Genomic DNA, 113,485 nt, shown 5'->3' with positions numbered 1-113,485 from the left:
TCGCCGTCATCACCCGGCGACGGTCCTCTCCAAGCCAACCTCAAGTGCGGCCCCGATCCGGTGCGGATGGCGATTTGCGCCGCCGTCGTCTGGTCACGCCACCCCCTCCCACCTCCCCACGACGCTTCCCTACCGCAGCGGCGACCGCTCCCGCGGTGACGGCCAGACAGACGAGCGGGACGACGTCGCCGACGCGGTCGTAGGGTGTCCGGCTCGTCACCGGCGGGAGCTTCAGCGTCACGGTGACGGCGCCGTACCGGTCGGTCTCGAACCAGGCGATCCGCCGCCCGCGCGCGTCGAACGCGGCCGTCACTCCCGTCAGCGCCGCCTGGACGGTGGGCCTCCCGGTCTCCGCGGCCCGGACGGCGGCGAGCGACGCGTGCTGCGCGGGCGCCCACGTGTCCTGGAAGCTGGACGTCGCCGACTGGTAGACGATCAGCTCCGCGCCGCGGCGGGTGAGCGTGCGGGCGAGGTCCGGGAAGGCGGACTCGAAGCAGATCAGCGGCCCGAAGGTCGTGCCGCCCGCCGTCATGAGGATCGGCCCTGTGCCCTTGAGACGGTCCTGCCCGGCGGCCTTGCTGACGGTGCTGAGCCAGCCGAGCACGGGCCGGAAGGGGATGTACTCACCGAACGGCACGAGCCGTGTCTTGACGTACCGGCCTCGGATCCCGTCACGTTCCACGAGGATCGCGGATTTGCTGACACGCCCGCGCGCGTCCGTCGCGTCCTCGTTGACGAGGAGGGGACCGCGTGCGGCGGCGAGCTCTCGCAGCCGCCGGACGAGCCGTGGGTCACGGGCCAGGTCCACGCCGACGCTGCTCTCGCCCCACACGGTGAGGTCGGCCGGCGGAGCGGCCCTGGTCATCTGGAACGCCGCGCCAAGCCGCAGCTCGGCGCCCTCCTCGACTCCGGGCTGGACGAGGTTCACCCGTATCGTCCGCGCCACGCCGGGTTCCCGGCGCATCGCGAAGACCAGCGGCCCGATCCCGGTGATCGCCAAGGCCAACGTGACCATCCCGGCCACGAACCCTCGCCGACCGCCGCCTGATCTCCACCATGGGCCGGCTCTGCGGCCCGCGACGTCACCGTTCCCACCGTCTGCGGGTGCGGTGGCCTCTTTCGCTGCGGCGTTGGCGACGGGGTCCGGTTCTTCCGCGTGCGTGGCTTGAGGCGGCGCGTTGGGGTGCTTCGACGCGGTGGCGGAGGGCGGTGGGACGTGGATGTGTGAGGGGGTGACCGAGTTCGGTTCGACCGGGGTGCCGTTGACGGGAGCGGGTCGGGGCGTGGGGCGGGGGGCGGGGCTCAGGAGGGTGGTCAGGGCGAGGGTCAGGGTCGTGTTGGCCGCCACCAGGGCGAACGAGATGAGCCAGATGCCTCCGAGTGCGGCCAGGGCGAGTTCGGTCGGGTGGTGCCATTGGGTGGCGCCGTAGACGGCCCAGGGGCCGCCGAGGGACGGGCGGGAGCGGACGAGCTCGATGGTCAGCCATCCGCTGGGCAGGACGAGGAGGGCGTACACGGGGTGTCGCGGAACGAGGGCCCGGACCGCCATCCCCCACGGGGCCCACAGGGCGCCGAAGACCAAAGCGATCAGGGGCAGGGCCGGGCCGATGTAGGGCAGCGTCCAGTAGAGGGCGGCCAGGAGGTAGCCCCCGCCGAAGGCCCAGCCTCGGATGGCGGCCTCACGGGCCGTACCGGTTCTCGCCAGGAGCAGCATGCCCGGGACGAGGGCCGTCCAGGCCAGCCACCCCAGGTCGGCCCTGGGGAAGGCGAGGATGGGGAAGGCGCCGGTGACGAGGGCGAGCGCCCGGGTGGGCCAGACGGACGACCCCATCAGGGCTCTCCTTGAGGGGATGCAACGCCTGAGCCCTGAGCGGGGCGAGGGGTGATCGGCGGGGACGGGGACCGTTCGCGGCATCGGAGCGGTCTGAGGCAGAGGGCAGCCGAGGACCTCGACCATGCGGCCGAATCGCCTGAAATGCGCTGGTGGAGCGGCTGGGGCATCTCGTTCATGTCTCCAGTAAGGCATTCGCGACCCCGGCTTCGCCATCTCGGGGCGCGCTTGTGGATAACTTGAACAATGACTACCCAGAGCTATCGATCGGGCACGATGAGCGCGGGGATTGATCGTGTCGACGGAAGTGAGGGTGGATGTTCGATCAGCAGGCCCGGCTGGAGCGGCTGCTCGCCCGCCATCGGGACGCCGTGGTGGTCGAGCCGGTCGCGGGGCGTCCCGCGCTGGTGCGGCGGGACCAGGTGCTCGTGGCCGGGGAGGACGCGGCGGCGGCCGAGGATCTGGTTCGGCGCTGGTACGACTCCCGCCAGGACGAGCATGGCGTCACGCGCCTGCGGCTACGCGCGCCCGCGAAGGTGGACGTCTGCGAACTGGCCGCCCAGCTCTCCGGCGACGGGCGGCATCGCAAGCTGAGCGTCTCCCCCAACCATCTCGTTCACGGGCAGCCCCTGTGGTGGAGCGGGCCGGCCGATCTGCCCCGTGCGACGGCGACCGTGCCGATGCCCGAGGCGTCCGCGGTTCGGCGTGAGGTGACGGTCGCGATCCTGGACACGGGCCTGGATCCGCATCCCTGGTACGAGGGTACGGAGTGGTTCGCCGAGCAGCGGGCCGAGGTCGCGGAGGTCCTGGACGCCGATCTGGACTTCGAGCTGGACGCGCAGGCCGGCCATGGCACGTTCGTCGCGGGGGTCGTCCTGCGGCACGCGCCGTCCGCCCGGGTCCGGGCCCGGCGGGTCATCGGCGGCGACGGCGTCGGAGACGAGCTGGACGTGATCCGCGCCCTGTACTGGCTGTCGGAGTGGGGCCGCGCGGACGTGGTCAACCTGTCGCTCGGCTGCCACACCTTCGACGACCGGCCGTCTCCGGTGCTGTCGCGGGCGCTGGCCATGCTGGGCAGGCAGACGGTCGTCGTCGCGTGCGCGGGGAACGCGGCGGGCGACAGGCCGTTCTGGCCCGCCGCGCTCAAGTCGGTGATCGGTGTGGCGGCGCTCGACGCGCGCGCGGAGGACCGGGCCTGGTTCTCCAACTACGGCTGGTGGGTGGACGCCAGTACGCCGGGCGTGGACGTGGCGAGCTGCTTCGTCCGGTTCGACGGGCCGCGTGGGCGGGTCAACGGAATCGACCCCGATCGGTTCGACGGCTATGCGACATGGAGCGGGACGTCGTTCGCGGCGCCCGCCGTGGCGGGACGTATCGCGGCGATGGCGGCGGCCGAGGACCTGCCCGCCGTGGCGGCCGCCGACCGCGTCCTCGATCCGGCGGCGTCCCCTACCCGGCCGGACCTCGGGGTAATCATCAGGGCTTGAGCACGGCGCGATGGCGATGCGGTAACCGTGACACCTTGTGCACTCTGCGTGCCGCCCCCCGGCCCTAATGTCGGCGCTCAGCGAGGGCTCTTGGAGGAGTGCGGGTGGCCCTGAATGAACGTCCTGCGCCGTCCGGAAGGACGGGCAGAGGACGGGTTCTTCCTGGAGTGATGGCAGGCGAGCCGGAGAAGGGAGTGGTGCCGCGCCCACGCGCGGAGGAGGCGGGGCACGTGCCGCAGCCGCGTACGGAGGAGCCGGGGACGGTGGCGCGGCCGCGTGTGGAGGGAGCGGGGGACGTGCCGCGCGGCGGTGCCCGTGTTTCGCCTGGCTCTGATGTGGCGGACGTCGAATCGGGTGAGCTGGTCGTGCGCGCGCGACTCGGTGACAGTGCGGCCTGGGGGCTGCTGGTGGATCGGCATGCGCCGCTGCTCTGGGCGATCGCGCGTTCGTGCGGGCTCGACGATGCCGACTGCGGGGACGTCGTCCAGACGACGTGGTTGAGGCTGGTCGAGCGGATCGACGTCGTCCGCGATCCGCAGGCCGTTCCCCAATGGCTGGCCGTCACCGCGCGCCGCGAGGCGGTGCTGTTGGCAGGGCGGCGTGGACGTGAGGCTCCGGCGGATCCGTTGTGCTTCACCGACGTCCCCCGTCCCATCACGAGAAATGGCGTGTCAGGCGCTTACCGGTTCGTTTCCGGGACGGAGGACACCGCGCTCGCGCGCGAGCAGATCGGACGGGTCGGCGAAGCGCTGCGGACGTTGCCGCGCCGTTGTCAGAACCTCCTGCGGATGCTCGCGCTCGCCCACAGCTACAGCGAGTTGGCCGCGGCCCTGGACATCCCGGTCGGGAGCATCGGATCTGCTCGCACTCGCTGTCTCGCTCAACTGCGCCGGAGGCTCGCGACATGAACGAAGAGCCGTTCCTCGACGAACTGCGCGCCGCCTTCGAACAGATCGATCCCGTTCCGAAGGACGTGATGGCCGCCGGACGGTCCGCGCTCGGCTGGCGTGAGCCGAACGCGGACCTGGCGGAACTCACGGACGAGCAGAATCGCGAGCTGGCCGGGGCGCGCAGTACGAGCGGCATGCGGCTGCTCAGGTTCAGCGCGCCGGGCCATACGGTCGAGGTCGAGATCTCCGGCGCCGGACAGGACCTGGCCCTGACCGGACGGCTCGCTCCCGCGACCGTGGCGGACGTCCGGCTTCGCCACCCCAATTCGGCCGAGCAGTCCGCGCGCGCGGACGAGACCGGGCGCTTCGCGTTGACCGCAGTCCCGGAAGGGCTGGTCAGCCTGGTCTTCCACCTGCCGGACGCCTCCTGTGTGGTCACGAGCTGGATCCGTCTCTGACCCCACAACAAGTCCATATCGACGCCCCGAAACGGAGCCGCATGCCTCAGGACCTCTTCGATGACGTCCTCGGACAGGATTTGCTGCGACTGGCGACGACCGAACCGGCCACGGCCTATCGGGAAGCGGCTGAGCGAGCCGCCCAGGCGAAGGCGTCAGGAAACACAACTGAGCTCGTGGTGGCCCTCAGGGCAGCCGGCCTTGCCGCCAAGGAGCTCGGCCACCTGGAGGAGGGCATCGCCTGCCTTGAGCAGGCCTTGGCGCTTGCGGAGCCGTCCGCGTACGCCGTGGCGCAGGTCCGGATGAATCTTGTCGGGTTGCTCGCGGCACGCGGCGACACCAGGCGCGCACTGGTCGAGGCGGCAGAAGCCGATGGAGTCCTCCACGGGGCGGACGCCCACAGGCTGGCCGCCAACACGGTCTGTGCTCTCGCGCGCGCAGGGAGGATCACCGATGCGGACGCGCTCGCCGCGTCCACGCTCCCCGCGCTGCGCGGCGGCACCGATCCCGTTCCCTTGGTCGGGATGCTCACCAACCTCGGCCTGGCCATGGCACTGCGCGGCCAAATGAACGAGGCCGAGCGGCTCCTTGAGGAGGCCAAGGCGACCAGCGAGAAGCACCGGCTCGGGCAGCAGACGGCGATGGCGCACGCGAATCTGGCGTTCGTGGCGTCCCGGCGTGGAGACATCCCGAAAGCCCTGCGCCTGTATGAGAAGGCTGAGCCGGGCCTGACCGGTGAGCGGGCCGCCCAATGCAGGTTCGACCGTGCTGAGACGCTGATCCAGGCCGGGCTCCCCTGTGAAGCCCGCAAGCTGCTCCAGGCAGTGGTGAACGAGACCAAGGCACGCGGCTACAGGTGTGACCTTGCCGACGGGCTGCTGCTCTTGGCGCACGCGGAGCTGGCATGCCACAACTTCCAGGCCGCCGTCATCAGGGCTGGGGAGGCCGCCGATGTCTTCACACATCAGGACCGCATGGGCTGGCTACCCCTCACCGAGCACCTGCTCCTGCGCGCGCGTTGGGAGACGGGCGAGCGGTCGACCGTGCTGCTCAGCACGGCCATCGCCACCGCTGACAGGCTGGCGCGTTCCGGATGGTCCGAGGCGTCCGCTGAGGCGCGGATCATTGGCGCTCGCCTCGCGCTTCAGTTAGGACGCCCCGCCGCCCACCTGTTGGCGCCCTTGGCTCGTACGCGCGCGCATGGCCCGGCCGCGCTCCGCGTTGTCGCCTGGCATGCGACGGCCCTGGAACGGCAGTCGCGCGGCGATCTCAGGGGCGCGCTGGCCGCCGTATGGTCGGGCCTCTCCGTCCTGGCCGATCATGCCGATGTGTTCGCCGCGCATGATCTGCGGGCTCGGGCCGTGCGCGTCGGGGACGATCTCACCGCTTTGGCTCTGCGGCTGTCACGCTCGGCCCGGGAACTACTGCAGGCCGACGAACGCCGCCGCGCGTTGGCCCGCCGTCCTGTCGCGGTGCGTCCTCCTAGGGATCAGCGGCGGGCCGCTGCCCTTGCTGAGCTTCGGATGCTCAGCGGCGCTCGTGCGCACGCGACCTCCCGTGGGGAGCCGGCACAGACCCTGACCGAGCGGATGGCCGAGTTGGAGTCGTCCATACGCGCGGGCACACACAGCCTCTCGCCGTCCATACGAAGCACGGCCACCGGCCCCGTCGGCATCCACGAGTTGGGGAGCGCCCTTGGCCAGCGTGGGCTGCTTCAGTTCGTCTGCATTGACGATGCGTTGTGGGCGGTGACCCTTCTCAACGGCCGTCCGCAGAGGCATGAGCTTGGCTCTTACACGCAGGTGGCTCGCGAGGTCGAGTTCGTCCACGCGGCCCTACGAGACCTGATCGACGACGAGCGGAACCCGGACGCTCTCCATCTGCTCACCAAGGCCGCGCGGAAGCTCGACGAGCAGCTCATCGCACCGCTCGAGGTCGACGCACCCGAACTGGTCGTCGCGCCAACGGGAAACCTTCACGCCCTGCCCTGGCACATCCTTCCGTCCCTGCGCGGACGCTCCTGCACGGTGGTTCCGTCCGCGACGGCCTGGCTACGCGCGCGCACGATCCCCGAGAACGACGACTCCCGCGTGGTTCTCGTCGCGGGGCCCGGCCTCGATCACGCAGGACGTGAGACGCGCATGCTGCGCCGCATCCACCCGAAGGCCCTCGCGTTGGAAGGACCCGGCGCGCGGGCCGAATCCGTGCAGCGGGCCATGGACGGGGCAGGACTCGTGCACATGGCCGTCCACGGTGAGTTCCGGGCCGACAACCCCATGTTCTCGCGGCTCCTCCTGGCGGACGGCCCGCTCACCGTGCACGACCTGGAAGACCTGTCCGCGCCGCCCGGCACGGTCGTCCTCTCCGCGTGCGACGTCGGACGCGCCGGAGCGGGCGACGCGGTGATCGGCATGGTCGGCGTCCTGCTGGCGCTCGGCACCCGCACGGTCGTGGCCAGCGCCGCGCCGGTGCGCGACGCCGCGTCCCCGCCGTTCATGGCCGCTCTGCACGCCCGCCTGGCGTCCGGAGTGAGCCCTGCCAGGGCCCTGGCGGGGCTGCCGCGCTCGCCCGGGCTCCTCGGCCTGACCTGCTTCGGCGCCGGGTGACCGGCAGCGGGATCAGGCCTCGCCGGTGGCGACCGGATGGGTCGGGTCCGCGACCCACGCGGACCACGACCCGACGTACAAGGCGGCCGGAATACCCGCGATGTGCAGGGCAAGGATCTCGTGAGCGGCGGTGACCCCGGAGCCGCAGTACACGCCCACGTCCACCGCGTCCGTCGCGCCGAGTTCGGCGAACCGCTCGCGCAACAGCCCGGACGGCAGGAACCGGCTGTCCACGCCCACGTTCCCCAGGGTCGGCGCGTTCACGGCGCCCGGGATGTGCCCGGCGACCGGATCGATCGGCTCGACCTCGCCCCGGTAGCGCTCCGACGCGCGCGCGTCGAGGAGCACACCCGCCTTGGCCAGGGACGCGGCCCCCTCCGCATCCAGAACCGGCAGGTTCCCGGGGCGTGCCCTGAAGTCACCAGGCTCGGCGGCCGTGTTCTCTTGGCCGGGCGTCGAATCGGTCTCCACCGGGTGGCCCGCCGTAGTCCAGGCGTGGTAGCCGCCGTCCAGGACATGGACGTCCTCGTGGCCGAAGTACCGGAGGGTCCACCAGAGACGCGCCGCGGCCGTCGAATCGGCGCCGTCATAGACGATCACCCGGCTGTCCCCGGAGACTCCGGCGCGCCGCATCGCGGCCTGGAACTCGGCCGGGTCCGGCAGGGGGTGACGGCCTTCCGAACCGGGCGTTCCGGCGACGTCCCGGTCCAGGTCCACGAAGACCGCGCCGGGCAGATGCCCCTTCCTATAGGACTCGACGCCGGGAGGGCCTCCCAGGTGCCAGCGCACATCGAGCAGCACGGGCGCGGGTGCCCCGGAATTCAGCAACCGTCCCAGCATGGACGCGTCGATGAGAAGGTTCACATCGCCAGTCTGACCGGCATTGCCCGAATTAGGGAGAGCCGAAGGCAGGTTCGTCACACCACCGAGTGTATTGAGCACCGTGCGGCACGCGCGGACGGCCCCACACGCGTGCGCACGAGCCGTCCACCTGCGCGTACGTACTATTCGCGGACGGCGGCGACCAGGGGGACGAGTTGTTCCGCCGGGACCAGTGAGCCATGCATGCCGACCATGCGGCCGAGCCAAGGTTCGCGGGTGCTCGCGACGATCGCGAGGTCGGTGAAAGGCACGGCCACGACATCACCGATGCGAGGAAGCAGTTCTGGGGAGACCGGCCCGAACCAGCCCGCCGCCACGGCCTCCTCCCGGGACGCGACCCAGGCCCGGTCCCCGACCGTCGCGCGCCATGCGGCGAGCACGTCGGCCTCCGCACCGGGCTCGGCATAGACGTAACGGCACCGGGCGTCCCCGCCCAGCAGGGCGATCCCAGCGGCCAACTCGGGAACGGTATCGACGTCCACCCGGTCGACCGGGTTGGTCATGCCGTGGTCGCCCGTCACATAAAGCGCCGCGCCGGACGGCAGAATCTCCGCGATCTGCTCGGCGAGAAGGTCCATAAAGCGGAGTTGGTGCCGCCAATGGGGTGAGCCACAGCCGAACTGGTGACCGGTCGAATCCAGGTCGGCGTGGTAGGCGGTCACATAAGCGCGATCGCCTTGCCGCAGCGCGTGTTCGGCCTGCGCGACGATCTGCCCCAGGCTGTTCGCGGGGATGTAGGCCGCGCCACGCGTGGTGGCCTTGCTGAGACCGGTTTCCTTGTACAGACCGAGCGAGATGTAGGACGTGGCCACACCGTCAGTGGCCGCCCGCTCGTAGACCGTGGGTGTCGGCTGAAACTCGGAGGGGTCGGCCAGATCGTCCTGCCATCTGAGACAGTTCAGCAGGCGGCCTGTGCCGGGCACGGCGAACTGGAACCCGAGGAGACCGTGCGCGCCAGGGGGCAGCCCGGTGGAGAGCGACCCGAGGCTGGTGGCTGTCGTCGCGGGCAGCCCGGCCGTGAGCGGCCGGTCTGCCATGGAGTTCAGGAACGGGGCCTCGTCCGGGTGCGCGCGCAGGAGGTCCCAGCCGAGACCGTCGATGACCAGCACGCACGCGCGCGGGACCCGGGCCAGGCCAAGCGTGTTGGTCGCCCCCGGAACCCCCAGCGTCCCCAGGACGGACGCGGTGAGGTCCGCCAGCGCCCCCGACCCGTACCGCGGCGCGGGCGGCGACGGGGTGCCCCCGGGCCCGGGGGCGGGCGCGCCGGTCACCGGGCCGTGGCGGTGGACAGGGCCTCGGCGAAGGCCAGGACCTGGGTGACGGCGTCCCCGCCGTCCGCGGCCTCGCTCACGCGCAGCGAGAGGTCGTCCGCGGTGACGCTGCCGGTGTAGCCGTGATCGGCCTCGCAGTTCTCGTCACCGCAGGTCGCGGGCTCGAGATCTATGTGGGCGATCGCGCCCCAGCCGATGGTCAGCACGACCTCGCTGGGCGGCATGCCCGGCACGTACGTCTCCGGGTCGGGGACGACCCGGGTGAGCGCGACCGACTGGACCCGGTCCAGCTTCACGGCCTCGGTGGTGGTGGACGCGTGCGGACGGGTCATCCCCTCGCCGGGCGGGTGCTCGTCGGTGTGGCACAGCAGCAGGCGGCTCGCGGTCAGCGCCAGCACGGTGACGTGGCGGCGGACCTCCATCGCGGGGTCGAACGCCGCCTCGTGATGCACCACGTACGCGACGACGCGCTCGTCGCCGATGGCGGACTCGACCGCGTCCGCGACCAGGCCCGGGTAGTAACCGCTGCGCTCGATGGCGGTGCGCAACCCGTGAGCCGTCGCTCGGGTTTCCCTCATGTATCCATCCTGCCCTGTCCGGGCCCGTGCCCGCACACGGGCGGGACCGTTCCGGGCCCCGGAAGGCCCGCCGCCGGGGCACTCCGCGCCCGCACGAGGCGTCCGGCGGACCCGTCGCCCGGGCCGTCCGGGGGCCGAACGCTCTGGTCCCGGGCCTGGTGGACGTCCCGGAAGGGTCCTCCGGCGCCCGTCCTGGGTACGGATGGGGACATGACAGACAGAGATCCACTTCCTTCGCCGCAGCCGATCCCCCGGCCCGGCCCGGAGCCGGCTCCCCTGCCGCCCCCGCCCGTCCCGCGTCCCGAGCCGCCCCCGGCACCGCCGCAACCGCAGCCGGGCCCCGTCCCGCCCGGGCCCGCGCCGGACCCGATCCCGCCCGGCCCGGCACCTGATCCGATTCCGCCGGAACCCGGCCCGGCACCCGGACCGCCGTCCTGACGCCCGGCTCCCGGAGGGCCTAGCCCAGGCGGCGCGGGCCGAGCTCGGGGCGCGGTCCCATCGGCTGTTGCAGCAGCAGGCGGACGCCTCGCACCGACACCCCGGAGGCGTCCGCGATCACGGGGTTCAGCTCGAGCCGGGCGACCTCCGGCAGGTCGTCACCGAGCCTGGCGACCCGCTGCAGCAGATCCTCCAGGGCGGAGACGTCCACGGGCTCCGCGCCCCGGTGGCCGAGCAGCAGGGGCGCGGTCCGGATGGCGCGGATCATCTCGGCGGACTCGGCGTCGGTGAGCGGCGCGAGCCGGTAGGCGCGGTCGTCCAGCAGCGCGGCGGTCTCGTCCGCGAGCCCGAACGACACCACGGCGCCGAAGGACGGGTCCTCCGAGGTCAGGATCCGGACGGGCACTCCCGAGCCGTCACAGTCCACCTCAGGCCCCTGCGAGCCGGGGGCAGCGGCCGTGTCCCCGCCCGTGTCCGGGTCAGGGTCTGCCAGCCGGATGCCGTAGCAGGTCAGCAGGTCGGCCACCTGCGCGCGCGTGGCCGTGAGCGGGGCTGCGTCGCCGGGCAGGTCGTCCAGCCACCCGCTGACGAGCGCGCGGGCCCGGCGACGGTCCTCCGCGCTGATCAGGTCCGAGACGCGGCCGTGCGGACGCTGCCGCCACTGCGCGTACCTGACCACATAGGCGAGCGCCCGGACGGCGTCCTCCGGGGCCGGATAGGACGGCACGGACCCGGCGGCCGCGCTGCCGTCCGGCGCGTTGATCCGCAGGTCGGACGGCATGCCCTTGAATCCCAGGTAGGTCGCCACGATCGGCTTGGACGACCCGGCCGCCAGCCTCAGGATCTTCTCCGGGACGCGCACGTCGTAGCCGCCGATCGTGGGCGGGGTGAACAGCGCGACGACGGCGTCCACGTTCTCGTCGCGCAGCGCCGCCGCGAGGGCCGCCTCGTACGCGTCCGCGTCTGCGAGGGGCCCGAGGTCCACTGGAGGACGGACCCGGAGGCCATGCGCGACCGCCGCGTCCTGGGCGAGCAGCCCCAGGGAGTCGCTGTTGTCGATGATGGCGATGCGGTCCCCTGCGGGGAGCGGCTGGTAGGCGAGCAGCTGCGCGACGTCGAACAGCTCGGAAAGGTCCTCGACCCGGATCACGCCCGCCTGCGCGAACAGCGCGCTTACGGCGTGGTCGGGCAGGCTCAGCGCGCGCGCCGCGTGCCCCAGCGGAACACCCTGCGTGCTGCGTCCGCTCTTGACGACCACGATCGGCTTACGCCGGGACAGCCGTCGGGCAAGGCGCGCGAACTTACGCGGGTTTCCCAGTGATTCCAGGTAGAGCAGGACGGCCTTGGTGGCCGGATCCTCTTCCCAGTACTGCATGAGGTCGTTGCCGGAGACGTCCGCCCGGTTTCCCGCCGAAACGAACGTGGAGAGGCCGAGGCCGCGTTCGGCCGTCCGCTGAAGGATCGCTGTGCCCAGCGCACCGGACTGCGAGAAGAAGCCCACTGGACCGCGTCCGGGCAGGGTCGGCGCGAGGGTCGCGTTCAGGCGGTAGTCCGGGTCGGTATTGGCGATGCCAAGGCAGTTGGGACCGACCACGCGCATCCCCCAGGCCCGAGCCAGGCGGACGAGTTCCTCTTGCCGGGCACGTCCTTCAGGGCCGGCCTCGCCGAATCCCGACGAAACCACGACCAGCCCATGGACGCCCTTGTTGGCGCACTGCTCGACCACCTCGTGCACGGCATTGGCCCGGACGGCGACGACAGCCAGGTCGATCTCGTCCGGGATGTCCAGGACGGACTCGTACGCGCGCACGCCTGCGACGGCCTTCGCCGTGGGGTGCACCGGGTAGATGGGTCCGTTGAAGTCCCCGCCCAGCAGGTTCCTCAGGACGGTCTGCCCCACGCTGTGCTCGGCCCTGCTGGCGCCCACGACCGCCACGGAACGCGGCGTCATGAGCCGCTGGATGGACCGCGCCTCGGCCCGGTGCTCGCGCGCGGACGTGACCTCCACCGAGGTCTCCGTGGGCTCCAGGTCGAGGACGAGCTCGATCACCCCGTCCTCGAAGCTCTGCTCGGCCTTGTAACCGGCCTCGCGGAAGACCCGCGTCATCCGCCGGTTGTCGGGCAGGACGCTGGCCACGAACCGGTGGACGCCGCGCTCGCGGGCGGCGGCGGCGATGTGCTCCAGCAGGACGGCCCCCAGGCCGCGGCCCTGGTGCGCGTCCTCGACGAGGAAGGCGACCTCGGCCGTCCCGGGCCGGTTGGTGAGCCGGTCGTAGCGGACGACCGCCACCATGTCGCCGCCGATCGTGGCGATCAGCCCGACCCGGCGATCATGGTCGACGTTCGTGAAGTGCTGGATCTCACGATCGGACAGGTGGGGACGAGGCGAGAAGAACCGGTAGTAGATCGTCTCGGCGGACAGACGGGCATAGAACGACCTCAGCAGGTCGGCGTCCTCCGGCCTGATCGGCCTCAGGTGCGCCGTCCCGCCGTCGGTGAGGACGACGTCCGCCTCCCACTGGTCGGGATAGTCCCGGCCGCCGGGAAGTTCTCGCTGGTCCGGATGCTCCCGCTTGCTCTCCCCGCTCACGCACCCGAGACTAGGCCACGGGTCCGCGTGGCCCGCGTCCGCCTCGACCGTGAATGCACCGGTCCGGCCGGCGTGAAGCGCCGTGTCCCTGGGCATCGCCGCGCGTTCGAGACCTCATCTGAGGTCAAGAGCTGTTACGGTCGTGCCTACGCCCTGCCCGCGAACTCCGCCCTACGCCCACTCCGCCATTCTGCGGGCCGTGTTGATCGAGGTGATGACCCCATGACCCGGGTAGTCGTGGTTGGCGACCTGATGACCGACACCGTGGCACGTGCCGCCTTCCCCCTCGCCAAGGGCAGCGACACTCCCGCGGCCGTCACCAGCCATGGTGGCGGGTCCGGTGCCAACGTCGCCGCCTGGCTCGCGATGGAAGGCGCCGAGGTCGCGTTCGTCGGCCGCCGCGGCTCCGACATCGCGGGGCGCAACCGCGACATGGAGCTGATGGGCTCCGGTGTCGACGCCCGCCTCGTGATGGACTCCGAACGCCCGACCGGCACCTGCGTGGTCCTGGTCACCCACAAGGGCGACCGCACCATGCTGTCCGACCCCGGGGCCAACAGCGCACTGCTCCCCGAGGACGTCGAGCGCTGCAAGGACCTGTTCGTCCAGGGCGTCCACCTCCATCTGTCGGGCTACTCGCTGATCAACGAGGGCTCCCGGAAGGCCGCCATCCACGCGCTCGACCTCGCGCGCCAGGCGCAGATGTCGGTGTCGGTGGACGGTGCGTCCTCCTCGCCGCTCAAGCGCATGGGCGCCGAGCCGTTCCTGGAGTGGACGCAGGGCGCGCGCCTGCTGGTCCTCAACGCCGCCGAGGCCGAGGTCCTCACCGGCCGCGACAACCCCGAGGCCGCCGCCAAGGTGCTGACCGCCTGGTACCCCCAGGTCGTGATCAAGAACGGCGCGGACGGCTCGCTCTGGTACACCAACGGCCACCCGGAGGCGATCACCGTCGCCGCCGACCCGGTCGAGAAGATCGTGGACGGCACCGGCGCGGGCGACGCCTTCGTCGCCGGCTTCCTGCCCGCCTGGCTGGACGGCAAGCCCCCGGCCGAGGCACTGTCGGCGGGCAACCGCCTCGCCGCGCAGGCCCTCCAGCACCTCGGCGCCCGTCCCTCGCTGGACGTCCAGGACAACCCGATTCGCTGACCCCGGCGGCCGTCCGCGCGTAGGGTGCCCAGATGATCGAGGTACCCAAGGCGTTCGCGGACGGCACCGTCGCACGGGAGGGCGAGCCGGGATCCCGCTGGCTCGCCGAACTGCCCCTGATCGTGGACGACCTGCTCGCCCGCTGGGACTGTGTCCCGGACGGTGAGGTCACGCACGGGGCCGTGGGCGTCGTCGTCCCGGTCCGGGCGCCTGCCGGGCCGTCCGTCCTGAAGGTGTCGTTCCCGCACCCGGGAAACGTGCACGAACCGGACGCCTTCGCGGCGTGGGCCGGCCGGGGCGCCGTCCTGCTGCACGAGCACGACGGCGAACGATTCGGGCTCCTCCTGGAACGTGCCTCCCCGTCCACACTGGCCGCTCTTGAGGACGACGACCGGATCATCCGGATCGCCGGGGGGATCGCCCGCCGCCTCGCCGTCCCCGCTCCGCCGCACGTCCCGCGTCTGCGGGACCAGACCCCCGCCTGGGCCGACCAGCTGCGCAAGGACACCGAACAGCTGCCGCACGCCCTGCCGGACCGCGTCGTGGACACCGCGATCGCGACCGCGGAAGGGCTGGGCGTCTCACAACCGGACACCCTGGTCCACGGCGATCTCCATCCGGGGAACATCCTGCGGGCCGAGCGCGAACCCTGGCTGGTCATCGACCCGAAGGGCCTCGCGGGAGACCCCGCCTACGACGTGGGCGCGCTGCTCAAATCCCGGGCCCTGTCACTCCTCCAGGCGGACGACCACGCCAAGGCCTTCGGCCGCGCGCTGGACGTGTTCGCCGAGTCCGCCGAGCTGGACCGCCACCGCGTCCACCGCTGGGCCCAGCTCCACGCCGTCCAGGCCGCCTTCTGGGCTCGCCGCCACGGCTTCACGATCGCCCGCACCGGCCCCGCCCTCGATGCCATCATCGCCACCGTCGACCACTTGGCCGAAGTCCTGACCGCTCCTGCCCTCTGACCCGCCGTCGCGGGCGTGAGCGCCTGCGAGGGCGTGGTTCTGGGCCGATCGTCCGGGCGGAACGGGGACGCGGCCCGGCGATCGGCCCAGATGTGAGTCAGTCCGTGAGGCCCAGCTGGCGCACGAGTTCCGGCAGCTTGCGCATGTCCTCGAAGACGACCGTTCCGGGTCCTTCCAGCCATGTGGCGGGGGTGAGACCGCCCGCGTAGCCGAACGACCGCATCCCGGCGGCGCGCGCGGCCTGGATCCCGAACCGGCTGTCCTCGACCACCACGCACGCCTCCGGCCTCACGCCCATGCTCTCGGCGGCGAAGAGGAACAGGTCGGGTTCCGGTTTGCCCCGCTCGACCTGCGTCGCGCTGAAGATCCGTCCCTCGAACCGCGCGTGCAGGCCGGTGCGGCCCAGGGTGTGCCGCATCTTGTCGTGGCTGCCGCTGGACGCCACGCAGAACGGGAGCCCGATCCCGTCCAGCGCCTCCTCGATGCCCTCGACGGTGACGAGCTCGGCGTCCACCGCCTCGGCGTGCAGCCGCTTGAAACGCCGCTCCGCCTCGGCGGTCAGCTCGGGGCCGAGCTCCGCCTCGATCATCTCGTTGATGGACGCGGTGGAGCGCCCGACGAACCGCTCCATCACGTGCTGCTCGCTCACCGGCCAGCCCAGCTCGGTCAGGACCGCCGAATGCACCCGCACCGCGATGGGCTCGCTGTCCACCAGCACGCCGTCGCAGTCGAAGATCACCAGTTCAACATCATTTGCCACAGCGGCAAGCTACAGCCGCCGCCCCTCCCCGGCCGACGTCCCCCTCCCGCTCCTCGGAGGCCGGTCGAAGTGACCGTCCTCGTGCAGCCGGGCCGACGGCGCCGCCGACCAAGCGGGCAGGGGCGGCGCAGGCGGGCGGTGGGTCAGGAGGGGACGGCAAGAGCCAGGGGAAGGACGGCCGGGGCTCCGGCCTGGCGGAGGAGACGGGTGGCGACGGTCATGGTCCAGCCGGTGTCGATGCGGTCGTCGACCAGCAGGATCGGGCCCCCGGCCTGGGCGATGGCGGCGGCCAGCTCGTCGGAGAGGGCGAGGGAGCCCCAGACCGTGCGGAGGCGCTGGGCGCTGTTATGGCGTCTCGGAGTGGGCTCGCCGACGGGGGTGAGCTCACCGAGGTAGGGCAGGCGGCCGATCTCGGCGAGGCGGGTGGCGAGGCTGCCGACGAGCCGGGGGCGCCTGCGCGAGCCCACGGAGACGACGGCGGCGGGGCGGGTGTTCCAGTCCCACGCGGCGAGGACCTTCACCATGGCGTCGAACATGTCGGGCGAAACGTCGGTGTCGGGGGCCTGGTCGGCGAACAGGGCGCGCAGGCGGTTGCCCCAGCCGATGTCGGTGAGGCGACCGAGGACACGGCCCTCCTCGGCTTGGTCGGTGGCGGGGATGCGGCCGGAGACGCCCAGGTCGTCCTTGACGCCGGTGGGCCACATGCGGCGGGGCTGGACGTCCACGCCGGGGCGGTGCAGGCGGTCGCGGGCGCCGGCGGCGCCCTCGGCGGAGACCTCGGCGGGGCGGTGGACGCCGGTGCAGTTGTCGCAGCGGCCGCAGGGGGCGGCGGACGGGTCGTCGAGCTGGCGGCGGAGGAACTCCTCACGGCAGCCGGTGGTGGCGATGTAGTCGAGCATCGCGCGCTGTTCCCGCTCGCGCTCGGCGGCGACGCGCTGGTACCGGGCGCGGTCGTAGGCCCAGGGGCGGCCGGTGGCCTCCCAGCCGCCCTTGACGCGGTGGACGGCGCCGTCGACGTCCAGGACCTTGAGCATCATCTCCAGGCGGGAGCGGCCGAGGTCGACCATCGGCTCGAGCGCGGACGTCGACAGCGGCCTGCCCGCGGCGGACAGCACGTCGAGGGTGGTGCGGACGACCGGCTCGGGCGGGAAGGCGAGCCCGGCGAAGTAGGCCCAGATCTCCCGGTCCTCCCGGCCCGGGAGAAGGATCACCTCGGCGCGGTCGACGCCACGGCCCGCGCGGCCGATCTGCTGGTAGTAGGCCACGGGCGACTGCGGCGCGCCGACGTGGACGATGAAGCCGAGGTCGGGCTTGTCGAAGCCCATGCCGAGGGCGCTGGTGGCGATCAGGGCCTTGAGCTTGTTGTCGAGCAGGTCGCGTTCGGCCTGGAGGCGCTCGTCGGGGTCGGTCTGGCCGGAGTAGGCGGCGACGGCGTAGCCGCGGTCGCGCAGGTAGCCGGCGATCTCGTGGGCGGCGGCGACGGTGAGGGTGTAGACGATGCCGGAGCCGGGCAGCGCGTCGAGCTGCTCGCCGAGCCAGGCCACCCGCTGGTCGGCCGAGGGCAGCTCGACCACCGACAGGTGCAGCGAGTCGCGCTGCAGCGGCCCGCGCAGGACGAGGGTCCCCTCCGAGGCCAGGGCCGACGCCGACTCCGCCACGGACGCCCCGGCCGGAGGCCCCGTCGGGGCCTCCGCTGCCGGGCGGTCCGTGGTCGGGGCTTCCGCTGCCGGGGGGTTCGTGGTCGCGAGTGGGGGCGTGTCGGGGGTGGTGGGGCGGGCGCCGGACAGTTGTTCGGCGACGTCCTGGGTGACGCGGGCGTTGGCGGTGGCGGTGGTGGCGAGGACGGGGATGCCGGGCGGGAGGTCGGCCAGGAGGGTGCGGAGGCGGCGGTAGTCGGGGCGGAAGTCGTGGCCCCAGTCGGAGATGCAGTGCGCCTCGTCGACCACGACGAGGCCCGCGCCGGCGGCGAGCTTGGGGAGGACCTGGTCGCGGAAGTCGGGGTTGTTGAGGCGTTCGGGGCTGACCAGCAGGACGTCGACCTCGCCGGCCTCGACCTCGGCGAAGACCGCGTCCCAGGTGTCGGTGTTCGCCGAGTTGACGGTGCGGGCGCGGATGCCGGCGCGCTCGGCGGCGTCGATCTGGTTGCGCATCAGGGCGAGCAGCGGGGAGACGATCACGGTGGGGCCGGCGCCGCGGTCGCGGAGCAGCCGGGTGGCGACGAAGTAGACGGCCGACTTGCCCCAGCCGGTGCGCTGGACGACCAGGGCGCGGCGGCGTTCGACGACCAGGGCGCGGATGGCGGTCCACTGGTCGTCGCGGAGCCGGGCGGCGGGCCCGGCCAGGCCGCGCAGGCAGCGCTCCGCGTCGTCGCGGAGGGCGTCGGTGGTCGTCGCGTCAGTCATGCCTCCTTGGTATCAGCCGTCGCCGACGTCACCACAATAGAACGGCGTTCTGTGGACAACGCGTGCGCCGCCGGGGGAGGGATCAGAGGATGGCGACCTCCAACGTGCGCGGGCCGTGGACGCCTTCGACGCGGTCGAGTTCGATGTCGCTGGTAGCGGACGGGCCGCTGATCCAAGTAAGCGGACGCGTCGGATCCAGGAGTTCCAGCGCCTCCGGGACGGTCCGGACGATCTGTTCCCGGCGGACCACGCACAGGTGGTAGTCCGGGACGAGGGTCAGGGCCCGGCGGCCTTGGGCCTCGCCGCCGTCCAGGACGATCGTGCCGGTTTCGGCGATGGCCACGGCGCAGCCCGTCAGGACGCCGTCCAGGCGGTCGAGCTCGGTGGCCGTGAGGGGCGGGTCGTCGCGGGCGACGTCCACCCCCGAGAGCCACTCCCCCGGGACGCCGGGCGGGACCATGAGCCTTCCTCGTCCGCGCGCGAGTTCGGCGACCGGGGTGTCGAGGTGGACGACGGCGCGGTAGTCCATGAGGCGGTCCAGCAGCAGTTCGATGAGGTCGGGACCCGATCTGGTCCGCTGGTAGTCGCGCGGGACCTGGACGCCGTCCGGCCCCTCGGCCATGGGGACGTCGGCGAGCGCCGAACGCACTCGCACGAGGATCGTCTCTCGCGAACCCATTACCGCTCCTCCCTCGAGGCCCACCAGTCGCGGAACGACTGGGGTGGGGGCGCTGGAATGTCCCTGGTGTCGGTCCAGGCCGCCAAGGGGCCGGGGAGGCGGCGCGGGGTGAGCCGCCGGAGGCGGCCCGCCGTTCGCTGGCCGGCGGCCAGGAGCGCCGGGGACGAGAGCACGCGCCGGGCCGCGCCCATGGCCAGCTTCTCGACCCGGTGGACGCCGGACGCGCCGACCTTCGCGCGCAGGTGCAGCAGCACCTCCGGGATGTTGATCTCGACCGGGCACACGTCGTAGCAGGCCCCGCAGAGCGTGGACGCGTAGGGGAGCGACTCGTCCAGCTCGGAACCGAATCCGCGTAGCTGGGGCGTCAGGATCGCGCCGATCGGGCCGGGATACACCGATCCGTAGGCGTGGCCCCCCGCGCGCTCGTAGACGGGGCAGACGTTCAGGCAGGCCGAGCAGCGGATGCAGCGCAGCGCCTGGCGTCCGACTCCGTCGGCCAGGACCTTGGTGCGGCCGTTGTCCAGGAGCACCAGATGAAAGTCCTGGCCTTCGGTGGCTCCGGTCCACATGGACGTGTAGGGGTTCATGCGCTCGCCCGTGGAGGATCGCGGGAGCAGTTGCATGAACACTTCGAGGTCCTGCCACGTGGGCACCAGCTTCTCGATGCCGACGACCGAGATCAGGGTCTCCGGGAGGGTCAGGCACATGCGGCCGTTGCCCTCGGACTCCAGGACCACGAGCGTGCCGGTCTCGGCGACCGCGAAGTTCGCCCCGGAGATGCCGACCTTCGCCGTCAGGAACCGTTCGCGCAGGTGCAGGCGCGCGGCCTCGGCCAGGGCGCGCGGGTCGTCCGTCAGGCCGGCGGGGGCGGGGCGGCCCCACGCGCCCATCGCGCGCTCGAAGATCTCCCGGATCTCCGCCCGGTTGCGGTGGATGGCCGGGACGAGGATGTGCGAGGGCCTGTCGTCCCCCAGCTGGACGATCAGCTCCGCCAGGTCGGTCTCGTAGGCGGTGATCCCCTCCTCCGCCAGGGCCTCGTTCAGGCCGATCTCCTGTGTGGCCATGGACTTGACCTTGACGACCTCGGTCTCCCCCGTCGCGCGCACGAGGTCGAGGACGATGCGGTTGGCCTCGGTGGCGTCGGCGGCCCAGTGGACGCGTCCGCCCGCCCGTTCGACGGCCTCCTCCAACTGCTCGAGGTAGAGGTCGAGGTGGCGCAGGACGCGGGTCTTCAGCGCGGCGCCCGCGGCGCGCAGCGCGGCCCAGTCGGGCTGCTCGGCCACCACGGCCGCGCGTTTGTCGCGGATCGTGTGCGTGGCCTTGTGCAGGTTGTGCCGCAGCTGGGCGTTGCCCACGGCTCTGGATGCCGCCTTCGGGAACGGCGGCATCCCGACGAAGGTCGAGCTCATGCCGGGTCCTCCTCTGTGGAGGCGAGGATCTGGGCCAGGTGCAGCACTCGTACGCCCGCGCGGTCGCGCCGCATCGTTCCGCCGATGTGCATCAGGCAGGAGTTGTCGGCGGCGCACAGCACCTCGGCGCCGGTGTCCATCACGTGGCGGATCTTGTCGGTGCACATGGCCGCGGACACCGCGGGGTTCTTCAGCGAGAACGTCCCGCCGAATCCGCAGCATTCTTCGGCCCCGCCCAAGGGGAGCAGGGTCAGTCCGCGCACCGAGGAGAGCAGTGTGTGGGGCCGGTCCCCCACGCGCAGGGAGCGCAGGGAATGGCAGGTCGGGTGGTAGGTGACCGAGTGCGGGAAGTAGGCGCCGACGTCGTTCACCTTCAGGACGTCCACGAGGAACTCGGACAGCTCGTATACGCCCGGGGGTGGATCCACCCCCAGCGTCGGGTACCACTCGCGGACCATCGCCGCGCACGAGCCGGACGGCATGACCACCGCGTCGTAACCGGAGAACACCTCCCCGACCCGCAGCGCCAGCGGCATCGCGTCCTCGCGGTAGCCGGTGTTGAAGTGCATCTGGCCACAGCACGTCTGGGCCTCCGGGAACTCGACCCGGCAGCCGAGCCGCTCCAGCAGCCGCACGGTCGCCCGCCCCGTCCCGGGGAAGAGCGTGTCGTTGACGCAGGTCACGAACAGTGCGACGCGCACGTTCGGATCACCTCCGGTCCGTGGGCGCGCGGGGCGTCCGCGGACGTCCCACGCGATCTTCGTCACCCAGCGTAGCGAGCGCGTGATCGGGCGCCCGCGCACAGGGGTCCCGGCGGGGGGTGGGCCGGTATAGCACCCGTGAGGCATGGGTAGCCTGCGAGCAGGATTGTGGACGCCTGGCGGGAGGGTTTGTTCGGGCATGGGTCGGACCAAGGAGCGCTTGCGCCGGAGCTGGCTGGTCCTGATGGAGGGCACCCCTCCCGAACCACCCGAGGACGAGCCCGGGGAGAGTTTCGACCCCAGGGCGATCGAGCTGGCGCTGCGGGTCGGCGAACTGCTGCTGGCGAGCGGCGAGTCCACCGAGCGCGTGAACGAGGCGGTGCTGAGCCTCGCGGTCGCCTACGAGGTCCCGCGCGCGGAGGTCCAGGTCACCTTCACCGCCATCATGGTGTCGGCGCATCCCGGCGGTGCCACGCCCCCGATGACCGGCTCGCGCGCGATCCGGCGCCGCACGCCCGCCTACTGGCGGCTGACCGCCCTCCACAAGCTCGTCCAGGAGGCGTCCATCGGGATGCTGGACCTGGACGACGCGCGCACGCGCCTCAACGAGATCAAGCGCGGCCGCGCGCCCTATCCGCCGTGGCTGATGGTGGTGTGCCTCGGGCTGATCGCGGCGGCCGCGTCGATGCTGGTCGGCGGCGGGCCGCTGGTCGCCGCGACCGCGTTCGTGGCGACGCTGCTGGGCGACCGCACCGCCGCGGCGCTCGCCCGGCGCGGCATCGCCGAGTTCTTCCAGCTCACCGTGGCCGCCGCGATCGCCGCGACGGCCGCCGCGCTCGTCATCGCCGCGGGCCACCAGACGCACGCGTCCACGATCGTGACCGGGGCGATCCTGGCGCTGCTGCCGGGACGCCCGCTCGTCGCGTCCGTCCAGGACGGCATCACCGGGGACCTGGTCAGCGCGGGCGCGCGCGTGCTGGAGGTGTTCTTCATCATCGCCGCGATCGTCGCCGGGCTCGGCGTCGTGGTGTACGTGGCCGTCAAGATGAACGTGGACATCAACGTCGGGCACATGACGTCCGCGCCGGCCCTGATGAAGCCCGTCCCGATCATCGCGGCGGGGGTCGTCGCGCTCACGTTCGCGGTCTTCCTCGCGACCCCGCGCGACGTGCTGGTCCCGGCGGCGATCGGCGGCGCGCTGATCTGGACCCTGTACGCGCTGATGCTGAACTGGAAGGTCACGCCCGTGCTGGCGTCGGCGGTCTCCGCCGTCGTCATCGGCATGCTGGGGAGCCTGCTCGCGCGCAGGAGGAACGCGCCGTCGCTGCCGTACATCGTGCCCGCGATCTCGCCGCTGCTGCCCGGGACGCTCCTGTACCGGGGCATGGTCGAGCTGAACACCGGGTCGCCGCAGCAGGGCGCGATGAGCCTGGTCGCCGCGCTGTCGGTCGCGCTCGCGCTCGGCGCGGGCGTCAACCTCGGCGGCGAGCTCGTCCGGGCGTTCCAGAGCGTCGGGCTGAGCGCGTCGGGACGCTGGGCCCGCCCGGCGGCCCGCCGGACCCGCGGTTTCTGACCTGCCGCCACCCCTCCCGCCGAGCATCGTTTTGCCTGGTCAGAGCGGGTGTGCGGAAAATGTCGGAGGGCCGGTCTAGCGTCCTTGGCATGTACCGACAGGGAGACATCCTCATCGTCCCGGTGGCCGAGGACGCGGTGCCCCGGCCCCTCCGGAACCTGCCGCCCGCGGCGCGCGACGGACGCGGCCGCATGGTCCTCGCGCTCGGCGAGGCCACCGGCCACGCGCACGCTCTGACCTGCGAGGGGACGCTGCTGCGCGATCCGGACCCGCTCGCGCCCGACTACCTGCACCTGCCCGCGGGCGGACGCCTCGGGCACGAGGAGCATGCGGCGATCTCGCTGCCCAAGGGCTGGTACCGGGTGATCCGGCAGCGCGAGTACGTGCCGGGCGCCGTCCGCGTCGTCGCCGACTGAGCGTCTCCCCTTCCCCCTGTTTGGAGAACCGTGAACGAGTTGGACCACGCGAACCTGATGCTGTCCTGGGAGACGGCGGCGTTCGCCACCGGGCCGGGCGACCGGGCTCGGGCCGAGGCGGGTGTCACCGCCGCCTACACCGCCGCCGGGCTCGACGCGCCGGAACGGTTCCTGTGGGTGGAGTCGCCGGCGCAGGGCGCGCTCGCCGCCGCCGTCCTCGCCGGGCGCGCCGACGTGCTGCGCGCGGCCGGGCTGGACGTTCCGGACGTGCCGTCCGACGCGGGCGCGAGCGTGCGCGACGCCGTCCGGACGCGCCCGTGGGAGGCGGCGCGCGCCGCCGCGTACGAGCGGCTCGGGCCCCAGGAGTGGGCGCCGTCCTGGGCGCGCACGGCCGCGCCCCTGTGGGACCGGGTGCAGCAGATCGTGATCCGCGTCCGGCAGGCGATCGGCGATCTGGCCGGTGAGGAGGGCTCGCGCGCCGAGGCGGTGCTGCGGGCGGCGACGCTCGACGCCGTTCTCGGTCAGCACGACGCCGCGTGGCTGGCCCAGTTCGACGCGCTCGGCACGCTGCCGGCCGGGCTCGCGGAGGTGGCGCGGAACGCGGGCTGGTGGTGGCCGTACGAGCGGCTCGTGATCATCGCCCCGCGGCCGTCCGAACTGCACCGGGACGAGCCGGGCCGCCTGCACCGGGGCGACGGCCCCGCGCTGGCCTTCCCCGACGGCCTCGCGCTGCACGCGTGGCGCGGCATGCCGATCCCGGCCGACTTCGTCGCGTCGCTCACCGGCCTGACCCGCGAGCAGATCGACCGCGAGTCGAACGCCGAGCTGCGCCGGGTCATGCTGGAGATCTTCGGCTACGACCGGTACCTCGCCGAGACCGGCGCCAAGCCCGTCCACCAGGACGAGACGGGCATCCTGTGGCGCATCGCCCTCTGGGGCGACGAGGACGTGGTGATGGTCGAGGTGGTCAACTCGACGCCGGAGCCGGACGGCACCTACCGGCAGTACTTCCTGCGCGTCCCGCCGTCCACCCGGACCGCGCGCGAGGGCGTGGCCTGGACGTTCGGTGTGGAGGCCGCCGACTACAACCCGCTCAAGCAGACCTGACCGGCGGGCACGACGCTCCGGGCCGGATCGATGCCCGCGAGATCAGCCCCAGGAATCAGCGCAGATCAGCCCCGATCAGCGCAGATCGGCCCCGATCAGCCCCAGGTCTTGCGGCAGATGTCGTCGCTGGCGCGGATCTCGTCGCCCTGCGGAGCCTGCTGGGCCTGCGGGGGCCGCCGGGTTCCGGTGGACCGCCGCTTCGGCGGGCGGGGCTTGAGCGTCGCCATGGGGTCGCGGTCCTCGCGGACGGCGGCCAGGAAGGGCGCGGCGGCCGGCGTCATCGCGACCCGGTTCCGGTTCCGGATCCAGGGGCTCGAGGGCAGGGTCGTGAACTTCAGGGAGCCCTCCGTCATGCCGCGCATGCCCTGGGCGAGCCGCAGCATCTCCGACAGGCTGAGCGCGCGGTCGGTCGTCATCGACCGGGCTCCCGAGGTCAGCAGTTTGTTCAGGCGTGACGGGCTCGCGAGCATGCCCGAGGTCATCGCCTGGTGCGCGAACGAGGCCATGAACTGCTGCTGCCGCTTCATGCGCTGGGTGTCGGTGCCGTCCCCGAGGGAGTAGCGGGCGCGGATGAACTCCAGCGCGGTCTCGCCCTTCACGACGCTCCTCCCCTTGGGCAGGTTCAGGCCCGAACGCCGGTCGTGGACGGCTTTGGGCAGGCAGACCGGGACGCCGCCGACCGCCTCGGTGAGGCCCTTGAAGCCGGTGAAGTCCACCTCGACGAAATGGTCGACATGGACGCCGGTGAACTTCTCGACCGTCCTGATCGTGCAGGTCGCGCCGCCGCGCCCGAACGCCGAGTTGAACATGGCGAGGGCGAGCGGCGGCGTCGGCGGGCCGTTCTTCACCGGGCAGGACGGGATCGGCACCATCAGGTCGCGCGGGAGGCTGACGCCGTAGCCGCGTCCGCCGCCCGCCGCGAGGTGCACGAGGATCACGGTGTCGGCCTTCGGCGCCTCGTTCGCGTGGCCGCGGCCGTACCTGGCGTTGCCCTTGGCGCGTGAGTCGGAGCCGATGAGCAGGAGGTTGACCGACTTGTTGAGCTTCTTCGGCCGGTCCTTGCCGAGCATCGCGTCGGGATCCTCGTGGTGGATGCTCGACTGGAGGTCGTAGTAGTACCCGTACGCGCCCAGGCTCCCGGACACCGCGAGGGTCGCGCAGACGACGGAGACCACGGCGAGCACACGCTGGACGGTCATGGGGCCTCCCAGAAGACGATCTTTCCGGGAGTGTCTTGCCACGGCCGTCCGAACGGGTTCACGCCGGACGGCCGTGGCGACGGGTTCTAGGCCAGGTTCGGGATGCGCTCCAGGATTCCTCCGGCGAAGACGTCGTAGAGGCCGAGCGGTTCGAGGTGGACGTAGCCGATGTGGCAGTCGCAGACGTCCAGGGGGCAGGGACGGGGGCGGAGGCCGGCGCGGAACGTCCCGTCGTAGAGGTTGCCCAGGACGGCCGGGACGAAGTGGCAGCGGCGGACGGTTCCGTCGCCGTCCACGGAGATGACATCGTCACCGGTTCGGCAGGCGCGGCCGAGGCTGGGATGCGGGTCGCGGCTGTGACCGAACAGCGGGTCGAGCGCCGTCCAGTCGGCGGCCTCGGCGTCGGTGTAGGAGCGTCCCTCGGCGGCGTTCACCCACAGGTAGACGTGGGCGGGCAGGTCGGCGCGCAGGCGGCGGGCGTCCTCGAGGTGCTCGGGCTGCCCGACGATGCCGACCGAGTAGCGGATGCCGCGTTCGACCAGGTCACGGGCCTTGCCGAGGAACCGCTCGTAGGGGACCTGGCCGGGGTGGAAGGTGGCCCAGAGCGCGAGCCGGGCCGGGTCGGCGTCGGACGTCCAGCTCGTCCGGTGGCTGAGGTTCGTCTGGATCGCGACGCGCCGGACGTGCGGGAGGTGGCTCAGCTCGACGAGCGCCCGCCGGTACCAGGACCGGACGACCCCCTCGCCCCACGGCGTGAACAGCACGGACACCGGGTGGTCCTGGGCCGCGACCCACGCGGTGAAGCGATCCAGGGCGGCCCGGTCGGCGCGGAGCCGCCCGGGGTCGTCGCGGCGCTTGGCGAACGGGCAGTATGGGCAGTCGTAGTCGCAGCTCGCCAGCGGTCCCCGGTACAGGATCGTCAGGTGGCCGTCCGGTGCGATGGGGGCGGGCCTCGGGAGGACGGCGGGGTCGGGGAGGGGGACGGGGGGCATCAGTGGGCCTCGTAGGCGTCCATGAGGGCGCGGACGCGGCCGGAGAAGAGGGCCGGGCCGACGGCGTCCGAGTGGGCGAGGCCCTCGGGCGTGAGTCTCAGCAGGTCGGGGCGGACGTCCAGCCAGTCCTGGTCGGCGAAACCCTTGAGGTCGTCCGGGAAGTCGTCCATGGGGTCGGTTCCGAAGCGGGCGCGGTAGGCGGCGCGGTCGAGTCCGGACGCCTGGAGCAGGGACTGGACGAGGTGGCGGCGCCGGCGTTCGGCGTCGTCCAGGCGGAAGCCGACGCGGGCGGTCGCGAAGGAGTCCGCGCGGACGTAGTCGTCGATGATCGCGCGGACCTCGGTCGCGCCGACCGCGTACTCGAACGAGTAGTGCAGGTCGGAGGTGTAGGAGCGGGCTCCGCAGCCGAGGCCGACCATGCCGTCGGTCTGGCAGCAGTACTCGGTGCCTCCGGCGGAGGTGTCCGGGAGGCGGAACATGCGCATGGAGACCTGCTCGTATCCGGCGGCGAGCAGGTGGTCGCGGCCCTGCCGGTAGAGGGCGAGCCGGTGGTCGTCCCAGTCGCGGCCGAGCCGGAACAGACCGGTCAGCGGACGTGTGTAGAGCGGGTAGAGGTAGATCTCCTCGGGCTTCCAGCGCAGCGCCGTGTCGAGCGAGTAGCGCCAGCTCTCGGCCGTCTGACCTGCGATTCCGTAGATCAGGTCGAGGTTGAGGACGGGGATGCGGGCGTCCCTGATCGCGTCGAGAGCCGCGTCCACCTCGGCGCGCTTCTGCGGGCGGACGGCGGCGCGCGCCTCGGCGTCGACGAAGCTCTGGACGCCGATCGAGATCCGGGTCGTGCCGCGGTCGCGCAGGACGCGCAGCCGGTCGGGGGTCGCGGTCGCCGGGGACGTCTCGACGCCCAGCGGCACCTCGCCGAGCGGGGCGAGGGTGGACGCGATGTCGCACAGCCGGTCGAGTTCGGCGGCGGTCAGGTAGGTCGGGGTGCCGCCGCCGAACGCGGCCGTCGCGAAGGACGCGCCGCCCAGCGCGTCCGACACGGCGGACGCCTGGCGTTCGAGGGCCGACAGGTAGGCGTCCGTGAGGTCCTCGGACGCGCCGGTGCGGGTGAACAGGTTGCAGAAGCCGCAGCGCATCTCGCAGAACGGGATGTGCAGGTAGAGGAAGAGCGCGCTCTTGTCCTCGTCCGCCCACACCGACCGCAGCGACGGCGCGGGGTCGAGCGGCCGGTAGGCGGTCTTGTGGGGGTAGGCGTACACGTATCCCTGGTACGGGCTGGTCATGAATGAACGAACTCTCCGTAGGGGACGGTCCAGACGACCTCGTGGCCGATGCGGTGCCCGACGTGGCCGTCCTCGCCGTAGGCGGTGCCGTGGTCGGAGCAGAGGATCACGAGGGTGGGACGGCGGAGCGCGGCGAGGAGCCGGGGCAGGCGGGCGTCCACGTACCGCAGCGCGGCGGCGTGGCTGGCCCGGGTGTCGCCGGACTCGCGGGTCGCACCGTCCAGGTGGAACCAGTTGGGCTGGTGCAGCGCGGACACGTTGAGCAGCAGGAACAGCCGCTTCTCCGGGTCAAGGGCGCTGATCGACGTCTCGACGCGGGCGATCTGGTGGTCGAGGGACGCCGGGGCGGTGACGCCGAAGGACGGCTGCCAGTGGCTCTCCGCGAACAGCGACGGCAGCGCCGAGCCGAGGGCCGTCTGCTTGTTGAAGAAGCCGACGCCGCCGACGCACACCGTGTGGTAACCGGCCTGGGCGAGGCCGGTCGGGAGGTCGGCGGCGGCGAACGTCCAGGTGCCGGGGGCCGTGGTCTCGCTGCCGGGGAACGCGGCGGCGAACAGGCGCGGATGCGGGCCGGGCTCGGCGGGCGTCGGCAGGAACCCGGCGAGCATTGCGACGTGCGCGGCGTAGGTGAAGCTGCCGGGGGTGTGGCGGCGTTCCCAGCGTCCGCCGGGCAGGACGGCGCCGAGGTTCGGCGTCTCCCCCGCGTCGAGGAGCTCCTCGGCGACGTCGAGGCGGAGGGTGTCGAGGGTCACCAGCACCACGTCGTGGGTGCCGACGACCTCGTTCATGTCGCGCATGTGGATCCCGACAAGGCAGACATTGCGGCTCTGACCTGGGCAGTGTAGGCGTCCACGCCCGCGGCCGGTCCGTCCGGGAGGCCGGGAAGACCCGGCAGCAGGTCGCCGAACGCGTTCACCTCGCCGACCGCGAACCGCCGCCAGCCGATGCCGACGAGCAGGTCGACGCCGACCATGAGGCTGCGGGGGAAGCACGCGGCGGCCCGCGCGCAGACGTCCATCGCCTCGCGCCAGCCGTCCTCCCCGAGCGCGGCCCGGACGGCGCCGAGATCACCGCGCCGCCCGCCCAGGTGCAGGTTCGTCATCGGCGCGGTGCTGGTGCGGACGACCGCGTGCGTCGGGACGCCCCCGACCACGACGACCCGCAGGTCCAGGACGCGCCCGGAGAGGCCCGCCTTCGGCATCCAGCGCTCGACGTGCAGACCGTCCGGGGCGAGGGCGTCGACGAGCGCGGCGACCTCCTCCGCAGTCCGGTACGTCTGGACGCGCAGCGAGTTGTGGAACCCGTCCTCGCGCCGCACCGCCGACGTCACCGCCTTGATCCGCTCTCCGGCCCCCGCCCCCGCCCCCGCGCCGGCCCTCGCGTCCGGGGCGACCTCGAGGGCGATGACGCCGGACGCGGACGAGCCGTGCGCGGGCTTCACGAAGACGCGGCGCATGCCCGCCTCCGCCATGCGGGCGCGGAGCGCGGCGTAGCCGTCGACGCCGGTCAGCGCGGGCGGCACCGGCACGCCTGCGGCGGACAGCCGGGCGTGGCAGAGCCGCTTGTCGAACATGACGGCGATCTCGTCCGGGTCGTTCAGGAGCGGGGCGCCCGCGGCGCGCGCGGCGTCCGCGATCCGGCCCAGCCCTTCGACGAACCCGGCGTACCAGCGGGCGCCGCCGCCGGTCCGGGTCGCGGCGACGGGGCCGCGCAGCAGGGCGTCGGCCTCCGGATCCTCGCCGGGCGAGTCGATCCGGACCGGGACCCCGGCGGGCAGCGCGAACGTGCCGCGCAGGACGTCCGGCCAGCCGACGACCCGCGGCTCGGCGAGCCCGGCGGCCCGGCAGGCGTCCGCGAACAGCGTGACCCGCCGGTCCCCCGGGAACCCGACGACGGTGAAGGACACGCTCATTCCGAGACCGCGACGTAGAGGTCCTCACGGTCCCGGCGTTCGCTCAGGTCGACCTGGACGCCGGGGAGGGTGTCGAGGACACGCCGCGCCATCTCGTCCGACAGGGAGTTGCGGTGCAGGTCGAGCGACCTCAGGTGGGTGAGCGGCTGACCGGACAGCAGGGCCTCGGCGCCCGCGTCGGTGAGGACGCCCATGGACAGGTCCAGCGATTCGAGCCGGGCGAGGACGGGCGCTCCGGCGACCGCCGCGGCGATCTCGTCCTGGAACTCCGAGTTCGCGAGGCCGAGGTGGCGGAGCGCGGGGAAGCGCTCGCCGGACAGGAACGGGGCGAGGTCGCCGAGAACGACGTCACAGCCGTATCCCTCCACGCCGAGCCAGAAGTCCAGGTGCTCGAGATTCGGCAGGTCACTGGCCGCGACGGCCCGGACGATCTCGGCGGGCAACCCGCCCGTCTCGAAGCGCAGAGTCCGGAGCGACTCGCTCGCGATGGGCCCGAGCTCGAGCTCCTGGTGGCCCCGGACGTCCAGCCGCTCGAGCCTCGGGAACGCCCTCAGCAGCGGGTCGAGGCTCTCGTGGATGATCCAGGAGATCTCCATCTCCTCCAGCGGCATCTCGGCGAGAAACAGCGAGCGGAGCGCGGGAAGGCGGTCGGCGACCCCGGCCAGGACGTTCCCCGGGTAGTCCTCGCCGAGGTCGTCACCGCTGTAGTAGCCGACGACGAGCGCCTCGACGCGGTCGGCGTCGACGGAGTCGAGCAGCGCGTGGAGCGAGTCGCGCCACGAGAGCGGGCCGTCGACGGCGACCCGCCATGCGACGGCGGCGGCGTCGGGCAGCGGGCCGGAGCCGGGGTCCGGGGAGGTGGCGAAGGCGTGGACGGGCAGCCCCGCGTACTCGTCCAGGCGCGCGCGGATGGTCACCGCGTCACTCCGAGATCTCGACGAAGAACCACTCGCCGTTGGACGGCGTGTTCTGGTCGTCCAGGTCGACCTCGACGCCGTCCAGGGAGGTGCGGACGCGCTCCATCATGGCGTCGGAGAGGAAGTGGTGACTCAGGTCGAGCCTCTTCAGGTGGGTGAGCGGCTGACCGGACAGCAGCGACTCGGCGCCCACGTCGGTGAGGACGCCCATGCCGAGGGCGAGCGTCTCCAGTTGGGCGACGACGGCCGCGCCCGCGACGGCGGCGGCGACCTGGTCCTCGATCTCGGAGTCCTGGAGGCCGAGGTGGCGGAGGGCGGGGAGGCGCTCGCCGGACAGCAGGGCCGCGAGGTCGTCCGGGGACGTGTCGCCGCCGTAGTCCCCGGTGCCGAGCCAGAGGTCCAGGTGCTCGAGATTCGGCAGGTCACTGGCCCCGACGGACCGGGCGACCCCGGCCGGGAGCCCGCCCGACTCGAACCGGAGCGTCCGCAGGCCGTGGTGCTCGACCGGTTCGAGGACGACCTCCTCCGACCCGCGGACCTCGAAGCGCTCCAGGCCGGGGAACGCCTTCAGCACGGGCGTGACGTCGCCGGGCTGGATCCAGGAGATCTCGGACTCCTCCATGATGATGTCGCCGATGAACAGCGACCGCAGCGCCGGGAAGGACGGGGCGGCCTCGGCGAGCAGCGCGCCCACGTCGGTGTCGCTGTCGCCGTAGGGCGCGCCCCAGAAACCGATGATCAGCGCGGTGATCGCGCTGGTGTCGACCTGCTCGCGGAACCGCGCCCAGACCTCCTCGAAGGGCTCCTCGTCGAACTCGGTGCGGACGGCCCACGCGTACGACGACGGCGAGGTGAACGCGTCGGCGGGCGGCTTGTCCTCCGGGCCGAAGGTCGCCACGCGGAGACCGGCGTACTCGCTGAGGTGTTCGTGGATCGTCATCGGGGTCCCTTCCAGATCATTGTCGGGACATGTCCTACCAGGACCGCCCGACAAACGCCGTCCGCTCGGGCGAACACCCGGCGACGAGGAGAAGGGGCAGGGAGGCGTGCGTCACTCCGAGACCTCGACGTAGAGCCCGCCGTCCTCGTCCAGCTCCTGCTGCCCGTCCAGGTCGATCTCGACGCCGGGGAGGGCCGTGCGGACGCGTTCGGCCATCATGTCCGAGAGGTAGTGGTGGCGCAGGTCGAGCTTCTTCAGGTGGCCGAGAGGCTGGCCTGAGAGCAGCGCTTCGGCGCCCGTGTCGGTCAGCGTGCCCATGGCCAGGCTCAGCGACTCCAGGCGGGCCACGACGGGGGCTCCCGCGAGCGCGGCGGCGACCGCGTCCTGGATGTCGGAGTCCTCGAGCCCGAGGTGACGCAGCTTGGGCAGGGCTTCTCCGGAGAGGAACGGCGCGAGGTCGTCCACGGTCGCGTCGCCGCCGTAGTCCCCGTCGCCGAGCCACAGGTCGAGGTGCTCCAGGTTGGGGAGCGCGCTCTGGCCGACGGTCCGGACGACCGAGGACGGCAGCCCGCCGGACTCGAACCGCAGCAGGCGCAGCGCCTCGCTCCTGACCGGCTCGAACGACAGGCCGGACGCGCCCCGGACCTCGACCCGCTCCAGCGCCGGGAACGCCGTGAAGACCGGGGTCGTGTCGCTGTGCTGGATCCAGGAGATCTCCGCCTCCTCAGCCTGGATGTCGCCGAGGAACAGCGCGCGGAGTGCCGGGAGGGCGGCCGCCGCGTCGGACAGCAACCGGGGCACGTCGGTCTTGTCCTCGTAGATGCCCCAGTAGCCGATGACCAGCGCGGTGATCCCGCTGGTGTCCACGGTCTTCAGGAACCGCGCCCAGACGTCGCCGAAGGCGTCCTCGTCGTATCCGGTGCGGACGGCCCACGCGTACGACGCCGGCGACGCCAGGGCCTCCTTCGACGGGTCGGCGGACGGGCTGAACTCCGCCACGGGCAGCCCGGCGAACTCGGTCCTGTACTCGTAGATCCTCATGGGGTCCTTTCCTGGGGGGAGGTCAAGGACCTGTCCTACCAACCCCGCGCGGCGAATACCGGCCGCTTGGGAAATCGTCCCGGTGTGATCGTCGCTCGCCGTCGTCCGCGCGGCCGTCGCGCGGAATGCGTGCGGCCCCCGGACGGAGACGTCCGGGGGCCGCACGCGGCCGGGAGACCGGGATCAGGCGGGGAGCACCGAGCCGTGGTACTTGTCCTGGATGAACTTCTTGACCTCCGGGCCGCGGAGCAGGTCGACGAGCTTCTTGATCTTCTCGTCGTCCTTCTTCTCGGGGGTGGTCACCAGGCCGTTCACGTACGGGTTGCCCTCAGCCGACTCGGTCGCGAGCGCGTCCTTGGACGGGTCGAGCTTGGCCTCCAGCGCGTAGTTCCCGTTGATCACCGAGGCGTCGACGTCACCGAGCTGGCGCGGCAGCGCGGCGGCGTCGGTCTCCTTGAACTTCAGGCCCTTGGGGTTGGACGCGACGTCCTTCGGCGTGGCCTTCTCCTCGGAGCCCGGCTTCAGCGTGATGAGCTGGTTGGCGGCCAGCAGCTTCAGCGCCCGCGCCTCGTTGGACGGGTCGGACGGCACGGCGACGGTCGCGCCCTGCTTCAGCTCGGACAGCTGGTGCACCTTCTTGGAGTAGAGGGCCAGCGGCTCGAGGTGGACGCCCGCGACGAACACCAGCTTGGAGCCGAGCTTCTGGTTCGACTCGTCCAGGTACGGCTTGTGCTGGAAGTAGTTGGCGTCGAGCTGGCCGTCCTTCAGCGCGGGGTTCAGCTGCTCGTAGTTGCTGAACTCCTTGACCTCGAGCTTGAGGCCCGCCTTCTCGGCCAGGTTCGTCTTGACGTAGTCGAGGATCTCGGCGTGCGGCACGGAGGTGGCGCCGACGACGAGGGTGTCCTTGTCCTTGCCGGAGCCGCAGGCGGCGAGGCCGAACAGCAGTCCTGCGGCGGCCACGGTGGCGGTGATCTTGCGAAGCACGAAGAGTGCCCCCTTCTGGTGTGAACTACGGGTGTGAACTGCGGGTTGGCCTGTGGGGTTGCTCTGTGGGGCCGGTCTTTGGCTATCGGTGGGACAGGCGCCGGACGAGCCGGTCGCCGAGCAGCTGCACGATCTGGACCAGCACGACGATCACCGCGACGACCGCGACCATCACCGAGTTCTCGAAGCGCTGGTAGCCGTACCGGATGGCGATGTCGCCGAGGCCGCCGCCGCCGATCGCCCCGGCCATCGCCGAGTAGCCGATCAGCGCGACGAAGGTGACGGTGAGGCCCGCGAGCAGGCCCGGACGGGCCTCCCGGAGCAGCACCTTCCCGGCGATCTGGACGCGGGAGGCGCCCATCGCGTGGGCGGCGTCGACCACGCCCGGGTCGACCTCGCGCAGCGAGGTCTCCACGAGCCGGGCGTAGAACGGGATGGCCGAGATCGCGAGCGGGACGATCGCGGCGGTGGTGCCGATGGTGGTGCCGACCAGCGCCCGGGTGAGGGGCAGCAGCGCCACCAGCAGGATGATGAACGGGATGGACCGGCCGACGTTCACGACCAGCCCGAGCAGGTGGTGGACGGCCGGGAGCGGGGCCAGCCCGCGCCGGTCGGTGACGACCAGCGCGAGGCCGAGCAGCACCCCGGCCACGGCGGTGATCATGGTGGCCCAGACCGTCATCTGGAGGGTCTCGACGGTGCCCTGCCGCAGCAGTGGCCAGATCTCGTCCCAGGTCATGCCGCCACCTCCGTGCCGGGCGACGGGTGGACCTCGACGGTCAGGCCCGCCTCGCGCAGGTGCGCGAGCTGGGCGGCGTTGAGGTCGGGGTCGCCGGGGAGCTCGATGCGCAGGCGCCCGATCCGGGTGCCTCCGACCTCCTCGACCGCCCCGCCGAGGATGTTCACGTCGATCGCGTAGGTGCGGGCGAGGGACGACACGAACGGACGGTCGGCGGCGTCGCCCTCGAACGTCACGTCCACGACGGTGGTGCCGGGGCGGACGTCGGCGGCGGGCAGCGGGAACAGGTCCCGGGCCAGTTCCGAGCCGGGCCGCAGCAGCAGCTCGCGGACCGTCCCGGACTCGACCACCCGGCCGTCGCGCATGATCGCGGCCGAGTCGCAGATCCGCTTCACCACGTCCATCTCGTGCGTGATGAGCAGGACGGTCAGTCCGAGCCGGTCGCGCAGGTCGCGCAGCAGGGCGAGGATCGACGCGGTCGTCTCGGGGTCGAGCGCGGAGGTCGCCTCGTCCGACAGCAGCACCTTGGGGCGGCCGGCGAGCGCGCGGGCGATCCCGACGCGCTGCTTCTGCCCGCCGGAGATCTGCGCGGGGTAGGCCCCGGCGTGCTCGGTAAGGCCGACGAGGTCGAGCAGCTCGTCCACCCGGGCGGCGCGCTCGGCGCGCGGCACGCCCATGACCTCCAGCGGGAACGCGACGTTCCCGGCGACGGTCCGGCTGGACAGCAGGCCGAAGTGCTGGTGGATCATGCCGATGCCCTGCCGGGCCGCGCGCAGCTCGCCTCCGGAGAGGGCGAGCAGGTCGCGGCCGGCCACCTCGATCCGTCCCTCGTCGGGACGTTCCAGCAGGTTGACGCAGCGGAGCAGGGTGCTCTTGCCCGCGCCGGAGCGGCCGAGGACGCCGAAGATCTCGCCCTCGCGGACGCTGAGGTCGACGCCGTCGACGGCGGTGAGCTCGCGGCCTCGGCCCCGGTAGGTTTTTCGAAGTTTCTCGATCTGGATCACAGGAAATATCCGTGCAGGCGACCGCGCCCGGACCGGGCGTCGGCAGAACGGGACAGGGATGTCGGGGATGCGGAGCGCGGGCGCGGCTGCGCCCGCCCTGCGCGATGACGGGGTGCGATGTGCGGTGAGCGGTGCGCGGTCCGTCAGGACGGCCCGTCGGGAAACGGGGTGTCAGAGCGACGGGGCGCGGGAGAAGCTCACTGCCGGGAACGCGCGGATACGGCTCAGGCGAGGCCGGGCGGGTACGGCGCGTTGCTCAGCAGATGGCGTTGGAAGATCATGTGCAGGTGCGGCTTCCGGTCACGGAGATCATCGGAGGTCGCTCGCTTCGGGGCGCGAGACAGGGTCGGCGGGGGCCCTCAGCGCTCACACATTCGACGCACGCACATACACGCCATGGCCCGCATGGCCCGCATGGTCTGCGGACGGTGCGGCTGGCACGGGTGTACGGCGGTCATAGCCCGTAGTAAACCCGCCGGACGCCCGCTGCGCAAATCGGCCTAGCCCGACTACCTGGGCAAACGTGCGCCAGGTCACATGACCCGTCACATATCGACCGCCCGGCGGACTCGGTTTCGGCCGCCCGGCGGACTCGGTATCGACCGTCCGCCGGACGTGGCACCGGCCGCCCGGCGGACGTGGTGGGACGTGTTCCGGCCGTCCCGCCGAAGTGGCCGCCGGGCTCGGCTCCGGAGGGGTCAGTAGTGGACGCTGACCGCGCCGGAACCGGACGACAGATCGAGCCTGTTCGCGGAGGTCCCGTCGGAGATTCCCTGCGCGATGTCACGGGATCCCGAGTTGGTGCTCCCGCTGACCGCGTAGTGCGACCCGCGGGGGACGCCGATCTCGACGGAGCCGGATCCGGTGCGCGCGACGACGCGGGTGGGGGCCACGGCGAAGGCGAGTTCGATCGAGCCCGAGCCGGACGCGGTGTCCACCGTGTCGGCGGACAGCCGCTCGCCGCGGACCGAACCACTGGAGACCCAGGCGCGCAGGGGCCCGGACACGTCGGCGAGCTCCAGCGTCCCGGAGTTGTTCTGGAGGTCCGCGCCGCCGTTCGTCCCGCGGACGGAGAGGGTCCCGGACGTCATCCGGCCGCGCACGGCGACGCCGCGCGGGACGCTGAGCGTCACGTCCGCGTCGCAGAGGTTGAACGTGCCGAGGCCGCCGTCCCCGCAGCTCACCTTGAGCTTCAAGGTATCGCCGTTCCACTCGGTCCGGACCCTCGGCTTCGCCATGACCCAGTGCAGCGACTGGCTCAGCCGGGTCACCTCGGACGTCCCCGCCTGGACGGTCACGGACGCCGACGTCGCGTCCACCTCGACCTTCCGGATCGGGTGTTGCGGCAGCTCCTCGGACGTCTCGGCGGTGTGCTGGAGCTGCACGCCCGCGACCTCCAGGGCGGTCGGGACGGCGACGCACAGCGCGGTGAGCGCCGCCAGCCCGAGCCAGGGTCCGCGCCTGCGCGGACGGCCCGGGGCGTCCGGGGCGTCCGGGGTCGCGGTCGGCGGTTCGCCGGTGACGGTCATGTGGAGTCTCCGTCCAGGAAGCGCAGTACGGCGAGCACCCGGCGGTGGTCGCCCTCGGCGTGCGGGAGGTCGAGCTTGGCGAAGATGTTGTTGATGTGCTTGGCGACCGCGCTCTCGCTCACGACCAGGGCGGCCGCGATGCCGCCGTTCGAGCGGCCCTCCGCCATCAGCGAGAGCACCTCGCGTTCGCGCGGGGTGAGCCGTTCGAGCGGGTCGGTGTTGCGGCGCAGCAGCAGCTGGGAGACGACCTCGGGGTCCAGGGCGGTGCCGCCGGCGGCGACCCGGCGCAGGGCGTCCAGGAAGCCCGACACGTCCGCGACCCGGTCCTTGAGCAGGTAGCCGACGCCGCTGGTGTTGGTGGCGAGCAGGTCGGCCGCGTACCGCTCCTCGACGTACTGGGACAGCAGCAGGACCGACACGTCCGGGAACTCCCGGCGGAGCACCAGCGCGGCGCGGACGCCCTCGTCGGTGAAGCCGGGCGGCATCCGGACGTCGACGATCGCGGCGTCCGGGCGGTGCTCGGCGACGGCGGCGAGCAGGCCGTCCGCCTCGCCGACCGCGGCCGGGACCTCGAAGCCCGAGGTCTCCAGCAGCTTGATGAGACCGGCCCGCAGCAGGACCGAGTCCTCGGCGATCACAATGCGCACGGCAACTCCACGGTGATGGTGGTGGGGCCCCCTTCGGGGCTGGTGATGCGGAAGGTACCGTCCACGGAGTTCACGCGGCGGGCCAGCCCGCGCAGCCCGGTCCCGGCCTCGAAGGACGCGCCGCCCTTCCCGTCGTCGGTGATCGTCACGTGCAGCACGTCGCCGCGGCGCAGCACCGCCACGTCCACCGACGTCGCGCCCGCGTGCTTGACCACGTTCGTGAGCGCCTCGGACACCACGAAGTACGCGACGGCCTCGACCGTGGAGGACGCGCGGCGCGCGACGTCCACCTCGAGCCGGACGGGCAGCGGGACCCGCGCCGCGATGCCGGACAGCGCCGCGTCCAGGCCCCGGTCCTCCAGGACGGCGGGGTGCAGGCCGCGGATGAAGTTGCGCAGGTCGGTGAGGATCTCCTTGGACTCCTCGTGCGCCTCGACGATCACCTGGAGCGCCTCGGGCGGCAGGTCCCTGAGCGTCTCGCGGGCCAGGCCGAGGTTCATCGCGAGCGACACGAGCCGCTGCTGGACGCCGTCGTGCAGGTCGCGCTCGATGCGGCGGCGCTCGAGGTCGGCGGCGTCGACGACGTCGGCGCGCTTCTCGGCGAGGTCCTCGACGCGCTTGCGCAGTTCCTTGGTCACGTCCGGACCGAGCAGCGACCGGACCGTCGCGACGTCCCAGCGCGCCACGCCCGCCGCGAGGTACGGCGTCACGAACAGCACGACCACCCCGCACGCGGTGAGCGCCCCGACGCGGATGGCGTGCCCGGTCAGCGACAGCGGGCTGTCGGCGGGCAGCGCCCAGGCGTAGGCGCCCACGGTCGTCAGGACGAGGCCCCCGAGCCAGGCCGCGACCGTCGTGAGCCCCGCCAGGGCGATCAGCGGCCCGACCACCAGGTGGTAGCGGATCAGCCGCCACAGCTCGGGCGAGCGCAGGTCGCGGAGCACGTCCCAGGGGGACGCGTTCTCGTCGCGGGGCAGCGGCGGGACGTCCACGCCGAGCACCGCCCAGCAGCGCTCGCGGTGCGCGGACGCCAGCGGCGACGCCAGGACCGCGATGGCGACGACGGGGAGGGCCAGCCAGAGCAGGATGAGCATCACGTCCGACGGGGACCACACCACCCAGGGCAGCGCGACCACCGCCCATCCGGCCAGCTGGAGGGGCACCCCGGAGGCGACGAAGACGGTATTCCGCCAGGTCACCTGTGACCACGGCGCGTGGGTGACGGCGCGCCGGGCCGTGGAACTGGACACCATGCCCCAGACCGTACGGCCCGCGGCGTTCTCCCCGCCATGCAGCGGTTTGCCGGGCTCGGGGTGGTGTTAACACCACCCCGGTTCGGATGACGTCGTTACTGATCTCCGGACGCCGTTCGGCCAGGCTTGGAGCAGGTCGAGAAGACCGGAGTTCGTCAGAAGGGAAACCCCAGTCATGGTCGTCGGCGTCAGCCCGGTCGCCCGCCCTCGTGGCCGTCGGACCGCGTTCTCCACGCGGCCGGGCTCCCTTCCGATCGTCCCGGTGCCGCCCGTCTCCGGTCCGCGCCCGTCCGAGGCGCAGTACGTGGGGTCCCCGGTCGTGGTGGTCCGGCCCGCCGAGGTCCCGGCGGCCGGGCGGCGGGCGCTGGCGGCGCTGCGGCGGGTGCGCCTGGGGCACGTCCTGGCGATGGCCGGGCTGGCGCTGCTGCCGTGGATGGCGTTCCTGGCGCTCCGGATGCCGTCCGGCGCGGCCGTGACGAACTGGTCGGCGGCCTGGATCGGGCTGGACGCGATGCTCGCGCTGGGCCTGATCGGCACGGGCCTGCTGGCCGTCCGCCGCGACCCGCGGATGACGCTGCCCGCCGCCGGGACGGCCGCGCTGCTGTTCATGGACGCCTGGTTCGACGTCCTGACGTCCGCCCCGGGGGCGGACCGGGCCGTCGCCGCGGTGCTCGCGGCGGGCGCCGAGCTCCCCCTCGCGGTGGTGTGCGCCGTGGTCGCCTACCGCGCCTTCCCCAAGCCCGCCGCCGACCGCGTCTGAGAGGTCCGCCGGGCCCGGCCCCGAAGGGTCCGGGCGGCAGAGCGCGAGAGGTCCGCCCGGCCGGGCGCGAGGGGCGTGCGAGGGCCGGGCGCGGGAGTGGGTTTCAGGGCTCCCACCTGGGGGTTAACGACTCGTTCGCCACATTAGTCAGAGATCGGTGATGACATCCCGTCCGGGCCTCTAGCATGGCTGGAACGCAGGGCCGGTCCCCCGCTCCCGAGGGCTCGGCCCTTCGCCCTGAAGGCACGATCTGAGGTCCGCATCATGAACGACCGCGAAGTGCGCGAGCAGTGCCTGCGCCTCCTGCGTGACGGTGTGTCCGAGTCCCCCGCCCCCGGCGCCGCGGCGGACCCGGTGGACGCCGCCGCCCCGGCGGCCGCCGCGTTCACCGGCGGCGACGCCCTGCTGTCCCACGACATCGACGGCGACATCGCGGTGGTGAGCCTGCTGCGGCACGGCAGCGACAGGTTCCGGCCGGACGACGTCATGATCGAGGGCCTGACGTTCCAGTTCCGCGGCGGCGAGTGGATGGAGCTCGGCGGCGGGGCGGGCTCGGCCCCGGAGCGCCCGCTCGACCGGCGCAGCGAGGACGAGCTGGGCGGCCCCCTGCGCGTCTACGCCTCCGGCCGGACGGTCCGCAACGCCGACCGGCTGCTGCCGTGGGGCGCCAAGTGGGTGAACCAGGCGCGGCTGCGGGCCGCCGCCGGGGTCGCGTCGATCCGGGTCGGGTCCCGGGTGCTGGGCGTGCCCGAGCACGGCCACGTCGCGATCGTCTGGGGCAGCCGCCGCGCGCCGAGGCTGGAGGCGCTGGACGCCGACGGCGGCGTCCGGGGCGTCCTGGACCTTGAGCACCCGACCGTCGCCGCTCCCGCCTGAGCCGGTCCCACATTTGACCGATCGTTCTCGAAAGGCGTAGCGTTCGGTCATGGCCCGAACCAAGGAGTTCGATCCCGACGCCGCGTTGCGCCGCGCCCTGGACCTGTTCTGGGAGCGCGGTTACGAGGGCACGTCCTTGGCCGACCTGGTGGAGCGCACCGGCGTCGCCAGGGCCAGCCTCTACGCGACCTTCGGCGGCAAGCACGAGCTGTACGTGAAGGCCCTCGACCTGTACTACCGGAGCCGTCCGCCGATCGTGGACGAGCTGTCCCGCCCCGGCCCGGTCCTGCCCGCGCTGCGCGCGCTCGTCCAGCGGTACGCGACCGAGTCGTCCGGCGAATCCCTGATGGGGTGCATGGTGGTGAACGCGGCGGTCGAGATGGCCGGCCACGACGCCACCGCCGCGCGGCTGGTCGAGGCGAGCTGGACCGAGCTCGAGACCGCCCTGGCCTCGGGACTCGTCCGCGCCCGCGCGCAGGGCGAGATCTCCCCCGACCGCGATCCCCGCGCCCTGGCCCGGTTCCTGCTGGTGCTGTTCCAGGGCATGCGGGTCCTCGGCCGGGCCCCCGGCGGCGAGGCGCGCCTGCGCGACGCCGCCGACCAGGCCATGGCCCTGCTCGCCTGATCGTCCCGATGCCGCTCGCGGCTCTTTTCCTTGCCCAAATTCAAGACCGATCGTTCTCATAAAGGAGCACCCCCATGCGTTTCCAGGACCGCGTCGTCCTCGTCACCGGCGGCGGAACCGGCCTCGGCCGCGCCACCGCGCTCGCCTTCGCCCGCGAGGGCGGGTCGGTCATGGTGGCCGGGCGCACCGAGGAGGCGCTGAAGGAGACCGTCCGGCTGATCGAGGCCGAGGGCGGGACCGCCGCCTTCGTCGTCGCCGACGTCTCCGACTCCGCCGACGCCGCGCGCATGGTCGCCGAGACCGTCCGGCGGTTCGGCGGGCTGCACGTGGCGTTCAACAACGCGGGGGTGTTCGTCCCGGCCGCCCCGCTCGCCGACCTGGACGAGGACGCCTGGACGACCGGCCTGACGATCAACGCGACCGGCACCTTCCTGTCCCTGAAGCACGAGATCGCCCACATGCGCGCGCACGGCGGCGGGACGATCGTGAACATGGCGTCCAACATCGGCGTCCACGGCCGCCGCCCGTCGCTCGCCGGGTACACCGTCGCCAAGGCCGCCGTCAGCGCCCTGACCAGGGCCGCCGCCGTCGACCACATCCGCGACGGCGTCCGGATCAACGCGGTGAGCCCCGGCGCTTCCGACGGCCCGATGTCCTTCCTGCCCGGCGAGTCGGCCGAGCAGCGGCAGGCCCGCATGACCACCGCGAACCCCCTGGGACGCGTCGGCGAGGCCGCCGAGATCGCCGCCGCCGTCCTGTGGCTGGCGTCCGACGAGTCGGGCTTCGTGGTCGGCCACGACATGGTCGTCGACGGCGGCGTCACCGCCTGACCGCCGCCCCCGGAGGGATGACGGGCCGCGTCGTCCTCCCGGCGGATGCCGCCCGGGCGGGTGCGACCCGTACTCGTCCGGCGGCCTGGGCCGGGTCAGATCCAGCCGCGGTCGCGGGCGATCTGCGCCGCCGCGTGCCGGTTGTCGACGCCGAGTTTCGTGACGGCGGCCGACAGGTAGTTCCGGACGGTCCCCTCGGACAGGCCGAGCGCGCGGGCGATGCGGGAGACGGGCTCGCCCCCGGCGGCGGCGCGGAGGGCGTCGAGCTCACGCGGCGTGAGCGGGCACTCCTCGGCGGCGAGCGCGTCGGCGGCGAGCTGCGGGTCGATGTACCGGGCGCCCGCGGCGACCTGCCGGACGACCTCGGCGAGCCGCGCGCCCGGCGCGTCCTTGCCGAGGAAGCCGCGCACCCCGGCGGCCATCGCGCGGCGCAGGTTGCCGGGACGGCCGTGCGCGGTGACGATCACCAGGCGGCAGGACGGCAGGTCGCGGGCCAGTCGCTCCGCCGCGTCCAGGCCGGACATCCCGGGCATGTCGATGTCGAGGACGGCGACGTCCGGGGCGAGGGCGAGCGCCCGCGTCACCGCGTCGTCGCCGCGCCCGACGTCCGCCACGACCTCGATCCCGTCCTCGGTCGACAGCAGCAGGACGAGCGCCTCCCGGATGAGCAGGTGGTCGTCCGCCAGCAGCACCCTGATCATGTCTCTCCCGCCGGAAGGGCCGCGACCAGCCGGAACGTCCCGTCCCCGGCCGCCGCGGCGGTGAACTCCCCGCCCGCCGCGGCGAGCCGCTCCGCGAGCCCGGCCAGCCCGCTGCCGGACGTCCCGGTTCCCGCGGCGGGCCCGGCCCGCCGCGACGCGCCGTCGTTGACGATCTCCAGCCGCACCCGCGCGGCGTCCGGCGCAGTGTCCGGCTCGGCGTCCGGCTCGGCGTCCGGCTCGGCGTCCAGCGCGTCGACCCGGACGCTGCACCAGGTGGCCGAGGAGTGGCGGAGGATGTTCGTGGCGGCCTCGCGCACGACCCAGCCGAGCGGCTCGTGCACGCGCGCGGGCAGGTCCGTGGGCAGGTCGGGACGCTCGCAGGCGATTCCGGCGGCCCGGAGGACGGCGGACATGCCGTCCAGTTCCGTCCGCAGCGACGTGGCCCGGTGGCCCCGCACGACCTCCCGGACGTCCCGGACCGCCTCCCGCGCCATCGTCTGGATCTCGGCCAGCTCCTTGCGCACCCGCTCGGGGTCGCGGTCGGCGAACCGCTCGGCGACCTCGGCCCTCAGCGCGACGGCCTGGAGGCTGTGCCCGAGGACGTCGTGCAGGTCGCGGGCGAAACGCAGCCGCTCCTCGCCCACCGCCGACCGGGCCAGTTCCGCGCGGGCCTCCCGGAGTTCCTGGACGACATGGAACAGCCAGACCGTGATGAACCCGGAGAACGTGACCATCGGAAACGCCACGAGCTGGTACAGGACGGCGAGCGGCCGCATCCCGAGGACGAGCCCGTAGCCCGCCCCCGCGATCGTCCCGGCCGCCGCGACGGCCACCGCCTGCCGCGCCGGGAGCACGACCGCGATCAGCCCCGCCGGGACGAGCAGCGCGTTCCCCCACCCCGTGTCGACGCCGAGCAGCGCGGGCAACGCCCAGCTCACTGCCGTGATCGCGGCGAGCCCGAGCCGGTGGGCGGGGCCGGTGCGGCGGGTCAGGTTCAGCCAGAGGAGCCGCCCGTAGAGCGCGCACACCCCCGCCGCCGCGGCCAGCCCCAGGACGGCGCGGCCGGGGTCGCGGCGCCCGAACGCCTCGTCCCACAGCGCCGGGAGCAGCAGCCCGGCGAGCGACACCGAGGTCAGAGCCACGATGATCGCGGCGATGACCGGCGCACGAGGGATCCGCGGCTGCACCACGCGCTCAGCGTACGGTGCCCTGCCCCGTGCCGCCGCCCGGAGCCTCCGCCGCATCGCCCTCAGGCCGCGCGCCCTTCGTGGCCGGAGATCCCGGCGAGGCGAAAGCCGGCGTCCAGGACGGTCACACCGTCGGCCCAGCAGGCCTCGTCGAAGTGCCGCGTGGTGAACAGGACGGCCGTCCCCGCGTCCGCGAGCGACCGCAGCGCGTCCCGGACCCGGGCCGCCGCCGACGCGTCGAGCCCGGCGAACGGCTCGTCGAGCAGCAGGACGTCCGACCGTCCGACCAGGGCCAGCGCGAGATCGAGCAGGCGGCGCTCGGCGGCGTCCAGGCGCTCGAACACGACGGCGGAACGGCCCGTGAGCCCGGTCAGGCGGAGGGCCTCGGCGCGGGTCAGCGGGTCGAGGGTCCAGCGGCGCCAGGTGTCCACGACCTCCGCGACGGTCAGGCCGGGGAACAGCCCGCCCTCACGCCACACGACCGCCGGGCCACCGCCTCTGACCTCGGCCGATCCCGCGACGGCCCGCCGCCGGCCGGCGACGGTCTCCAGCAGGGACGTCTTGCCCGCGCCCCGTCCCCCGAGGACGGCGTGCACCCCGCCCCGCCCCACGCTCAGCGAGACCCCGCCCCGAGGCGTGTCCCCTCCGGCCCGCGTCCGCAGGCCCCGGATCTCGATCACCGACGTCCCCATGCCGTCCATGCTCCCCGCCCGGACGGCCGGCGTGCAGTCACGGGCGTCAGCGACACCCCATGAGGTTCTCAGCGACCACCCATGACAGATGTCACGGGCACAGGTGTCACGGGCACAGGTGTCACGCGCGCGCGAGGAAGTCCAGCGAGAGCTCGGACACCGTCCGGTGCCCCGACAGGGCCAGGGTCAGCTCCAGCTCGGCCAGGACGCAGCGCAGCACGTGCCGCACGCCCGCCTCGCCGTCCAGCGCCAGCCCGAACGCGTAGGGACGGCCCAGGAGCACGGCGTCGGCCCCCAGCGCGAGCGCCTTCGCCACGTCCGCGCCCGTCCGGACCCCGCTGTCGAACAGGACGCCGATCTGCCCGCCGACCGCGTCGACCACCGCGGGCAGGGCGTCGAGCGAGGCGACGGCGCCGTCCACCTGGCGTCCGCCGTGGTTGGAGACGACCACCCCGTCCATCCCGGTGTCCACGGCGCGGCGCGCGTCGTCCGCGTGCTGGATGCCCTTGAGCGCGATCGGACCGTCCCACTGCTCGCGCAGCCACGCCAGATCGTCCCAGGTCAGGGACGGGTTCCCGAACTGGCCGATCCAGTGCAGCAGCGCGACCTGCCGGTTCTCGTCGGTGACCGGCCCGCCCACGGCCCGCTGGAAGACGGGGTCGCTGAAGTAGTTCGCCACCCCGATCCCGCGCAGGAACGGCAGGTACGCCCGGTCCAGGTCGCGGGGCCGCCACGCCAGCGTGAACGTGTCGACCGTGACGACGAGCGCCGTGTACCCGGCGGCCTTGGCGCGGTCGAGGAAGCTCGCGGCGAGCTCCCGGTCCTTCGGCCAGTACAGCTGGTACCAGCGCGGCCCGTCGCCGCCGGCCTCCGCGACGTCCTCCATCGTGTGGGACGCGGCCGTGCTCAGGATCGCCGTCAGCCCGGTCGCGGCGGCGGCCCGCGCGGTCGCCAGCTCGCCGTCCGGATGCAGGATCGACTGGACGCCGATCGGCGCGAGCAGCACGGGCGCGGGCATCGGCGTGCCGAGGACGGTCACCGACAGGTCACGTTCGGCCACGTCCCGCAGCATCCGCGGGACGATCCGCCAGCGGTCGAACGCCTCCCGGTTGGCCCGCGCCGTCGCCTCGCTCCCCGCCGCCCCCGCCAGGTACCCGAAGGACGTGGCGGACAGTTTCGCCTCCGCCGCCCCGGCCAGCCTCGTGAGGTCCGTGGGCAGGCCGGGCAGCACGTCAGCCAGGCCGTTCAGGTAGATCTCGTTCTGGAAGTCGGCGAGCTGGCTCAAGCGGAAACCTCCTCGATCCGGCGCGTCCTGACGCGTCGCGGGCGAATCTGTCCCTGGGACCGTCCACAATGTTTCACATGGCACGTCGTGGATCCCAAGCCCCTCCCCCGCCGCCCGACTTCGAGGAGAACATCGTCGACGTCGACGTCTCCGAGGAGATGCGCGGCTCGTACCTCGAGTACGCCTACTCGGTGATCTACCAGCGGGCGCTTCCGGACGCGCGGGACGGGCTCAAGCCCGTGCAGCGCCGCATCCTGTACTCGATGAACGAGATGGGGCTGCGCCCCGACCGCGGGCACGTCAAGTGCGCCCGCGTCGTCGGCGAGGTCATGGGCAAGCTGCACCCGCACGGCGACAGCGCGATCTACGACGCGATGGTCCGCCTGGCGCAGCCGTGGGCGATGCGCATCCCGCTGGTGGACGGGCACGGCAACTTCGGGTCGCTCGGCGGCGACGACATGCCCGCCGCCATGCGGTACACCGAGGCGCGCCTGTCGAAGGCCGCGATGGCGATGGTCGCGTCCATCGACGAGGACACCGTCGACTTCAAGCCGAACTACGACGGCCAGGAGACCGAGCCCGAGGTGCTGCCCTCGGCGTTCCCGAACCTGCTGGTCAACGGCGCGGCCGGGATCGCGGTCGGGATGGCCACCAACATGGCCCCGCACAACCTCGGCGAGGTCGTCGCGGCCGCCCGGCACCTGCTCGCGCACCCGGACGCCACCCTCGACGACCTGATGCGGTTCGTCCCCGGCCCCGACCTGCCGACCGGCGGCCGCATCACCGACCTCACGGGCATCCGCGACGCCTACGCCAAGGGACGCGGCACGTTCAAGACCCGCGCCACCGTCCAGATCGACAACGTCACGGCCCGGCGCAAGGGCATCGTCGTCACCGAGCTGCCGTACGCGGTCGGCCCGGAGCGGGTCAAGGCGAAGATCAAGGAGCTCGTCCAGGCGAAGAAGCTCAACGGCGTCGCCGACCTGAAGGACCTCACCGACCGCAACGTCGGGCTCCGCCTGGTCATCGAGATCAAGAACGGCTTCAACCCCGAGGCCGTGCTCGCCGACCTCTACCGGCTGACGCCGATGGAGGAGACCTTCGGCATCAACAACGTCTGCCTGGTCGACGGCCAGCCCCGCACGCTCGGGCTGCGCGAGCTGCTCCAGGTGTACGTCGACCACCGCATCGAGGTCGTCCGCCGCCGGTCGATGTTCCGCCGCAAGAAGCGCGAGGACCGGCTGCACCTGGTCGACGGCCTGATGGTCGCGCTGCTGAACATCGACGAGGTCATCCAGGTCATCCGCCAGTCGGACGACTCCTCGCAGGCCAAGCAGCGGCTCATGCAGATCTTCGAGCTGTCGGAGATCCAGGCCCAGTACATCCTCGACACGCCGCTGCGCCGTCTCACCCGGTACGACCGGCTCGAGCTGGAGAAGGAGAAGGAGCAGCTCACCAAGGAGATCGCCGCGCTGACCGCGATCCTGGAGTCGGAGCGCAAGCTCCGCAAGGTCGTCTCCACCGAGCTGGGCGAGGTCGCCGCCGAGTACGCCACGCCGCGCCGCACCGTCCTGCTGGAGTCGTCCGGCGCGGTCGAGGCCACCGCGGTCCCGCTGGAGATCGCCGACGATCCGGTGCTGGTGCTGATGTCGTCCACCGGCCTGCTCGCCCGCACCTCCTCGGGCGACCCGCTGCCCACCGGCGGCGCCCGGTCCCCGCACGACGTGCTGGCCTCGGTGGTCCGGACGACGGCGCGCGCCGACGTCGGTCTGGTCACCACCGCCGGCCGCCTGATCAAGGTGGAGGTGCTCGACCTTCCGGCGCTGCCCCCGACGTCCGCGCCGCCGTCGCTGGCGGGCGGCGCGCCGATCGCCGAGTACGTCGACCTCCTCCCGGACGAGCGGGTCGTCGGCCTCGCCGCGCTGGACGACTCGGGTGGCGGCCTCGCGCTGGGCACCGAGCAGGGCGTCGTCAAGCGCGTGGTGCCCGACTTCCCGGCCAACCGCGAGGAGTTCGAGGTCATCGGCCTGAAGGACGGCGACCGCGTCGTCGGCGCCGTCCAGCTCCTCTCGGAGGACCAGCACCTGGTCTTCATGACCGACGACGCGCAGCTGCTGCACTACAGCGCCTCGCTGGTCCGGCCGCAGGGCCGCCCGGCGGGCGGCATGGCCGGCATCAAGCTCGCGGACGGCGCGAAGGTCATCTGGTTCGGCGCGTTCTCCACCGACTGGGAGGCGCTGGTCGTGACGGTGTCCGGGTCGTCCACGGCGCTGCCCGGCACCCAGAACGGCGCGATCAAGGTCGCCGACTTCGCCGACTTCCCGTCCAAGGGCCGCGCGACCGGCGGCGTCCGGTCGCACCGGTTCCTCAAGGGCGAGGACAAGCTGATCCAGGCGTGGGCGGGCGTGGTCCCGCTGCGGGCGACCACGGAGAACGGCAGGCCGATCGACATCGACGAGGAGATCGGCCGCCGCGACGGTTCGGGCACTCCGCTGTCGGCGCCGATCGCCGCGTTCGGCGGTCCGATCGGCCCGCTGCCGGACGACCCGTCCGAGTCCGACGCCGCGGCCGCCGAGCTGGCGGGCGAGCAGGGCGGCGAGGTCGACTGACCCCTCTCGTTCCCCGTTTCGGCCGGGCGTCCCCGTTGAGGGGCGCCCGGCCGAAGCGTTTCCCCGGGAACGGCTGACTTGTTACCTTGCTGAGTGACCGACCTCCTGGAGGAGTCGTGACCGAAGCACGTGTCCACCTCACCGGCCGGTTCGACGTCCCGCTACCGCCGGACGAGGCGTTCCCCCTCTTCACACCGCTCGGCGAACGCGCCTGGGCGGAGGGCTGGGACCCGGTCTTCCCGGACGACGCGTCCGACGACTCCGCACCGGGCGTCGTCTTCACGACGTCCGCGCACGGCCACGGGACGGTGTGGGTCGTGGTCGAGCGGAACATCCCCGCGTCCATCACCTATGCCCGCACGACCCCCGGCGACCGCGCCGGAACCGTCACCGTCGAGCTGTCCGAGGTGGACGGCGGCAGCCGCGTCCAGGTGACGTACGACCTCACCGCCCTGCGCCCCGAGGCCATGCCCGCCCTGGAGCACTTCGCCGCCGACTACCCGTCCTACCTGCACTCTTGGCAGACCTCCATCGAGAGCATCCTCAAGGATTAAGCCCTAACTCGATCGGCCCGGGTTCCCCCGGCCGGTGCACTCGTTGCATGAACCCCGAAACACCTGTGGCGATCGTGAATCGGCGCGGCCCGAGCACGAAGGGTATTTCGTTTGGACGCGCGCGGCACGGCGCGTACGGTCGACACCGACCTTGATCATGCCGTTCCGAGTAGGAGAATCGCCCCATGGCCGACCTGTTCCCGGACGCGGTGCGCGATGTTCGCATCCGCTACATCAAGAACATCGGTTCCTGCGGGCCGTTCGCCATCATCACCGTCGACTTCGAACCCCTTCCGGACGGCGTGACCGAGTTCGACTTCGTCAATCTCATCGATGAGACGGACCTTCCCCCCGAATTCGCCACCGCCGTCGCCGAAGGCATCAGACGTGAACTGCTCGGCGAGCTCGACTACGAGTGGGAGGTGCCGCTGCCACAGGCGGGTCCCGACGCTCTGGCCGTTCGAGTCATCCTCACCGAGGCCCGTTGGCACGAAGTCGATTCCAGCGAATACGGCTTCCGGAAGGCCGGGGGCCTCGCCGTCCGCCGAGCGCTTGAGCAGGGCGCGGCGGGACGCAGAGAAGGTTAGGCCACCCCGGGGCCCTGGGTAGCCATAGGGAATGCGCCCTCTTCGCTATTCCATCAACATCACGCTGGACGGATGCTGCGACCACCGTGGGATCGTCCCGGTCGAAGAGATTCACCGTCACGCCACCGAGAACCTCGCACAGGCCGATGCCCTCCTCTTCGGCCGGGTGATTTACGAGATGATGGAAACGGCATGGCGGCCGTCGGCTGGCACGGAAGCGCGCCCCGACTGGATGGAGCCCTTCGCCCGCACGATCGACGCGGCACGAAAGTACGTCGTGTCGAGCACCTTGGACCGGGTCGACTGGAACGCGGAACTTGTGCGCGGAGACCTGGGGAGGGCCGTTCAACAGCTCAAGCAAGAGCCGGGAAACGGACTGTTCACAGGAGGCGTGCAACTCCCGCGGGCGTTGGCCGAGCTGGGATTGATCGATGAATACGAGTTCGTGGTGCATCCCAGAGTGGCGGGCCACGGCCCGACGTTGTTCGCCGGCCTGAAGAAGCCCCTCGACCTGAAACTCGTGAGTCGCCACGAGTTCAGCTCAGGAGCAGTGGCGATGCGATACGAGCCGAGAAGAAGTTGACCGTATCCACTGCGTCAACAGTCGCGAGCTCCACAAGTCGGCCTCCCCAGGATCAGTAAGCGAGGGGGCCCGTCACGCACTCTCGCGCTCCTCCGTCTTGAAGGTGCGGAAACCCCGGCGGTGGTAGTTGGGCAGTGCGTGGGGGTGGTCCAGCGTCGACGTGTGCAGCCAGACCCTGGACACCTCGGGGACGAGGATCCAGCCCTGCCGGATCCCGAGTGTCAGCGCGAACCCGCCGATGCCCTTGCCCACGAACTCCGGCAGAAGTCCGAAGGTCGCGATCTCGACGTCGTCGCCGGGGTGGAGGTCGTAGTCGACCAGACCCGCGGGCTCACCCTCGAAGGACAGCAGGAAGAACCTCCGGGCCGCATACCCCGAGTCCCATTCTTCCCTGGTGCGCTTCGCGCTGCCCCAGCCGTAGGAGGCGCCGACCCTGGCATGGAGATCCAGCAGCAGCGGCGACCTGCGGTCCAGCGTGTCCAGAGCCAGGCCGGGGACGGGGGCGGCCGGGGCCAGCTGGTCCCGGGACGTCATCTCGACGTACGTCACGATCTCCTTCACCCGGAGCAGGGTATGCCCCGTGAGGCCAGGCGCCCAGGGGGCTGACGGGAGTGGCAAAAGTTGACCCCGGGACGCCGGGACTGCCAACTCCGACATGCTAGCTTTGAGTAGTCAATTCGACACAAGGAGTGATACGCATGGCACGTCGTTCCATCGCCCTTCTCGGCGCGCTCGCCGCCGCCGCGGCGCTCACCCCGGTGGCCGCGGGCCCCGCACAGGCCGACGAGGCACGGCACGAACGCATCATCGTCTGCGGGAAACTGCACGTCAGGGACTTCGGCAGGGTGATCGGGCACGAATGCAGCCCCGCCTACCTCGGCCCGCTCGACGACTTCGTCATCGCCCGCGCCGGCACGTTCGAGAGGTTCTTCTGCGAGCGGGGCTTCGCCGACGGCTGGTTCCGGGTCGAGGGCGTGGAATGCCGGCCGCTCTGGTTCTGACCTTCTCGCCATCCGAAGGCCGGCACCCGATCTGAAGAGCACGTCGCCGCGCCGACACCCGTCGGCGCGGCGCTGCCCAGGAGCCCCGCCTCATGGCCATCAGATCGCGTGACCGTACCCGGTGCTCCCGCCGAGCAGCCGCTCGAACCGTCCAGGATCGGCCTCGGCGATCCGCCGAGGCCGCCTCAGCAGGTCGGCGTCCTGATGCCCGTAGCAGGAGCGCTCCAGCGGAAACGCGGCGGGCCGGTGGCTTCCAGTCCGGAACGGCCACGGCCAGCAGGACCCGGATGGCCCCTTCGAGTGCGTCGTCCGGCAAGGGAGGCTCCTCACGACGGTCGGCCCTCCGGCCAGCGTAGGGCGTGTGGGGCCGCCGGTCAGGTGCCTGGGGTGAAGGCTTGGGCCACGGCGAGGGAGTCCTCGTAGACGTGGTAGCGGGTGATCCGGCCGTCCCGGACGGTGACGTGCAGGGCGAGGCGGGACGTGTACGGGCGGTCGGTGGTGCGTGCGACCTGCCGGATCACGCCCAGGAGGACGGCGTCGTCGCCGTCGACGAGGATGCGGTCGATCCGGGTCTCGTTCTTCTCCGGGACGTGGTGGGCGGCGATCTCCGCGAAGTGGGCGGCGGCCTCGGCCGGGGTGGTGCGGTGCCGGATCCAGGGGGTTTCGGCCCGTCCGTGCTCGGCGTCCGGCCAGTTCAGCTTCCAGTCGCAGTCGTCGGCGAACAGCGCGGCCAGGTGGGCGGGGTCGCCCTCGGCGATGCGTCCGAGCAGGTCTTCGACAGTGGTGCGGGTGGTCGTCATCGGATGCCCCCAGAGCGTCGCGGCCAGAAGAGACGATCTTGGTGGACGCGGGCGCGCGAAGGCGATGACCTCCGAGGTAATGGCGGTCAGGCGCCGGCTATGCGGTGCCAGCCGGAGGGGCCGGGGAGGGTTTCGGACGAGCCGGGGCCCCAGGTGCCGGGGATGTAGCGGGGCGGGGCGTCGTCCAGGTCGATGATCTTCGAGACGACGCGCCAGGACTCCTCGATGAACGGGAACGAGGCGAACGCGGCGGCGTCGCCGACGATCGCGGCCTCCAGGACGTGCTCGTACGGTGGTTCGGCGACGCCGACGGGAGGGACCTGGACGGGCACGGCGGCGGCCTGCACCGGCTGGCCCTCGGCGCGGTTCAGGGACAGGTCGAGCGCGAGGCCGTGCCTCTTGGGTAGGTGAAGGCGGATCAGGTTGGGTTCCGGATGCCCGTAAAGCGAAACCGGCGGTTCCCTGAGCTCGACCACCGCCTCCGCGGACGTCACCGGCAGGCACTTGCCCGCGCGGAGGTGGATCGGGACGCCCTTCCAGCGCCAGTTGTCGATCCAGATCCCCGCGGCGACGAACGTCTCGGTCGTCGAGTCCGGGTGCACGCCGGGAACGTGCAGGTAGCCGTCGTACTGGCCGCGCACCAGGTCGGACGGCTCGATCGTCCGGACGGCGCGCATCAGCTCCCACTTCGCGACGTTCTCCGCCAGGGCGTCCCGGCAGGACGGCGGGTCCATGGTGAGCAGCGCGAGGACCTGCAGCAGGTGGTTCTGCACCACGTCGCGGACGGCGCCGGTCGGGTCGTAGAAGGCGCCCCGGTCCGCGACGTCGAAGTCCTCGGCCATCGTGATCTGGATGGACGCCACGTGGTCGCGGTTCATCACCGTCTCGAGGATCGGGTTCGCGAAGCGCGCCACGGGGACGCCCCGGACGGCCTCCGAGCCGAGGTAGTGGTCGACGCGGAAGAGGTCGTCGTCGGCGAACGTGCGGTGCAGGTCGTCGTCCAGGGCGCGGGCGGACGCCTGGTCGTGCCCGTACGGCTTCTCGACGACGAGTCGCGCGTCGCGGTTGAGCCCGGCCTGGCCGAGCCGGTCGGCGATGGTCGTGAACTGCGTCGGCGGGGTCGCCATGTAGTGCGTGACGAACGGCGCGTCCGCGACGGCGTCGCGGATCCGGCGGTAGGTCTCGGGGTCGGTGAGGTCGCCGTCCACGATCCGCAGCCGGGAGGCGAACCGGTCGAAGACCGACTCGTCCAGCTCGTCCCCGATCGCGGCGCGGGCGTGGGCGCGCAGGTCGTCGTCCGTCCAGGAGCGGCGCGTCACCCCGATCACCGGAACGTGCAGCCGTCCGCGCTCGGCGAGCCGGTACAGCGCGGGCAGCAGCGACTTGCGCGCCAGGTCGCCGGTGATCCCGTAGATGACCAGCGCCGACGCGACCGGCCCGCGGCTCATGACATCTCCCCCGCCGGCGACCAGCGGGCGGCGAACTCGGCGAAGAACAGGGCTTCGGCGACGACCGTGTTCTCCAGTTCGGACACCAGCACGCGTTCGTTCGGCGCGTGCAGGTTGCACTTGCCGTCCTGGGCGCCGAAGAGCAGGATCTCGGCCTTCGGGACGGCCCTGTGCAGCGCGCTGACCAGTGGAATCGCGCCACCGGCCGCCATCTGCACCGGGTCGGTCCCGTAGGCGGCGCGCATCGCGGCGGTCATCGCCTCCATCGCGGGCCCGCCCGTTTCGGCCCGGTATCCGTCTCCGGCCTCGCCCGCGACCGACACGGTCAGCGGGATGCCGAACGGCCGCTGCGCCTCCAGGTGCCGGATCAGCGCCTCCCGGGCCTCCCTGGCGGGCTGCGCGGGGTGGATCCGCAGGTTGATCTTGGCGCGGGCATGCGGGACGCAGGCGCCGGCCGCCTTGTCCACCGGGATCGCGTCGATGCCGGTGACGGTGATCGCGGGCCCCGACCAGAGGCGTTCGCCCAGCGTGCCGGTGCCGAGCAGCGGCATCCCCGGTTCGGCGCCGACGGCCTCGCCGAACTCGACGTCGGTGTAGGTCGCGCCGGTCCACGGCTCGCGGCGCAGGCCCGCCACCGCGACGTCCCCGTTGTCGTCGTGCAGGCTGGACAGGGCGCGGACGAGCGCGAGCATCGCGTCCGGGGCGGGGCCGCCGAAGTTGCCGCTGTGCTTGGCCCCTTCGAGCGTCCGCACCTCGACGATCACGTCGGCGACGCCGCGTAGCCCGACGGTCAGTGTCGGCTGTCCGGCGCGGATGTTGCCCATGTCCGCGACCGCCATCGCGTCGGCCTGGAACTCCCCGGGACGCCGCGCCGGGTACTCGTCGAGCGGGCTGCCCCATTCCTCGGCGCCCTCGATGACGATCTTGATCCCGACCGGCGGACGGCCATTCCACGCCCGGATTGCCCCGACATGAGCGAGGATGTTGGACTTATCGTCGGCGATACCGCGCGCCCGGATGCCCTTCTCACCGTCCTCGTCGAATGGCGCCGGGGCGAACGGCGGGGTCCTCCACAGCGCCTCGTCCCCCGGGGGCTGGACGTCGTAGTGCGCGTAGAGCAGGACGGTCGGCGCGCCCTCGGGCGCGGGGATCGAGCCCGTGATGACCGGCGGCGTGTCCGGCAGCCGGATCGCGCCCACGTCGCGGACGCCCGCCTCCGTCAGCATCCGGACGACATGGTCGTGCGCCCGGATGACCTCGTGCGGCGGGAATCCCGGGAACGCGATCGACGGGACGGCGGCCAGCCGCTCCAGTTCGCCGACGAGGTCCGGCGTGAGCGCCCGCGCCCTGGCCGCGATGTTCTGGGTGTTCCAGTCGTCCTCGACGTCCCGCACAACCCACCCCCGGACTCCTACCGTTCCGGGGGGACGACTCGAAGGCGATCTACCCGTGGCCATGCCGACGGAAACGGACTCGGGAACCCACCCGAACAGCCCGGAAAGCGAAACACCGGCCACCCCGCAGATGGGTGACCGGTGTTCTGCGCGTAGGTCAGCTCACTCGCAATAAGATGACCTTCGAGACACTTATAGCATAGCCCGTCCGGTGCTGGATTGCGCGTATTCGCGGATCTTCGTTTGGTTTGTTTTTCACGAGAACCCGTTCCCACAGTTTCCCTCCACCGGACGCGCCCGGCGCCGAGGCGCGTCCCAACCTCCAAAAGCCCAGGCAGAGCACCACGTCGCCGCCTCGCCCGGCCCGCGGGTCCGCCGCCCACGAGCACCGATCCGAGCCGTCCGGGCCCGCTCTGATCGCGGCGGCGCCCTCGACGGCGTTCACCGAAGAAACGCCCCGGCAGCGGACAAAGAGCCTGGTCAACGGACCATTACGTCACGATGGCCGCAACCGGACGCAAAGCGATCCGCGCCCCGCGCGACTCACCTCGACCACATCGCGACGAACGCCCCAAAATGGTCAGACCGCTTGAAAGTCGTCCGGTCCCCAGAAGGCCTCCATGCGGACGACCTTGCCGCCGTCATCGAACGTCATGACCTCGATGCCGTCGATGTGCAGGCCGGGAAGGTCCGCGGAGAAGCGCATGGCGCTCCGGTTTCCATAGGAGCCGCGGACCTCGTGCGCGACGAGCTTCGCGCCCGCCGCGATCGAGTCGGCGTAGAACTTCTCGATCGCGGCGCGTCCCTCGACCGGGCGCTTGCCGACCGGGTCCTCGATCACCGCGTCGTCGGCGTAGAGGTCCGCCACGGCGACGTGGTCGCCCGCGTTGAACAGGTCCGCGTAGCGGCGCATCGTCGCCTTCATGTGCTGGACGTCGGGCATGGTCGTCCTTCCCTCGGAACGGTCACCCCCCGCCGCGCCAGCTTACCTAGCGCCCGCTTGCCCACCCCGCCTCGCCCGCGCCGTACACGGACCGCGCGCCCGCGCCATCCGCGCGGCGGCCGGAGGGCGCGCCCGCTTCGTCCGCGCCGTACCCAGGACATGTGTCCGGGGCGTCCGTGAGGCGGGGACGGGGCGTGCTCGTCTCCTCGCCCGCGTCCCTGCCGTCGACGGGACGGACGGGGGAAGGGTTCGGTGAGCCCGGACGGCCCGGGGGCGCGCCGTCGGGCGTGTGGGCGGTGCGGTCGTCGGCGGGAGCGCCGGGCTGCGGGGCCTGGGGACGGGCACCGCGGTCGAGGTGGCTCCAGCGCGAGGCCGCGCGGGACGCCGGGGGCGCCGGGGACGGGCCGACGCCCCGTTCCACGGCGTCCGCGAGGGCGAAGAACAGGTCGCGGGGGGCGCCCTCGGTGTCGTCGTAGTGCCAGCGGCGGATGAGGCGTTCACCTTCCGTGCCCGGATTGAAGCGCTCGTGGGCGAAGCAGCCCGCGGACGCCATCCGGGCGATGAGCCGGTCGCTGTCGTCCATCTGCATCGCGTACGCGGCGGCGTCGATCAGCCCGATGGCGGCACGGGCGTTGCGTCCGTCGTCGCGTTCCTCGGCCCGTTCGATCCGCCACTGCGCGTACGGGCGCAGGAAGTCGGCGATCATCCAGCTCTTGGGCACCGGACCATCCTCTCGGTCGCGCGGGCATGGGAGGCCGCTCCCATGTTGCGCCGCAGGTCAGGCGGGCCCAGGTGACTTGACTCGATCGTTGCCGAGCCTTGCCCCGCGGGCGCTTTCCGGCCGACCGGTCAGCGGCGTACGTCGGCGTACTCCCACCTGGCTCCGCTCGGGACGCGCCGCGACCACCGTGCTTTAATCTACCAAACGGTTGTTAGATGAATCACGGAAGGTGAAGGCCGCCGCTGATGGATCTCGACTTCTCCCCCGCCCATGAGGCGTTCCGCGCGGAGGCCCGGGACTGGCTGCGCGCGCACGTCCCCGCCGAACCGCCGCCGTCACTGGAGACCGAGGCGGGCTTCGCCGCGCACCGCGCGTGGGAGCGGACACTCGGCGCGGACCGCTACGCCACGGTCAACTGGCCGTCCTCGTTCGGCGGACGCGACGCCACCCCGCTCGAATGGCTGATCTTCGAGGAGGAGTACTACGCGGCGGGCGCGCCCGGCCGGGTCTCGCAGAACGGCGTGAACCTGCTCGCGCCGACGCTGCTGGAGCACGGGACGCCGGAACAGCTCCGGCGCGTCCTGCCGCCGATGGCGCGCGGCGAGGTGATCTGGGCGCAGGCGTGGTCGGAGCCGGGCGCGGGCAGTGACCTGGCGGCGCTGCGCTCCACCGCCGTCCGCGCGGACGGCGGGTGGCGGCTGAACGGCCAGAAGACGTGGAGTTCGCGCGCCGCGTTCGCCGACCGGGCGTTCGGGCTGTTCCGGTCCGATCCCGGGTCGGAGCGGCATCGCGGGCTGACGTACCTGATGTTCCCGCTGGACGCGCCGGGGGTGACGGTCCGCCCGATCGGGCGGCTCGACGGGAAGCCCGCGTTCGCCGAGCTCTTCCTGGACGACGTGTTCGTCCCGGACGAGGACGTCATCGGCGATCCCGGCAACGGCTGGAAGGTCGCGATGAGCACCGCGGGGAACGAGCGCGGCCTCACCCTGCGCTCCCCCGGCCGGTACACGGCGGCCGCCGGCCGGCTCCTCGACCTGTGGCGCGAACGCGGCGACCCGTCCGACACGGCGCTGCGCGACCGGGTCGCGGACGCCTGGCTGAAGGCCCGCGCCTACCGGCTCAAGGGGTTCGAGACGATCTCCCGCAGCGACGACATCGGCGCGGAGTCGAGCCTGAACAAGGTGTTCTGGTCCGAGTTCGACATCGCCCTGCACGAGACGGCCCTCGACCTGCTCGGCCCGGACGGCGAGCTCGACGGCGACTGGCTCGAGGGCTACGTCTTCTCCCTCGCGGGCCCGGTCTACGCGGGCACCAACGAGGTCCAGCGGAACGTGATCGCCGAGCGCGTGCTCGGCCTGCCGAGGGGGGCGCGATGAGGTTCGTCCTGTCGGAGGAACAGCGTCTCTTCGCGGGCAGCCTCGACAAGCTGCTCGACCAGGCCGACACGCCGTCCGCGATCCGCGCGTGGTCGGCGGGCGACCACGTCCCGGGACGCCGCGTCTGGACGGCGCTGGCCGGCGCGGGCGTGTTCGCGCTGGCCGTCCCGGAGGAGCACGACGGCGTGGGCCTGCTCCCGGTCGAGCTCGTCACGGCCCTGCACGAGCTGGGACGCCACGCCGTTCCGGGTCCGCTGGTCGAGACCGTCGCCGCCGCGGCCCTGCTGACCGCGGTCGGCGACACCGCGTGGCTTCCCCGCATCGCCGCAGGCGAGGCCCTGGTCTCGCTGGCCACCCCCGACACCCTGTACGCGCTCGACGCCGACGTCGCCGACCTCGTCCTCCTCGTCCGGGACGGCGAGCTCCACGAGGCCGAGCCGGGGCGCGCGCTCCGTCCGTCGATCGATCCGTCCCGCCGGCTCTTCGAGGTCGCGCCGTCCCGCAGGCTCGGGAAGGCGGACGCCACGGCCCTCGACCTGGCCGTCCTCGCGTGCGCGGCGCAGCACCTGGGCCTGGGCCGCCGCCTCCTGGACGTCTCCGTCGACTACGCCAAGACCAGGAACCAGTTCGGGCACCCCATCGGCGAGTACCAGGCGGTCAAGCACCAGCTGGCCGACGCGCTCATCGGCCTCGAGTTCGCCCGTCCCCTCGTCCACGCCGCCGCGCTCGCCCACGGCACGGCCGACTTCCGCCGCGACACGTCCGCCGCCAAGATCGCCGCCGCCGAGTCCGCCTACGCGACGGCGAAGACCGCCCTCCAGGTCCACGGCGCGATCGGCTACACCGCCGAGTACGACCCGTCCCTCTGGATCCGCAAGGCGCGGGCCCTCCACGCCGCCTGGAGCTCCCCCTCCGCCCACCGGACCCGCCTCATGGCCTCCCTCGAAGGCTCTCCTCCCCCGGCTTGACGGCCCCCACCCTGTAGATCTACCGTTTTACTAACATCATAGTAGAACGGAGTTTCGGGGTGTTTCGGTTCCGGTTGGACGGGCGGAGCGGAGTGCCGCCGTACCTGCAGCTGGTGCAGCAGGTACGGCAGGCGCTCCTGCTCGGCTATCTGCGGCAGGGGGACCAGCTGCCGACCGTGAAGGAGGTCGTCGGCACGCTGACGATCAACCCGAACACGGTCGTGAAGGCGTACCGGCAGCTGGAGAACGAGGGCGTCGTCGCGGCGAAGCCCGGACAGGGGACGTTCATCACGGCGGAGGTGGAGGCGGTCGCGCCCGGGGACTACGCGCGGCTGCGGCGGTCCCTCGAACGATGGGTGCGGGACGCGCGCGGCTCGGGCCTGGACGACGAGACGGTCACGGCGCTGATCGCGTCGGTGCGGACCGACGTCCGCGCGGAGGGAGTGGCATGACGGCGGCACTGGAGACCGAGCGGCTCGGAATGCGGTTCGGGCGGTCCTGGGCGCTGCGGGACTGCACGGTGAGCCTGCCCGCCGGGGCGGTCGTCGCGCTCGTCGGGCCGAACGGCGCCGGCAAGACCACGCTGATGAACCTGGTCTGCGGGCTGCTGCGTCCGACCGAGGGACGCGTCCGGGTGTTCGGCGAGGACGCCGACAGCGGGTCCGCCGAGGCGCTCGCGCGGGTCGGGTTCGTGGCGCAGGAGCATCCGCTGTACCGCGGCATGACGGTCGCGGAACTGCTGCGGATGGGACGGGCACTCAACCCGCGTTTCGACCGGAACCTCGCCGAGATGCGGCTCGGCGCGCTCGGGATCCCGCTGGACCGGCGGGCCGGAGCGCTGTCGGGCGGCCAGCAGGCGCAGGTGGCGCTCGCGCTCGCCCTCTCCAAGCGCCCGGAACTGCTCGTCCTGGACGAGCCGCTCGCGAGCCTCGACCCGGTCGCGCGACGCGACTTCACCCGGACGCTGATGTCGGCCGTCGCCGAGGACGAGGTGACCGTCCTGCTGTCGTCGCACGTCATCGCGGACCTGGAGGCGGTCTGCGACCGGCTGCTGGTGCTCGACCACGGGACCGTCCGGCTGGACGGCGCGATCGACGACGTCCTCGCGGCGCACCGGATGATCAGCGGGCCGCGGGAGGCGGCGGCGGACGTCCCCGGCGTGGTCCGCGCGGTGCACAGCGAGCGGCACAGCGACCTGCTCGTCCGGACGGGAGTGGAGGCGGAATCGTTGCAGCACGTGTTGCATCCGACCTGGCAGGAGCATCCGGTGGGGCTGGAAGAGCTGATCCTCGCCTACCTCGAGCAGTCGGCGGTGACCCGATGATCTGGTTCACATGGCGGCTGCACCGGGCGCAGGTGTACGCGGGGCTGGCCCTGATCGCGCTGATCACGGCGATCTTCCTGCCGTACGGCCACGCGGTCCGCGGGTCGTTCGCGTCGCACGGCGTCGGGACGTGCCTGGCGCACGACACCGGCGGCGAGTCGTGCCAGACGGCGATGATCGCGTTCGTCCAGCAGTTCAACGCGATCGCCAACCACCTGTCCACCTGGTTCAGCCCGATTCCGGGGCTGATCGGCGCGGTCATCGGCGCGGGGGTCCTCGGACGCGAGTACGAGCAGGGCACGTGGCGGCTGGCGTGGACGCAGTCCGTCCCGCGCGGCCGGTGGCTGACCCAGCGGATCCTGCTGGTCTCCGCCGGGCTCACCGCGATCTGCCTGACGCTCAGCCTCGTCTTCACCTGGTTCCGCTCCCCGATGGACCAGGTGACCGGACGGTTCGCGCCCGGCGCGTTCGACCTCGAAGGGCTGTCGCTCACCGGGTACACCCTGTTCGCGTTCGCGCTCGGCCTGGTCGCCGGGCTGCTGCTGCGGCGGACGGTCCCGGCGATCGTGGTGGCGTTCGCGGGGTTCATGGCCGTCCGGATGCCGGTCGAGTTCTGGCTCCGGCAGCGCTACGTGACCCCGGCGAGCAAGCTGTCCGCGCCGACGCTCCACCACACGATGGGGCCGAGCGCGGTACCGGTCACCCCCGGCAAGCCCGGCTGGACGCTCTCATACGACCTGGTCAACGCGTCCGGGCACACGCTCACGGGCGCGGAACAGGGGCGCCTCGAAGAGCAGGTCCGGACGATGCACGACCCGGACGCCTACCTGCGCGGCCTCGGCCTGCACCTGAAGACCGTCTACCAGCCCGCCGACCGGTTCTGGACGTTCCAGTTCATCGAGTTCTCGATCTTCGCCGGGCTGGCCGTCGTCCTGCTAGCCTTCGCCGTCCAGCGCCTTCGGCACCGCGGCGTGTAGCCCTTCGGTGCCCGGGCGGTCAGGGGAGTCTCAGTCGCCCTCGCCGACCAGGCCGTTGCGGAACGCGTACGTGACGGCCTGGGCCCGGTCGCGGAGGTTCGCCTTCGCGAACAGGTTGTTGATGTGGGTCTTGACCGTGGCCTCGCTGATGAACAGCTCGCGCGCGATCTCGGCGTTGGACCGTCCGCGCGCGATCAGCGCCAGCACCTCGGCCTCGCGGGGCGTCAGGCCGTCGGGAAGGCCGCTGCCCCGCGACTTCGGGCGCCGGTCCCCCGCGGTGACGGCCTCCACCAGGCGCCGCTGGACGGCGGGATCGAGCTGCGCGTGCCCGCCGCGGACCGCCTCGATCGCCCGGGCGATCTCGTCCGCCCCGGCGTCCTTGGTGAGGAATCCCCGCGCGCCCGCGCGTAGCGCCGCGAAGATGGACTCGTCGTCGGCGTAGGTGGTCAGGACGACCACCTCGACCTCGGGGTGGAGCTCGCGCATCCTCGCGGTCGCCTCCACCCCGTCCATGCGGGGCATCCGCAGGTCCATGAGCACCACGTCGGGCGACACCCGCGCGACCAGCTCCAGCGCCTGCTCGCCGTCGCCCGCCGAGCCCGCGACCTCCAGGCCCGGCAGCAGTTCCAGCAGCAGGACGAGGCCCTCCCGCACCACCGTCTGGTCGTCCACCACGACGACCCGCGTCACTCGTTCTTCCGTCACACCCGTATCCGAAGCGCCACCCGGAAGCCCTTGCCGTCCGGTCCGGCCTCCAGGGTCCCACCAACCAGCTCGGCGCGCTCCCGCATGCCGACCAGGCCGTATCCGCCGCCGGTCGTGACGATGGGCTCCTCGGTGCCGCCGGAGTCGGTGACGGTGAGCTCGACGGCGTCCGGGAGGTGGTCCAGTCGGATCCGCACGGACGCGCCGGGCGCGTGCTTGCGGACGTTCGTCAGCGCCTCCTGCGCCGTCCGGACCAGCGCGAGCGCCCGCGCCGACGTCAGCTCGTGCGGCGTCCCGGTGATCTCCAGCACGGCCGGGCCGCCCGTCGCGGCCCGGAACTCGTCGGCGAGCTCGGCCAGGGCCTCGGCGAGCTCCGGCGCCTCGCCGCGCAGCGCGGCCAGGGCCCGCCGGGTCTCCTCCAGTCCCGTCCGCGCGAGCCGCTGCGCCCGTTCGACCCGCTCCAGCGCCCGCTCGCGGTCGTCGTCCCGGCTGAGCAGCAGCCGCGCCCCCTCCAGGTGGACGATCTGCGCCGACAGCGAGTGCGCCAGGATGTCGTGGATCTCGCGGGCCATCCGGGACCGCTCGGCCAGCGCCGCCTCGTTCGCCTGCGACCGCCGCCGCCAGCGCCGCTCGCGCAGCGCGATCGCCGCCGCGTACACGCCGACGAACGCCACGATCGACCAGGGGTCCACCGGGCGTTCCGCCGCGAGCTGGAAGACCGCGAGCGCGGCCGCGGACGCCGTGGTGAACACCGCACCGTCCCAGCCGGGACGGCGGGCCGCGGCGACCCCGGCCGCGACGTAGCAGAACGTGGTCGCCCCGACGTGCGGTTCGATCAGGTTCACGACGTACCCGGCGAGGACGACGGCGCCCAGCGGCAGCAGCAGCCACCGGGGCGCGGCGTCGCGGTCGAACCCGAGCAGGCCCCAGAAGAGCCCGGCGAATCCCACCAGGTTCAGGACGGCCAGCCCCGCCCACGCGGTCGGCGAATGCGGCCCGGACTTCAGGACCGCCAGCGTGTAGAACCCGAATCCCCAGATCAGCAGCCCGGTGCGGGCGAGGATCCGCCCGACGCGCTCGGCTGACTGGTGCTCCCCGGGGCCGGACGGCCCTCCCTCCCCGCAGGCGTCCCACCATCCGTGGAACGACACGTACCGCCCTAGCCCCTTCCGCCGGGGACGCGCGCCGCCGGCGGCCGGGGCGGGGGGAGCCGGGTCGGTGGTCAGGCGCGGGGTGCCGGTCCGGCGGGACGATCCGCCGGACGGTTCGGAGGGCGCGCCCGTGGAGGAGCCGCGGGGCGGGCGCGCCACCGGACGTTCGCTCATACCGTGAAGTTAACGCCGGTCCCCCGTGCCGGCAGCGAACGGGACCGCAGATCGAGGATCGCGTACTGCGCGAGCAGGGACACGCCGAGGAAGGCGATCAGGTTCCCGGACCCGGTCCTGACGCCGAGGGCGTAGGCGATCCCGAGGAGCCCGACCCGGACGGCGATCGACACGATCCACGCGACGATCGTCAGCCCGCCGCCGCGCCGCCAGAGCGTGCCGTCCGGCTCGCGCCAGAGCCGCATCGTGGCGGCGCGCATGGCGCCGAGCACCAGCCCGGCGGCCGCCTCCACCACCAGCAGCCAGACGCTGAGGGCCTCGTGAGCGCGGTCGATCAGGCCGCCCTGCGCGACGCCCACGATCACCAGGACCGCCGGAAGCGTGTACATCTTCGCCTCGTTGATCTGCCGGGCCGTGAGCTGCCGCCGCAGGACCAGCCCCAGGACGAGGAGGACGAGAAGGACGTTGGCCGTAGTGCTCATACCTCGAAGCTACGGAGAGCGACCTCCCCGGGCATCGGAGCAGAGCCCGAGATCAGTCCTTCCACCCCGGGGTGGAGAACACGCGCCGGTACCGTCCGGGGGTCGTGCCGGTCTCGGCGGCGAACCGGCGCCGGAAGTTGGACAGATCGACGAAACCGCAGGCCAGGGCGATCGACTCGACGGTCTCGTCGGAGCGTTCCAGGAGCGTGCGGGCCAGCTCGACGCGCCGCCGCAGCAGCCATCGGCCGGGCGCGACGCCGAGCCCCCGCTCGAACAGCCGGGCCAGCGTCCGGGGCGAGACCGCGCCGTGGGCCGCGAGGTCGGCGACGCTGATCGGCCGGTGCAGGTTCGCCTCCGCCCACGCCACCACCGCGGCGAGGGTCTCCTCGCTCGCCTGTCCGGGCCGGGGCGCGAGCCGCGAGTACTGCCGCTGGCCGCCGTCCCGGTGCGGCGGCAGCACCATGTGCCGGGCGATCTCCGCCGCGTGCGCCGCCCCGAGATCCCGCCGGACGAGCGCCAGCGCGAGATCGACGGCCGCGCCCGTCCCGGCGCTGGTCGCGACGTCGCCGAGATCGACGTACAGCTCGTCCACGCGGACGTCGACCCGCGGATACCGCGCGGCGAGCTCGTCGGCCATCCGCCAGTGCGTGGTGGCGGGCCGTCCGTCCAGCAGCCCGGCCGCCGCCAGCGCGAACGCCCCCGAGCACAGCCCGGCCACCCGCGCGCCCCGTCCGTGCGCGCCGCGCAGCGCCGCGATCAGCGCGTCGGACGGACGGGCCGCCAGGTCCGGCCACCCGGCGACGATCACGGTGTCGGCGCCGTCCAGCAGGTCGAGTCCGTCCTCGATGTGCAGCGGGCAGCCCGCCAGCCCCGGCACGGCGCCCGGCGTCTCGGCGCACACGCCGAACGCGTAGCGCACCGGGACGTCCGGGTGCGCGACGCCGAAGACCTGCGCGACGCTGGCCAGCTCGAACGGCGACTGCGGCGGCACCGCCACCGCCACGACCTGATGGAGACCGGACGACATGGCGGCAGAATAAGCACCGCCTGGGACAATCTCGCCACGCCCCGGCCGAGCCGGCGGCGGGAATCCTGGGGACATGACCGTTTCCACCTGGATCGGACGGTTTCGACGCCGGTACGGCTCCGTCCCGGACGATCATCGCGCCCGCCACCGACACGATCACCGAGAGCGACCCCACCCGGCCGACCCGATCAGCGCCGTCCCCGGGTGAGCAGGTGGAAGACCAGCGAGCCCGCGGCGGCCAGCAGCGCCACGCCGCCACCGAGCGCGAACCCGGTCGCATACGCGTGCTCGGTCGGAACGGACGTGCCGGGCAGCGTGTCCCGGGCCAGCAGCGCCGTCGTCACCGCCCCCGCGACGGCCCCGCCGACCAGCCGGACCAGGCTGTTCACCGCGCTCGCCACCGCGGTCTGATCCGCCCGGACGTGCTCGACCGCCATCGTCCCGAGCGCCGCGAACGCCAGCCCGACCCCGACTCCGAGCAGGACGGTCGCGCCGAGAACGTCCCAGCGGTGGTCATGGAAGACCGCGAGCCACCCGATCGCGAGCGCGGTGACCCCCGATCCCGCCGCGACCAGCAGAGCCGCCGGGACGCGCCGCATCAGCCGTCCCGCCTGCGTGGACACCACGATCATCAGCAACGTGGTCGGCAGCAGGAGCAGCCCCGCCGCGAGCACCGACGCCCCGAACCCGTACCCGGCCCGCGCCGGCGTCTGGACGAAGTTGGGGATCAGCGTGAACCCGCCGTACAGGGCGAATCCGAGCAGCAGCGACGCGAGGCTCGCGCCGATCGTGCCGCGGTGGGTGAGCATCGCGATGTCGACGAGCGGCTCGGCCGCGCGCCGCTCGACGACGATCCAGAGCGCGCCGAGCACCAGCGCCGCGGCCAGCAGCCCGAGGACCCGCCCGGACGTCCAGCCCCACACCCTCCCCTGCCCGATCCCGAGCAGCAGGCTGACCAGCGCGCCGCCGAGCAGGGCCGCGCCGGGCAGGTCGAGGCGTCCGGTCCGGGGCGGCGCGGCGTCCCGGACGACGAGCGCGACGACCAGCGTCGCCACCGCCGCGAGCCCCGCGATCACCCAGAACACGGGCCGGTACCCGCCCGTGTACCGCGCGACCACCCCGGCGAGCACGAGCCCGCCGCCGACCCCGACGCCCATCGTCGCCGACACCACGCCGAGCCCGGTGGGCAGCCTCTCGCGCGGCAGCACATCCCGGACGATCCCGACCGTGAGCGGCAGCGCCGCCATCGACACCCCCTGGAGGACGCGCGCGGCTACCAGCACCGCGAGCGAGGTGGACACCGCGCCCAGCACCGATCCGGCGACGAGCGCGACCAGCGCGCCGATGAGCATCCGCCGCCGTCCGTACAGGTCGCCCATCCGCCCGAGCAGCGGCGTCGCGACCGCCCCGACCAGCAGGCTCGCGGTGAACGCCCAGGCCACCGAGGTCAGCGGCGCGTGCAGCGCGGCCTGGAGCCGTCCGAGCAGCGGCAGCACCGCGGTCTGCTGGACGGACGCCACCGACGCCGCCGCCGCGAGCACCACCACGACCGGCCAGGGCCGCCCCGCCCACTCCCCCTCAGCTCCCCCTTCCCGCCCGGCGCCCGCCTCGCCCCGGCCCGGAACGGCGCCCTCCCGTTCCGCCCTCTCCCTCGCCACCGCCATCGCGACCACTCCTTACCTAACTTAGGTATCTTTTCCGCGCCCGCGAACGATCCCGTCCGAACACGGAGGAACAGCTCGAAAATATACCTAAGTTAGGTATCTATCTAGGTGACCCGCGTCACAGGACGCTTACCTAAGTTAGGTACCATTCCGGCATGCCCGAACCGAGCCCCGCCGACCTGATCGCCCGTCTCGGCGCCCTGTCCGCCGCCGTGACCCGCGGTCGGCTCTACGAGACCGCCGTCGAGGCGACCGGAACCTCCCTGGAACGCCCGGCGATCACCATCCTCGGCGTGCTCAACGCGGCGGACACGCCGTGCCGCGTCGGCGAGATCGCACACCGCATGCAGGTCGAGGGGCCCCACGTCACCCGGCACGTCAAGCGGCTCGAACAACGCGGCCTGGTCCGCGCCGTGACCGACCCCGACGACCGCCGCGCCCGCCTCGTCGAGCTCACCCCCGACGGCAGGCAGGTCATCGACCGGTACCTCGCCGTCATCCTCGGCTGGTTCGACGAGGCGCTCTCCGGCTGGACGCCGTCCGACCGCGCCGACCTCCACCGCCTGGCCACCCGCCTGTTCGACGACCTCACCGTCTCCCTGGCGAGCTTCGACCCACCCTCCCCCGCCTGACACCACCCGACCCCGCCCGACCCCGAGCGCGAAAGCCCGCTCTTCCCCGCCCGACCCCGGGAACGGAAGAAGGCCGCGCCCCCGCCAGGGGGACGCGGCCTTCGCCGTCATCGCACCGATCAGGTGTCGATGCGGTTCATGTCCAGCTCGGCCGCGCCGCCGATGATGAACTCGCGGCGCGGTGCGACGTCGCTGCCCATGAGCAGCTCGAACACCTTCGCGGCGGCCTCGGCGTGCTCGACGCGGATGCGGCGGAGCATGCGGTGCCGCGGGTCCATCGTGGTCTCGGCCAGCTGGTCGGCGTCCATCTCACCGAGGCCCTTGTAGCGCTGGATGGGCTCCTTCCAGCGCTGGCCCTTGCGCTCCAGCTCCACCAGGCGCTGCCGCAGCTCGGCGTCGGTGTAGGTGTAGATGTACTTGTCCTGGCCCTTCTTCGGCTTGATCAGCTCGATCCGGTGCAGCGGCGGGACGGCGGCGTAGACGCGCCCGGCCTCCAGCATCGGCCGCATGTAGCGGTAGAAGAGCGTCAGCAGCAGGGTGCGGATGTGGCTGCCGTCGACGTCCGCGTCGGCCATGAGGATCGCGCGGCCGTACCGGGCGTTCTCCAGGTCGAACGAGCGGCCCGACCCGGCCCCGATCACCTGGATGATCGCGGCGCACTCGGTGTTCTTCAGGACGTCGGCGACCGACGCCTTCTGCACGTTCAGGATCTTGCCGCGGATCGGCAGCAGCGCCTGGAACTCCGAGTCGCGGGCGAGCTTGGCGGTGCCGAGGGCCGAGTCGCCCTCGACGATGAACAGCTCGCTGCGGTCGTCGGTGGTGCGGCAGTCGACCAGCTTGGCCGGGAGCGCGGAGCTCTCCAGCGCGTTCTTGCGGCGCTGGTTGTCGCGCTGGGTGCGGGCCGCGATGCGCGTCTTGGCCGCGCCCGCGACCTTCTCCAGAACCGTGCGCAGCTGCGGCTTCATGCCGCGGCTCGGGTTCTCGAAGATGGCCTTGAGCTCCCGGTTCACCACCTGCGACACGATCCGCGTGGCGGCCGAGGTGCCGAGGATCTCCTTGGTCTGCCCCTCGAACTGCGGCTCGGGCAGCCGGACGGTGATGACGGTGGTGAGGCCCTCGAGCACGTCGTCCTTGACGACGTCGTCGTCGTTGTTCTTCAGCAGCTTGGTCGCGCGCAGCTGCTCGTTGACGACCTTGAGCAGCGCCCGGTCGAAGCCGCGCACGTGCGTGCCGTGCTTCGGGGTGGCGATGACGTTGACGAACGAGCGGGTGATCGTGTCGTAGCCGGAGCCCCAGCGCAGCGCGATGTCGACCTCGAGATCGCGCTCGACGTCGGTCGGGACCAGGTGGCCCTGGTCGTCCAGCACCGGGACGGTCTCGGTGAAGTGGCCGTGCCCCTGGAACCGCAGCACGTCGACGATCGGCTGGTCCTTGGCCAGGTAGGTGCAGAACTCGGAGATGCCGCCGTCGAACCGGAAGGTCTCGGCGACGACCTCCTCGCCGCGCTCGTCCCGGACGTCGATGGTGAGGCCGGGGATGAGGAACGCGGTCTGCCGCATCCGGTCGAGGACGAGCTCGGTGTCGACCGTCGCGCCCTTGAGGAAGATCTGCATGTCCGGCCAGAACCGGACACGGGTGCCCGTGGCCTTCTTGGCGACCTTGCCGATCTGCCGCAGGCCGGACCGCTTCTTGAAGCGCGCGTTGGGCCGTCCCTCGTCGGCGAACTCGCCGGGCAGGCCGCGGCGGAAGCTGATCGCGTGGGTCTCGCCGTCGCGGTCGACCTCGACGTCGAGCCGGGCCGACAGCGCGTTCACCACCGACGCGCCGACGCCGTGCAGACCGCCGGACGCCGTGTAGGAGACGCCGCCGAACTTGCCGCCCGCGTGCAGCCGCGTCATGACCAGCTCGACGCCGGGCAGGCCCGTCTTCGGCTCGATGTCGACGGGGATGCCGCGCCCGTCGTCACCGACCTCGAAGGAGCCGTCGGCGCGCAGCACGACGTCGATGTGCGTGCAGTACCCGGCCAGGGCCTCGTCGACGCAGTTGTCGACGATCTCCCAGAGGCAGTGCGCGAGGCCCCGGGAGTCGGTGGACCCGATGTACATGCCGGGTCGCTTGCGGACGGCCTCCAGCCCTTCCAGCACCGAGAGGTGCCGGGCGGAGTAGCCCTGCTGGTCGTCTGCGGTCGCTTCGGCTGTGACGGCGGTCAACTGCTGTGCTCCTCGGGGGATGGACGGTCGGCATGAGGGTACCCCCGGGGACCGACACTCCACCGACAGCCACGCCGCTCCACACATTCCGGACCAGGGGTGGAGACCGTGGAATCCACCCCCAGGATGATTGGAGGCGCAGGTCACAGCGTTCTAGGGTCATTCCATGACAAACACCATCAGCGTGCACGGCCTGCGCAAACGTTATGGAGACGTTCAAGCCGTGGACGGGGTCTCCTTCGAGGTCGCCGAGGGCGAGTTCTTCGGCATCCTCGGCCCGAACGGCGCGGGGAAGACGACCACCCTGGAGATCGTCGAAGGGCTGCGCGAGGCCGACGAGGGTGAGGTCGCACTGCTCGGCCTGAAGCCGTGGCCGCGCAACTCCAGGCTGCTGCCCAGGATCGGCGTCCAGCTCCAGGCGACGTCGTTCTTCGAGCGGCTCACCGCGCGCGAGCAGCTGCGCACGTTCGGCTCGCTCTACGGCGTGTCGGCGCGCAAGGCCGACGAGATGCTCGAGACGGTCGGGCTCACCGAGAAGGCCGACGAACGCGTCGAGAAGCTCTCCGGCGGGCAGGCGCAGCGCCTGTCCATCGCGTGCGCGCTCGTCCACGATCCCGAGCTGGTCTTCCTGGACGAGCCGACCGCCGCGCTGGACCCGCAGGCCCGGCGCAACCTCTGGGACGTCCTGCGCGCGATCAACACCGAGGGCCGCACGATCGTCCTGACCACGCACTACATGGACGAGGCCGAGATCCTCTGCGACCGGGTCGCGATCATGGACCGCGGCCAGATCCTCGAGATGGGCCCGCCCGCCGCGCTCGTCCGCGGCCTGGACGCCCCGACCCGGATCAGCGTGGCCAGCGGCGTCCTGTCCGCCGAGGACGCCCGCCGCCTGACCGGCGTGGACGAGGTGTCCGACGACGGCGTGTCGCTGGTCGTCGAGACGCGCGACCCGTCCTCGGTCGTCGCGGCGCTCGCCGCCAAGGACGCCCTGGACGGCGTCCAGATCCGCGGCGCCACGCTGGAGGACGTCTTCCTGGAGCTCACGGGACGGGAGTACCGGGCATGAGCACGTATTCGAGCTTCAAGTCGCTGTCCCGGGCCCTGTTCCTCGGCTTCCGCCGGGACAAGGGCGCGCTGTTCTTCACCGTGCTGTTCCCCCTGCTGTTCCTCGTGATCTTCGGCGGGGTGTTCGGGAAGCAGTCGACCGGCAAGGTCCAGGTCGTGGAGATCGGCGCGGTGCCGGTGCTCGACCAGGCCATCGCGCACGACCCCTCCGGCGAGCTCCGCAAGACCGTGAAGATCAGCCGGAACGACGACCGGGCCGCCGCGCTGAAGAAGGTCGGCAAGGGCGACGCGGACGCCGCGGTGGAGCAGAGCGACGGGAAGATCGTCGTCCACTACTCCGGCGCCGACCAGGTGAAGTCCGGCGTGGTGCAGTCGGTGGTGCAGCAGGTCGCCAACTCGGCGAACCTCGCCGCGACCGGCCGTCCCCCGACGTACACGGTCGCCACGCAGCAGGTCGAGGACAAGTCGATCAAGGGCATCAACTTCTTCACGCCGTCCCTGCTGGGCTGGGCGCTCGCGTCCGCCGGCATGTTCGGCGCGTCCCAGACGCTCGTGCTGTGGCGGACCAAGGGGCTGCTGCGCCGGCTGCGGCTGGCCCCGGTGCCGATCCCGACGGTGTTCGGCGCGCGGATCGTGGTGAGCCTCGGCATCGCCCTCGGCCAGCTCGCGGTGTTCCTGCTGGTGGCCCAGCTGCCCTTCTTCGGCCTGAAGCTCCAGCACGCGTGGTGGATGGCGATCCCGCTGGTGATCTGCGGCGTCCTGACGTTCCTGTCGCTCGGGATGCTCGTCGGGGCCTGGGCCAAGACGCAGGAGACCGCGCAGACGGTGACGCAGCTGATCGTGCTGCCGATGGCGTTCCTCGGCGGGTCGTTCTTCCCGCTGGACTACGCGCCGAAGTGGATGCAGGCCGTCTCCTACGTGTTCCCGCTGCGTTATCTGAACGAGGGCATGCTGAATGTGATGGCGCGCGGCCTCGGCCCCGCGTCGGCGCTTCCGCAGATGGCGATCCTGCTGGGTATCGCGGTGGTGGCGGGCGGTATCGCGGCCCGGCTGTTCCGCTGGGACGCCACATGATCGAATACATGTGACCTCGGTCACTAAAGAGCCCATTCTGCTGTGGGCGTACTGAGAAGCAGGTTGGGAACGTCAGCGTCGGGTTAGATGTTGTCCTAAGTACCGACCCCGACCATGAGGAAGGTGCCGTGACTGGAGCCCTTGCCCCGACCAAGCCGCTGACGGCCGCAGACCGGTGCGACCGCTGTGGCGCCCAGGCCTACGTCCGTGCTGTCCTTGTAGGCGGCGGCGACCTTCTGTTCTGCGCCCACCACGGGCGCAAGTACTCGGAGGCGCTCCGCTCGAACGGGGCCGACATCCAGGATGAGACCGACAGGCTGACCACCACCCCGGCAACCGCTTCGGAAGACGAGCGTTAGCCCTCGAAATAAGTGAATCGCCGAACGGCGGTCATCGCGCGTCGATGACCGCCGTTCGGCTGTGATGAGAAGAACACGTAGCGTGTCCGATTCGTTGCACGTGGCCCATATCGAGCGGGCGACCTGCGAAAATCCCCCGATCGGCTCATATCCTGGAAGCACCGCCACCTGGAGCCGCCGGATCACCGCGCCCGGAACGGCGGTGAAAGGAACGTTCGCTGTGCCATCGGGGGAACCGTGCTGATTCTGCTGCCGCCGTCCGAGAAGAAGTCCCGCACCGGGGACGGCCCGCCGCTGGACCTGGCGTCCCTGAGCTTCCCCACCCTGAACCCCGTCCGCGAGCGGGTCCTGGACGCGCTCGGCGACGTGTGCGGCCGCGAGGACGCCGCGGACGTGCTCGGCCTCTCGTCCGGGCAGACCGACGAGGCGCTGACCCGCAACCGCGCGCTGCGCGAGGCCCCGACGCTTCAGGTCTCCGACCTCTACCAGGGCGTCCTGTACGACAACCTCGCCCTGGACGGGCTTCCCGCCGGCCCCGCCGCGGAGCAGATCATCATCTTCTCGGGCCTGTGGGGCGCACTGCGGCTCACCGACCGCATCCCCCCGTACCGACTCGCCATGGGCGTTTCCCTCCCCCCGGAGGGACGGCTGGCGGCGCTCTGGCGTCCCGCCATGGCCGAGGCCCTCGCCGATCTTCCCGGCGGACTCGTCGTGGACATGCGCTCCGGCCCGTACGCCGCCGCGTGGAAGGCCCGTCAGCCGGCCGTCGCGGTCCGCGTGTTCCGCGAGTTCTTCCTCGGCGGCGTCCCCAAGCGGACGGTCGTCAGCCACATGGCGAAGGCCACCCGGGGCAGGATCGCCCACGACCTGCTCCGGGCGGGCGCCGACCCGGCCACCCCCGAGGAGCTCCTCAAGGCCGTCACCGACCTCGGCCACGCCGCCGAGCTCAACGGCCCCAACCTGGACGTCATCCTCCAGGCCTGAGCCTCCCGACACTCTGTGCACATGTTCGAGCACTCACAGTGACCATCCTTGGGGAGCAAGAACGCCCCCACCGCCGGGTGGGGGCGTTTCTCGCGGTCTGATCAGTCCAGGTAGTCGCGCAGGACCTGGCTGCGGGACGGGTGGCGCAGCTTGGACATGGTCTTGGACTCGATCTGGCGGATGCGCTCGCGTGTCACGCCGTAGACCTTGCCGATCTCGTCCAGCGTCTTCGGCTGACCGTCGGTCAGGCCGAAGCGCATGGAGACCACGCCCGCCTCGCGCTCGGACAGCGTGTCCAGCACGGAGTGCAGCTGCTCCTGGAGCAGCGTGAAGCTGACCGCGTCCGCCGGGACGATGGCCTCGGAGTCCTCGATCAGGTCGCCGAACTCGCTGTCGCCGTCCTCGCCCAGCGGGGTGTGCAGGGAGATCGGCTCGCGGCCGTACTTCTGCACCTCGACGACCTTCTCCGGGGTCATGTCGAGTTCCTTGGCCAGCTCCTCCGGGGTCGGCTCACGGCCGAGGTCCTGGAGCATCTGGCGCTGGACGCGGGCGAGCTTGTTGATGACCTCGACCATGTGCACCGGGATACGGATGGTGCGGGCCTGGTCGGCCATCGCGCGGGTGATCGCCTGCCGGATCCACCAGGTGGCGTACGTGGAGAACTTGTAGCCCTTGGTGTAGTCGAACTTCTCGACCGCGCGGATCAGACCGAGGTTGCCCTCCTGGATCAGGTCCAGGAACAGCATGCCGCGGCCGGTGTACCGCTTGGCCAGCGAGACCACCAGGCGGAGGTTGGCCTCCAGCAGGTGGTTCTTGGCGCGGCGGCCGTCCTCGGCGATCCACTCGAGGTCTTCCTGGTCCTCCTCCGAGAGGGTGCCCGCCTCGGTGGCGAGCCGCTCCTCGGCGAACAGGCCGGCCTCGATCCGCTTGGCGAGCTCGACCTCCTGCTCGGCGTTCAGCAGGGGGACCTTGCCGATCTGCTTGAGGTAGTCCTTGACCGGGTCGGCGGTCGCGCCGGCGGCGGCGATCTGCTGGGCCGGGGCGTCCTCGTCGTCGTCACCGAGGGTGAAGGACTCCTCCTCGGTCTTGACCGGGGCGGCGCCCGGCTTGGCGGCGGCCGCGGGGGCGCGCTCCTCCTCGTCGTCGCCGTCCTGCTCGGCCTGGTCGGTCGTCTCCAGCTCGGAGTCGTCGCTCAGGTCGGCCTCGAGGTCGCTCAGGTCCTCGTCGAGGTCCTCGACGTCGACCTCGTCGTCGATCTCCGGGTCGTCGCCGGCCTTCTTCGCCGAACCCTTCGCCCCGGGGGCGCCCTCGGCCTTCTTCGGCGCGGCCTTCTTGGCGGCGGCCTTCTTCGGCTTGGCAGGCGCGGCCTTCTTGGCCACCGCCTTCTTCGCCGCCGGGGCCGAGACGGCCTCGTCCTCGTCGTCGCCGACGACGGCGGTCACGGTGTCGGGCTGCTGCTCCTTGGCGGCAGCGGCGGTCTTGGGCTTGCGCGCCGGCGCGGCCGCACGCTTGCGCGTCCGCTTCGGCGCCGCTGAGTCGGCGGCGCTCACGACGACGATCACACCCTCCTTGCTCAGGGCACGCAGAATCTTGGGGGCCATCGACATGGGGATCTCGGCCTCCTCGAACGTACGGCGGAGGTCGTCGGCGTCGAGGTGATTGCCCTGGGACTTCCCACGCTCGATCAGCTGCGCGATGACGGTCTCGTGCAGGTCTGATGCCTTCGAGGTCGAGCTAGCAGGCGACACAAATACCTCTCGAACGAACGTGTGGGTTGGCTGACCCAAGCGCCCTGACGGGACGGGCCTCACTAGGAGTGGGACCACGTGCACCGGGCGGGCACCCTGTTGTGCGGGACCGCAGCGTACCCGCTCTTACTAGGGTCAAGCATTCTGGCACGGCTGCGCATTCCGCTTCGGCGTGCTGCCCGGTAACACACCACCTTAGAGGGCGCACGGCGGTCCTTCGTACGGACTACGCCGTCTTCTCGCCGCCTTCGGCGGAACTTCTACGCGGGCGTCACGGGGACTTCGGCGGGACATGCAGGGCAAGTACGGTCACATCATCCACCTGCTCATACCCGGCAAGCATCCGATCGACCAGGAAGTCGACGAGTCTCTCTGGATCTCCTACCACTTCAGGTGGGGCGTCCGTCGCGACCGCGGCCAGTTCCTCGAGCCCGGCGTCCACCCCACGCCTACGGTTCTCCACAAGTCCATCGGAATAGAAGACCACAGTGTTGCCGGTTTCGATGGAAAAACTTGTCTGCTGCCGCTGGGAGGGCCAGCCGAGCGGGGTGCCGGGCTCCCGGGTGGAGACGCGGGCGTCGGCGTCCGGGGAGATCAGGAGGGGCGGCGGGTGACCGGCGTTGCTGAAGGCGCCGCGCCCGGTCTCGGGGTCGATCACCGCGTAGGCGACGGTGGTGAACTGCTCCTCGTCCTCGGTGGCGGAGAACAGCCGGTCCAGGCCCGACAGGACCGCGGCCGGGCGCGGGTCGTTCAGGGCGAGGGCCCGCAGGGCGTTGCGGACGCGGCCCATGCCCGCGGCGGCCCGGACGCCCTTGCCCATGACGTCCCCGACGGCCACGGCGAGCCGGTCGTCCGGCAGGCGGAACACGTCGTACCAGTCGCCGCCGACCTGGACGTGCCGGGTGGCCGGGTTGTACCGGGCGGCCAGCACCATGCCCGGCAGCTGCGGAAGGTCGCTCGGCAGCAGGCTGAGCTGGAGCTCCTCGGCGGTCTTGTGCTCCCGCTCGAACAGCAGGGCCCGCTCGACGGCCAGGGCGCACTGGCCGGCGAGGGCCTCGAGGAAGACCTTCTCCTCCTCGGTGATCTCCCGGGGCCGCTTGAAGGAGAACCGCAGGGCGCCGATCGGCGCGCCCGCCGCCAGCAGGGGCAGGCCGACCCAGGCCCGCTCCTCGGCGTGCTGGGTGAACAGCTCCGCCTCGTCCCCGCCGAGCTGGAGGCGCAGGTCGGTCGGGCTCTGGGCGAGGAACGGCCGGCCCTCGCGGACGGCCACCGACATGACCGTCTGGTCGCTGACCCGGATGTCGTCCCGGGCGGGGCGGGCCTGGTCGGGCTCCCCGCCGCCGGGCGGGGCCGGGGTGACGATCGACAGCCGCAGCTTGTCGTCGTCCAGCAGCGCGACGGCCGAGTAGTCCGCGCCGATCGCCGACCGGCCGACCTCGGTGATCACCTGGACGACCTGCGCGACGGTCAGGGCCTCGGCCAGCATCGAGGTGGCCTGCTGGAGCCGGGCCGTGCGCAGCGCCGCCGCCGAGAGCTGCTCGGTCAGGCGGCCGCGCATCTCCTCGGCCTCCTTCTGGCCGGTGACGTCGGTGTTCGCGCCGACCCACTCGATCACCCGGTCGCCCTGCCAGATCGGCACGGCCCGGACGTCGAAGTGCCGGTAGGCACCGCTGCGGGTGCGGATCCGGTAGCCGGTCTCGAAGACCCGGTCGCCCGCGACGGCCTCGTTCCAGATCTCCTCGATCCGCGTCCGGTCCTCGGGGTGGACGACGGCCAGCCAGCCGCCGCCCGCGTAGTCGTCCGGGGTCTGGCCGGTGATCTCGCGCCACTCGGGCGCGTCGTCGATGGCCGCGCCGTCCGCGGCGGCCACCCACACGACCTGGGAGCTGGCCTCGACGAGCGAGCGGTAGCGCTGCTCCTTGCGCCGGATGACCTCTTCGGCGCGGCGCCGCTCGGTGACGTCCAGGGCGGTGAGGACGACGCCGACCGGCTTGTCCTCCCACGCGGCCTGCTTGGGCGGGCGCGCCTTGCCCCGGCCCTTGTCCTTGGTGGTGGCGCTGCCCTTGGCCTCCTGCTGGGCCGCTCCGGCGCGCGCCGGGATCCAGCTGCACGACAGGATGCGCCCGCCCACGGCGAGCTCGGCGTCGGTGATGGGCCGGTCGTCGGCGAGGACGGCGTCGAGCGCGGCCGCGAAGGCCGCGGCGGTCTCCTCGGGAAGGACCTCGCCCGGGCGGTGTCCGGTCAGGTCGGCCGCCGACACGCCGAGCATGGCCGCGAGCGCGTCGTTCACGCGCCGGCACTTCAGCCCGGTGTCGAAGAGCGCGATCCCGGCCGGGGCCTCCTTCAGCAGGGTGGCGTACAGGGCGGCATCGGACGCATCCATGGGCTGACCCTTCAGCCGGGAGAGCCGGGGACGCGGAACGGACGTCTCGGTGCTCACAGGCAACACCTCCGCCCCAGGGGGTCCCGTACCGCGCGGCAAGTTCTCATCACTATGTGTGAATGGGAGCAGGCTAACGCTCCCGCCTCCATCACAACACCCGTCGAAGTCAGGTTCTCATCATCTCGACGCGTAGCCCCCGACGGAAGCCCCCGCCGCCGATCCGCCTGGGGCGGACACGGCGTCCGGCGCGCTGTTCGGACGGTGGATCACGCGCACACGAGGACACCCGCCGGAAAGGTGTTCTTCCGGACGGCGAGTGGCCGATGCTACGCCGGATCGGGTCCCCGCCGCCGGGCAGACGCGCCGTCCGGTCGGCCAGTCCTTCATTCCGGACACACCGAAACGACGCTGACCTGCCGCCCTGTCTGCAAGCAAAAAGAAGGTAAAGGCACCGGGGACGGAGGCGGGGTCCGCCGGCGTCCGGGAACCGGGCCTCACGTTGTACATCGGTGTAGAAGCTTGTCCTCTTTATTAGGGGACGGCCACTGAGGCCCCTGGGGCGGGTGTTCGCCGGGCCTCTTCGATCGTGCGGATCCCGGGCCTCGTCGGGCGGATGGTCACTTCGCGGGCCTGGCGGCCTTCGCGGCGGCCTTCATCTCCTGCTTGAAGGAGCGGACCTTGCCGAGGGACTCCTCGTCCACGATGTCGGCGACCGAGCGGAAGGAGCCCTCGTCCCCGTAGGAGCCGGCGGCCTCGCGCCAGCCGTCCGGGCGGACGTCCAGGCGCTTGCCGAGGAGCGCGACGAAGATCTTCGCCTTCTGCTCGCCGTAGCCGGGGAGGGCGGCGACGCGCTTGTAGAGGTCCTTGCCGGTCGCGACGTCCTTCCAGAGGTTCGCGGCGTCGCCGTCGTAGTCGACGACGATCGCGCGGGCGAGGGACTGGACGCGGGCGGCCATCGACTTCGGGTAGCGGTGCAGGGCGGGCTTGCGGCTGAAGATCTCGACGAGCCCGTCCGGGTCGTGGGCGGCGATCTCCTCCGGCTCCGGGTCGTGGCCGAGGCGCTCGGCCAGCTCCCGCGGAGCGGCGAAGGCGCGCTCCAGCGGGACCTGCTGGTCCAGCAGCATGGCGGTCAGGAGGGCGAACGGGTCCCGGTTGAGCAGGTCGTTCGCCGCGTCCTCGATCGGCAGCGTGATCGGCATGTCGTTCCTCCCCGGCGGCGGTGCGTCCGGGCCAATTCTTGCGGAAGTCTTACGGGCCGCCGCGCACCGTGGCGGGGGCGGCGAGGCGGTGCTCGAATGAAAGGCATGGACGAAGAGCGCGGCGCACCCGTCGGCCGCCGGATCGTGCTGGGGATGCTGGGCCTCGGCGCGGCCGGGGTCGCCGTCGGCTCGTCCCTGCAACGGGGGGTGACGCGGGCGTTCTCGCCCGTGAACGGGATCGGCGACGTCCTGCCCGCGGTCGGCGGCTTCCGCTTCTACTCGGTGGTGGGCACCGTCCGCACGCCGCGCGATCTGCGGGTTCAGGTGGACGGCCTGGTCGGCCGTCCGCGCGGGTACTCGCCGGCGGAGCTCGCCGCGATGCCGCAGACGCGGGTCCGGCGCGACTTCCAGTGCGTGACGGGATGGCGTGTCCCACATGTGGAGTGGTCGGGCGTGGCGTTGCCCGACCTCCTGGACGCGGCGGACGTGTCCCCTCGTGCGCGCGCGGTGCGCTTCCACTCGTTCGACGGCACGTACACCGAGTCGCTGACGCTGGACCAGGCACGGCGCCGGGACGTCCTGGTCGCCACGGCGATGCAGGGGAAACCGGTCAGTCACGACCATGGCGGGCCGGTCCGGCTGTTCGTCGCGCCCATGTACGGCTACAAGTCGCTGAAGTGGCTGGGGCGCATCGAACTGACCGAGACCGTCCACCCCGGCTACTGGGAGAACCTGGGCTACGACGTGGACGCCTGGGTGGGCCGCTCGAACGGACGTGACGATGCACCGACTTGACGGGCGCGCGCTGCTGGTGCGCTTCACCCTGGCGGAGCGCTGGGTGCATCACCTGACCGCGCTGCTGATGCTGGCCTGCCTGGCCACGGCGTTCATGCTGTACATCCCGGCGTTCGCGACCACGGCCGGGCACCGCGAGATCATCAAGCCCGTCCACATCTACTGCGGGCTGCTGCTGCCGGTGCCGACGCTGCTCGGCCTGGTGTCGCGGGCGTTCCGCCGCGATCTCGGCGCGCTCAACCGGTTCGGGCCGCACGACGCACGCTGGCTGCGCAGCGGACGGCGGCGCGCGGTGGTCGACGGGCGCGGCGTCGTCCCGGTCGGGAAGTTCAACGCCGGCCAGAAGCTCAACGCGGCCTTCACCGCGGGGGCCGCGCTCGTCATGTTCGGCACCGGCGCGATGCTCACCTGGCCCGATCCCTGGCGCACGGGCGCGACCTTCGTCCACGACTGGCTGTTCCTGGCCATCGTGGTCGTGACACTGGGCCACCTGTGGGAGGCCCTCCGCGATCCGGGCGCGCTCCGCGGCATGGCCACCGGGCGTGTCACGCGGAGCTGGGCGGCCCGGCACCACGCCGCCTGGTCCGACGCGCCCGACGCGCCCGGCGGGTCCGGGGCGGATGGCGGGTCGGGCGGCCGGCGGGTCCGGGGCGGCCGGCGGCGGACGTCTTGACAGGCGGCGCTGACACGCCGAACATCGAGGCGGCTGCGGCGGCCTGACGGGCGGTGCGCGTCCGGCCGCGCCTCCACCCGGCGGTTCACCCCCGGCCGCCGGCCCTTCGGCGCGGAGATGTGCGATGCCTGCACTTGCCGATCACCGGAGCGAGATCCGCGACCTGCTCACGCTGAGACTGGCCGCCGAGTTCGTGATCTTCCCGCTGGAGGACGTGGCGCGGTGCGTCGCCGACGTCCAGGCGCGCATGACCCACCTGGGCCTGTCCCCCACCCTCGACCTGGTCGAACGCATGGCGCGCGAGCAGCTCACCTGCCGCGTCAAGTCGGCCCCGCCGTCCGGCAGCGTCACCCCCTGGGCCCGCGGCGGCTGACCGGCGCGGCGCGTGATCCGCCTCCCGGCGGCCGGTCTCAGGGACGGGCGGGTGTGCTGGAGTTCACCTGGTCGAACCGGGGTTCGAGGTCCGCCGGGTGGGCAAGTGCCGCGTTCCGGGGTCCGGGATCTGAGAAGCTAGGGGGCGTGAGTCCCCGTAGCAGCCTTCCGTCCGCCGGGGAGCCCGCGTCCGAGCCGCCGGTGCAGAGCGGCGAGATCGCCGCGATCTTCGATGGGATGCTGCGGCACGCGCGCGAGCTGCTGGCCGTGCGAAGCCCCCTCGACGCCGAGTTGATCGTGAGCGAGATCCTCGGCTCGTGGTGGGGGCAGCGCGCCGTGGACGGGGACGTCGAGGAGGTCGTCGGCGAGGCCCTCGTCGCGCACTCCGGACGGGTCGGCAGCCCGGCGGCGCTCGCCCTGCTCACCGGGGTGACCTGCCTCGGGACGCGGGGCCAGGCGGCGCGCGCCGAGCGGGCCGCGCTCGAGCTGATGGACCTCGGCGTCGCGCGGCCGATCTGGTCCGACCGGGTCGGGATGGTCGAGCCGCGCGAGTGCTACGTGTCCCGCGACGTGTACGGCGACCAGGAGTCGGTCATCTGCGTCTTCGAGTACCCGCGCGGCGACGGCGGCGCGTCCGACCGGCACGCGCTGGTCGTCCTCGTGGACCGGGCGAGGCCGGGCGTGGTCGGGACGCGGCTGCCGGGCGAGCGCCCGCCCGCGTGCGGGACGCTCCGGGACGCGTGGGTGTCGTCCCGGATCGACCGGCTGCTCGACCACTGCCGGAACGAGGCCGCGACGAACCCGCTGATGCGGTTCGAGGAGGTCGAGCCCCGCGACGCGCGGGCGCTGCTCCAGCGCTGCCTCGACCACACCAACGAGACACCGGACGCGACGGTCGACGACAGCTTCGGGTCCTACCACGCGTTCGTCCGGCACCGGGTGCGGGCGCTGCCGACCGGCGGGCGGGTGCCGCAGCCGGCCGTGCACGGCGCGGACCGGCGCGCCGACCTCGCCGTCCGGTTCCTGGCGTCCGACGAGGCGGGCGGCCTGTCCGACACGGCCGCCGCGAGCCGCTGCGTGGACCGGATCATCGACTACGGATGCACGCACGACTTCGGCCGCCCGCTGCGGGTGAGCCCGGTCAAGTGCGAGATGTTCCTGCTGGACTGGCTGCCGCGCAAGGTGCTGCTGTCGCAGGCCGAGCAGGAGGCCGTCCCGCACGTCCTCGCCGCGTGGGTGCGATGGGCGGGACACCGCACCGGCCTGCCGGACGCCGCGATCCGCGCGACGCTCGACGCCGTATGGGACGCCACGGCGAAGTTCCCCGACGCCTACCGTGACCCGTCCTCGTTCGGCCTCGACCGCGACATCGTGGACCGGCTGCTCCCGGACGGCGACCTCGAGGCGCTGCCGCGGCGCGCCTTCGCGATGCCGTTCCTGTCCGGGCGGCACCGGGTGTCGGGACGGCACGGCACGATCGACCTCTCGGTCCTCGACCCGTCCGATCCGGCGGACCGGCGCATCCTGCTCGAACTGGAGCATCCGGGCGCGCCGGAGGAGCACCTCGAGGCCCACGAACGGCTCGCCGAGCGGCTCTGGCAGGGCGACCCGCCCCAGCTGTGGGAGACCGCGCAGGCGCTGCTGGACGTGGGCTACGAACGGCACGAGGTCATGCACCGGCTGATCGCCGTGATGGACCGGAGCGGGCACGACCCGCGCGCGTTCCGCGCCTCGCTGCACGTCCTGCGCCACGAGCCGCCTCCGGGGTGACGTCGCGGGTGTGAGCGGGGCCCGGCGGGGAGGGCCGCGAAGGGTGCCGAAGGGTGCCGTGGTCTGGGGCGAAGCTTGGGGTGGGCGAGGCTGTGACGTGGGCCGGACCGGTGCAGGGTGGGGTGTGCCGCCGCCGCCCGGGTCCGTAGCTGGAGAAACACCACGCCGCCCGCACGCCCCGCGTTCGGGTGTGACGGTGTGGCACGGGGCTCGGTTCGGAGGGTGGGCGCTGAGGGTGGGCGCGGAGGGCGCGTGCCGGGGTTGGGGCGAGCGGCCCGGTTTGCCAGAAAGCGTCCCGGCCGACAATCATCGAACCGGGCAGTGATCGACGGGGGGAACCGGGGGGCACCCCCGGGCCGTAGGGAGTGATCTTGTTGGAGTGGTCCGAGTTCGCTCGGCGCCTGGGGCGTGAGCTGGCGGCCCTGGAACGGGACACGATCCTGATCGTCCGGGAGCGTGACGAGAGCCGCCACTATGTCCAGGCGATGCGGGAGCCGGACCGGCTCTACGCCGAGGCGGTCAGCAACAACTTCCTCGACGGTCCCCTGCTTCTCACCCTCGCGGACGAAGAGGTCATGAGCGAGTCGGGCTGGCGTCCGCCGGCGGAACCCGGCATGGCCGGACCGCGCAACTGGTGGACGGAGCTGCCCGCGATCGCGACCGCGGCCGACTACGCGCGGCTCGCCGAGGTCATGGTCACGGCGCTGCGCGACGTCCAGGCCGTCCGGCGCCCGTCCGACCTGGTGTACGAGTCCTTCCACCGGCACGGCACCGGGCTCGTCGGCCTCCCGGACCTCGGACTCGACTGCGCCGACCCGTCCCGCGTCACCCGGACGCGGTCCTCCGACGCCCTGGCCGGATCCGGCCAGGGTCCCGTTCCGGAGCCCGGCGTCCTGGCGGCCGAGCCCGGCGTCCCGGCTCCGAACGGTTTCGCGGGCCACCCGGCGACGCCGGAGGCCACCGGGGGGCAGGTGCTTCCGGGGGGCGTGCCGTCCATCCAGGACGTGCTGTCCGGCGCGGCGCCCGCTCCCGGCGGGACCGCCGTCGCGGACGAGATCGAGCCGCGCCTGGCCGAGGCCAAGGAACGCGGCGACCACACGACCTACTTCGACCTGCTGCCCACCGCCGACCTGGTCTTCCCCGGCGCCCCGGGCGAGACGGTCCCGCCGACGATCAGCCTCGGGGCGGGCACGTACATCACGGTCTTCACGTCCCCGGGCGCGCTCGCCCGCGTGTCGCCCAACCAGACCGCGTTCCGCCGGACGTCCTTCGCCGACCTGTCCGCCAACTGGCCGGACCCGGCCTGGCAGCTCGCCATCAACCCCGGACTCGCGAGCGAGATCCACCTGGACATCACCGCCGTCGCCCGGCTGGGCTCCGTCCGGCCCGGGTCCGGCGCCCCGGTGCCGCCGCCGTCCGGCGGGGTGAGCATCCCGTCGGCCACGCCGCCCTCCCCGGGGGACACGTCCGGGATGTCGGACTCCGACGCGCACACCCGGCACGACCTCAAGGCCGTCCAGCCCCACGCGCAGCCCGACCAGTACGCGCCGCTGGGTGTTCCGGCGCAGCATGACGAGTTCGGCGCGCCTCGCTCGCCGGGTGTGGCCGGGGGGCAGCATCCGTCCGCGACCCCGCAGATGCCCGGCCTGCCGGTGATCCACGACCAGTTCGCCGCGCCCGGCCAGGCGGACGGGCTGCCGGGGACGACACCGTTCGGAACCCCGCAGCACGACGAAGCCGCCGCTCCGGGCATGCCCGTGCCCGCACCACGCGACGGATTCGGCCCGTCCAGCTTGGTCAACGCCCCGCAGGACGTGCCCTCTCCGCTGGAGATGACGCAACACGACGTGGTGCCGATACCGGGCCCCCTCACCGCGTCCGGCCAGGGTGCCCCGCTCACCCCGCACGGTGCGCCCGGGCAGCCGTCCGCGCCGGCCGTTCCGGTGCCGTTCGACGCCTTCACGGCCCCCGGACAGCCTCCCTACGGCCCGGCCGACGTCCCCGGCCTCCCCACACAAGGCGACGCACTCACGGGGGCCGGTGCATCCGGCCAACCGCCTGCGCAAGGCGACGCGTTCACGGCGCCCGGCCAGCCTCCGTTCGGCCCGGCCGACGCACCGAACCTCCCTCCGCAAGACGACGCGTTCCCAGCGGCCGGAGCACCCGACCGCCTGCCGCTCGGCGCGGCCGACGCGCCGGGCTTCCCCGCGCCGGGCGATGCGTTCACGGGGGCCGCTGACCCTGGACAACCGCACTTCGGCCCGGCCGACGTGCCGAACCCGCCCGCGCAGGACGACGCGCTCGCGGCGTCCGGGGACGCCGGCCGGCCGACGTTCGGCCTGGGCGACGCGCCCAGCTTCCCCGCGCAGGGCGACGGGCTCGCGGCGTCCGGTGACGCCGGGCGGCCGCCGTATGGTGCGGCTGACACCGCGGGCCTCCCTGTGCAGAGCGCCGTATTCGCGCCCGAGCAGGCGTCGTTCGGCCCAGGCGACGCACTCACCGTGCCCGGAGCGCCTGGGCAACCGCTCGGCCCGGCCGACGCGCCGAACCTGCCTGCGCAAAGTGACGGCTATGCGGGCGCGGGCGTCTCCGAGCAACCCACGTTCGGCCCGGCCGACGCACCCGGTCTGCCCGCGCAGGGCGACGGGTTCACGGGGGCCGGTGACGCTGGGCAGCCGTCGTTTGGTGCGGTTGACGCTGCGGGCTTCTCTGCGCAGGGCGATGCGCTCGCGGGGGTCGGTGACGTCGGGCAGCCGGCGTTCGGTTTGGGCGATGGGCCCGGTCTGCCCCCGCAGAGCGACATGGAGCCGCTTGGCGTGGCCGATATGGCCGGTCAGTCGGCGCAGGGTGATGCGGTCGCGGCGGCTGGGATGCCGAGTATGGGCGTGCCGGGTGGTTCGTCCGGTGTGCCTGGCCAGGAGAACGTGTTCGGCGTGGCGTCTGGGCCCGGGCAGCCGGGCGTCGCGGGTGGTTCTGGGCGGGATGTTCCGGCTGGTGCTACCGAGGAGCCCGCGGGTGCGGACGTCCGGCAGGACGAGGCGGCCGGGGGGCGGAAGTCGCGCGTGTCCGAGTTGCGGGACGCGTTCGCCGGGGCGGGAGCCGGACGGCGGGACTCTGCGGGGCTGCGCGAGCTCGACACGTCCGGGATGCCCGTCCTGCCGGGTCTGGGGGCGCATGGGACGGCGGCGATGCCGGCGGCGGCTCCGGTGCCGGACGCCGGGTTCGTGACGGAGGTGCGGCCCTCGGACGCGCTGCTGCTGCGGCTTCAGCATGGGACGGCGCTCTGGGAGACGGACGGGACCGGGGACGGGACGCCCGTCGCGGTGTACGACGCCGTCGGCGGCGTGTGGGCCCCGGTCCGGGCGGACGCGCTGCCCGGCCGGCGGGGCGAGTAGATACTGGTGGGGGCGGGGACGGCGGCGCTCCGCTACGGTCGTCTCCCCGACCCGCGGACGTGAAGGCTGGACCGAGTGGACTGGAGCGACTTCGTCGACCGGCTGGGCGCCGAGCTGCTGCGGCTGCCCGACCGCGCGTTCCTGATCGTGCAGGGGCCCACCGGGCTTCCCTACACGCAGGTGCTGCGCGCGGACCGGGCCCTGCACGCGGAGGCGGTCGGGAACGCGTTCCTGCCCGTCCCGCTGTCGGGACGGCAGGAGCGGAAGCTGTCCGGGCACGGCTGGAACGAGCCCGACGGCGACGAGCGGCTCAACTGGTGGATCCAGGTGGAGGCGCCGGACGCGACGCGTCCACGTCCGTGCGGTGATCTGGCGAAGCGGATGGCGGGCGTGCTGCGGGACGCGTACGGCGTCCGGTCTCCGGAGGGGCTCGTGTACCAGGCCGGGATGACCGGTGCGGAGAGCGGGACTCCGCTGGCGCTGCCCTCGCTCGGGATCCCGTCCGCCGTGCCGGAGGCCGAGACCGCCCCGGGCGCGCCGGCCGGTGAGGCCGAGACCGAGCGTGCCCTGGCGGTCGCCCGCGAGCGCGGTGACCAGGAGGGATACCTGGACCTGCTCGCCCGCGCGACCCTGTACCTGCCCACGCCGGGCGCGGCGGACGGCGACGGCGGACGGCATTTCGCGACCGCGCAGTTCGGCGGCGGGACGTTCGTGCTGGCCTTCACGTCCCCCGAGGCGATGGACCGGTCGCTGCGGGGGCAGGCCGTCCATCACCAGACTTCCACGGTGTCCGACCTGGTGCGGGACTGGCCGCATCCCGACTGGCGGCTCGCCGTCAACCCCGGGCTGCCCAGCGCGTCCTACCTGGACACGAACACGCTTCCGAAGACGCCGGTCCCGACCGCGCCGATCGCGGCGCCGGGCGGCGCGGTGCGGCCGCCGGACCCGTCCGACAGGCACGTGGCCGGACGGTCGCGGGCCGCGGCGGCGCCCGCGCCGCCGCAGGTGACGCGGCTCGAGCGGCTTCCGCAGGCGACGCGTCCGGACGCCGTCTCGCAGGTCACGCGTCCGGACGCCATCCCGCAGGTGACGCGCCCCGAGCCGGTTCCGGCGCCGGTGGTGGTCATGATGCAGAAGGTGCTGCGGCCCGAGCACGTCACGCACTACCTGGACGGCGGGTACGACCTGGTCGCCGGGTACGTGCACAGGCTTCAGGACGTGGCGGAGCTGACCCGTCCGGAGCGGCTCGTCCAGGCTCTGGGGCTGGAGAGTCCCGGGGCGCCGTTCGAGGCGGGCATGGACGCGGTGCACGTGATCCGGTGGCCCGCCCTGAAGTCCACGCTGTTCCGGAGTCCGCCGAGCGGGGAGGAGCAGGCGCCGTCCGGTGCGCCGGTCGCCGAGTTCAAGGTGGACAGCCAGCGCCTGCCGCATGGCGCGGAGATGCACCGGCTCGCGCGCGAGGGACGTCCGACGCTGGTCGCCGTCTATGACGCCGACCTGCGGCGCTGGCGTATCCGGCTGGCGACGGCGCGCGGCGCCGACAAGCCCCGGACGCCCCGTTCCACTCGCCGCGCCGGTCCCCCGGCCACGAGGAGGAGCCGGACGCCGACGACGATGTTCGCGGGCCCCGCGGCTCCCAAGGACGCCCCGGCCCCGCCCCGCAACCCCGCGACGGCGGCCCCGAACAACCCGGTCGAGCCCGCGCGGGAGCGAACGGCGGCGGGTGGACCGGCCGAGGGCGCGCGCGGGTTCGCGGGGGCTCCGGGCGGGGCCGTCGAGGGCGCGCGCGGGTTCGTGGCGTCCGGCCGTGGGGAGCGGCCGTCCGAGACCCGGCCTGATGCGCCTCGGGGACGGCACGCGCGTGGGGAGAGTGGGGAATGAGCGTCCGGCACGGGTACGTCGCGGACTGGCGGGGCGAGGAGTACGAGGCGAGTCCGGACGGGGACGACGTCCGGCTGTACCGGGCGCGTCCCGCCGACGGGTTCGAGGAGGTCACGGCGGAGCGGTACGTCCGGGTCGTGCCGGTGGGCGAGGTGACGCGGCTCGCGTACGTGAGCACGCGCTGCACGTGGCGCGGAGAGCCGTTCGCGGTGCTCGGCGAGCATGACGACTGGTTGCGGGTGGAGTACGCCGGGGGACGCGCGGCGGTCGCCGAGCGGCTCGGGCTGGAGTCGTTCGACCGGGGCGTGTACCAGGCGTGGGCGCCGCGCGGCGAGGTGACCGGCCTGGTGGAGAAGGCGGTCTGAACCGCGCCTCGCGGTGGTACATCTTGAGCCATGCCGGTGATGGACATCAACGCCGACCTCGGTGAGGGGTTCGGCGTCTGGGAGCTGGGCGACGACCTGGCCCTGCTGGACGTGATCACGAGCGCGAACGTGGCGTGCGGGTTCCACGCGGGCGATCCGCTGATCATGCGGCGGGTGTGCGCGGCGGCGGTCGAGCGGGGTGTGGCGGTCGGGGCGCAGGTCTCCTACCGCGACCTCGCCGGGTTCGGGCGGCGTGAGATGGACGTGGCGCCCGAGGAGCTGACCGCCGAGGTGCTGTACCAGGTCGCCGCGCTGGACGGGATAGCGCGTGCCGAGGGCGGGCGGGTGTCGTACGTGAAGCCGCACGGCGCGCTCTACAACCGGCTGGCCCGCGATCCGGCGCAGGCGCGCGCGGTCGCCGACGCGGTGCGCGCCTATGACACGACATTGCCGGTCCTCACGCTTCCGGGCTCGGCGTTGTACGAGGTCGCGGACGGTCTGACGGTCGTCGAGGAGTGTTTCGCCGACCGCGCGTACACGCCTGAGGGACGGCTCGTGTCGCGGCGCGAGCCGGGCGCGGTCGTGCACGATCCGGCGCGGGTGGCCGAGCGGGCCGTCCGGATGGCGACGGAGGGGCGGGTCACGGCCGTGGACGGGTCGGAGGTGACGCTCGCCCCGCGGTCGATGTGCGTGCACGGTGACACGCCGGGCGCGGTGGCGCTGGCGCGGGGCGTCCGGGCGGCGCTGGAGGAGGCCGGGGTGCGGCTGGGGCCGTTCGCGTGAGGACGGTCCGGCGGGCCGGGGACGGCGGGCTGCTCGTCGAGACGGCCGGCCTGGACGACGCGCACCGCCTGCACCGGGCGCTGCGGGCCGCGGCGTTTCCCGGTGTCACCGACATCGTCCCTGGTGAGCGGACGGTTCTGCTGGTCGCCGAGCCGGACGTCTGCGACCTCGACCGGCTCGCGTCCCGGGTCGCGGCGCTGGAGGCGGGCGCGGCCGAGGCCGAGGACGCGCCGCCGGTCGAGATCCCGGTGCGGTACGACGGCGAGGATCTGGGCGAGGTCGCGGAGCTGGCCGGGTTGTCGGTGCGGGAGGTCGTGGAGCGGCATGCGGCCGCCGAGTACTCGGTGGCCTACCTGGGCTTCTCCCCCGGTTTCGGCTATCTGACCGGTCTTGACGCGGCCCTGCGTGTTCCGCGGCGGGCGTCTCCGCGGACGTCGGTGCCTACGGGTTCGGTGGCGATCGCCGGTTCGTACACGGCGGTGTATCCGTCGCCGTCGCCGGGTGGGTGGCGGTTGCTGGGGCGCACGGATCTCACGATGTGGGACGTCCGGCGTGATCCGCCGTCGTTGCTGCGTCCGGGGCTGCGGGTCCGGTTCGTCCCGGAGCGGTCGCGGTGATCGAGGTCGTCCGCCCAGGGCCGCTGGCGACCGTCCAGGACCTCGGTCGTCCCGGATACGCGCACCTCGGCGTCCCGCGGTCGGGGGCCGCCGACGCGCCGTCCCTGCGCCTGGCGAACCGCCTGGTCGGCAACCCCGAGGGTGCCGCGGGCATCGAGTTCACGCTGGGCGGCGCCGTCCTGCGCTTCCGCTCCCCCGCCTGGATCTCGGTCACGGGCGCCCCGCTGGACGTGCGTCTGGACGGCCGTCCCCACGGTATGAACGCCCCCGTCCACGTGCCGGAGGGCGGCGTCCTCCACCTGGGTGCGCCGACGCGCGGGCTGCGCAGTTACCTGGCCGTCCGAGGTGGCCTGACCTGCGAGAAGACCCTCGGCAGCCGGTCCACCGACCTGCTCTCCCGCTTGGGCCCGCCGCCGCTCGCCCCCGGCACGCGCCTCACGTTCGGCGGCACCGACGCCCCCATGGCCGTCGACCACGCGCCCGTCCCGGTCCTTCCGGACGCCCCGGTCCTCCGCGTCGTCCCGGGTCCCCGCGACGACTGGTTCGCCCCGGACGCCCTGAGCGTCCTCACGTCGGCTCCGTACACCGTCACACCGACCGGGAACCGTGTGGGCGTCCGCCTGGAAGGCCCCGCCCTCGTACGCGCGCGTGAGGGCGAACTGGCGAGCGAGGGCATGGTCACCGGCGCCCTCCAGGTTCCCCCGAACGGCAACCCGATCCTCTTCCTCACCGACCACCCGACGACAGGCGGCTACCCCGTCTTGGCCGTCGTCCGCACCCACGACCTCCCCCTGGCCGCCCAACTCCGCCCAGGCGTCACGGTCCGCTTCCGCCTCAGCTGAGCAGGGTGCGGAGGCGCTCTAGTTCGTGGGTGAGGGCCTGGGAGGGGACGTCTTCGAAGAGGGTGGGGGTGGCTTCGGGGGTGGTGGCGTCCCAGGTTCCGGCCACGTGGCCCTGGTGGAGGACGACCGGGGAGATCCAGCCGGCGGGGCGGCTGACGGCGGTGCGATGGGCGGGCGGGACGAGGTGCGGTGAGCCGGTGCCGCCGGCGAGGACGTACTGGTCGAACGGCCCGAGCAGGCGGACGGACGTGGACGGCGGGGTCGCGAGCAGCTCGTCGAGGTGGTCGGGGAGGACGGACATCGGGGTGCCCTCGACGTCGACCTGAGCGAGGTCCGCGGCCTCGAACCAGGCGCGGACGTCCTTCTTGCGGCTGGCCTTGCGGAGGAGCCAGGCGTCGAAGGTGTCGGGGGTCGCGGGGCCGTGGGCGGACAGGAAGGCGCGCAGGACGGTGCGGGCGGCGTCCTCGACGGGCGGCAGGGACGTCCAGGGCGGGCGGACGAAGGTGACGCGCGTGCCCCGGGACGGGCCGTGGCACAGGACGCCCTTCCAGGCCAGGGGCTTGAGCAGCGTTCCCCAGCCGGAGCCGAGGACGTCGGCGAGGTGGGACGAGCCGGTCTCCGCGACGATCGCGGCGGTGAGTTCCTCGCGGGTGAGGGGCGTGCCGTCGGCGAGGGCGGTCCGGGCCGCGTCGGCGAGCGCGTCGACGTCGTCCGGGGTGGCGCCGAAGTTCTTCTGCCAGCTCTTCTTCTCCCAGGTGCGGGCGGCCGCGCAGAGGGCGAGGTAGGCGGGGGCGTCGTCGGCGGGCAGGAGGTGCAGCGTGCCGCGCATGGCCCACGTCTTGGCGAGGGATCCGTCGGCGATCGCCGGGGCGACGCCCTCCGGGGCGCGCCGGCGGATCCGGACGGCGAGGTCGGCGGCCGACATGACCTGGGCCTGGACGCCCGCCAGGCGCCGCGCGATCTCGACGGCGGGGGCGTCCGCCGCGGCCTCGATGTGCTGGCGTCGCATGCGCCAGGCGAGGGCCTGCGCCCAGGTCACCGTCTCCATGCGGACGATCTCACCACATTCGGGATAGGCGGTGGGTGAGCTCGGAGAGCGCGTCATGGACGTCGCCCGCGGTGAGGGTGGTGAGGTCGGCGGGGGTGGCGGCGTCGCCGAGAGCGGCGGCGCGCAGGGCGCGGACGGCGGACGCCTTCTCGTAGAGGGTGCGGGCGAAGCGCCCGTTGCCGAGTTCGTCGACGCGGCCGAGGCCGACGGCGCGCTGGAAGACCAGGGCGAGGTCGTCGAGGGCGGTGTCGGACCAGACGTCGCCGCCCTGGCGGGCGATGAGCTGGGCGATCCGGAGCAGCTCGTCCGGGCCGTAGGAGGGGAAGTCGACGCGTTCGTCGAACCGGGAGGCCAGGCCCGGGTTGGACGCGAGGAGGCGGTCCATGTCGGCGGGGTATCCGGCCAGGACGATGACCAGCCGGTCACGGTCGTCCTCGGCGCGCTTCAGGAGTGTCTGGACGGCCTCGGCGCCGAACGCGTCGCCGCCCGAGTACCCCGAGTTGACCAGGGAGTACGCCTCGTCCACGAACAGGACGCCGCCGAGCGCCGAGTCGACGACGCGGTTGGTCCGCAGCGCGGTCGCGCCGAGGTGCTCGCCGACCAGGTCCGCGCGCTGGACCTCCACGACGTCCGGGCGGGCGAGCAGGCCGAGCGCGGCGAAGACCCGCCCGAGCACGCGCGCCACCGTGGTCTTGCCCGTGCCGGGCGGACCGGTGAACACGAAGTGCCTGGTCGGCGGCCGGGTGACCAGACCCTGCTCGCGCCGCATCCGGGCCACCTGCAACTGCGCGGCGACCTGGTGGACCTGCCGCTTCACCGGGGCCAGGCCGATCATCGCGTCCAGTTCGCCGAGCGCCTCCTCCAGCGTCGGGGCCTCGGCGTAGCCGCGGTACCGCTCGGTGAGCTCGCCGAACGCGGCGTCCACGTCGCGGGCGGTGAGCGTGACGAGTTCCTCGGCGGTCGGCGCGCGGTCGCGGTCCCGGTCGGCGGCGACGACCCGGACGTCTCGTGCGCGCGCGGCGGCCTCGGTCAGCGACCGGACGAAACGTCCGTTGCCGAGCTCGTCCACGATGCCGCGCCTGTGGACGTCGACGAACTTGTCACGCAGTCGTGCGCGCGCGGGTTGGTCGAAGCGGTCGTCGCGGCGGCCCGCGTGAAGCTCGGCGATCTCCAGCAGCTCGTCCGGGCCGTAGGACGGGAAGTGGACGCGCGTGGCGAAGCGGGAGGCCAGGCCCGGGTTGGAGTCGAGGAACGCGTCCATGCGGTCCTCGTACCCGGCGAGGATCACGACGAGGTTCCCGCGGTCGTCCTCGGCCCGCTTGAGGAGCGCCTGGACGGCCTCGTCGCCGAACCGGTCCGGCTGCCCCTCGGACGCGTTGACCAGCGAGTACGCCTCGTCGACGAACAGCACGCCGCCGAGCGCCGCGTCGACCAGCGCGTTCGTCTTCAGCGCCGTCGCGCCCAGGTACTCGCCGACCAGGTCCGCGCGCGTCGCCTCCACCACGGTCGCGGACGGCAGCAGCCCGAACGCGTGGAAGATCCGCGCGAGGACGCGGGCGACCGTCGTCTTGCCCGTCCCGGACGGCCCGACGAACACCAGGTGCCGCAGCGGCTTCTCGGTCGGCACCCCGGCCTCGGCCCGCAGGTGCGCCGCCTCGATGGACGCCGCGATCGACCTGACCTGCCGTTTCACCGGTTCGAGGCCGGTCATCCCGGCCAGTTCCGCGAGGGCCTCGCCCACCGTGGGGGCGGCGCCCGTAGGAACGGCGCCCGTGGGGGCGGCACCCGTGGGGGCGGCCCTCGGATCGTCCGGCGGACGCGCGTCCGCCGCCGCCCGCTCGTCGTGGGCCACCCGCGTCGCCTCCGGGGAGCCCGCGGCCTCACCGTCATGCCCCGGCGACGTGCCGTCCGCCTTGTCCGGGGTCGCGCCGTCCGGACCGGTCGGGGTCCTGCCATCGGACGGCCCGGACCCCCGCGCGCCCCGGCCGTCCGGACGCCCGCCGGACTGCTCCTGCACCCAGCCCGTCTCGTACGCCTCCGCCGACGACGTCCGCCGCGCCTGATCCCACCGGTAGCCGAGGACGGCCAGCCCCGCCGCCCACGCCGGACCCGCGGACAGCCCGGGAACCGAGAGCGCCGACGCGGCCGCGACGACACCGGCGGGCACGAGCGCCACCGTCGCCGTCCGCCACGGCGCGTACCCGCGCAGCCGCAGCGACACGACCGCGACCGGCAGCGCGAGCAGCGCCAGGAGCACGCCCGCGTTCAGGTACGGATGCGGAGGCCCCGGGTACAGCCGCCCGATCCCCGCCGAGGACGCCAGCCACACGACGACCACCGCGACAACCGCCATCCCCGCCGGGGACCGCAGCGTCAGATGCGCCACCACCAGCAGGATCACCGTGAACACCGCCGTCGTCGGCACCGGCAGGTTCAGCACGGCCGCGACCGCGGCGGCACCCGCCGGGAGGACGACGCCGCCCAGGAACCGGAGCCCTGGCGGCACCTGGAAGTACCGGCCGCGCAGACGCTCGAAGAGGTCCCGCGCCGCGGCCCCTGCCGCCGGGCGGGAGCCGGAGCCACCGAACAACGTCATCAATCCGAGTAAAGCGTAGGAGCCACCCCAACGGCACCCTTCCCCACCGAGGTTCGCCCGTATGGCCACATCGCTCTGTGTCACCCGGGACATTTGTCCTGCGTGAACGCGGATCTCCGGCTCTGCTGCGACACACCCGCCGATTTCTAGAGTCATCGGCATGGAAGCGGTGGAAGTACACGCGGTGGAAGCACACGGAGTGACCAAGAGCTTCGGAGCCGTCCGGGCCGTCGACGGACTGGGCCTCCGGCTGGACCGGGGACGGACGGTCGCGCTGCTCGGCCCCAACGGAGCGGGCAAGTCGACGCTGATCTCGATGATCCTCGGCCTGCGGACCCCCGACACCGGGACGGTACGGGTGCTCGGCGGCTCACCGGAACGCGCCGTCCGCGCCGGACGCGTCGGCGCGATGCCCCAGACCGGGCGGCTCATCGGCGGCGTCACGGTGCGCGAGCTCGTCGGGTTCGTCCAGCGGGCCCACGCGTCGGTCGCGCGCGGCCCCATGCCCTCGACGGCCGAGCTGATGGACATCGCCCGCATCTCCGACCTGGCCGGACGCCGCGCCGACGGCCTGTCGGGCGGGCAGGCGCAGCGGGTCCGGTTCGCCCTGGCGGTCGCGGGCGCGCCCGACCTGATCGTCCTGGACGAGCCGACCGCCGCGCTCGACATCGAGTCCCGGCACGAACTGTGGGTCGCGATCCGCGCCTGCGCGGAACGCGGCGCGACCGTCCTGTTCTCCACGCACTACCTGGAGGAGGCGGACGCCGAGGCCGACCGGATCGTGGTCGTCGACCGCGGACGCGTCGTCGCGGACGGCACCAGCGACGAGATCAAGCGCCGCGTCCCCGGCCGCACCGTGAGCGTCGACGCGTCCGTCCTGCCCGACCCCTCGGGCCTGCCCGGGGTGTTGAGCAGCGAGGTCGACGGGCGGCGCGTCCGGCTGCACACGACCGACGCGGACGCGACCGTGCTCGCGCTCGCCGCCGCCGGGGCCGTCCGGGACCTGGAGGTCACCGGCGCGAGCCTCGAGCAGGCGTTCCTGACCCTGACCCACTCCGCCCCGGCGGGGACCGAGACGCCGGAGGCCGTCCGATGATGCTCGTCCACTACGTCCGCCTGGAACTGCTGCGGCTGCTGCGCGACCCCGGGTACCTGATCATGACGCTGGTGTCGCCGCTGACGATGTACCTGGTCTTCAGCAACCTCGACCTCGGCGGCAGCGCGAGCGCCGACGGCGCCCTGTACTCGATGGTCGGAATGGCCGGTTTCGGGGCGATCGGGGCCGTCATGACCAGCGGCGTCTCGATCTCCGAGGACAAACCGCTCGGCTGGATCCGGCAGCTCCGGCTGCTGCCGCTCGCACCGTCCCAGGTGGTGGTCGGACGCGCCCTGTGCGCGATGGCCGCCGCCCTCCCGCCGATCGTCGCGGTGTGCCTCGCGGGCGGCCTGGTGAACGACGTGACGCTGTCCCCCGGACGCTGGCTCGCCGTGTTCGCGCTGCTCTGGCTCGGGATCGCGCCGCTGGCCGTCCTCGGCGTCGGATTCGGGTACCTGCTGACCGCGCAGAAGGCGCAGATGGCCGGACTGGCGGTCTACATGGGCCTGTCGCTGCTCGGCGGCCTGTGGTTCCCCATCGGCAAGATGCCGTCCTGGCTGGCGTCCGTCTCGCGCCTCACCCCGGTCAACCGGTACGGCGAACTGTCCTGGAGCGTGGCGGGCGGCCACGCGCCGACGCTCGTGGGCACGCTCGTCCTGGCCGCCTGGGCGGCCGCCTTCACCGTGTTCGCCGTGGTCGGCTACCGCCGCTCCGCGCAGACGGTGTGACCCGCGCGTGCAGGAGCGTAGCCGGGTGCCCGTACGGTATCGACGTGCGAAAAGTGAACCGCTGATGCGGCGCCTGTTGTGGACGCGGCTCCCCCGGATCATCGGGGCGCGGGTCCCCAGGGTCGCCGGGGCACGGGTCCCCCGGGCCGTTCAGGAGCATGTTCCACGGCGTCCGGCCATGGACCTGAACCGGATGGACACGAAGGGCCCGACCCCCTGGGCGTTCGCGTTCTGGGCCGTCATCGCCTGGTGGCCCGTCCAGGACGTCGTACGGGGCACGGCGCGTCCCTTCTGGCTCGCCGTCCCCCTCCTGGTGGCGTTCCTCGCCGTGTACCTCGGGACGGTCGTGTCGGCGTTCGACGCCCGCGTCCCGCTGCGGCTGCCGATCGCGGGCGTCGTCGCGCTCACCGGCGGCGCCGCCCTCGCGTCGACCGAGCTCGGCCCGAACTGGTACGTGTGCTTCCCGCTCGCCGGACTCGCCGCCGGAACCGTCGCGGGACACCTCCCGAACCGGACGCCTGGTCCCGAATGGGGACTGATGGTGCTGGTCGGCGGGGTCTCCACGACCGCGGGACTGACCATCTGGCTCGGCGGCCTGAAGGGCGGCGGCTCCGGCAGCATCTGGTGGGGGACGGTCTCGGCGGGCACCGTGACCGCCATCGTCATCCGCCTGTTCTCCGTCATCGCCCTGCTCCGCGAGGCGCGCGAGGAGCTCGCGCACGCCGCCGTCGCCGAGGAACGGCTCCGGTTCTCCCGCGACCTGCACGACCTGCTCGGGCACACGCTGTCGCTCATGGTCGTGAAGGCGCAGGCCGTCCGGCGGCTCGCCGAGATCGACCCGGCGCGCGCCGCCGAGCAGGCCGCCGACATCGAGCAGGTCGGACGCCAGGCGCTCACCGAGGTCCGCCAGGCCGTCAGCGGATACCGCGGGCGCGGCCTCGCCGCCGAACTCGACCACGCCCGCACCGCCCTCGCCGACGCCGGCGTCCGGATCGTCCTGCGGCGCTCCGGCGGGCCCCTCCCGCCCGACCCGGACGCGCTGCTCGGCTGGGTCGTCCGGGAGGGCGTCACCAACGTCATCCGGCACAGCGGCGCCGCCCGGTGCGTGATCACCGTGCGGAACGACGGGGCCCAGGCGTCCGTGGAGATCTCCGACGACGGACGCGCCGGCGGGGACGCCCCGCCGCCCGGCAACGGGCTGTCCGGCCTCGGCGAACGTGTCGGGTCGATCGGCGGGACCCTCCGGGCCGCGCCGTCCTCGTCCGGGTTCGTCCTGGCCGCGACGGTTCCGGTCGCCAAGGGTGGAGAATGACCCGGTGATCCGAGTGCTGCTCGCCGAAGACCAGGGCATGATGCGGGGCGCCCTCGCGCTGCTGCTCGACCTCGAGGACGACCTCGAGGTCGTCGCGCAGGTCGCGGACGGCGCCGAGGTGCTGCCCACGGCCCTGGAGACCAGGCCGGACGTCGCCGTCCTGGACATCGAGATGCCGAACCGCACCGGACTCGACGTCGCCGCCGACCTGCGCCGCGACCTGCCGTCCTGCCGCGTCCTGATCGTCACCACGTTCGGCCGGCCCGGCTACCTGCGCCGGGCCATGGAGGCGGGCGCGCGCGGCTTCCTCGTCAAGGACGGCCCGATCGAGGACCTCGTCTCCGCGATCCGCCGCGTCCTCGCCGGTGAGCAGGTCGTGGACCCGGCGCTCGCCACCGCCGCCCTCTCCGTCGGCCCGAACCCCCTGACCGAACGGGAACGGGACGTCCTGGCCGCCGCCGCGGACGGCGCGACCGTGGCCGACATCGCCGTCCGGCTGCACCTGTCGGAGAGCACCGTCCGCAACTACCTGTCGTCCGCGATCGGGAAGACCGGCTCGCGCAACCGCATCGAGGCCGTCGGCGCCGCCCGCCAGAACGGCTGGCTGTAGGCGATCGGTTCGCCTCGGGGCCCCGCGCCGCGCCGGGCGCGGGGGTGGGGCGCCGGGGGCCTGACGGGGTCGTACGATCGGGAGCGCCGCCACGCCTCCTACGTCCGGGAGAACCCTTGTCCGCTGCCCAGTCCACCACCGCCGACATCGCCCTGCCCGGGTTCGAGAGCGACGCGTCCGCGGCGTCCGGATCACGGCTGTCCCGGGTCGCCGGGTACGAGATCGAGGACGAGCTGCGCGCGCTGACGGGCCGCCCGGTCCGGATCGCCGGGGTGGACGAGGTCGGACGCGGCGCCTGGGCGGGACCCGTCGTCGTGTGCGCGGCCGTCACCGACCTTTCGGCCCCGCCGGAACTCCCCGGCCGGGGCAGGCGGACGATCAGGCTCACCGACTCGAAGCTGCTGACCAAGCCGCACCGCGAGGCGTTCGCCGCGATCCTGCCGGACTGGCTCGACGCGCACGCCATCGGCGCCGCGTCCCCCCAGGAGATCGACGAGCTGGGCATGACGGCGGCGCTGCGGCGCGCGGCCGTCCGCGCCCTGTCCGCCCTGCCGGAACCGCCCGACCTGGTCCTGCTGGACGGCGACAACGACTACGTCCGGGACCCGCGCTGGCGCGTCCGGTCCGAGGTCAAGGCCGACCAGCGCTCGATCACCGTCGCCGCCGCGTCCGTGCTGGCCAAGGTCCACAGGGACGGCCTGATGGCGGCGCTTGACACCGGTTTTCCCGGGTACGGATTCGCCGACGCCGCCGGCTACCCGTCACCGGTCCACCAGAAGGCGCTGGAGGAGCACGGTCCGACCCCGCACCACCGGATGTCCTGGTCGTACCTGGACGACCTGCCCCGCTGGCGGCACCTGAAGCGCCACCGCGACCCGCTCGCCGGCGAGGGCCAGCTGAGCCTGCTCTGATTCGCGTCCGGCAGGCGTCAACCGCCCACGCGTGGGTACAGCGCGTTTGACGGGAGGTGCGTTGATGGACGCTGTCGTGAAGAGGTTGTTGCGTGAGGCGGGCCGGACCTACGCCGAGGAGGCGGGGATCCCGCTCAAGGACCAGCCGGGCCCGCTGTTCCGGCTGCTGGTCCTGGCCAACCTGCTCAGCGCCCGGATCGGGTCGGACATCGCGATGGCGGCGGCCCGCGAGGTGTTCGAGGCGAGCGGGGGGACCGCGCGCGGGATCGCGCGGCTGACCTGGCAGCAGAGGGTGGACGCGCTCGACCGCGGCCACTACGTCCGCTACGACGAGAGCACCGCGACACACCTGGGCGACATGGCCGACCTCGTCCTGGACAAGTACGGCGGTGACCTGCGGCGGCTGCCCATCGAGGCGGAGCGCGACCCGGTCCGCGCCGGCGAGCTGCTGCGCGAGTTCCCCGGCATCGGGCCGGTCGGCGTCGACATCTTCTGCCGCGAGGCCCAGCAGATGTGGCCGTGGCTGCGTCCGTACATGGACGCGCAGGCGCTCAAGGGCGCCGAACGCCTCGGCCTGCCCGCCGACGCGAAGCGCCTGGCCGACGAGGTCCCGGACAAGGACCTCGCGCGGTTCTCGTCCGCGCTCGTGCGCGTCGCCCGGGACAAGAAACTGGCCGAAGCCGTCCTGAAGGGCTGACCGTGCTCGGTGAGCGGCGGCCGGGGGTTCGCCTTCCGCGAGCCTCGGCCGCCGCTCCCCGGCGATCGGCGTGCCCTCAGAGGTGGACGACGATCTCGTCCATGGGCTTCTTGGTGATGTCCGGGACCATCGCGTCGTCCGCCGGGTAGCCGACCGGGATGACCACGTACGCCCGTTCTTCCCGGGGACGTTCGCAGACCTCGTTCAGGAACTTCATCGGGCTCGGCGTGTGCGTGAGCGTGGCGAGACCGGCCTGGTGGAGCGCGGCGAGCAGGAACCCCACGGCGATCCCGACGGACTCCTTGACGTAGTACGGTCGCGGCGAGTGCGGGCCCCGATGCACTTCGAACACGACGATGACCGCCGGGGCGTCCTCGAGGAACGGCTTGCGCCAGTCGGTGCCGAGCGGCGCCAGCGCCTCCAGCCACTCCGGGGACGCGCGGTGCTCGTAGAACTCCCGCTCCTCGGCCTCGGCCGCCTCGCGCAGCCTGCGCTTGCGCTCCGGATCGGTGATGACGGCGAACCGCCACGGCTGCACGTTCGCGCCGCTCGGCGCGGTCGCCGCGGCACGCAGGGCGTGCTCGACCACCTCCGGCGGCACCGGCCGGGACGCGAAGTCCCGGACCGTCCGGCGCAGCGTCATGGTGTCGGCGAACGCCCGCGCGCGCTCGACGGCGTGCTCCGCGGGCACGTCGAACCGGGGCGCGGGCACGACCGGATAGGGGTACTGGCTCATGCCCTCGTTCTAACCGCCCGCGCCGCCCGTCCACAACGGCAAGATCTGCCACCCGGAACGATCAAGGAACCGGGAGGACGGCTGCGGGCGGCGGCGCGGGGCGGGAGGGCCGGGCGGAAAGCGGGGGCGTCACGGGACGCGGGCGGTCCACTCCGGGGTGGTGAACTTCTCGGCGACGTACTTGTCGGCGAGGGCGCGCTCGTCACCCGTGAGCGTGTCCGGGGTGAGGCCGTAGCGGGTGCGGAAGTGCCCGACCATGCGTCCGATGATCTCGTCGCGGGACAGGCCGGTCTGGCGGCGCAGCGGGTCGACGCGCTTCTTCGCGCTGGTCGTGCCCTTGTCGGACAGCTTCTCCTTCCCGACCCGCAGCACCCGCAGCATCTTGTCCACGTCGATGTCGTAGGACATGGTCACGTGGTGCAGGACGGCCCCGTTCGCGAGCCGCTTCTGCGCGGCGCCCGCGATCTTGCCGTGGTCGGAGGTGATGTCGTTCAGCGGCTGGTACCAGGCGCGGATGCCCAGCTCGCCCAGCGCGCCGAGCACCCAGTCGTCCAGGAACGCGTAGCTCTCGGCGAACGACATGCCCGCGACCAGGGACTCCGGCGCGTACAGCGAGTAGGTGATGGTGTCGCCGGGCTCGACGAACATCGCGCCGCCGCCGCTGATCCGGCGGACGACCTCGACGTCCAGGCCGGACGCGGCGTCCCCGTCCACCTCGTTGCGCAGCGACTGGAAACTGCCGATGACCACGGCGGACGCGCCCCACTCCCAGATCCGCAGCGTCGGCGGGCGGCGGCCCGCGCCGACCTCCTCGGCGAGCACCTGGTCGATCGCCATGTGCAGCGCGGGCGGCTGCGGACCCTCGTGGACGAGCCGCCAGTCGTGGTCCCGCCAGTCGGACGCGCGCGCGACGGCCCGCCGCACCGCGATCCCGACCGCCTCGGCGGTCAGGCCCAGCATCACCGTCCCCGGCGGCAGCTCCGCCTGGACGCGCGCGGCGAGGTCGCGCGCCTCGAGGCCCGCGGACAGGCCGTCGAGGGCGCCGTTGATCGCGTCGAGCGCCTCGTCCGGCTCGAGGAAGAAGTCACCGCTGATCCGGGGGCCGCTGAGCAGGCCGTCGACCACGTCCACGTCGGCCACGACGAGCTTCCCGCCGGGCACCTTGTATTCGCCATGCATCACACGTGGATCAACGGGTTCCGGGCGCCGGTGATTCCACCACGCCCGGCCTTTCGCCAGGCTCGGGCCGCTGATCGGCGGCGCGGGTCTCGGGGACCCGGGGGGCGTCGCCGGGGGGCGGGGTCGGGACGGGGGTGCGCAGGCCGTCCAGGACGATCGCGAGGTTGCGCTCCCACTGGGACGGCCCGGCGTGGATGCCCATGGTGTGGGGGCCCGTGGACGCGCCGACCAGCAGGAACGACACGTCCGTCCAGGACACGTCGGCGCGGATCGCCCCGGCGTCCTGCGCGCGTTCGACCAGCCGCCGGACGCGGTCGCGCAGCTCGGCGCGCTCGTGGTCGAGCACCCCGCCGATCGCCTGGTTCACGTCGCACAGCTCGTTGCGGAGCCGCAGGTAGGAGGCCGCGAACTCGCGGAAGCCCGTCCACGGGTCGGGCTCGGCGAGGCCCTGGTCGCCGCGCGCGAGGATCTCGCCGAAGATCTCCTCCAGGACGGCCTGGAGGAGCCGTTCGAGCGTCCCGACACGCCGGTAGAACGTGCCCACGCCCACGCCCGCGCGCCGCGCGATGTCGTGCGCGGTGATCTCGGCGCCCTCGGCCGCCGCGTCGCGGGTCGCGGCGACGAGCCGCTCGACGTTGCGGCGGGCGTCGGCCCGGGGGACGCGCCCGGAGCCGTCGTCCAGCAGGCGGTCCACGGCGCTCAGGGTCTCCATGCCCCGATCGTAGCAAGCGGACGACACGCGTCCGGATTAAGTGGACAGGGCGCGTCCGCTTGTTCTAGGGTCCTCATTATCCGGACGGCAGGCGTCCGGTTATCGAACGGAGATCATCATGTCCGCGATCCGCGTCGGCATCATCGGGGCCAACCCCGACCAGGGCTGGGCGTCCCGCGCCCACATCCCCGCGCTGCGCGCGCTGCCCGGCTTCGAGATCACCGCCGTCGGCACCCGCCGCGAGGAGAGCGCCAGCGAGGCCGCCCGCCGGTTCGGCGTCCCCCACCACTTCACCGACCCGCACCAGCTCGCCGCCCACCCCGACGTCGACCTCGTCGCGATCACGGTGAAGGTCCCCGCGCACGAGGCGCTGATCCGTGCCGCGCTCGGCGCGGGCAAGGGCGTCCTCTCCGAATGGCCGCTCACCCGCACCACCGAGGAGGCCGAGGCCGTCGTCAAGCTGGCGTCGGACGCTGGCGTCCACGCCACGGTCGGCCTCCAGGCCCGCTTCGCCCCCGCCGTCATGCACGCCCGCCACCTCATCGCCGACGGCCATGTCGGCCGCGTGACCTCGGTCAACGTCCACGGCGCCCTCGCCAAGGGCGCGGACGGCACCATGCCCGCCTGGTCGTCCTACACCGCCGACGTCCGCAACGCCGCGGGCACCCTGGAGGTCGGCGGCGGCCACCACCTCGACCTCGTCCGGCACCTCGTCGGCCCGATCGCGGACCTGTCGGCGGCCACGGCCGTCCAGCGCGTCCACTACACGGTCGCCGAGACCGGCGAGCCCGTGACGTCCGACAGTCCCGACCAGCTGGTGCTGAACGGCACCCTCGCGTCCGGAGCGACGCTGGCCGCGCACGTCCACTACGCCAAGGTCACGTCCCCGGGCACCCGCATCGAGATCGCCGGCACCGAGGGCGACCTCACACTGTCCTCGCGCGGCGGCCGGGGCGTCCAGATCGACGACCTCGTCCTGCTGGGCAACCGCGAACCCGGCGGCACCCCGCAGCCGCTCGGCCTTCCGGACGACCTCGACACGCTCCCGCCGTCCCTGAAGGGCACCGAAGGCGCGAACGTGGCCGCTCTCTACCAGGCGATCGCCGACTCCCCCGCCACCGCCCCCACCTTCGAGGAGGCCCTTGAGCTGCACCGACTCCTCGACGCCATCCGCCGCTCTTCCGAGACCGGCACCCGCCAGAGCCTCACCTGACCGCCCATGTCGCGCTACGGGGCGCCCCCGACCTGGAGGGGCTGCGGGAGCAGCTCAGCGAACGCGGCCGCGGGGCTTGAGGGGCAGACCGGGCAGGGCCGGCGCGGGAGTCCGGTCGCCGTCGTATCCGTGGACGACACCGAAGCGGTCGCCGCCCATCCAGTCGGCGCGCGCCTTGGAGATCTCCTCGCCGGTCCTCCCGACGAAGTTCCACCACATGACCAGGCGCTCCTCGAACGGTTCGCCGCCGAGCAGCATCAGGGAGCCGCCGCCGTCCGAGCGCAGGGGCAGCTCACGGCGGCCGCAGCCGAGGTAGAGCATCGACCCGGGGTCCAGCGGAACATCGTCCACGACGGTGCGTCCGTCCATGGTCAGGACGGCGTACTCGAAGTCGGGCTCCAGCGGCAGGCGCACGTCCGCGCCGTCCGCGACCTCGATGTCCGCGCCGACGATGGGGGTGAACGCGGTTCCCGGAGAGGAGGCGCCGTCCACGTCGCCCAGCAGCACGGTCGCCTTGAACCCGGGCCCCGTCGCCACGGGAAGCTCGCCATGGAACTCCCAGGTCGGGCCGGTGTTGCGCGCGGCCTCGGGCAACGCCACCCAGAGTTGCGCGCCGTGCAGCATCCGGCCGTGGTCGCGCGGCGACTCCTCCGAGTGGGAGATGGCCCGTCCCGAGGTCATCAGGCCGAGCTGGCGCGGCCTGATGGTCTGGAGACTGCCCAGGCTGTCACGGTGCAGCACCTCCCCCGCGTGCAGCCAGCTCACGGTCTGCAACCCCATGTGCGGGTGCGGCGGCACCTGCATGCCCGGTTCCTGCGCGATGTCGTCCGGCCCGTAGTTGTCCACGAAGCACCACGCGCCGACCATCCGCCGCCCGAGCGTCGGCAACAGCCGCCGCACACTCGTCCCCGCCCCCAGCGACACGATCCGGGGCTTGAGCAGCTCCCGCACCGGCCCGCTCCCCACTCCGTCCAGGCCCCCGCACGCCACGGCCTCGGGCCGCGTCTGAAGATCGCTCATCCCCACCCCTTTCCCCGGCCACCACCCTGCCATCCTCCTCCACGACGCGCGGGCTCAGGCGGTGGGGCTGAATGCGGTGGGGCTGAATGCGGTGGGGCTGGATGCGGTGGGGCTGGATGCGGTGAGGCTGGAGTCGCGGGAGACGCGGATGAACTGGAGGACGACGCCGAGGGCGAGGAGGGCGGCGGCGGAGCCGTGGACGGCGAGGGCGAAGGCGACGGTGCCGCCGTGGGTGATGACGGCGACCATGTCGCCGAGCGGGATGAGCAGGTCGAACAGCATGATCCAGGCCAGGGCGCGGTGCTGGCGGAGGGCGAGGAGGGTGAAGACGGCGCCGGCGGTGGCCAGGTCGCGGACGCCCTTGACGTCGAAGTAGCCGGTGGCGTTCCCAGTGGGCCAGGGCTTGATGCCGAAGTTGTCCGCGGAGTGCGGGTCGAACAGGAAGCCGAGGCCGAAGTAGGCGACCAGCAGGCCGGTCACGATGGCGATGCCGGTGGCGGCGCGGGCCACAAGGCGGCCGGACGGGGCGGGGGACGCGGTGGTCTCGGCGGAGGGGGCGGCGGCGGTGGCGTTCATGGGGGGCTCCTCAGAGAGAGTGTCTAGCAGTGCTAGGAATGAGAGCGACGCTAACACTAGCCATGCTCGAATGTCTAGCAATGCTAGAATCCAGGGCATGTCCGTACAGCAGCGTCGTGAACGCGAACGAGCCGACCGCAGGCGGCTGATCGTCCAGACGGCACGGGAGCTGGCCGAGGCCGAGGGGTGGGGCGCCGTCACCACGCGGCGGCTCTCCGAGCTCGTCCAGTACAGCCAGCCCGTCCTGTACAGCCACTTCAAGGGGAAGGCCGCGATCGTGGCGGCGGTGGCCGTCGAGGGGATCACCGACCTCGCGGCCGACCTGCGCGCCGCGCGGGAGGAGGCGGCGGACGACGTCGGGGCATTGCGGGGCATCGCGCGCGCGTACCTGGACTTCGCGGCGGAGCATCCGGCCGCCTATGACGCGATGTTCGTCCAGCCGATCGACGTCACGTTCGGGACGGGCGAGTCACCGCAGGCCCTGCGGGACGCGTTCCAGGAGTTCATGACCGCGCTGCGGCCGTTCGCCGGAGAGCGCGACCCGGAGACGTTCGCCGAGCTGGGCTGGAGCTGGTTGCACGGGCTGGCGATGCTGACCAAAGGGGAACGCCTGCGTCCCGAGCACGCGGAGTCCCGCCTCGGCCTCCTGGTCGACGCGCTCAGCCGCGGCTGAGTCCGCCCACCTCCCGATGCGCCCGAATCGTGGTTGATCCCGGGTGACGGACGGTGTCAGGATGCGCGGGCGTTCGTCGCCGTCCACGCGGTAGCGCGGTTCATGGCGCGGCGGTGCGCGGTGCGCGGTGATGCGCGGTGCGCCCTGAACCGTGCCCCTCGGACGGCTGTTCTGGGTATCAATGGGGGTGGGAGGGGCGATGAGCGGTGTGGGGGTGGCGCGGCGGCCGGGCGGCTCGGTCGCGCTCCGGATGGTTCTGGAGACCGGAATCGTGGAGTTCACCGGCGCGGACGAACTCGACGATGACGCCCTCGCCGCGTACATCCGGGCTCATCTGGACGACGCCGACGTCCTTCCGCGCCTTCGCGGGGGGCAGGGCCAGGCGTCCTGCGCGGACGTCCTCGACGAGATCCCCGCGTTCTCGGCGGGGTTCGCGCTGGACCTGGACGGCGGCCCGCTGATGATGCCCGGATGCTGCTCTGACCTGGGTGTTCTTCGTGACTGGCGGGAGGCGGCCGGGCATCGCTCGGCCGCTCCGGCCATGCTCTGGAACGGGCATCCCTGGCTGCTGGTCGCCGCGGAGCCGGACGACCTGCTGTCCCTCTCAGGCCCGACCGAAAGCAGCCGCGGTCCGGCGGAGCCGTTGCTGACCGTCCCGAGGGCGGCGCTCCGCCGGGCCGTCGACACCGCGGCGGCCGACCGCGTCCGTTTCGCCGAGAGGGTCGCCGCCGTGTGCGTCGGCCTGGCAGGGGACGCTCTCGCCGTCCCGCTGACGCAGGTCCTCTTCGCCGACTAGGAGCTACGGCTCCAGGACCAGGCGTCCCAGGACGGCGCGGTCCTCCAGGAGCCGGTGCGCGCGCACGGGCTCGTCCAGGGGAAGGCGCTCGCCGATGACACCGCGCAGCTTGCCGGAGACCAGCAGTCCGGTGAGCTCGTCCAGGTCGGCGCGCGCCTGGTCGGGGACGGTGAGGCGGTATGGCACGATCGCGAAGCCGGTAAGGCTGCACAGGCCGAAGACGCTGGTCACGGGCACGCTCGTCAGGTCCCCGGCGGACGCGCCGTAGACGACGGCCCGCCCGAACGGCGCGAGCAGGCCGAGCGAGCGGTGCAGCGTGTCGCCGCCGATCGCGTCCAGCACCAGGTGGACGCCCTCGGGCGCGGCGGCCTTGACCTGCGCGTCCCAGTCCGGCGCGGTGTGGTCGATCACGAGGTCCGCGCCGAGTTCGGTGAGCAGTTTCCGCTTCGCGTCCGAGCCGGCGGTGGCGATGACCGTCCCGGCCCCGCGGTGCCGCGCGAGCTGGACGGCGAGGTGCCCGATCGTGCCCGCGCCCGCCGTGACCAGCACGGTCTCGCCCGCGGCGATCCGCCCGAGCCGGAGGCTGCCGAGTGCGACAGCGCCGGCGAGGGGCAGGAGGCTGGCGGTGGCGGCGTCGAGGTCGTCCGGGACCGGGACGAGCCATTCGGCGTCGGCGAGCACCCGGTCGGCCCAGGCGTCGACCGAGAGCGCGGCGACGCGGGTTCCGACGAGGGCGGGATCGACGTCGGGGCCGGTCCGCTCGACCGTCCCGACGACGTCGCCGGTCAGGGTGCCCGGAAGGTCCCGGTACCAGATCGACGCGCGGTCGGTCTCCCGCCGCAGCTGGACGTCCAGGTAGTTCGTGCCGATCACCTCCGGGCGGACGAGCACCTGGCCGGGGCCGGGCTCGGGGACCTCGGACTCCTCCACCGCGAGGACCTCGGGGCCGCCGTGGGCGTGGTAGCGGACGTGTCGCATGATGTCTCCCCAGGGCGGCCGCGCAGGGCCGCCCGATAAACTGGACCAACGGTCAAGATTCACTATATTGACCGACGGTCAACTTGTCTACGGGAGGACGGCCACCACATGCCGAGAGAACGTGCCGACGCGGCCCGCAACCGGCGCGCGATCCTGGCCGCCACCGAGCGGCTGCTCGACGCCCACCGTCCCCAGGACATCTCGATGGAGCAGGTCGCGACCGAGGCGGGCGTCGCGAAGGGCACCGTCTTCCACCGCTTCGGGAACCGCGCCGGGCTGATGCTGGCGCTCATGGTCGAGCGCGCGCGCTCGCTCGAGGACGCCGTCCGCACCGGCCCGCCGCCGCTCGGGCCCGGCGCGGACGCCCCGGACCGCGAACGCCTCCTCGCCTTCGTGGACGCGATCGTGGACGTCGTCAGCCGGAACAAGAGCCTGCTCGCCGAGCTCTCGCGCTCCGGCGTCACCCTGCCGTCCAGCGACGAGTACCACGCGGACCAGGAGGAACCGCACGGCGTCTACGCGTTCTGGCACGGCCACATCAGCGCCCTGCTCCGCGCCGAGAACCCCGCCCTGGACGCCGAGACCGTCGCGCACGTCCTGCTCGGCTCACTGCACAGCGACCCCGTCCTCGTCCAGCTGACCGCCGAGGGCCCGGACCGCCTCAAGGCCGCGCTGCGGGCGATGATCGTCGGCCTGCTCGACGCTCCCTGAGGCCCGCGGGCATGCGAAAGGGCCGGGACGAATCCCGGCCCTTCTCGCGCTCGATGTCAGGGTTTGCGGCCCACGCCGCCCAGGAACCAGACGAGATCGGAGTCGTCGGCGGGCTCCTCCTCGGGACGCCACCAGGGGACCCAGACCAGGCCCGGATCGATCATCTCGAAGTCGCCGAAGAACCGGAGGACGTCCTCGTGCGAGCGCGCCAGCGCAGGCGACGCCGTCCGCGAGTAGATCTCCTCGAGGCGGTGGACGACGTCCGGACGCAGGTCCGGGGACCCGTGCGTGATCGCGAGGTAGCTGCCACTCGGCAGGGCGTCGCGGAGCTCGTCGAGGATCGCGTGCGGCTCCGCGGCGTCCGGCACGAAGTGCAGGATCGCGAGCAGCAGCAGCGCCACCGGACGGTCCAGATCGAGCAGCCGCCGGACGTCAGGATGCGCGAGGATCGCGCCCGGGTCCCGCAGATCGGCCTGGATCACGGTGGTCCGCTGGTTGTCGGCGAGCAGGGCCCGCCCATGAGCGAGCACGACCGGGTCGTTGTCGACGTACACGACGCTCGCGTCCGGATTGATCCGCTGGACGATCTGGTGCACGTTGTCGTTCGTCGGGAGCCCGGTGCCGATGTCGAGGAACTGGTCGATCCCGCGCTCCTCGGCGAGGAACCGCGCGACGCGTCCCAGGAAGGCCCGGTTCTCGCGGACGACCCGCGGGAACAGCGGATCGGCGCCCACCGCCTCCCTCGCGCGCTCCCGGTCGACCCCGAGGTTGTCCTTCCCGCCGAGCAGGTAGTCGTACATCCGGGCCACCGAGGGCGTCCGCTCCTCGAACTCCGACGGACGCCACTGCTCCGGCCGCACGGAGGGCAGCTCGGTCGGTTCCGCCATGATCTCCCTCGTTCCACCACTGTGCCGCCAAACACACCTGAAGAGCAGTAAACCAACCCGCCCCACTCCCCCGCACCCGTTTCACACGGCCCGTCCGGCGGGAACGTGGTGCCGTCGGACCAGTCGGTCGTCTCGCCCGTGACCTGGGTGGGTTGACCTTCGCGCGTATGCCACGCCCTGACCTCGCTGAACCGGACCATGTCCGTGAGCGTGGTGGTCACGGCCTCGCTGGTGCCGGCAAGGATGCCCGGCTCGGGCACGACCCGAGCCCGCACGACCGCGTCCCGGGGATGACGCCCATCGGCGCTGGGGGCGGCCGACGCCGCCCCCAGCGCCGCGCACGCGATGGTCGCGGAGCGTCTCGTGTCGTCCGGGGACGGGTTCATTCGGTTCTGTTGAGGGCGCCCAGGGCGGTGAGGGTTCGGGTGATCTGCTCTTCCGGGCCGAAGGGGACGGCGATGAACTCCGTGGCGCCGGCGTCCGCGAACCGGCGGAGCCCCTTCTCCACCTGCCGTTCATCGCCGACGACCGCGATGTCCTCGGCTCCGCCGACGCCTTCCCGTTCGAACAGCGCCCGGTAGCGCGGCACCCGCCGGGACGCCCCGAAATGCTCCGCGATCCAGGAACGCGCCCCGTCTGGATCGTCGGTGACCGCGATCGGCAGGTTGACGACGACCTTCGGCGCAGGCCGCCCGGCGGACTCGGCCGACGCCGTGATCAGCGGGACGACGTGCTCCGCGACGGTGCGCACGCCCGTCCACACGGTGACCGTCCCGTCGGCGAGTTCACCGGCGGTGCGGAGCATGACGGGTCCCAGCGCGGCCAGGAGCACGGACGGCGGCCGTGCGCCCGGCGTGCGGATCTGCCCGGAAACATGGTGGATCTCGCCGTCGAACTCGACCTGCTCGCCGTGAAGCAGCGGCACCAGCGCACTCAGATACTCGCGGGAGTGCTGGGCGGGCCGGTCGTAGTCCATCCCGAGAGCCGTCTCGACCTGGTGTTTGTGCCCGGGTCCGATGCCGAGGGTGAGCCGGTTGCCGGTGGCCGCCTGCACGGTCAGCGCCTGGCTGGCCAGGGCCAGCGGATGGCGCGGATAGGTCGTGACGACGGCCGTTCCGAGCGGGAGCCCGGGCACCGCGAGTCCGGCGACGGTGGCGGAGGTGAGCGCGTCGGCGGTGTGCCGTTCGGCCCACCACGCGCCGCCGAGCCCCAGGTCGGCGGCACGCCGCGCCTCCTCGACGATCTCGGCGATCGTCCGTGGACGGTCGATCCCGATGCCGACGTTCGTGCTGATGCGCATTCCAGCTCCTGCGGTGGGGACGGGGCCTGGGGATCAGGAGGCGACGGCGGCCAGCGCGCGGTGGTGCTTCGGGGTCTCGATCTCGTCGACGAGCGCGACCGCGAGGTCGGCGTAGGAGAACGAGGCCGAACCGTCCCCGCCGGGGAGGATCCGGGCGCCGCCGATCCGGTACCGGCCGGTGCGGGGCGCGTCGTCGTCCAGGACGACCGGCGGCGGGGCGACCACCAGCCAGTCGATCTCGGTGTCGGCGTCACGGAACACGTCGAGCTGCGCGGCGTGTCCCAGGGAGAACTCCCGGGCCTCCGCCGGGAAACCGGGCGCGTCGTGGACCAGGACCCCCGGCGCGGTCTCCAGCGTGGTGCCGATCCCCACCAGCACCAGCCGTCCGACTCCGGCGCGTCCGAGACCGTCGAGCAGGGCGTGCGCCGCGCCGTTGAAGAACTCCCATGTGGAGACGTCGAGCCGGACGGCGGCGTTGATCGCCGCGTCGTGGCCGGCCGCGACCGCCGCGACGCTGTCCGCCTGGGTCACGTCCCCGGCCACCAGCGTCACGCCGTCGCCGTCCAGGTGCCCGTGCCGGGCCGGGTCGCGGACGACGGCGGTGACCCTGTGTCCGCGGGCGACGGCTTCGGAGACCGCGCGCCGGCCCGCGCGTCCGCCGGCGCCGAAGATGACGATGCTGCTCATGGTGGGGCTCCGTTCGACGGAGGCCGCCTGGTCGGCGACCGCTGTCCCGGACGCTACGTCCCCACCCTTTGGTTCCCGCAACGATAGGAACGTACGCTCGGACTGTGACACAGCAACTCGATCCGGACATGTTCGCGGGATGCCGCGCCTCGGAGACCCCCCTGTTCCGCGTCGGCGACAAATGGACGGGACGAATCATCCGGTGTCTGGAGACCGGGCCCCGGCGTTTCTCCGAATTGCAGGTTCCCCTGCGCGAAGTGACACCGAAAGTGCTGACGGAGACCCTCCGCGCGATGGAGCGTGACGGCCTGGTCAAACGCACCGCCTACGCCGAGATGCCCCCGCGCGTCGAGTACGAACTGACCGCGCTCGGCCGCACGCTGCGCGAACCCATGGCCGCGTTCTGCGAGTGGTCCGCGGCGCACCAGCCGGAAGTCCTGGAGGCACGCGACGCCCATGAGCGCGTCACGCTCGCCCGGGAGGCGGCCGATCGCGGCTCGGGCCGGTTCTGAACGAGCCGGGGAAGACCCCGCCCAGAACCGGCGGAGAGAACGAGAAAGGGATCTCGGAGTGATTCCGAGATCCCTTTCTCACTGACCGGTACCGCTGTGACGGCGCTCAGCCTCAGCTGCAGCCGCTGGTGGAGCCGCAGCCCTCGCAGACGTAGCAGCTGCCGGCCGGACGCATCTTCGTTCCGCAGGTCAGGCAGAGCGGCGCGTCGGCCGTCCGGCCCTGGCGGCTCTCGATGACCTCGACCGACGAGTGCGGCGCGGCGGGAGCCGGAGCGGGGGCCGGAGCCGGGTCGGCGGCGGTGGTGGCGGCCGGAGCCGGGGCCCGGGTGATCTCGGCGGACTGCGCCAGGATCTCCCGCTCGGTCTCGGCGTCCGAGGAGTGCAGGGACGCCGGGTCCTCGCCGTTGGCCTGCATCGCGCGCTCGGCGGCGGACAGGATGCCCAGCTCGGACCGGGTCTCGTAGTCGAGGTGGTCCAGCGCCAGGCGGCGGAAGATGTAGTCCATCACCGAGGTCGCCATGCGGATGTCCGGGTCGTCGGTCATGCCCGCCGGCTCGAACCGCATGTTCGTGAACTTCTCGACCCAGGTCTCCAGCGGCACGCCGTACTGGAGGCTGATGGAGATCGCCATGGAGAAGGCGTCCATCACGCCGGCCAGGGTCGAGCCCTGCTTGCCCAGCTTGAGGAAGACCTCGCCGAGACCGTCGTCCGGGTAGGACGAGGCGGTCATGTAGCCCTCGGCGCCCGCGACGGAGAACCGGGTGACCATCGCCGGACGCTGCTTCGGCAGCCGCCGGCGGACGGGCCGGACCTCGGCCGGGGCCGCGACGACCGCGGCGGCGGCCGGCTCGGCCTTCGGCTCGTCCTTCTTGCCCGCGGCGGACAGCGGCTGGCCGACCTTGCAGTTGTCGCGGTAGATCGCCAGGGCCTTCAGGCCGAGCTTCCAGCCCTCGTAGTACACCTTCTCGATGTCCTCGATGGCGGCCTGCTCGGGCATGTTGACCGTCTTGGAGATCGCACCGGACAGGAACGGCTGGACGGCCGCCATCATCCGGACGTGCCCCATCGGCGAGATCGCGCGCTCGCCCATCGCGCAGTCGAACACCTCGTAGTGCTCGGGGCGCAGGCCCGGCGCGTCCACGACGTGGCCGTGCTCGCCGATGTACTCGACGATCGCCTCGACCTGCTCCTGCTGGTAGCCGAGCCGGGTCAGCGCCCGCGGCACCGTCAGGTTGACGATCTGCATGGACCCGCCGCCGACGAGCTTCTTGAACTTCATCAGCGCGAGGTCCGGCTCGATGCCGGTGGTGTCGCAGTCCATCATCAGGCCGATGGTGCCGGTCGGCGCGAGCAGCGACGCCTGCGCGTTGCGGTACCCGTTCTTCTCGCCGGTCTTGAGGCACTCCTGCCACTGCTTGGTCGCGGCGGTGTGGATGGCCCTGTCGATGTCGTCCAGCGTGCGGATCTCGTCGTTCGCCGCGGCGTGCTTGCGCATGACGCGCTTGTGCGCGTCGGCGTTGCGGGCGTACCCGGCGTACGGGCCGACGACCCCGGCCATCTCCGCGGAGCGGCGGTAGGCGACGCCCGTCATCAGGGACGTGATGGTCGCGGCGAGCGACCGTCCGCTCTCGGAGTCGTAGGCGTGGCCGGTCGCCATCAGCAGCGCGCCGAGGTTGGCGTAGCCGATGCCGAGCTGGCGGTAGTCCCGCGTGGTCTCGCCGATCTTCTCGGTCGGGAAGTCGGCGAAGGTGATCGAGATGTCCATCGCGGTGATGATCAGCTCGGTCATCTTGACGAAGTTCTCGACGTCGAAGCTGTCGTCGGCGCGCAGGAACTTCAGCAGGTTGATGGACGCCAGGTTGCAGGACGAGTTGTCCAGCGACATGTACTCCGAACACGGGTTGGACGCGGTGATGCGCCCGGTCTCCGGGTTGGTGTGCCAGGCGTTGATCGTGTCGTCGTACTGGATGCCCGGGTCGGCGCACTCCCAGGCGGCCTTGGCCATCCGGCGGAACAGGTCCTTGGCCTTGATGGTCTCGATGACCTCGCCGCTCAGCCGCCCGCGCAGGCCGAACTCGCCGTCGTTCTCGACCGCGCGCATGAACTCGTCCGACACGCGGACCGAGTTGTTGGCGTTCTGGTACTGGACGGAGTTGATGTCCTTGCCGCCGAGGTCCATGTCGAACCCGGCGTCCCGCAGCGCGCGGATCTTGTCCTCTTCGCGCGCCTTGGTGTCGATGAACTCCGCGATGTCCGGGTGGTCGACGTCGAGGACGACCATCTTGGCGGCCCGGCGGGTCGCGCCGCCGGACTTGATCGTCCCCGCCGACGCGTCCGCGCCGCGCATGAACGACACCGGGCCGGACGCCGTGCCGCCGGACGACAGCAGCTCCTTGGACGAGCGGATCCGGGACAGGTTCAGGCCCGCGCCCGAACCGCCCTTGAAGATGATCCCCTCTTCCTTGTACCAGTCGAGGATCGACTCCATCGTGTCGTCCACCGAGAGGATGAAGCACGCCGAGACCTGCTGCGGCGACTTCGTCCCGACGTTGAACCAGACCGGCGAGTTGAAGCTGAACATCTGGTGCGCGAGCGCGTAGGTCAGCTCGTGCTCGAAGATCTCGGCGTCGTCGTCCGACGCGAAGTACCCGTTCTCGACGCCGGTCGTCACGTACATCCGGACGACCCGGTCGATCAGCTGCCGCAGGCTGCTCTCGCGCTGCGGCGTGCCGACGGCGCCGCGGAAGTACTTCGACGTCACGATGTTGACGGCGTTCACCGACCAGAAGTCGGGGAACTCCACGCCGCGCTGCTCGAAGTTCACCGAGCCGTCGCGCCAGTTGGTCATGACGACGTCACGGCGCTCCCACGTGATCTCGTCGTAAGGGTGCACGCCGGGCGTGGTGAAGATCCGCTCGACCTTCAGCCCCTTGCGGCCCCCCTTGCCGCGCCGGGCGGCCGAGCCGCTGCTCACCGTCTCCGTCATGACCTCTTCCCCCTCTCGGGCCCTCCCGCAAGGGCCCTGTCCAGGTAAAACCCCGCCCAGGGGCCGCCTCATCCCGCCCCGGGCGCTGAAAACGTACTGCTGGAAGTCTTTTGAACTGCTGAAACGTCACGCTGGAATGCGCGCCGGACGTCCCTAGCGGGACGTGCCGCCGCCCGTGGGAGGTCGTGCCCCCACGCCCTGCGGACCGGCCTCGGCCGCCGCGGTCCCGCCGCCGGGGGAACGTCCCCCCGGGGCGCCGCCCGGCCCGTCCGGTCCGCCGGGGCCGTCCGGCCCGGCC

At 72.7% G+C, this 113,485-nt stretch carries 104 protein-coding genes; 49 read left to right on the top strand and 55 right to left on the bottom strand.

Annotated elements, in window-relative coordinates; genetic code table 11:
• Positions 1–40: 40 nt before the first annotated feature.
• The gene (gene lnt / locus EBO15_RS07400; protein WP_122193556.1) at positions 41–1,831 is read right to left on the bottom strand and encodes an apolipoprotein N-acyltransferase; all 1,791 of its coding nucleotides are present in this window, start codon (positions 1,829–1,831) and stop codon (positions 41–43) included.
• Positions 1,832–2,148: 317 nt separating this feature from the next.
• Between lnt and EBO15_RS07395 the strand changes: the two genes are divergently transcribed.
• The 4 genes from EBO15_RS07395 (at position 2,149) to EBO15_RS07380 (ending at position 7,272) form a co-directional block, all read left to right on the top strand.
• Positions 2,149–3,318, top strand: coding sequence for a S8 family peptidase (locus EBO15_RS07395; RefSeq protein ID WP_122193555.1), 1,170 nt, complete (start codon positions 2,149–2,151; stop codon positions 3,316–3,318).
• A gap of 335 nt (positions 3,319–3,653) precedes the next feature.
• Complete coding sequence (locus EBO15_RS07390) at positions 3,654–4,226, top strand: RNA polymerase sigma factor (RefSeq protein WP_122193601.1); 573 nt, start codon at positions 3,654–3,656, stop codon at positions 4,224–4,226.
• Positions 4,223–4,666: a hypothetical protein gene (locus EBO15_RS07385; protein ID WP_122193554.1), complete on the top strand. Its 444-nt coding sequence runs from the start codon at positions 4,223–4,225 to the stop codon at positions 4,664–4,666. Before EBO15_RS07390 ends, EBO15_RS07385 begins: the two co-directional genes overlap by 4 nt.
• 41 nt (positions 4,667–4,707) lie before the next feature.
• Entirely contained in the window at positions 4,708–7,272 is a 2,565-nt protein-coding gene (locus EBO15_RS07380) for a CHAT domain-containing protein (protein WP_233616037.1), read from the top strand.
• A 12-nt stretch (positions 7,273–7,284) separates the two neighbouring features.
• On the opposite strand, the gene EBO15_RS07375 is transcribed toward EBO15_RS07380, so the two are convergent.
• The 4 genes from EBO15_RS07375 to EBO15_RS07355 form a co-directional block, all read right to left on the bottom strand.
• Positions 7,285–8,136 (bottom strand): sulfurtransferase, encoded by an 852-nt coding sequence (locus tag EBO15_RS07375; RefSeq protein ID WP_378237470.1) that lies wholly within the window; start codon positions 8,134–8,136, stop codon positions 7,285–7,287.
• Positions 8,137–8,276: 140 nt separating this feature from the next.
• Positions 8,277–9,263 carry an alkaline phosphatase family protein gene (locus EBO15_RS07370; RefSeq protein WP_325051876.1) on the bottom strand — a complete coding sequence of 329 codons (987 nt, stop codon included), beginning with the start codon at positions 9,261–9,263 and terminating at the stop codon, positions 8,277–8,279.
• Between the two features lie 158 nt (positions 9,264–9,421).
• Positions 9,422–10,003: a DUF5998 family protein gene (locus EBO15_RS07365; protein WP_122193552.1), complete on the bottom strand. Its 582-nt coding sequence runs from the start codon at positions 10,001–10,003 to the stop codon at positions 9,422–9,424.
• Positions 10,004–10,460: 457 nt separating this feature from the next.
• Positions 10,461–13,031, bottom strand: coding sequence for a bifunctional acetate--CoA ligase family protein/GNAT family N-acetyltransferase (locus EBO15_RS07355; RefSeq protein WP_233616036.1), 2,571 nt, complete (start codon positions 13,029–13,031; stop codon positions 10,461–10,463).
• Positions 13,032–13,253: 222 nt separating this feature from the next.
• Between EBO15_RS07355 and EBO15_RS07350 the strand changes: the two genes are divergently transcribed.
• Positions 13,254–14,177: a carbohydrate kinase family protein gene (locus EBO15_RS07350; RefSeq protein ID WP_122193549.1), complete on the top strand. Its 924-nt coding sequence runs from the start codon at positions 13,254–13,256 to the stop codon at positions 14,175–14,177.
• A gap of 32 nt (positions 14,178–14,209) precedes the next feature.
• Positions 14,210–15,142 (top strand): aminoglycoside phosphotransferase family protein, encoded by a 933-nt coding sequence (locus tag EBO15_RS07345; RefSeq protein ID WP_122193548.1) that lies wholly within the window; start codon positions 14,210–14,212, stop codon positions 15,140–15,142.
• A gap of 97 nt (positions 15,143–15,239) precedes the next feature.
• Here the strand turns inward: EBO15_RS07345 and EBO15_RS07340 are convergent, their stop codons facing one another.
• The 5 genes from EBO15_RS07340 to EBO15_RS07315 all read right to left on the bottom strand — a co-directional run bounded on the left by EBO15_RS07340 (position 15,240) and on the right by EBO15_RS07315 (position 21,093).
• Positions 15,240–15,902, bottom strand: a complete 663-nt coding sequence (locus tag EBO15_RS07340) for an HAD family hydrolase (RefSeq protein WP_122193547.1) — start codon at positions 15,900–15,902, stop codon at positions 15,240–15,242.
• A gap of 143 nt (positions 15,903–16,045) precedes the next feature.
• Entirely contained in the window at positions 16,046–18,304 is a 2,259-nt protein-coding gene (locus EBO15_RS07335) for a RecQ family ATP-dependent DNA helicase (RefSeq protein WP_233616035.1), read from the bottom strand.
• 82 nt (positions 18,305–18,386) lie between these two features.
• Positions 18,387–18,983 (bottom strand): LutC/YkgG family protein, encoded by a 597-nt coding sequence (locus EBO15_RS07325; protein ID WP_122193546.1) that lies wholly within the window; start codon positions 18,981–18,983, stop codon positions 18,387–18,389.
• On the bottom strand, positions 18,983–20,392 hold the full coding sequence (locus EBO15_RS07320) for a lactate utilization protein B (RefSeq protein ID WP_122193545.1): 1,410 nt from the start codon (positions 20,390–20,392) through the stop codon (positions 18,983–18,985). Before EBO15_RS07320 ends, EBO15_RS07325 begins: the two co-directional genes overlap by 1 nt.
• Complete coding sequence (locus EBO15_RS07315; protein ID WP_122193544.1) at positions 20,389–21,093, bottom strand: (Fe-S)-binding protein; 705 nt, start codon at positions 21,091–21,093, stop codon at positions 20,389–20,391. Before EBO15_RS07315 ends, EBO15_RS07320 begins: the two co-directional genes overlap by 4 nt.
• 199 nt (positions 21,094–21,292) lie before the next feature.
• Between EBO15_RS07315 and EBO15_RS07310 the strand changes: the two genes are divergently transcribed.
• From EBO15_RS07310 to EBO15_RS07300, 3 genes are all read left to right on the top strand, one after another.
• Positions 21,293–22,666 carry a threonine/serine exporter family protein gene (locus EBO15_RS07310; RefSeq protein WP_378237476.1) on the top strand — a complete coding sequence of 458 codons (1,374 nt, stop codon included), beginning with the start codon at positions 21,293–21,295 and terminating at the stop codon, positions 22,664–22,666.
• An 89-nt stretch (positions 22,667–22,755) separates the two neighbouring features.
• Positions 22,756–23,082, top strand: a complete 327-nt coding sequence (locus tag EBO15_RS07305) for a hypothetical protein (protein ID WP_122193543.1) — start codon at positions 22,756–22,758, stop codon at positions 23,080–23,082.
• A 30-nt stretch (positions 23,083–23,112) separates the two neighbouring features.
• On the top strand, positions 23,113–24,189 hold the full coding sequence (locus EBO15_RS07300) for a DUF6745 domain-containing protein (RefSeq protein ID WP_233616033.1): 1,077 nt from the start codon (positions 23,113–23,115) through the stop codon (positions 24,187–24,189).
• A gap of 95 nt (positions 24,190–24,284) precedes the next feature.
• Here EBO15_RS07300 and EBO15_RS07295 read toward each other — a convergent pair whose 3' ends face one another.
• The 14 genes from EBO15_RS07295 to EBO15_RS07230 form a co-directional block, all read right to left on the bottom strand.
• The gene (locus EBO15_RS07295; protein WP_122193542.1) at positions 24,285–25,388 is read right to left on the bottom strand and encodes an LCP family protein; all 1,104 of its coding nucleotides are present in this window, start codon (positions 25,386–25,388) and stop codon (positions 24,285–24,287) included.
• A gap of 86 nt (positions 25,389–25,474) precedes the next feature.
• Positions 25,475–26,380, bottom strand: a complete 906-nt coding sequence (locus tag EBO15_RS07290) for an STM4011 family radical SAM protein (RefSeq protein WP_199744376.1) — start codon at positions 26,378–26,380, stop codon at positions 25,475–25,477.
• Complete coding sequence (locus tag EBO15_RS07285; protein WP_122193541.1) at positions 26,380–27,663, bottom strand: STM4012 family radical SAM protein; 1,284 nt, start codon at positions 27,661–27,663, stop codon at positions 26,380–26,382. Before EBO15_RS07285 ends, EBO15_RS07290 begins: the two co-directional genes overlap by 1 nt.
• Positions 27,660–28,460: an STM4013/SEN3800 family hydrolase gene (locus tag EBO15_RS07280; protein ID WP_233616032.1), complete on the bottom strand. Its 801-nt coding sequence runs from the start codon at positions 28,458–28,460 to the stop codon at positions 27,660–27,662. Before EBO15_RS07280 ends, EBO15_RS07285 begins: the two co-directional genes overlap by 4 nt.
• Positions 28,448–29,575: an STM4014 family protein gene (locus EBO15_RS07275; protein ID WP_199744375.1), complete on the bottom strand. Its 1,128-nt coding sequence runs from the start codon at positions 29,573–29,575 to the stop codon at positions 28,448–28,450. Before EBO15_RS07275 ends, EBO15_RS07280 begins: the two co-directional genes overlap by 13 nt.
• Complete coding sequence (locus EBO15_RS07270; RefSeq protein ID WP_122193539.1) at positions 29,572–30,492, bottom strand: STM4015 family protein; 921 nt, start codon at positions 30,490–30,492, stop codon at positions 29,572–29,574. The genes EBO15_RS07275 and EBO15_RS07270 overlap by 4 nt, the downstream gene beginning before the upstream one ends.
• 4 nt (positions 30,493–30,496) lie before the next feature.
• Positions 30,497–31,432, bottom strand: coding sequence for an STM4015 family protein (locus tag EBO15_RS07265; protein WP_122193538.1), 936 nt, complete (start codon positions 31,430–31,432; stop codon positions 30,497–30,499).
• Positions 31,433–31,543: 111 nt separating this feature from the next.
• A complete protein-coding gene (locus tag EBO15_RS07260) occupies positions 31,544–32,473 on the bottom strand; it encodes an STM4015 family protein (RefSeq protein WP_122193537.1) in 930 nt (309 codons plus the stop codon).
• 183 nt (positions 32,474–32,656) lie between these two features.
• A complete protein-coding gene (locus EBO15_RS07255) occupies positions 32,657–33,457 on the bottom strand; it encodes a MetQ/NlpA family ABC transporter substrate-binding protein (RefSeq protein ID WP_122193536.1) in 801 nt (266 codons plus the stop codon).
• An 82-nt stretch (positions 33,458–33,539) separates the two neighbouring features.
• A complete protein-coding gene (locus tag EBO15_RS07250; RefSeq protein WP_122193535.1) occupies positions 33,540–34,196 on the bottom strand; it encodes a methionine ABC transporter permease in 657 nt (218 codons plus the stop codon).
• A complete protein-coding gene (locus EBO15_RS07245; protein WP_122193534.1) occupies positions 34,193–35,200 on the bottom strand; it encodes a methionine ABC transporter ATP-binding protein in 1,008 nt (335 codons plus the stop codon). The genes EBO15_RS07250 and EBO15_RS07245 overlap by 4 nt, the downstream gene beginning before the upstream one ends.
• Positions 35,201–35,898: 698 nt before the next feature.
• The gene (locus tag EBO15_RS07240) at positions 35,899–36,729 is read right to left on the bottom strand and encodes a DUF4097 family beta strand repeat-containing protein (protein ID WP_122193533.1); all 831 of its coding nucleotides are present in this window, start codon (positions 36,727–36,729) and stop codon (positions 35,899–35,901) included.
• On the bottom strand, positions 36,726–37,376 hold the full coding sequence (locus tag EBO15_RS07235) for a LuxR C-terminal-related transcriptional regulator (protein WP_122193532.1): 651 nt from the start codon (positions 37,374–37,376) through the stop codon (positions 36,726–36,728). The genes EBO15_RS07240 and EBO15_RS07235 overlap by 4 nt, the downstream gene beginning before the upstream one ends.
• Complete coding sequence (locus EBO15_RS07230) at positions 37,364–38,629, bottom strand: sensor histidine kinase (RefSeq protein ID WP_122193531.1); 1,266 nt, start codon at positions 38,627–38,629, stop codon at positions 37,364–37,366. The genes EBO15_RS07235 and EBO15_RS07230 overlap by 13 nt, the downstream gene beginning before the upstream one ends.
• Positions 38,630–38,891: 262 nt before the next feature.
• Between EBO15_RS07230 and EBO15_RS07225 the strand changes: the two genes are divergently transcribed.
• From EBO15_RS07225 to EBO15_RS07210, 4 genes are all read left to right on the top strand, one after another.
• Complete coding sequence (locus EBO15_RS07225) at positions 38,892–39,389, top strand: hypothetical protein (RefSeq protein WP_147481410.1); 498 nt, start codon at positions 38,892–38,894, stop codon at positions 39,387–39,389.
• A 264-nt stretch (positions 39,390–39,653) separates the two neighbouring features.
• Positions 39,654–40,265, top strand: coding sequence for a hypothetical protein (locus tag EBO15_RS07220; protein WP_122193529.1), 612 nt, complete (start codon positions 39,654–39,656; stop codon positions 40,263–40,265).
• Between the two features lie 49 nt (positions 40,266–40,314).
• Entirely contained in the window at positions 40,315–40,890 is a 576-nt protein-coding gene (locus EBO15_RS07215) for a TetR/AcrR family transcriptional regulator (RefSeq protein ID WP_122193528.1), read from the top strand.
• A gap of 74 nt (positions 40,891–40,964) precedes the next feature.
• Complete coding sequence (locus EBO15_RS07210; RefSeq protein WP_122193527.1) at positions 40,965–41,720, top strand: SDR family NAD(P)-dependent oxidoreductase; 756 nt, start codon at positions 40,965–40,967, stop codon at positions 41,718–41,720.
• Positions 41,721–41,815: 95 nt separating this feature from the next.
• Here EBO15_RS07210 and EBO15_RS07205 read toward each other — a convergent pair whose 3' ends face one another.
• The 4 genes from EBO15_RS07205 to EBO15_RS07190 all read right to left on the bottom strand — a co-directional run bounded on the left by EBO15_RS07205 (position 41,816) and on the right by EBO15_RS07190 (position 45,585).
• Positions 41,816–42,421 carry a response regulator transcription factor gene (locus EBO15_RS07205; RefSeq protein ID WP_122193526.1) on the bottom strand — a complete coding sequence of 202 codons (606 nt, stop codon included), beginning with the start codon at positions 42,419–42,421 and terminating at the stop codon, positions 41,816–41,818.
• Positions 42,418–43,611 carry a sensor histidine kinase gene (locus EBO15_RS07200; protein ID WP_233616031.1) on the bottom strand — a complete coding sequence of 398 codons (1,194 nt, stop codon included), beginning with the start codon at positions 43,609–43,611 and terminating at the stop codon, positions 42,418–42,420. Before EBO15_RS07200 ends, EBO15_RS07205 begins: the two co-directional genes overlap by 4 nt.
• Before the next feature lie 59 nt (positions 43,612–43,670).
• Positions 43,671–44,300, bottom strand: a complete 630-nt coding sequence (locus EBO15_RS07195) for an ATP-binding cassette domain-containing protein (RefSeq protein WP_122193524.1) — start codon at positions 44,298–44,300, stop codon at positions 43,671–43,673.
• A 121-nt stretch (positions 44,301–44,421) separates the two neighbouring features.
• Positions 44,422–45,585, bottom strand: a complete 1,164-nt coding sequence (locus EBO15_RS07190; RefSeq protein ID WP_122193523.1) for a lactate 2-monooxygenase — start codon at positions 45,583–45,585, stop codon at positions 44,422–44,424.
• Positions 45,586–45,662: 77 nt separating this feature from the next.
• Between EBO15_RS07190 and EBO15_RS07185 the strand changes: the two genes are divergently transcribed.
• The 4 genes from EBO15_RS07185 (at position 45,663) to EBO15_RS07170 (ending at position 49,918) form a co-directional block, all read left to right on the top strand.
• Positions 45,663–48,194, top strand: a complete 2,532-nt coding sequence (locus EBO15_RS07185) for a DNA gyrase/topoisomerase IV subunit A (protein WP_122193522.1) — start codon at positions 45,663–45,665, stop codon at positions 48,192–48,194.
• A gap of 116 nt (positions 48,195–48,310) precedes the next feature.
• Entirely contained in the window at positions 48,311–48,748 is a 438-nt protein-coding gene (locus EBO15_RS07180; RefSeq protein ID WP_122193521.1) for an SRPBCC family protein, read from the top strand.
• A 185-nt stretch (positions 48,749–48,933) separates the two neighbouring features.
• Entirely contained in the window at positions 48,934–49,335 is a 402-nt protein-coding gene (locus tag EBO15_RS07175; RefSeq protein WP_122193520.1) for a hypothetical protein, read from the top strand.
• 31 nt (positions 49,336–49,366) lie between these two features.
• Positions 49,367–49,918 (top strand): dihydrofolate reductase family protein, encoded by a 552-nt coding sequence (locus EBO15_RS07170; protein ID WP_122193519.1) that lies wholly within the window; start codon positions 49,367–49,369, stop codon positions 49,916–49,918.
• A 72-nt stretch (positions 49,919–49,990) separates the two neighbouring features.
• Here EBO15_RS07170 and EBO15_RS07165 read toward each other — a convergent pair whose 3' ends face one another.
• Complete coding sequence (locus EBO15_RS07165; protein ID WP_122193518.1) at positions 49,991–50,479, bottom strand: GNAT family N-acetyltransferase; 489 nt, start codon at positions 50,477–50,479, stop codon at positions 49,991–49,993.
• Positions 50,480–50,616: 137 nt separating this feature from the next.
• On the opposite strand from EBO15_RS07165, the gene EBO15_RS07160 reads away from it, so the two are divergent.
• The gene (locus EBO15_RS07160) at positions 50,617–50,919 is read left to right on the top strand and encodes a hypothetical protein (RefSeq protein ID WP_122193517.1); all 303 of its coding nucleotides are present in this window, start codon (positions 50,617–50,619) and stop codon (positions 50,917–50,919) included.
• A gap of 374 nt (positions 50,920–51,293) precedes the next feature.
• On the opposite strand, the gene EBO15_RS07155 is transcribed toward EBO15_RS07160, so the two are convergent.
• The 5 genes from EBO15_RS07155 to EBO15_RS07135 all read right to left on the bottom strand — a co-directional run bounded on the left by EBO15_RS07155 (position 51,294) and on the right by EBO15_RS07135 (position 56,225).
• Positions 51,294–51,719 carry a nuclear transport factor 2 family protein gene (locus EBO15_RS07155; protein WP_122193516.1) on the bottom strand — a complete coding sequence of 142 codons (426 nt, stop codon included), beginning with the start codon at positions 51,717–51,719 and terminating at the stop codon, positions 51,294–51,296.
• 86 nt (positions 51,720–51,805) lie between these two features.
• Complete coding sequence (locus EBO15_RS07150; protein WP_122193515.1) at positions 51,806–53,167, bottom strand: glucose-6-phosphate dehydrogenase; 1,362 nt, start codon at positions 53,165–53,167, stop codon at positions 51,806–51,808.
• Positions 53,164–54,561 (bottom strand): M20/M25/M40 family metallo-hydrolase, encoded by a 1,398-nt coding sequence (locus EBO15_RS07145; RefSeq protein WP_233616030.1) that lies wholly within the window; start codon positions 54,559–54,561, stop codon positions 53,164–53,166. Before EBO15_RS07145 ends, EBO15_RS07150 begins: the two co-directional genes overlap by 4 nt.
• A 580-nt stretch (positions 54,562–55,141) precedes the next feature.
• Entirely contained in the window at positions 55,142–55,504 is a 363-nt protein-coding gene (locus EBO15_RS07140) for a nuclear transport factor 2 family protein (RefSeq protein WP_122193513.1), read from the bottom strand.
• Between the two features lie 46 nt (positions 55,505–55,550).
• Positions 55,551–56,225 carry a hypothetical protein gene (locus tag EBO15_RS07135; protein ID WP_122193512.1) on the bottom strand — a complete coding sequence of 225 codons (675 nt, stop codon included), beginning with the start codon at positions 56,223–56,225 and terminating at the stop codon, positions 55,551–55,553.
• A 245-nt stretch (positions 56,226–56,470) separates the two neighbouring features.
• Here EBO15_RS07135 and EBO15_RS07130 point away from each other — a divergent pair, with 245 nt between their 5' ends.
• From EBO15_RS07130 to EBO15_RS07110, 5 genes are all read left to right on the top strand, one after another.
• The gene (locus EBO15_RS07130; RefSeq protein ID WP_122193511.1) at positions 56,471–57,601 is read left to right on the top strand and encodes an acyl-CoA dehydrogenase family protein; all 1,131 of its coding nucleotides are present in this window, start codon (positions 56,471–56,473) and stop codon (positions 57,599–57,601) included.
• Positions 57,598–58,569 carry an acyl-CoA dehydrogenase family protein gene (locus EBO15_RS07125; RefSeq protein ID WP_122193510.1) on the top strand — a complete coding sequence of 324 codons (972 nt, stop codon included), beginning with the start codon at positions 57,598–57,600 and terminating at the stop codon, positions 58,567–58,569. Before EBO15_RS07130 ends, EBO15_RS07125 begins: the two co-directional genes overlap by 4 nt.
• Positions 58,570–58,661: 92 nt before the next feature.
• Positions 58,662–59,021 carry a GntR family transcriptional regulator gene (locus EBO15_RS07120; protein WP_233616029.1) on the top strand — a complete coding sequence of 120 codons (360 nt, stop codon included), beginning with the start codon at positions 58,662–58,664 and terminating at the stop codon, positions 59,019–59,021.
• Complete coding sequence (locus EBO15_RS07115) at positions 59,018–59,893, top strand: ABC transporter ATP-binding protein (protein WP_122193508.1); 876 nt, start codon at positions 59,018–59,020, stop codon at positions 59,891–59,893. The genes EBO15_RS07120 and EBO15_RS07115 overlap by 4 nt, the downstream gene beginning before the upstream one ends.
• On the top strand, positions 59,890–60,870 hold the full coding sequence (locus EBO15_RS07110) for an ABC transporter permease subunit (RefSeq protein ID WP_122193507.1): 981 nt from the start codon (positions 59,890–59,892) through the stop codon (positions 60,868–60,870). The genes EBO15_RS07115 and EBO15_RS07110 overlap by 4 nt, the downstream gene beginning before the upstream one ends.
• A 30-nt stretch (positions 60,871–60,900) precedes the next feature.
• On the opposite strand, the gene EBO15_RS07105 is transcribed toward EBO15_RS07110, so the two are convergent.
• The 5 genes from EBO15_RS07105 to EBO15_RS07085 all read right to left on the bottom strand — a co-directional run bounded on the left by EBO15_RS07105 (position 60,901) and on the right by EBO15_RS07085 (position 66,073).
• Positions 60,901–61,575, bottom strand: a complete 675-nt coding sequence (locus tag EBO15_RS07105) for a response regulator (protein WP_122193506.1) — start codon at positions 61,573–61,575, stop codon at positions 60,901–60,903.
• Entirely contained in the window at positions 61,572–62,900 is a 1,329-nt protein-coding gene (locus EBO15_RS45155) for a sensor histidine kinase (RefSeq protein ID WP_199744374.1), read from the bottom strand. The genes EBO15_RS07105 and EBO15_RS45155 overlap by 4 nt, the downstream gene beginning before the upstream one ends.
• Positions 62,897–63,382, bottom strand: coding sequence for a DUF1453 domain-containing protein (locus tag EBO15_RS07095; RefSeq protein ID WP_122193505.1), 486 nt, complete (start codon positions 63,380–63,382; stop codon positions 62,897–62,899). The genes EBO15_RS45155 and EBO15_RS07095 overlap by 4 nt, the downstream gene beginning before the upstream one ends.
• A gap of 52 nt (positions 63,383–63,434) precedes the next feature.
• A complete protein-coding gene (locus EBO15_RS07090) occupies positions 63,435–64,409 on the bottom strand; it encodes a GlxA family transcriptional regulator (protein ID WP_122193504.1) in 975 nt (324 codons plus the stop codon).
• A 188-nt stretch (positions 64,410–64,597) separates the two neighbouring features.
• Positions 64,598–66,073 (bottom strand): MFS transporter, encoded by a 1,476-nt coding sequence (locus EBO15_RS07085; RefSeq protein ID WP_147481409.1) that lies wholly within the window; start codon positions 66,071–66,073, stop codon positions 64,598–64,600.
• 155 nt (positions 66,074–66,228) lie between these two features.
• Between EBO15_RS07085 and EBO15_RS07080 the strand changes: the two genes are divergently transcribed.
• Positions 66,229–66,705 (top strand): MarR family winged helix-turn-helix transcriptional regulator, encoded by a 477-nt coding sequence (locus EBO15_RS07080; protein ID WP_122193502.1) that lies wholly within the window; start codon positions 66,229–66,231, stop codon positions 66,703–66,705.
• A 119-nt stretch (positions 66,706–66,824) separates the two neighbouring features.
• Here the strand turns inward: EBO15_RS07080 and EBO15_RS07075 are convergent, their stop codons facing one another.
• Complete coding sequence (locus EBO15_RS07075) at positions 66,825–68,915, bottom strand: DNA gyrase/topoisomerase IV subunit B (protein WP_122193501.1); 2,091 nt, start codon at positions 68,913–68,915, stop codon at positions 66,825–66,827.
• 166 nt (positions 68,916–69,081) lie between these two features.
• On the opposite strand from EBO15_RS07075, the gene EBO15_RS07070 reads away from it, so the two are divergent.
• The 4 genes from EBO15_RS07070 (at position 69,082) to EBO15_RS07055 (ending at position 72,400) form a co-directional block, all read left to right on the top strand.
• A complete protein-coding gene (locus EBO15_RS07070) occupies positions 69,082–69,984 on the top strand; it encodes an ABC transporter ATP-binding protein (protein ID WP_122193500.1) in 903 nt (300 codons plus the stop codon).
• Positions 69,981–71,057, top strand: a complete 1,077-nt coding sequence (locus EBO15_RS07065; RefSeq protein WP_122193499.1) for an ABC transporter permease — start codon at positions 69,981–69,983, stop codon at positions 71,055–71,057. The genes EBO15_RS07070 and EBO15_RS07065 overlap by 4 nt, the downstream gene beginning before the upstream one ends.
• Positions 71,058–71,185: 128 nt before the next feature.
• Positions 71,186–71,416, top strand: a complete 231-nt coding sequence (locus tag EBO15_RS45830; protein WP_122193498.1) for a DUF7455 domain-containing protein — start codon at positions 71,186–71,188, stop codon at positions 71,414–71,416.
• Positions 71,417–71,653: 237 nt separating this feature from the next.
• Positions 71,654–72,400: a YaaA family protein gene (locus tag EBO15_RS07055; protein WP_122193497.1), complete on the top strand. Its 747-nt coding sequence runs from the start codon at positions 71,654–71,656 to the stop codon at positions 72,398–72,400.
• Between the two features lie 101 nt (positions 72,401–72,501).
• Here EBO15_RS07055 and EBO15_RS07050 read toward each other — a convergent pair whose 3' ends face one another.
• The 3 genes from EBO15_RS07050 to EBO15_RS07040 all read right to left on the bottom strand — a co-directional run bounded on the left by EBO15_RS07050 (position 72,502) and on the right by EBO15_RS07040 (position 77,730).
• The gene (locus EBO15_RS07050; RefSeq protein ID WP_122193496.1) at positions 72,502–74,148 is read right to left on the bottom strand and encodes an RNA polymerase sigma factor; all 1,647 of its coding nucleotides are present in this window, start codon (positions 74,146–74,148) and stop codon (positions 72,502–72,504) included.
• A 271-nt stretch (positions 74,149–74,419) separates the two neighbouring features.
• Complete coding sequence (locus tag EBO15_RS07045) at positions 74,420–76,531, bottom strand: SpoIIE family protein phosphatase (RefSeq protein ID WP_122193593.1); 2,112 nt, start codon at positions 76,529–76,531, stop codon at positions 74,420–74,422.
• 617 nt (positions 76,532–77,148) lie between these two features.
• Positions 77,149–77,730 carry an HhH-GPD-type base excision DNA repair protein gene (locus EBO15_RS07040; protein WP_122193495.1) on the bottom strand — a complete coding sequence of 194 codons (582 nt, stop codon included), beginning with the start codon at positions 77,728–77,730 and terminating at the stop codon, positions 77,149–77,151.
• A 105-nt stretch (positions 77,731–77,835) separates the two neighbouring features.
• On the opposite strand from EBO15_RS07040, the gene EBO15_RS07035 reads away from it, so the two are divergent.
• The 10 genes from EBO15_RS07035 (at position 77,836) to EBO15_RS06990 (ending at position 89,223) form a co-directional block, all read left to right on the top strand.
• Positions 77,836–78,525 (top strand): molybdopterin-dependent oxidoreductase, encoded by a 690-nt coding sequence (locus EBO15_RS07035; RefSeq protein WP_199744373.1) that lies wholly within the window; start codon positions 77,836–77,838, stop codon positions 78,523–78,525.
• Positions 78,512–79,198: a cytochrome b/b6 domain-containing protein gene (locus EBO15_RS07030; RefSeq protein ID WP_122193493.1), complete on the top strand. Its 687-nt coding sequence runs from the start codon at positions 78,512–78,514 to the stop codon at positions 79,196–79,198. The genes EBO15_RS07035 and EBO15_RS07030 overlap by 14 nt, the downstream gene beginning before the upstream one ends.
• 124 nt (positions 79,199–79,322) lie before the next feature.
• The gene (locus tag EBO15_RS07025; protein ID WP_122193492.1) at positions 79,323–79,571 is read left to right on the top strand and encodes a hypothetical protein; all 249 of its coding nucleotides are present in this window, start codon (positions 79,323–79,325) and stop codon (positions 79,569–79,571) included.
• 146 nt (positions 79,572–79,717) lie between these two features.
• Positions 79,718–81,340, top strand: a complete 1,623-nt coding sequence (locus EBO15_RS07020; RefSeq protein WP_325051875.1) for a hypothetical protein — start codon at positions 79,718–79,720, stop codon at positions 81,338–81,340.
• A gap of 371 nt (positions 81,341–81,711) precedes the next feature.
• A complete protein-coding gene (locus EBO15_RS07015) occupies positions 81,712–84,735 on the top strand; it encodes a TY-Chap domain-containing protein (RefSeq protein ID WP_147481408.1) in 3,024 nt (1,007 codons plus the stop codon).
• Positions 84,736–84,810: 75 nt separating this feature from the next.
• Entirely contained in the window at positions 84,811–86,616 is a 1,806-nt protein-coding gene (locus EBO15_RS07010; RefSeq protein WP_122193490.1) for an SseB family protein, read from the top strand.
• On the top strand, positions 86,613–86,981 hold the full coding sequence (locus EBO15_RS07005; RefSeq protein ID WP_122193489.1) for a hypothetical protein: 369 nt from the start codon (positions 86,613–86,615) through the stop codon (positions 86,979–86,981). The genes EBO15_RS07010 and EBO15_RS07005 overlap by 4 nt, the downstream gene beginning before the upstream one ends.
• A gap of 30 nt (positions 86,982–87,011) precedes the next feature.
• Positions 87,012–87,764: a LamB/YcsF family protein gene (locus EBO15_RS07000; protein ID WP_122193488.1), complete on the top strand. Its 753-nt coding sequence runs from the start codon at positions 87,012–87,014 to the stop codon at positions 87,762–87,764.
• Complete coding sequence (gene pxpB, locus EBO15_RS06995; RefSeq protein WP_122193487.1) at positions 87,761–88,381, top strand: 5-oxoprolinase subunit PxpB; 621 nt, start codon at positions 87,761–87,763, stop codon at positions 88,379–88,381. The genes EBO15_RS07000 and pxpB overlap by 4 nt, the downstream gene beginning before the upstream one ends.
• Positions 88,378–89,223 (top strand): 5-oxoprolinase subunit C family protein, encoded by an 846-nt coding sequence (locus tag EBO15_RS06990; RefSeq protein WP_122193486.1) that lies wholly within the window; start codon positions 88,378–88,380, stop codon positions 89,221–89,223. Before pxpB ends, EBO15_RS06990 begins: the two co-directional genes overlap by 4 nt.
• Here EBO15_RS06990 and EBO15_RS06985 read toward each other — a convergent pair.
• Both EBO15_RS06985 and EBO15_RS06980 read right to left on the bottom strand, forming a co-directional pair.
• Positions 89,216–90,271 carry a winged helix DNA-binding domain-containing protein gene (locus EBO15_RS06985; RefSeq protein ID WP_122193485.1) on the bottom strand — a complete coding sequence of 352 codons (1,056 nt, stop codon included), beginning with the start codon at positions 90,269–90,271 and terminating at the stop codon, positions 89,216–89,218. The two genes, EBO15_RS06990 and EBO15_RS06985, sit on opposite strands and share 8 nt — an antisense overlap.
• A 10-nt stretch (positions 90,272–90,281) precedes the next feature.
• Positions 90,282–92,867 carry an AAA family ATPase gene (locus EBO15_RS06980; RefSeq protein ID WP_122193591.1) on the bottom strand — a complete coding sequence of 862 codons (2,586 nt, stop codon included), beginning with the start codon at positions 92,865–92,867 and terminating at the stop codon, positions 90,282–90,284.
• A 160-nt stretch (positions 92,868–93,027) separates the two neighbouring features.
• Here EBO15_RS06980 and EBO15_RS06975 point away from each other — a divergent pair, with 160 nt between their 5' ends.
• The 6 genes from EBO15_RS06975 to EBO15_RS06950 all read left to right on the top strand — a co-directional run bounded on the left by EBO15_RS06975 (position 93,028) and on the right by EBO15_RS06950 (position 98,221).
• Entirely contained in the window at positions 93,028–93,963 is a 936-nt protein-coding gene (locus EBO15_RS06975; protein WP_122193484.1) for an ABC transporter ATP-binding protein, read from the top strand.
• A complete protein-coding gene (locus tag EBO15_RS06970) occupies positions 93,960–94,691 on the top strand; it encodes an ABC transporter permease (RefSeq protein WP_199744372.1) in 732 nt (243 codons plus the stop codon). Before EBO15_RS06975 ends, EBO15_RS06970 begins: the two co-directional genes overlap by 4 nt.
• A gap of 193 nt (positions 94,692–94,884) precedes the next feature.
• Complete coding sequence (locus EBO15_RS06965) at positions 94,885–96,003, top strand: sensor histidine kinase (protein ID WP_147481407.1); 1,119 nt, start codon at positions 94,885–94,887, stop codon at positions 96,001–96,003.
• A gap of 4 nt (positions 96,004–96,007) precedes the next feature.
• The gene (locus tag EBO15_RS06960; protein ID WP_122193482.1) at positions 96,008–96,613 is read left to right on the top strand and encodes a response regulator transcription factor; all 606 of its coding nucleotides are present in this window, start codon (positions 96,008–96,010) and stop codon (positions 96,611–96,613) included.
• A 197-nt stretch (positions 96,614–96,810) separates the two neighbouring features.
• On the top strand, positions 96,811–97,524 hold the full coding sequence (locus tag EBO15_RS06955) for a ribonuclease HII (RefSeq protein ID WP_122193589.1): 714 nt from the start codon (positions 96,811–96,813) through the stop codon (positions 97,522–97,524).
• A gap of 64 nt (positions 97,525–97,588) precedes the next feature.
• Complete coding sequence (locus EBO15_RS06950) at positions 97,589–98,221, top strand: HhH-GDP family DNA glycosylase (protein WP_122193481.1); 633 nt, start codon at positions 97,589–97,591, stop codon at positions 98,219–98,221.
• Positions 98,222–98,297: 76 nt separating this feature from the next.
• Here the strand turns inward: EBO15_RS06950 and EBO15_RS06945 are convergent, their stop codons facing one another.
• The 3 genes from EBO15_RS06945 to EBO15_RS06935 all read right to left on the bottom strand — a co-directional run bounded on the left by EBO15_RS06945 (position 98,298) and on the right by EBO15_RS06935 (position 100,848).
• Entirely contained in the window at positions 98,298–98,957 is a 660-nt protein-coding gene (locus EBO15_RS06945; RefSeq protein WP_122193480.1) for a nitroreductase family protein, read from the bottom strand.
• A gap of 129 nt (positions 98,958–99,086) precedes the next feature.
• Positions 99,087–100,136: a lipoate--protein ligase family protein gene (locus EBO15_RS06940; RefSeq protein WP_122193588.1), complete on the bottom strand. Its 1,050-nt coding sequence runs from the start codon at positions 100,134–100,136 to the stop codon at positions 99,087–99,089.
• A 10-nt stretch (positions 100,137–100,146) separates the two neighbouring features.
• Complete coding sequence (locus tag EBO15_RS06935) at positions 100,147–100,848, bottom strand: SbtR family transcriptional regulator (protein WP_199744371.1); 702 nt, start codon at positions 100,846–100,848, stop codon at positions 100,147–100,149.
• A gap of 118 nt (positions 100,849–100,966) precedes the next feature.
• On the opposite strand from EBO15_RS06935, the gene EBO15_RS06930 reads away from it, so the two are divergent.
• The gene (locus EBO15_RS06930) at positions 100,967–102,061 is read left to right on the top strand and encodes a Gfo/Idh/MocA family protein (protein WP_122193479.1); all 1,095 of its coding nucleotides are present in this window, start codon (positions 100,967–100,969) and stop codon (positions 102,059–102,061) included.
• A 54-nt stretch (positions 102,062–102,115) separates the two neighbouring features.
• Here EBO15_RS06930 and EBO15_RS06925 read toward each other — a convergent pair whose 3' ends face one another.
• Both EBO15_RS06925 and EBO15_RS06920 read right to left on the bottom strand, forming a co-directional pair.
• Positions 102,116–103,081, bottom strand: coding sequence for a pirin family protein (locus tag EBO15_RS06925; RefSeq protein ID WP_122193478.1), 966 nt, complete (start codon positions 103,079–103,081; stop codon positions 102,116–102,118).
• Between the two features lie 54 nt (positions 103,082–103,135).
• Complete coding sequence (locus EBO15_RS06920; RefSeq protein ID WP_158628145.1) at positions 103,136–103,657, bottom strand: DUF4267 domain-containing protein; 522 nt, start codon at positions 103,655–103,657, stop codon at positions 103,136–103,138.
• A gap of 97 nt (positions 103,658–103,754) precedes the next feature.
• Between EBO15_RS06920 and EBO15_RS06915 the strand changes: the two genes are divergently transcribed.
• Together EBO15_RS06915 and EBO15_RS06910 are read left to right on the top strand one after the other, a co-directional pair.
• Positions 103,755–104,330: a TetR/AcrR family transcriptional regulator gene (locus EBO15_RS06915; RefSeq protein ID WP_122193476.1), complete on the top strand. Its 576-nt coding sequence runs from the start codon at positions 103,755–103,757 to the stop codon at positions 104,328–104,330.
• Between the two features lie 199 nt (positions 104,331–104,529).
• A complete protein-coding gene (locus tag EBO15_RS06910) occupies positions 104,530–105,126 on the top strand; it encodes a hypothetical protein (protein ID WP_147481406.1) in 597 nt (198 codons plus the stop codon).
• Positions 105,127–105,129: 3 nt separating this feature from the next.
• Here the strand turns inward: EBO15_RS06910 and EBO15_RS06905 are convergent, their stop codons facing one another.
• On the bottom strand, positions 105,130–106,104 hold the full coding sequence (locus EBO15_RS06905; RefSeq protein ID WP_122193474.1) for a quinone oxidoreductase family protein: 975 nt from the start codon (positions 106,102–106,104) through the stop codon (positions 105,130–105,132).
• Positions 106,105–106,212: 108 nt separating this feature from the next.
• On the opposite strand from EBO15_RS06905, the gene EBO15_RS06900 reads away from it, so the two are divergent.
• Positions 106,213–106,815 carry a TetR/AcrR family transcriptional regulator gene (locus EBO15_RS06900; protein ID WP_122193473.1) on the top strand — a complete coding sequence of 201 codons (603 nt, stop codon included), beginning with the start codon at positions 106,213–106,215 and terminating at the stop codon, positions 106,813–106,815.
• Between the two features lie 56 nt (positions 106,816–106,871).
• On the opposite strand, the gene EBO15_RS06895 is transcribed toward EBO15_RS06900, so the two are convergent.
• From EBO15_RS06895 to EBO15_RS06885, 3 genes are all read right to left on the bottom strand, one after another.
• Complete coding sequence (locus EBO15_RS06895; RefSeq protein WP_122193472.1) at positions 106,872–107,702, bottom strand: SAM-dependent methyltransferase; 831 nt, start codon at positions 107,700–107,702, stop codon at positions 106,872–106,874.
• A gap of 382 nt (positions 107,703–108,084) precedes the next feature.
• A complete protein-coding gene (locus tag EBO15_RS06890; RefSeq protein ID WP_122193471.1) occupies positions 108,085–109,002 on the bottom strand; it encodes a TIGR03564 family F420-dependent LLM class oxidoreductase in 918 nt (305 codons plus the stop codon).
• A gap of 33 nt (positions 109,003–109,035) precedes the next feature.
• Positions 109,036–109,689 carry an NAD(P)-dependent oxidoreductase gene (locus tag EBO15_RS06885; protein ID WP_199744370.1) on the bottom strand — a complete coding sequence of 218 codons (654 nt, stop codon included), beginning with the start codon at positions 109,687–109,689 and terminating at the stop codon, positions 109,036–109,038.
• Between the two features lie 104 nt (positions 109,690–109,793).
• On the opposite strand from EBO15_RS06885, the gene EBO15_RS06880 reads away from it, so the two are divergent.
• Positions 109,794–110,201, top strand: a complete 408-nt coding sequence (locus EBO15_RS06880) for a winged helix-turn-helix transcriptional regulator (RefSeq protein WP_233616028.1) — start codon at positions 109,794–109,796, stop codon at positions 110,199–110,201.
• 112 nt (positions 110,202–110,313) lie between these two features.
• On the opposite strand, the gene EBO15_RS06875 is transcribed toward EBO15_RS06880, so the two are convergent.
• The gene (locus EBO15_RS06875) at positions 110,314–113,187 is read right to left on the bottom strand and encodes a vitamin B12-dependent ribonucleotide reductase (RefSeq protein WP_122193470.1); all 2,874 of its coding nucleotides are present in this window, start codon (positions 113,185–113,187) and stop codon (positions 110,314–110,316) included.
• Positions 113,188–113,485: the final 298 nt, after the last annotated feature.

Source organism: Actinomadura harenae (assembly GCF_003696215.1).
GTDB lineage: Bacteria > Actinomycetota > Actinomycetes > Streptosporangiales > Streptosporangiaceae > Spirillospora > Spirillospora harenae.
Note: the sequence above shows the minus strand (reverse complement) of the source record. Positions and strands in the feature narration are given on the sequence as shown.

Coding starts and splice junctions, on each gene's coding strand:
- lnt (WP_122193556.1), bottom strand. CDS start 1,831: ATGGGGTCGTCCGTCTGGCCCACCCGGGCGCTCGCCCTCGTCACCGGC.
- EBO15_RS07395 (WP_122193555.1), top strand. CDS start 2,149: ATGTTCGATCAGCAGGCCCGGCTGGAGCGGCTGCTCGCCCGCCATCGG.
- EBO15_RS07385 (WP_122193554.1), top strand. CDS start 4,223: ATGAACGAAGAGCCGTTCCTCGACGAACTGCGCGCCGCCTTCGAACAG.
- EBO15_RS07380 (WP_233616037.1), top strand. CDS start 4,708: ATGCCTCAGGACCTCTTCGATGACGTCCTCGGACAGGATTTGCTGCGA.
- EBO15_RS07365 (WP_122193552.1), bottom strand. CDS start 10,003: ATGAGGGAAACCCGAGCGACGGCTCACGGGTTGCGCACCGCCATCGAG.
- EBO15_RS07350 (WP_122193549.1), top strand. CDS start 13,254: ATGACCCGGGTAGTCGTGGTTGGCGACCTGATGACCGACACCGTGGCA.
- EBO15_RS07345 (WP_122193548.1), top strand. CDS start 14,210: ATGATCGAGGTACCCAAGGCGTTCGCGGACGGCACCGTCGCACGGGAG.
- EBO15_RS07335 (WP_233616035.1), bottom strand. CDS start 18,304: ATGACTGACGCGACGACCACCGACGCCCTCCGCGACGACGCGGAGCGC.
- EBO15_RS07325 (WP_122193546.1), bottom strand. CDS start 18,983: ATGGGTTCGCGAGAGACGATCCTCGTGCGAGTGCGTTCGGCGCTCGCC.
- EBO15_RS07320 (WP_122193545.1), bottom strand. CDS start 20,392: ATGAGCTCGACCTTCGTCGGGATGCCGCCGTTCCCGAAGGCGGCATCC.
- EBO15_RS07310 (WP_378237476.1), top strand. CDS start 21,293: ATGGGTCGGACCAAGGAGCGCTTGCGCCGGAGCTGGCTGGTCCTGATG.
- EBO15_RS07305 (WP_122193543.1), top strand. CDS start 22,756: ATGTACCGACAGGGAGACATCCTCATCGTCCCGGTGGCCGAGGACGCG.
- EBO15_RS07295 (WP_122193542.1), bottom strand. CDS start 25,388: ATGACCGTCCAGCGTGTGCTCGCCGTGGTCTCCGTCGTCTGCGCGACC.
- EBO15_RS07290 (WP_199744376.1), bottom strand. CDS start 26,380: ATGCCCCCCGTCCCCCTCCCCGACCCCGCCGTCCTCCCGAGGCCCGCC.
- EBO15_RS07285 (WP_122193541.1), bottom strand. CDS start 27,663: ATGACCAGCCCGTACCAGGGATACGTGTACGCCTACCCCCACAAGACC.
- EBO15_RS07280 (WP_233616032.1), bottom strand. CDS start 28,460: ATGCGCGACATGAACGAGGTCGTCGGCACCCACGACGTGGTGCTGGTG.
- EBO15_RS07275 (WP_199744375.1), bottom strand. CDS start 29,575: ATGAGCGTGTCCTTCACCGTCGTCGGGTTCCCGGGGGACCGGCGGGTC.
- EBO15_RS07265 (WP_122193538.1), bottom strand. CDS start 31,432: ATGACGATCCACGAACACCTCAGCGAGTACGCCGGTCTCCGCGTGGCG.
- EBO15_RS07260 (WP_122193537.1), bottom strand. CDS start 32,473: ATGAGGATCTACGAGTACAGGACCGAGTTCGCCGGGCTGCCCGTGGCG.
- EBO15_RS07250 (WP_122193535.1), bottom strand. CDS start 34,196: ATGACCTGGGACGAGATCTGGCCACTGCTGCGGCAGGGCACCGTCGAG.
- EBO15_RS07240 (WP_122193533.1), bottom strand. CDS start 36,729: ATGACCGTCACCGGCGAACCGCCGACCGCGACCCCGGACGCCCCGGAC.
- EBO15_RS07230 (WP_122193531.1), bottom strand. CDS start 38,629: ATGGTGTCCAGTTCCACGGCCCGGCGCGCCGTCACCCACGCGCCGTGG.
- EBO15_RS07220 (WP_122193529.1), top strand. CDS start 39,654: ATGAACGACCGCGAAGTGCGCGAGCAGTGCCTGCGCCTCCTGCGTGAC.
- EBO15_RS07215 (WP_122193528.1), top strand. CDS start 40,315: ATGGCCCGAACCAAGGAGTTCGATCCCGACGCCGCGTTGCGCCGCGCC.
- EBO15_RS07210 (WP_122193527.1), top strand. CDS start 40,965: ATGCGTTTCCAGGACCGCGTCGTCCTCGTCACCGGCGGCGGAACCGGC.
- EBO15_RS07205 (WP_122193526.1), bottom strand. CDS start 42,421: ATGATCAGGGTGCTGCTGGCGGACGACCACCTGCTCATCCGGGAGGCG.
- EBO15_RS07195 (WP_122193524.1), bottom strand. CDS start 44,300: ATGGGGACGTCGGTGATCGAGATCCGGGGCCTGCGGACGCGGGCCGGA.
- EBO15_RS07185 (WP_122193522.1), top strand. CDS start 45,663: ATGGCACGTCGTGGATCCCAAGCCCCTCCCCCGCCGCCCGACTTCGAG.
- EBO15_RS07175 (WP_122193520.1), top strand. CDS start 48,934: ATGGCCGACCTGTTCCCGGACGCGGTGCGCGATGTTCGCATCCGCTAC.
- EBO15_RS07170 (WP_122193519.1), top strand. CDS start 49,367: ATGCGCCCTCTTCGCTATTCCATCAACATCACGCTGGACGGATGCTGC.
- EBO15_RS07160 (WP_122193517.1), top strand. CDS start 50,617: ATGGCACGTCGTTCCATCGCCCTTCTCGGCGCGCTCGCCGCCGCCGCG.
- EBO15_RS07155 (WP_122193516.1), bottom strand. CDS start 51,719: ATGACGACCACCCGCACCACTGTCGAAGACCTGCTCGGACGCATCGCC.
- EBO15_RS07150 (WP_122193515.1), bottom strand. CDS start 53,167: ATGAGCCGCGGGCCGGTCGCGTCGGCGCTGGTCATCTACGGGATCACC.
- EBO15_RS07140 (WP_122193513.1), bottom strand. CDS start 55,504: ATGCCCGACGTCCAGCACATGAAGGCGACGATGCGCCGCTACGCGGAC.
- EBO15_RS07130 (WP_122193511.1), top strand. CDS start 56,471: ATGGATCTCGACTTCTCCCCCGCCCATGAGGCGTTCCGCGCGGAGGCC.
- EBO15_RS07125 (WP_122193510.1), top strand. CDS start 57,598: ATGAGGTTCGTCCTGTCGGAGGAACAGCGTCTCTTCGCGGGCAGCCTC.
- EBO15_RS07115 (WP_122193508.1), top strand. CDS start 59,018: ATGACGGCGGCACTGGAGACCGAGCGGCTCGGAATGCGGTTCGGGCGG.
- EBO15_RS07110 (WP_122193507.1), top strand. CDS start 59,890: ATGATCTGGTTCACATGGCGGCTGCACCGGGCGCAGGTGTACGCGGGG.
- EBO15_RS45155 (WP_199744374.1), bottom strand. CDS start 62,900: ATGAGCGAACGTCCGGTGGCGCGCCCGCCCCGCGGCTCCTCCACGGGC.
- EBO15_RS07095 (WP_122193505.1), bottom strand. CDS start 63,382: ATGAGCACTACGGCCAACGTCCTTCTCGTCCTCCTCGTCCTGGGGCTG.
- EBO15_RS07090 (WP_122193504.1), bottom strand. CDS start 64,409: ATGTCGTCCGGTCTCCATCAGGTCGTGGCGGTGGCGGTGCCGCCGCAG.
- EBO15_RS07085 (WP_147481409.1), bottom strand. CDS start 66,073: ATGGCGGTGGCGAGGGAGAGGGCGGAACGGGAGGGCGCCGTTCCGGGC.
- EBO15_RS07080 (WP_122193502.1), top strand. CDS start 66,229: ATGCCCGAACCGAGCCCCGCCGACCTGATCGCCCGTCTCGGCGCCCTG.
- EBO15_RS07070 (WP_122193500.1), top strand. CDS start 69,082: ATGACAAACACCATCAGCGTGCACGGCCTGCGCAAACGTTATGGAGAC.
- EBO15_RS07065 (WP_122193499.1), top strand. CDS start 69,981: ATGAGCACGTATTCGAGCTTCAAGTCGCTGTCCCGGGCCCTGTTCCTC.
- EBO15_RS07045 (WP_122193593.1), bottom strand. CDS start 76,531: ATGGATGCGTCCGATGCCGCCCTGTACGCCACCCTGCTGAAGGAGGCC.
- EBO15_RS07040 (WP_122193495.1), bottom strand. CDS start 77,730: ATGCCGATCACGCTGCCGATCGAGGACGCGGCGAACGACCTGCTCAAC.
- EBO15_RS07035 (WP_199744373.1), top strand. CDS start 77,836: ATGGACGAAGAGCGCGGCGCACCCGTCGGCCGCCGGATCGTGCTGGGG.
- EBO15_RS07030 (WP_122193493.1), top strand. CDS start 78,512: ATGCACCGACTTGACGGGCGCGCGCTGCTGGTGCGCTTCACCCTGGCG.
- EBO15_RS07025 (WP_122193492.1), top strand. CDS start 79,323: ATGCCTGCACTTGCCGATCACCGGAGCGAGATCCGCGACCTGCTCACG.
- EBO15_RS07005 (WP_122193489.1), top strand. CDS start 86,613: ATGAGCGTCCGGCACGGGTACGTCGCGGACTGGCGGGGCGAGGAGTAC.
- EBO15_RS07000 (WP_122193488.1), top strand. CDS start 87,012: ATGCCGGTGATGGACATCAACGCCGACCTCGGTGAGGGGTTCGGCGTC.
- EBO15_RS06985 (WP_122193485.1), bottom strand. CDS start 90,271: ATGGAGACGGTGACCTGGGCGCAGGCCCTCGCCTGGCGCATGCGACGC.
- EBO15_RS06980 (WP_122193591.1), bottom strand. CDS start 92,867: ATGACGTTGTTCGGTGGCTCCGGCTCCCGCCCGGCGGCAGGGGCCGCG.
- EBO15_RS06975 (WP_122193484.1), top strand. CDS start 93,028: ATGGAAGCGGTGGAAGTACACGCGGTGGAAGCACACGGAGTGACCAAG.
- EBO15_RS06970 (WP_199744372.1), top strand. CDS start 93,960: ATGATGCTCGTCCACTACGTCCGCCTGGAACTGCTGCGGCTGCTGCGC.
- EBO15_RS06965 (WP_147481407.1), top strand. CDS start 94,885: ATGGACACGAAGGGCCCGACCCCCTGGGCGTTCGCGTTCTGGGCCGTC.
- EBO15_RS06950 (WP_122193481.1), top strand. CDS start 97,589: ATGGACGCTGTCGTGAAGAGGTTGTTGCGTGAGGCGGGCCGGACCTAC.
- EBO15_RS06945 (WP_122193480.1), bottom strand. CDS start 98,957: ATGAGCCAGTACCCCTATCCGGTCGTGCCCGCGCCCCGGTTCGACGTG.
- EBO15_RS06940 (WP_122193588.1), bottom strand. CDS start 100,136: ATGCATGGCGAATACAAGGTGCCCGGCGGGAAGCTCGTCGTGGCCGAC.
- EBO15_RS06935 (WP_199744371.1), bottom strand. CDS start 100,848: ATGGAGACCCTGAGCGCCGTGGACCGCCTGCTGGACGACGGCTCCGGG.
- EBO15_RS06930 (WP_122193479.1), top strand. CDS start 100,967: ATGTCCGCGATCCGCGTCGGCATCATCGGGGCCAACCCCGACCAGGGC.
- EBO15_RS06925 (WP_122193478.1), bottom strand. CDS start 103,081: ATGAGCGATCTTCAGACGCGGCCCGAGGCCGTGGCGTGCGGGGGCCTG.
- EBO15_RS06920 (WP_158628145.1), bottom strand. CDS start 103,657: ATGAACGCCACCGCCGCCGCCCCCTCCGCCGAGACCACCGCGTCCCCC.
- EBO15_RS06915 (WP_122193476.1), top strand. CDS start 103,755: ATGTCCGTACAGCAGCGTCGTGAACGCGAACGAGCCGACCGCAGGCGG.
- EBO15_RS06910 (WP_147481406.1), top strand. CDS start 104,530: ATGAGCGGTGTGGGGGTGGCGCGGCGGCCGGGCGGCTCGGTCGCGCTC.
- EBO15_RS06905 (WP_122193474.1), bottom strand. CDS start 106,104: ATGCGACACGTCCGCTACCACGCCCACGGCGGCCCCGAGGTCCTCGCG.
- EBO15_RS06900 (WP_122193473.1), top strand. CDS start 106,213: ATGCCGAGAGAACGTGCCGACGCGGCCCGCAACCGGCGCGCGATCCTG.
- EBO15_RS06895 (WP_122193472.1), bottom strand. CDS start 107,702: ATGGCGGAACCGACCGAGCTGCCCTCCGTGCGGCCGGAGCAGTGGCGT.
- EBO15_RS06890 (WP_122193471.1), bottom strand. CDS start 109,002: ATGCGCATCAGCACGAACGTCGGCATCGGGATCGACCGTCCACGGACG.
- EBO15_RS06885 (WP_199744370.1), bottom strand. CDS start 109,689: ATGAGCAGCATCGTCATCTTCGGCGCCGGCGGACGCGCGGGCCGGCGC.
- EBO15_RS06875 (WP_122193470.1), bottom strand. CDS start 113,187: ATGACGGAGACGGTGAGCAGCGGCTCGGCCGCCCGGCGCGGCAAGGGG.